The organism is Arthrobacter sp. Y3224198, from assembly GCF_059090025.1.
This window is the reverse complement of sequence record NZ_JBNHFG010000002.1, coordinates 1-114,077: the sequence shown is the minus strand read 5'-3', so window position 1 is coordinate 114,077 and position 114,077 is coordinate 1. Positions and strand designations below refer to the sequence as shown.

99 protein-coding genes, 4 tRNA genes and 1 pseudogene (1 of these 104 running past the window's edge) are annotated in these 114,077 nt (G+C 66.8%); 60 read left to right on the top strand and 44 right to left on the bottom strand.

Going from position 1 to position 114,077, the window contains the following annotated elements; translation table 11 throughout:
• The 4 genes in view from AC5RUF_RS01760 to AC5RUF_RS01745 are tightly spaced (each overlapping or abutting the next) and all read right to left on the bottom strand, a layout consistent with a single transcriptional unit that may run on beyond the window.
• Positions 1-1,748 carry the 5' portion of an IucA/IucC family protein gene (locus tag AC5RUF_RS01760; RefSeq protein ID WP_494129505.1) on the bottom strand. The gene continues 130 nt to the left of window position 1, outside the view, so only the first 1,748 of its 1,878 coding nucleotides appear in the window; the start codon lies at positions 1,746-1,748; its stop codon lies off the left edge, out of view.
• Positions 1,745-2,284: a GNAT family N-acetyltransferase gene (locus AC5RUF_RS01755; RefSeq protein ID WP_494129504.1), complete on the bottom strand. Its 540-nt coding sequence runs from the start codon at positions 2,282-2,284 to the stop codon at positions 1,745-1,747. Before AC5RUF_RS01755 ends, AC5RUF_RS01760 begins: the two co-directional genes overlap by 4 nt.
• A complete protein-coding gene (locus AC5RUF_RS01750) occupies positions 2,281-3,633 on the bottom strand; it encodes a lysine N(6)-hydroxylase/L-ornithine N(5)-oxygenase family protein (RefSeq protein WP_494129503.1) in 1,353 nt (450 codons plus the stop codon). The genes AC5RUF_RS01755 and AC5RUF_RS01750 overlap by 4 nt, the downstream gene beginning before the upstream one ends.
• Positions 3,630-5,171, bottom strand: a complete 1,542-nt coding sequence (locus AC5RUF_RS01745; RefSeq protein WP_494129593.1) for a pyridoxal phosphate-dependent decarboxylase family protein — start codon at positions 5,169-5,171, stop codon at positions 3,630-3,632. The genes AC5RUF_RS01750 and AC5RUF_RS01745 overlap by 4 nt, the downstream gene beginning before the upstream one ends.
• A gap of 335 nt (positions 5,172-5,506) precedes the next feature.
• On the opposite strand from AC5RUF_RS01745, the gene AC5RUF_RS01740 reads away from it, so the two are divergent.
• Together AC5RUF_RS01740 and AC5RUF_RS01735 are read left to right on the top strand one after the other, a co-directional pair.
• Positions 5,507-5,950 (top strand): hypothetical protein, encoded by a 444-nt coding sequence (locus AC5RUF_RS01740; RefSeq protein ID WP_494129502.1) that lies wholly within the window; start codon positions 5,507-5,509, stop codon positions 5,948-5,950.
• A 120-nt stretch (positions 5,951-6,070) separates the two neighbouring features.
• A complete protein-coding gene (locus tag AC5RUF_RS01735; protein WP_493991696.1) occupies positions 6,071-6,376 on the top strand; it encodes a hypothetical protein in 306 nt (101 codons plus the stop codon).
• 25 nt (positions 6,377-6,401) lie between these two features.
• On the opposite strand, the gene AC5RUF_RS01730 is transcribed toward AC5RUF_RS01735, so the two are convergent.
• Positions 6,402-7,304, bottom strand: a complete 903-nt coding sequence (locus AC5RUF_RS01730) for an RluA family pseudouridine synthase (protein WP_494129592.1) — start codon at positions 7,302-7,304, stop codon at positions 6,402-6,404.
• 79 nt (positions 7,305-7,383) lie between these two features.
• On the opposite strand from AC5RUF_RS01730, the gene AC5RUF_RS01725 reads away from it, so the two are divergent.
• Complete coding sequence (locus AC5RUF_RS01725; protein WP_494129501.1) at positions 7,384-8,928, top strand: SulP family inorganic anion transporter; 1,545 nt, start codon at positions 7,384-7,386, stop codon at positions 8,926-8,928.
• A gap of 21 nt (positions 8,929-8,949) precedes the next feature.
• Here the strand turns inward: AC5RUF_RS01725 and AC5RUF_RS01720 are convergent, their stop codons facing one another.
• Both AC5RUF_RS01720 and AC5RUF_RS01715 read right to left on the bottom strand, forming a co-directional pair.
• Positions 8,950-9,891 carry a serine/threonine-protein kinase gene (locus tag AC5RUF_RS01720; RefSeq protein WP_494129500.1) on the bottom strand — a complete coding sequence of 314 codons (942 nt, stop codon included), beginning with the start codon at positions 9,889-9,891 and terminating at the stop codon, positions 8,950-8,952.
• Between the two features lie 137 nt (positions 9,892-10,028).
• A complete protein-coding gene (locus tag AC5RUF_RS01715) occupies positions 10,029-10,571 on the bottom strand; it encodes a MarR family winged helix-turn-helix transcriptional regulator (protein WP_493996588.1) in 543 nt (180 codons plus the stop codon).
• 165 nt (positions 10,572-10,736) lie between these two features.
• Between AC5RUF_RS01715 and AC5RUF_RS01710 the strand changes: the two genes are divergently transcribed.
• From AC5RUF_RS01710 to AC5RUF_RS01690, 5 genes are all read left to right on the top strand, one after another.
• Positions 10,737-11,885 carry an ABC transporter substrate-binding protein gene (locus AC5RUF_RS01710; RefSeq protein WP_493996589.1) on the top strand — a complete coding sequence of 383 codons (1,149 nt, stop codon included), beginning with the start codon at positions 10,737-10,739 and terminating at the stop codon, positions 11,883-11,885.
• Positions 11,860-13,011 (top strand): FecCD family ABC transporter permease, encoded by a 1,152-nt coding sequence (locus AC5RUF_RS01705; RefSeq protein WP_494129499.1) that lies wholly within the window; start codon positions 11,860-11,862, stop codon positions 13,009-13,011. Before AC5RUF_RS01710 ends, AC5RUF_RS01705 begins: the two co-directional genes overlap by 26 nt.
• Positions 13,008-13,886 (top strand): ABC transporter ATP-binding protein, encoded by an 879-nt coding sequence (locus AC5RUF_RS01700; RefSeq protein ID WP_493998636.1) that lies wholly within the window; start codon positions 13,008-13,010, stop codon positions 13,884-13,886. Before AC5RUF_RS01705 ends, AC5RUF_RS01700 begins: the two co-directional genes overlap by 4 nt.
• On the top strand, positions 13,883-15,325 hold the full coding sequence (locus AC5RUF_RS01695; RefSeq protein ID WP_494129498.1) for a hypothetical protein: 1,443 nt from the start codon (positions 13,883-13,885) through the stop codon (positions 15,323-15,325). The genes AC5RUF_RS01700 and AC5RUF_RS01695 overlap by 4 nt, the downstream gene beginning before the upstream one ends.
• Positions 15,326-15,534: 209 nt before the next feature.
• Positions 15,535-15,708: a hypothetical protein gene (locus AC5RUF_RS01690; protein WP_494129497.1), complete on the top strand. Its 174-nt coding sequence runs from the start codon at positions 15,535-15,537 to the stop codon at positions 15,706-15,708.
• Between the two features lie 108 nt (positions 15,709-15,816).
• Here AC5RUF_RS01690 and AC5RUF_RS01685 read toward each other — a convergent pair whose 3' ends face one another.
• Positions 15,817-16,413 (bottom strand): LysE/ArgO family amino acid transporter, encoded by a 597-nt coding sequence (locus AC5RUF_RS01685; RefSeq protein WP_493997429.1) that lies wholly within the window; start codon positions 16,411-16,413, stop codon positions 15,817-15,819.
• Between the two features lie 70 nt (positions 16,414-16,483).
• Here AC5RUF_RS01685 and AC5RUF_RS01680 point away from each other — a divergent pair, with 70 nt between their 5' ends.
• A complete protein-coding gene (locus AC5RUF_RS01680; RefSeq protein WP_494129496.1) occupies positions 16,484-17,350 on the top strand; it encodes a LysR family transcriptional regulator ArgP in 867 nt (288 codons plus the stop codon).
• A gap of 22 nt (positions 17,351-17,372) precedes the next feature.
• Here the strand turns inward: AC5RUF_RS01680 and AC5RUF_RS01675 are convergent, their stop codons facing one another.
• Positions 17,373-17,786 carry a MarR family winged helix-turn-helix transcriptional regulator gene (locus tag AC5RUF_RS01675; RefSeq protein ID WP_493997431.1) on the bottom strand — a complete coding sequence of 138 codons (414 nt, stop codon included), beginning with the start codon at positions 17,784-17,786 and terminating at the stop codon, positions 17,373-17,375.
• Positions 17,787-17,882: 96 nt separating this feature from the next.
• Between AC5RUF_RS01675 and AC5RUF_RS01670 the strand changes: the two genes are divergently transcribed.
• Positions 17,883-18,695, top strand: a complete 813-nt coding sequence (locus tag AC5RUF_RS01670) for an SDR family NAD(P)-dependent oxidoreductase (protein ID WP_494129495.1) — start codon at positions 17,883-17,885, stop codon at positions 18,693-18,695.
• A gap of 65 nt (positions 18,696-18,760) precedes the next feature.
• Here the strand turns inward: AC5RUF_RS01670 and AC5RUF_RS01665 are convergent, their stop codons facing one another.
• The 4 genes from AC5RUF_RS01665 to AC5RUF_RS01650 form a co-directional block, all read right to left on the bottom strand.
• Entirely contained in the window at positions 18,761-19,555 is a 795-nt protein-coding gene (locus tag AC5RUF_RS01665) for an Fpg/Nei family DNA glycosylase (RefSeq protein ID WP_494129494.1), read from the bottom strand.
• 35 nt (positions 19,556-19,590) lie between these two features.
• Positions 19,591-24,471, bottom strand: coding sequence for an ATP-dependent helicase (locus AC5RUF_RS01660; RefSeq protein ID WP_494129493.1), 4,881 nt, complete (start codon positions 24,469-24,471; stop codon positions 19,591-19,593).
• Between the two features lie 69 nt (positions 24,472-24,540).
• Complete coding sequence (locus AC5RUF_RS01655; protein ID WP_494129492.1) at positions 24,541-25,185, bottom strand: DUF4232 domain-containing protein; 645 nt, start codon at positions 25,183-25,185, stop codon at positions 24,541-24,543.
• Between the two features lie 110 nt (positions 25,186-25,295).
• Entirely contained in the window at positions 25,296-25,868 is a 573-nt protein-coding gene (locus AC5RUF_RS01650; RefSeq protein ID WP_493998863.1) for a TetR/AcrR family transcriptional regulator, read from the bottom strand.
• Between the two features lie 47 nt (positions 25,869-25,915).
• Here AC5RUF_RS01650 and AC5RUF_RS01645 point away from each other — a divergent pair, with 47 nt between their 5' ends.
• Positions 25,916-26,977, top strand: coding sequence for an NAD(P)-dependent alcohol dehydrogenase (locus tag AC5RUF_RS01645; protein ID WP_494129491.1), 1,062 nt, complete (start codon positions 25,916-25,918; stop codon positions 26,975-26,977).
• A gap of 68 nt (positions 26,978-27,045) precedes the next feature.
• On the opposite strand, the gene AC5RUF_RS01640 is transcribed toward AC5RUF_RS01645, so the two are convergent.
• The 3 genes from AC5RUF_RS01640 to AC5RUF_RS01630 all read right to left on the bottom strand — a co-directional run bounded on the left by AC5RUF_RS01640 (position 27,046) and on the right by AC5RUF_RS01630 (position 29,037).
• Positions 27,046-27,777, bottom strand: coding sequence for a YcnI family copper-binding membrane protein (locus AC5RUF_RS01640; protein ID WP_494129490.1), 732 nt, complete (start codon positions 27,775-27,777; stop codon positions 27,046-27,048).
• A gap of 69 nt (positions 27,778-27,846) precedes the next feature.
• Positions 27,847-28,479, bottom strand: coding sequence for a hypothetical protein (locus tag AC5RUF_RS01635; protein ID WP_494129489.1), 633 nt, complete (start codon positions 28,477-28,479; stop codon positions 27,847-27,849).
• Positions 28,480-28,581: 102 nt separating this feature from the next.
• On the bottom strand, positions 28,582-29,037 hold the full coding sequence (locus tag AC5RUF_RS01630) for a 23S rRNA (pseudouridine(1915)-N(3))-methyltransferase RlmH (protein WP_494129488.1): 456 nt from the start codon (positions 29,035-29,037) through the stop codon (positions 28,582-28,584).
• 154 nt (positions 29,038-29,191) lie between these two features.
• Between AC5RUF_RS01630 and AC5RUF_RS01625 the strand changes: the two genes are divergently transcribed.
• Positions 29,192-30,058: a patatin-like phospholipase family protein gene (locus AC5RUF_RS01625; RefSeq protein WP_494129487.1), complete on the top strand. Its 867-nt coding sequence runs from the start codon at positions 29,192-29,194 to the stop codon at positions 30,056-30,058.
• 53 nt (positions 30,059-30,111) lie between these two features.
• Here AC5RUF_RS01625 and AC5RUF_RS01620 read toward each other — a convergent pair whose 3' ends face one another.
• Positions 30,112-30,420 carry a hypothetical protein gene (locus tag AC5RUF_RS01620; protein ID WP_494129486.1) on the bottom strand — a complete coding sequence of 103 codons (309 nt, stop codon included), beginning with the start codon at positions 30,418-30,420 and terminating at the stop codon, positions 30,112-30,114.
• A 213-nt stretch (positions 30,421-30,633) separates the two neighbouring features.
• Between AC5RUF_RS01620 and AC5RUF_RS01615 the strand changes: the two genes are divergently transcribed.
• On the top strand, positions 30,634-31,515 hold the full coding sequence (locus AC5RUF_RS01615) for a manganese catalase (protein WP_494129485.1): 882 nt from the start codon (positions 30,634-30,636) through the stop codon (positions 31,513-31,515).
• A gap of 1,248 nt (positions 31,516-32,763) precedes the next feature.
• On the opposite strand, the gene AC5RUF_RS01610 is transcribed toward AC5RUF_RS01615, so the two are convergent.
• The 3 genes from AC5RUF_RS01610 to tadA form a co-directional block, all read right to left on the bottom strand.
• A tRNA-Ser gene (locus AC5RUF_RS01610) sits at positions 32,764-32,853 on the bottom strand.
• A gap of 74 nt (positions 32,854-32,927) precedes the next feature.
• The gene (locus AC5RUF_RS01605; protein WP_494129484.1) at positions 32,928-33,413 is read right to left on the bottom strand and encodes a pyridoxamine 5'-phosphate oxidase family protein; all 486 of its coding nucleotides are present in this window, start codon (positions 33,411-33,413) and stop codon (positions 32,928-32,930) included.
• 75 nt (positions 33,414-33,488) lie between these two features.
• Positions 33,489-33,959 (bottom strand): tRNA adenosine(34) deaminase TadA, encoded by a 471-nt coding sequence (tadA, locus tag AC5RUF_RS01600; RefSeq protein WP_494129483.1) that lies wholly within the window; start codon positions 33,957-33,959, stop codon positions 33,489-33,491.
• A 75-nt stretch (positions 33,960-34,034) separates the two neighbouring features.
• Between tadA and upp the strand changes: the two genes are divergently transcribed.
• The 3 genes from upp (at position 34,035) to AC5RUF_RS01585 (ending at position 36,676) form a co-directional block, all read left to right on the top strand.
• Positions 34,035-34,667 carry a uracil phosphoribosyltransferase gene (gene upp, locus AC5RUF_RS01595; protein WP_493998669.1) on the top strand — a complete coding sequence of 211 codons (633 nt, stop codon included), beginning with the start codon at positions 34,035-34,037 and terminating at the stop codon, positions 34,665-34,667.
• A gap of 547 nt (positions 34,668-35,214) precedes the next feature.
• On the top strand, positions 35,215-36,081 hold the full coding sequence (locus AC5RUF_RS01590; RefSeq protein WP_494129482.1) for a winged helix-turn-helix domain-containing protein: 867 nt from the start codon (positions 35,215-35,217) through the stop codon (positions 36,079-36,081).
• 70 nt (positions 36,082-36,151) lie between these two features.
• Positions 36,152-36,676, top strand: a complete 525-nt coding sequence (locus AC5RUF_RS01585) for a SixA phosphatase family protein (RefSeq protein WP_493998671.1) — start codon at positions 36,152-36,154, stop codon at positions 36,674-36,676.
• Between the two features lie 21 nt (positions 36,677-36,697).
• Here the strand turns inward: AC5RUF_RS01585 and AC5RUF_RS01580 are convergent, their stop codons facing one another.
• From AC5RUF_RS01580 to AC5RUF_RS01565, 4 genes are all read right to left on the bottom strand, one after another.
• On the bottom strand, positions 36,698-38,752 hold the full coding sequence (locus tag AC5RUF_RS01580; RefSeq protein ID WP_494129481.1) for a YhgE/Pip domain-containing protein: 2,055 nt from the start codon (positions 38,750-38,752) through the stop codon (positions 36,698-36,700).
• Positions 38,749-39,456, bottom strand: a complete 708-nt coding sequence (locus AC5RUF_RS01575; protein WP_494129480.1) for an ABC transporter ATP-binding protein — start codon at positions 39,454-39,456, stop codon at positions 38,749-38,751. The genes AC5RUF_RS01580 and AC5RUF_RS01575 overlap by 4 nt, the downstream gene beginning before the upstream one ends.
• A 160-nt stretch (positions 39,457-39,616) precedes the next feature.
• Positions 39,617-41,074: a dihydrolipoyl dehydrogenase family protein gene (locus tag AC5RUF_RS01570; RefSeq protein ID WP_494129479.1), complete on the bottom strand. Its 1,458-nt coding sequence runs from the start codon at positions 41,072-41,074 to the stop codon at positions 39,617-39,619.
• Between the two features lie 101 nt (positions 41,075-41,175).
• Positions 41,176-41,251: transfer RNA gene (locus AC5RUF_RS01565), tRNA-Arg, on the bottom strand.
• Between the two features lie 302 nt (positions 41,252-41,553).
• Between AC5RUF_RS01565 and AC5RUF_RS01560 the strand changes: the two genes are divergently transcribed.
• The 5 genes from AC5RUF_RS01560 to AC5RUF_RS01540 all read left to right on the top strand — a co-directional run bounded on the left by AC5RUF_RS01560 (position 41,554) and on the right by AC5RUF_RS01540 (position 49,220).
• Positions 41,554-43,440 carry a phosphoenolpyruvate carboxykinase (GTP) gene (locus AC5RUF_RS01560; RefSeq protein WP_494129478.1) on the top strand — a complete coding sequence of 629 codons (1,887 nt, stop codon included), beginning with the start codon at positions 41,554-41,556 and terminating at the stop codon, positions 43,438-43,440.
• 160 nt (positions 43,441-43,600) lie between these two features.
• Positions 43,601-44,755 carry an acyl-CoA dehydrogenase family protein gene (locus AC5RUF_RS01555; protein WP_494129477.1) on the top strand — a complete coding sequence of 385 codons (1,155 nt, stop codon included), beginning with the start codon at positions 43,601-43,603 and terminating at the stop codon, positions 44,753-44,755.
• A gap of 29 nt (positions 44,756-44,784) precedes the next feature.
• Entirely contained in the window at positions 44,785-45,996 is a 1,212-nt protein-coding gene (locus AC5RUF_RS01550; protein ID WP_494129476.1) for an acetyl-CoA C-acetyltransferase, read from the top strand.
• Between the two features lie 21 nt (positions 45,997-46,017).
• The gene (locus AC5RUF_RS01545) at positions 46,018-48,189 is read left to right on the top strand and encodes a 3-hydroxyacyl-CoA dehydrogenase NAD-binding domain-containing protein (RefSeq protein WP_494129475.1); all 2,172 of its coding nucleotides are present in this window, start codon (positions 46,018-46,020) and stop codon (positions 48,187-48,189) included.
• Between the two features lie 47 nt (positions 48,190-48,236).
• The gene (locus tag AC5RUF_RS01540) at positions 48,237-49,220 is read left to right on the top strand and encodes an NAD(P)H-dependent flavin oxidoreductase (protein WP_494129474.1); all 984 of its coding nucleotides are present in this window, start codon (positions 48,237-48,239) and stop codon (positions 49,218-49,220) included.
• Here the strand turns inward: AC5RUF_RS01540 and AC5RUF_RS01535 are convergent.
• A complete protein-coding gene (locus AC5RUF_RS01535; RefSeq protein ID WP_494129473.1) occupies positions 49,194-49,889 on the bottom strand; it encodes a TetR/AcrR family transcriptional regulator in 696 nt (231 codons plus the stop codon). The genes AC5RUF_RS01540 and AC5RUF_RS01535 overlap by 27 nt on opposite strands.
• Positions 49,890-50,168: 279 nt before the next feature.
• On the opposite strand from AC5RUF_RS01535, the gene AC5RUF_RS01530 reads away from it, so the two are divergent.
• Complete coding sequence (locus AC5RUF_RS01530; protein WP_494129472.1) at positions 50,169-51,692, top strand: aldehyde dehydrogenase family protein; 1,524 nt, start codon at positions 50,169-50,171, stop codon at positions 51,690-51,692.
• A gap of 6 nt (positions 51,693-51,698) precedes the next feature.
• Here AC5RUF_RS01530 and AC5RUF_RS01525 read toward each other — a convergent pair whose 3' ends face one another.
• Complete coding sequence (locus AC5RUF_RS01525) at positions 51,699-53,024, bottom strand: TetR/AcrR family transcriptional regulator (RefSeq protein ID WP_494129471.1); 1,326 nt, start codon at positions 53,022-53,024, stop codon at positions 51,699-51,701.
• Positions 53,025-53,201: 177 nt separating this feature from the next.
• Between AC5RUF_RS01525 and AC5RUF_RS01520 the strand changes: the two genes are divergently transcribed.
• Complete coding sequence (locus AC5RUF_RS01520) at positions 53,202-54,818, top strand: long-chain-fatty-acid--CoA ligase (protein WP_494129470.1); 1,617 nt, start codon at positions 53,202-53,204, stop codon at positions 54,816-54,818.
• Positions 54,819-54,904: 86 nt separating this feature from the next.
• On the opposite strand, the gene AC5RUF_RS01515 is transcribed toward AC5RUF_RS01520, so the two are convergent.
• The gene (locus AC5RUF_RS01515) at positions 54,905-55,360 is read right to left on the bottom strand and encodes a hypothetical protein (RefSeq protein WP_494129469.1); all 456 of its coding nucleotides are present in this window, start codon (positions 55,358-55,360) and stop codon (positions 54,905-54,907) included.
• A gap of 3 nt (positions 55,361-55,363) precedes the next feature.
• Complete coding sequence (locus tag AC5RUF_RS01510) at positions 55,364-56,770, bottom strand: phosphomannomutase/phosphoglucomutase (RefSeq protein ID WP_494129468.1); 1,407 nt, start codon at positions 56,768-56,770, stop codon at positions 55,364-55,366.
• 95 nt (positions 56,771-56,865) lie between these two features.
• On the opposite strand from AC5RUF_RS01510, the gene AC5RUF_RS01505 reads away from it, so the two are divergent.
• Together AC5RUF_RS01505 and AC5RUF_RS01500 are read left to right on the top strand one after the other, a co-directional pair.
• Positions 56,866-59,016, top strand: a complete 2,151-nt coding sequence (locus tag AC5RUF_RS01505) for a RecQ family ATP-dependent DNA helicase (RefSeq protein WP_494129467.1) — start codon at positions 56,866-56,868, stop codon at positions 59,014-59,016.
• Between the two features lie 518 nt (positions 59,017-59,534).
• Positions 59,535-60,956 (top strand): HNH endonuclease, encoded by a 1,422-nt coding sequence (locus AC5RUF_RS01500; RefSeq protein WP_494129591.1) that lies wholly within the window; start codon positions 59,535-59,537, stop codon positions 60,954-60,956.
• A gap of 56 nt (positions 60,957-61,012) precedes the next feature.
• Here AC5RUF_RS01500 and AC5RUF_RS01495 read toward each other — a convergent pair whose 3' ends face one another.
• On the bottom strand, positions 61,013-61,855 hold the full coding sequence (locus AC5RUF_RS01495) for an alpha/beta fold hydrolase (protein WP_493997882.1): 843 nt from the start codon (positions 61,853-61,855) through the stop codon (positions 61,013-61,015).
• A 95-nt stretch (positions 61,856-61,950) separates the two neighbouring features.
• Between AC5RUF_RS01495 and AC5RUF_RS01490 the strand changes: the two genes are divergently transcribed.
• Positions 61,951-62,520: a TetR/AcrR family transcriptional regulator gene (locus AC5RUF_RS01490; RefSeq protein ID WP_494129590.1), complete on the top strand. Its 570-nt coding sequence runs from the start codon at positions 61,951-61,953 to the stop codon at positions 62,518-62,520.
• 109 nt (positions 62,521-62,629) lie between these two features.
• Positions 62,630-63,184, top strand: coding sequence for a hypothetical protein (locus tag AC5RUF_RS01485; RefSeq protein ID WP_494129466.1), 555 nt, complete (start codon positions 62,630-62,632; stop codon positions 63,182-63,184).
• Here the strand turns inward: AC5RUF_RS01485 and AC5RUF_RS01480 are convergent.
• On the bottom strand, positions 63,169-64,005 hold the full coding sequence (locus AC5RUF_RS01480) for a crotonase/enoyl-CoA hydratase family protein (RefSeq protein ID WP_494129465.1): 837 nt from the start codon (positions 64,003-64,005) through the stop codon (positions 63,169-63,171). The two genes, AC5RUF_RS01485 and AC5RUF_RS01480, sit on opposite strands and share 16 nt — an antisense overlap.
• A gap of 89 nt (positions 64,006-64,094) precedes the next feature.
• Here AC5RUF_RS01480 and AC5RUF_RS01475 point away from each other — a divergent pair, with 89 nt between their 5' ends.
• Positions 64,095-64,583, top strand: a complete 489-nt coding sequence (locus AC5RUF_RS01475) for a hypothetical protein (protein ID WP_493997307.1) — start codon at positions 64,095-64,097, stop codon at positions 64,581-64,583.
• A 24-nt stretch (positions 64,584-64,607) separates the two neighbouring features.
• Here the strand turns inward: AC5RUF_RS01475 and AC5RUF_RS01470 are convergent, their stop codons facing one another.
• The 4 genes from AC5RUF_RS01470 to AC5RUF_RS01455 all read right to left on the bottom strand — a co-directional run bounded on the left by AC5RUF_RS01470 (position 64,608) and on the right by AC5RUF_RS01455 (position 68,626).
• Positions 64,608-65,639 (bottom strand): aldo/keto reductase, encoded by a 1,032-nt coding sequence (locus tag AC5RUF_RS01470; protein ID WP_494129464.1) that lies wholly within the window; start codon positions 65,637-65,639, stop codon positions 64,608-64,610.
• 38 nt (positions 65,640-65,677) lie between these two features.
• Positions 65,678-66,226 carry a GNAT family N-acetyltransferase gene (locus tag AC5RUF_RS01465; RefSeq protein WP_494129463.1) on the bottom strand — a complete coding sequence of 183 codons (549 nt, stop codon included), beginning with the start codon at positions 66,224-66,226 and terminating at the stop codon, positions 65,678-65,680.
• Positions 66,227-66,340: 114 nt separating this feature from the next.
• A tRNA-Ser gene (locus tag AC5RUF_RS01460) sits at positions 66,341-66,431 on the bottom strand.
• A gap of 71 nt (positions 66,432-66,502) precedes the next feature.
• The gene (locus AC5RUF_RS01455; protein ID WP_494129462.1) at positions 66,503-68,626 is read right to left on the bottom strand and encodes a prolyl oligopeptidase family serine peptidase; all 2,124 of its coding nucleotides are present in this window, start codon (positions 68,624-68,626) and stop codon (positions 66,503-66,505) included.
• Positions 68,627-68,704: 78 nt separating this feature from the next.
• On the opposite strand from AC5RUF_RS01455, the gene AC5RUF_RS01450 reads away from it, so the two are divergent.
• Positions 68,705-70,711: an FAD/NAD(P)-binding protein gene (locus AC5RUF_RS01450; protein WP_494129461.1), complete on the top strand. Its 2,007-nt coding sequence runs from the start codon at positions 68,705-68,707 to the stop codon at positions 70,709-70,711.
• 124 nt (positions 70,712-70,835) lie between these two features.
• Here AC5RUF_RS01450 and AC5RUF_RS01445 read toward each other — a convergent pair whose 3' ends face one another.
• Entirely contained in the window at positions 70,836-72,329 is a 1,494-nt protein-coding gene (locus tag AC5RUF_RS01445; RefSeq protein ID WP_493996562.1) for an aldehyde dehydrogenase family protein, read from the bottom strand.
• 234 nt (positions 72,330-72,563) lie between these two features.
• Here AC5RUF_RS01445 and AC5RUF_RS01440 point away from each other — a divergent pair, with 234 nt between their 5' ends.
• Positions 72,564-73,187 carry a hypothetical protein gene (locus tag AC5RUF_RS01440; RefSeq protein ID WP_494129460.1) on the top strand — a complete coding sequence of 208 codons (624 nt, stop codon included), beginning with the start codon at positions 72,564-72,566 and terminating at the stop codon, positions 73,185-73,187.
• A gap of 84 nt (positions 73,188-73,271) precedes the next feature.
• Positions 73,272-74,156 (top strand): DUF2382 domain-containing protein, encoded by an 885-nt coding sequence (locus tag AC5RUF_RS01435; RefSeq protein WP_494129459.1) that lies wholly within the window; start codon positions 73,272-73,274, stop codon positions 74,154-74,156.
• 70 nt (positions 74,157-74,226) lie between these two features.
• Here the strand turns inward: AC5RUF_RS01435 and AC5RUF_RS01430 are convergent, their stop codons facing one another.
• Positions 74,227-75,078, bottom strand: coding sequence for an alpha/beta fold hydrolase (locus AC5RUF_RS01430; RefSeq protein WP_494129458.1), 852 nt, complete (start codon positions 75,076-75,078; stop codon positions 74,227-74,229).
• 144 nt (positions 75,079-75,222) lie between these two features.
• On the opposite strand from AC5RUF_RS01430, the gene AC5RUF_RS01425 reads away from it, so the two are divergent.
• The gene (locus tag AC5RUF_RS01425) at positions 75,223-76,329 is read left to right on the top strand and encodes a carboxylate-amine ligase (RefSeq protein WP_494129457.1); all 1,107 of its coding nucleotides are present in this window, start codon (positions 75,223-75,225) and stop codon (positions 76,327-76,329) included.
• A 109-nt stretch (positions 76,330-76,438) separates the two neighbouring features.
• Here the strand turns inward: AC5RUF_RS01425 and AC5RUF_RS01420 are convergent, their stop codons facing one another.
• The 3 genes from AC5RUF_RS01420 to AC5RUF_RS01410 all read right to left on the bottom strand — a co-directional run bounded on the left by AC5RUF_RS01420 (position 76,439) and on the right by AC5RUF_RS01410 (position 84,304).
• Positions 76,439-80,932 carry an ExeM/NucH family extracellular endonuclease gene (locus AC5RUF_RS01420; protein ID WP_494129456.1) on the bottom strand — a complete coding sequence of 1,498 codons (4,494 nt, stop codon included), beginning with the start codon at positions 80,930-80,932 and terminating at the stop codon, positions 76,439-76,441.
• A 363-nt stretch (positions 80,933-81,295) separates the two neighbouring features.
• Positions 81,296-83,191, bottom strand: a complete 1,896-nt coding sequence (locus tag AC5RUF_RS01415) for a glycoside hydrolase family 2 protein (RefSeq protein ID WP_494129455.1) — start codon at positions 83,189-83,191, stop codon at positions 81,296-81,298.
• 114 nt (positions 83,192-83,305) lie between these two features.
• Positions 83,306-84,304: a LacI family DNA-binding transcriptional regulator gene (locus AC5RUF_RS01410; protein WP_494129454.1), complete on the bottom strand. Its 999-nt coding sequence runs from the start codon at positions 84,302-84,304 to the stop codon at positions 83,306-83,308.
• Between the two features lie 169 nt (positions 84,305-84,473).
• On the opposite strand from AC5RUF_RS01410, the gene AC5RUF_RS01405 reads away from it, so the two are divergent.
• Genes AC5RUF_RS01405 through galK form a run of 5 tightly spaced genes read left to right on the top strand, consistent with a single transcriptional unit; the run spans position 84,474 to position 90,072 of the window.
• Positions 84,474-85,796, top strand: coding sequence for an extracellular solute-binding protein (locus AC5RUF_RS01405; protein WP_494129453.1), 1,323 nt, complete (start codon positions 84,474-84,476; stop codon positions 85,794-85,796).
• Between the two features lie 10 nt (positions 85,797-85,806).
• Positions 85,807-86,754, top strand: a complete 948-nt coding sequence (locus AC5RUF_RS01400; protein WP_494129452.1) for a carbohydrate ABC transporter permease — start codon at positions 85,807-85,809, stop codon at positions 86,752-86,754.
• Between the two features lies 1 nt (position 86,755).
• On the top strand, positions 86,756-87,712 hold the full coding sequence (locus AC5RUF_RS01395; RefSeq protein ID WP_493998615.1) for a carbohydrate ABC transporter permease: 957 nt from the start codon (positions 86,756-86,758) through the stop codon (positions 87,710-87,712).
• A gap of 21 nt (positions 87,713-87,733) precedes the next feature.
• Positions 87,734-88,858, top strand: coding sequence for a galactose-1-phosphate uridylyltransferase (galT, locus tag AC5RUF_RS01390; RefSeq protein WP_494129589.1), 1,125 nt, complete (start codon positions 87,734-87,736; stop codon positions 88,856-88,858).
• Complete coding sequence (galK, locus tag AC5RUF_RS01385) at positions 88,855-90,072, top strand: galactokinase (protein WP_494129451.1); 1,218 nt, start codon at positions 88,855-88,857, stop codon at positions 90,070-90,072. Before galT ends, galK begins: the two co-directional genes overlap by 4 nt.
• Positions 90,073-90,127: 55 nt before the next feature.
• Here the strand turns inward: galK and AC5RUF_RS01380 are convergent.
• Positions 90,128-90,215: transfer RNA gene (locus AC5RUF_RS01380), tRNA-Ser, on the bottom strand.
• A gap of 62 nt (positions 90,216-90,277) precedes the next feature.
• Between AC5RUF_RS01380 and AC5RUF_RS01375 the strand changes: the two genes are divergently transcribed.
• From AC5RUF_RS01375 to AC5RUF_RS01350, 6 genes are all read left to right on the top strand, one after another.
• Entirely contained in the window at positions 90,278-91,255 is a 978-nt protein-coding gene (locus AC5RUF_RS01375) for an NAD(P)H-quinone oxidoreductase (RefSeq protein WP_494129450.1), read from the top strand.
• 176 nt (positions 91,256-91,431) lie between these two features.
• On the top strand, positions 91,432-93,726 hold the full coding sequence (locus AC5RUF_RS01370; RefSeq protein WP_493996032.1) for a carbon starvation CstA family protein: 2,295 nt from the start codon (positions 91,432-91,434) through the stop codon (positions 93,724-93,726).
• Entirely contained in the window at positions 93,723-93,923 is a 201-nt protein-coding gene (locus AC5RUF_RS01365) for a YbdD/YjiX family protein (protein WP_493996031.1), read from the top strand. The genes AC5RUF_RS01370 and AC5RUF_RS01365 overlap by 4 nt, the downstream gene beginning before the upstream one ends.
• Positions 93,924-94,080: 157 nt before the next feature.
• Positions 94,081-94,818, top strand: a complete 738-nt coding sequence (locus AC5RUF_RS01360; protein WP_493996030.1) for a bacterial proteasome activator family protein — start codon at positions 94,081-94,083, stop codon at positions 94,816-94,818.
• Positions 94,819-94,828: 10 nt separating this feature from the next.
• The gene (locus AC5RUF_RS01355; protein ID WP_494129449.1) at positions 94,829-95,290 is read left to right on the top strand and encodes a hypothetical protein; all 462 of its coding nucleotides are present in this window, start codon (positions 94,829-94,831) and stop codon (positions 95,288-95,290) included.
• Positions 95,291-95,389: 99 nt separating this feature from the next.
• Entirely contained in the window at positions 95,390-96,226 is an 837-nt protein-coding gene (locus tag AC5RUF_RS01350) for an aldo/keto reductase (protein ID WP_227929397.1), read from the top strand.
• Positions 96,227-96,293: 67 nt separating this feature from the next.
• Here the strand turns inward: AC5RUF_RS01350 and AC5RUF_RS01345 are convergent, their stop codons facing one another.
• From AC5RUF_RS01345 to AC5RUF_RS01330, 4 genes are read right to left on the bottom strand one after another with little or no spacing between them, the layout of a single operon-like run.
• The gene (locus AC5RUF_RS01345) at positions 96,294-96,680 is read right to left on the bottom strand and encodes a flagellar assembly protein FliW (RefSeq protein ID WP_494129448.1); all 387 of its coding nucleotides are present in this window, start codon (positions 96,678-96,680) and stop codon (positions 96,294-96,296) included.
• Positions 96,677-97,567 (bottom strand): flagellar hook-associated protein FlgL, encoded by an 891-nt coding sequence (gene flgL, locus AC5RUF_RS01340; protein ID WP_493996026.1) that lies wholly within the window; start codon positions 97,565-97,567, stop codon positions 96,677-96,679. The genes AC5RUF_RS01345 and flgL overlap by 4 nt, the downstream gene beginning before the upstream one ends.
• A gap of 4 nt (positions 97,568-97,571) precedes the next feature.
• Positions 97,572-98,972 (bottom strand): flagellar hook-associated protein FlgK, encoded by a 1,401-nt coding sequence (gene flgK, locus AC5RUF_RS01335; protein WP_493996025.1) that lies wholly within the window; start codon positions 98,970-98,972, stop codon positions 97,572-97,574.
• Between the two features lie 19 nt (positions 98,973-98,991).
• Entirely contained in the window at positions 98,992-99,477 is a 486-nt protein-coding gene (locus tag AC5RUF_RS01330; RefSeq protein ID WP_493996024.1) for a flagellar protein FlgN, read from the bottom strand.
• Between the two features lie 286 nt (positions 99,478-99,763).
• Between AC5RUF_RS01330 and AC5RUF_RS01325 the strand changes: the two genes are divergently transcribed.
• The 17 genes and pseudogenes from AC5RUF_RS01325 to AC5RUF_RS01245 form a co-directional block, all read left to right on the top strand.
• A complete protein-coding gene (locus AC5RUF_RS01325) occupies positions 99,764-100,654 on the top strand; it encodes a sigma-70 family RNA polymerase sigma factor (RefSeq protein WP_493996023.1) in 891 nt (296 codons plus the stop codon).
• 135 nt (positions 100,655-100,789) lie between these two features.
• On the top strand, positions 100,790-101,647 hold the full coding sequence (locus AC5RUF_RS01320) for a flagellin N-terminal helical domain-containing protein (protein WP_493996022.1): 858 nt from the start codon (positions 100,790-100,792) through the stop codon (positions 101,645-101,647).
• 229 nt (positions 101,648-101,876) lie between these two features.
• Positions 101,877-102,719, top strand: a complete 843-nt coding sequence (locus AC5RUF_RS01315; RefSeq protein WP_493996021.1) for a flagellin N-terminal helical domain-containing protein — start codon at positions 101,877-101,879, stop codon at positions 102,717-102,719.
• Between the two features lie 266 nt (positions 102,720-102,985).
• Positions 102,986-103,852, top strand: coding sequence for a flagellin N-terminal helical domain-containing protein (locus AC5RUF_RS01310; RefSeq protein WP_493996020.1), 867 nt, complete (start codon positions 102,986-102,988; stop codon positions 103,850-103,852).
• A gap of 181 nt (positions 103,853-104,033) precedes the next feature.
• A complete protein-coding gene (fliD, locus tag AC5RUF_RS01305; protein WP_494129447.1) occupies positions 104,034-105,374 on the top strand; it encodes a flagellar filament capping protein FliD in 1,341 nt (446 codons plus the stop codon).
• Positions 105,375-105,376: 2 nt separating this feature from the next.
• Positions 105,377-105,814, top strand: a complete 438-nt coding sequence (fliS, locus tag AC5RUF_RS01300; RefSeq protein ID WP_493996018.1) for a flagellar export chaperone FliS — start codon at positions 105,377-105,379, stop codon at positions 105,812-105,814.
• Entirely contained in the window at positions 105,804-106,148 is a 345-nt protein-coding gene (locus AC5RUF_RS01295) for a hypothetical protein (protein WP_493996017.1), read from the top strand. Before fliS ends, AC5RUF_RS01295 begins: the two co-directional genes overlap by 11 nt.
• Before the next feature lie 183 nt (positions 106,149-106,331).
• Positions 106,332-106,673, top strand: a complete 342-nt coding sequence (locus AC5RUF_RS01290; protein WP_493996016.1) for a flagellar basal body rod protein FlgB — start codon at positions 106,332-106,334, stop codon at positions 106,671-106,673.
• On the top strand, positions 106,673-107,065 hold the full coding sequence (flgC, locus tag AC5RUF_RS01285; protein ID WP_494129446.1) for a flagellar basal body rod protein FlgC: 393 nt from the start codon (positions 106,673-106,675) through the stop codon (positions 107,063-107,065). The genes AC5RUF_RS01290 and flgC overlap by 1 nt, the downstream gene beginning before the upstream one ends.
• A complete protein-coding gene (gene fliE, locus AC5RUF_RS01280) occupies positions 107,065-107,370 on the top strand; it encodes a flagellar hook-basal body complex protein FliE (protein ID WP_494129445.1) in 306 nt (101 codons plus the stop codon). The genes flgC and fliE overlap by 1 nt, the downstream gene beginning before the upstream one ends.
• Entirely contained in the window at positions 107,370-108,959 is a 1,590-nt protein-coding gene (gene fliF, locus AC5RUF_RS01275) for a flagellar basal-body MS-ring/collar protein FliF (RefSeq protein WP_493996013.1), read from the top strand. Before fliE ends, fliF begins: the two co-directional genes overlap by 1 nt.
• A gap of 53 nt (positions 108,960-109,012) precedes the next feature.
• Positions 109,013-110,029 carry a flagellar motor switch protein FliG gene (fliG, locus tag AC5RUF_RS01270; RefSeq protein WP_494129588.1) on the top strand — a complete coding sequence of 339 codons (1,017 nt, stop codon included), beginning with the start codon at positions 109,013-109,015 and terminating at the stop codon, positions 110,027-110,029.
• Positions 110,019-110,624 (top strand): FliH/SctL family protein, encoded by a 606-nt coding sequence (locus AC5RUF_RS01265; RefSeq protein WP_494129444.1) that lies wholly within the window; start codon positions 110,019-110,021, stop codon positions 110,622-110,624. The genes fliG and AC5RUF_RS01265 overlap by 11 nt, the downstream gene beginning before the upstream one ends.
• Positions 110,621-111,952 (top strand): FliI/YscN family ATPase, encoded by a 1,332-nt coding sequence (locus AC5RUF_RS01260; protein ID WP_494129443.1) that lies wholly within the window; start codon positions 110,621-110,623, stop codon positions 111,950-111,952. Before AC5RUF_RS01265 ends, AC5RUF_RS01260 begins: the two co-directional genes overlap by 4 nt.
• A complete protein-coding gene (locus tag AC5RUF_RS01255) occupies positions 111,952-112,383 on the top strand; it encodes a flagellar FliJ family protein (RefSeq protein ID WP_493998619.1) in 432 nt (143 codons plus the stop codon). The genes AC5RUF_RS01260 and AC5RUF_RS01255 overlap by 1 nt, the downstream gene beginning before the upstream one ends.
• Complete coding sequence (locus tag AC5RUF_RS01250) at positions 112,383-113,033, top strand: C40 family peptidase (protein ID WP_493998620.1); 651 nt, start codon at positions 112,383-112,385, stop codon at positions 113,031-113,033. The genes AC5RUF_RS01255 and AC5RUF_RS01250 overlap by 1 nt, the downstream gene beginning before the upstream one ends.
• Positions 113,030-114,077: pseudogene (locus AC5RUF_RS01245) on the top strand (hypothetical protein); the annotation flags it as partial. The gene AC5RUF_RS01250 and the pseudogene AC5RUF_RS01245, both read left to right, overlap by 4 nt.

Below are 114,077 nucleotides of genomic sequence, written 5' to 3'. Positions count from 1 at the left end.
TGGTTGTTGCGCAGCTGGAGACGGTTCAGGCAGGAGAGGACAAAGTCCCCGGCAAAGAGGTCCGACGCCGCGAACTCGGCGGCCAGCTCCGGATGGGCGGTCTGGTACCGCGTCACCGTGTCCGCCACTTCGGCCCAAAAGGCCTCCTGGTCCAAGACACCGTCCTCGTGCAGGATTGCCGAAAGGAAGCGGAAGAAGCAGTCAAAGACGTCCGTGAAGAGGGCAAGCACCTTTTCGTCCGCCGGGATCTCCACCCTGACCCGTGCGACCTCGTCGGGCAGGGAGACCTTGTCACCCATCACCACGATTTCCTCGGCGATGTCCTTCATAAAGACCCGGCGCGGCACGCCGTCGCTCAGGACCAGGATCAGGTTTTCCCCGTGCGGCATGTACGCCAGATCGTAGGCATAAAAGCAGTGCAACAGCGGCACCAGGTAGGCCTCCAAATATTGGCGGAGCCAGTCCCGTGCTGCCAGTGCGGACCGGCGGATCAAGGCGGAAACAAACGGTGTACCGGAAGCATCTACGTGCAGCAGCGAGGCCATGGTGGCCAGCTGCTCGCCGTCATCGAGTTGCTGCAGCGGGCTTTCTCGCCAGAGTGCCGCCAGCATCTTCCGGTAGGGCGAGCCCTTGGGGGCTGCGGCGTCGTAGTAACGGTTGGTGTAGCCGATGGCGGCCACCTCGCGCAGGACCCGGAAATCGACAGCCCGCAGCGTCGCATCCCGCGTGACCAGCCTGTGCAGCCAATCATTGATGGCAGGGGTGGCCACCATGTATTCCGGGGAAAGACCACGCATAAAGCCCATGTTCACGACTGACAGTGCGGTCTTCACGTAGCAGCGGGCCGGAACATCCCGGTTGAAGAATGTCCGGATGGACTGCTGGGCCTGATAGGTGTCCTGCCCGGTGCCAAGATGGATGATGTGCCGGTTGGCCACGTCCGCCGCAAACGTGACGCTGAGCTTGTTCCGCCACTGCCAGGGGTGCACCGGCATGTACAGGTACTCCGCCGGCGACAGCCCGGCTGTCACCAGGACCGCCTCGAATCCGGCCAGCGTCGCAGCTCCGAGTTCGGCCTCGAGATGCCCGCGATAGTCCAAGCCTGCCCCTGCAGTGAACCGGGCCCGGTCCGCACGTACGGCAATCCACTCCAGCCGGATAGGTGCTCCCACCTCCGGCGCGTAGGCGAGATAGTCCGCCGAACCAAAACCCAGCCGACCGTTGTTGGCTACAAAACAGGGATGGCCCTCTGTCATCGACCGCTCCACCGCCTGGAAATCCTCTGCTGGATCCTGCCCTCCGGTGATCCCCGCTGCAAGCAGGCCCGAATCGGGGGCCGCAGGGGTGCCCTTGAACGCCGCAGAGGCGAGGGTGGAAGAAATCTCCTCCAGATAGACCGGAAGCATCTGCGGGCTTATGCCCAGAGTGCCGGCGAATTCGGTGATGAAGTCCACTGCATCGAGCGGAGCGGCTTCTCCGTCCAGCACCCGTTCGATGCTGTCGGCAGGGATGCTCCAATGCTCCAGCGCCAGCAGCCGGGCACGGAACCGGTAGACAGCGCGTCCGCCGTCGGAAACCAGACGGAAACCCGACGTGCCGTGGGCCATCCTGCCGGCCCCGTTAGCGCCGGCGTCCTCCGGCTCCGGAACCAGAATGCGTTCGTGTGAGAACTCGGCAATCGCTTTGCGGACAACATGGCGGTTCGCCAGTTCCCATCGTTCAGTGGTGAGGTGAGCGGTGTCGGTCACGGGGTCACTCCTTTCCGCGCGGCAGCAAACGCCGCACGGGTGCAAAAACTAAGGCGGGCGGTCTTATCCGGCAGCTCGATGAGGCGGTCCGTTTCAAAACCGAAACGGGCATTGAGGGCAGCGATTTTGTTGTTTCGTACGTCCGGCTCAACCACAATCCGGGTTGTTTTGGAATCGGCAAACAAAAAGTCCATAACCGCGGCGAACACGGCCGAGGTGAACCCGGTGCGGGGCGTATCCGGAGGGCCCACCAGCAGGTGCATACCCACGTCGCCCTCGATCGCCGGATATGTTTCCGCCAGCGGCGAGTGGGCCGGATTGTAACTTTCCATCAGGAAGGCAGGCGTGGCGTTTCCCGGCTCGTATCCGAGCCAGGCCCGGTGGTGCGGGTCGGCGGCGATGCGGGCGTACTCGCTTTCGACGTCGGCCGCGGTGGCGTCCAGCATGCCCCAGAACCGCGCATACTCCCGGGTGACCCAGCTGTGCAGGAGGGGCGCATCCGCAGCGGGATCGACAGGACTGAAAGTGAAATTCATGCGGACACCCCCGTACCCGCCGCGTTGCTGTGCGTAGCGGACCCGGGTGCGCCGAACTCCTGGAAGGCGATGGACGTTTCCATGGGGTAAACCTCCCGGCCGAGGATTTCCCGCAGAATGGCAGAGTTCCGGTAGGCCGCCATCCCGAGGTCGGGAGTGACAAACCCGTGGGTGTGCAGCTCGGCGTTCTGCACAAAGATCTCCCCGGGCTGCGTGCCGATCCCGTACCAACGGTCGACGTCGAAGCGTCCCGCGGCGTCGCGCCGGATCCGCTGGCTGATACCGGCCAGGAAATCCGGCTCCCGGTACGCATAACCGGTGGCCAGTACCACCGCTTCGGTATCGAGAGTGAAATCGCGCTGCTGTTCGGCATGGTGCAGCCGCAGTGTGGTGGCACCCGTGCCGGCGTCGAACGACGCCCCGCGCAGCTCGGTGTGCGTCAGCAGCCGGGTCCGCGGGTCTCCGGTGAGGCTTTTGGCATAGAGGGAGTCATAGATGGCGTTGATCAGGTCCGCATCGATGCCCTTGTAGAGGTTCTTCTGTTCGGCGACCAGCCGGTCACGGGTGTCGTGCGGCAGGGCATGGAAGTAATCCACATACTCCGGTGAGGTCATCTCCAGGGTGAGTTTGGTGTATTCCAACGGGAAGAACCGGCCGGAACGGGTAACCCAGTTCAGCTCGTACCCGTGGGAGTCCATGCCTTCGAGCAGGTCCAGGTAAATCTCGGCCGCACTCTGTCCCGACCCTACAACGGTGATGGAGCGCTGCTTCTGGACATCCTGTCTGCGGGCCAGATACTCGGAGTTGTGCAGCACCGGGGCGCCGGTGTCCTGCAGGGCGGCAGCGGCTGCCGGAACGTATGGCTGCGTTCCGGTGCCGAGCACCAGCCGGCGGGTGCGGTAGGTCCGGGTTCCGTCAGCCGTGTCCGCGGAGACCTCATAGATGCCGGCGACATGGCGTATTGCGGTGACGTGTTCGCCAAACCGGACAGCGGGCAGCCGGTCCGCCACCCAGCGGCAGTAGGCATTGAATTCGGCCCGCAGCGGGTAGAAGTCCTCGCGGATGTAAAACCGGTACAGCCGGTTGGTCTGTTTCAGGAAATTCAGGAAGGAGTGCTGCGAGCAGGGGTCGGCCAGAGTGACCAGGTCAGCCATGAAGGGCACCTGCAGGTGGGCGGATTCCAGCATCATGCCCGGGTGCCAGTCGAAGCCGGGGCTCCCGTCCAGGAACAGGGTCCGCAGCGCGGGCAGCGGGTCGGCAAGGGCGGCGAGGCCCAGATTGAAGGGGCCGACGCCGATCCCGAGCAGGTCATACACCGGCTCGCCGGCCTGGATGTCTGCGGCGCTCATGCTGCCGCTCCGGCCAGGTATTCCGCCCCCGTGCGGCGAATCTGCGCCAGGATGCCGCGCATGTCCTCCAATGTGGTGTCTGCGTTAAGCAGGGTGAACTTCAGATAGTGCCGGCCGTCCACCCTGGTGCCTGCCACCAGGGCCTTTCCGGACGCGGACAACGCCTTGCGGATGTGCAGGTTTACGGTATCCAGGGTGTCATCGGGCAGCGCTCCGTCCGTGCCGCCCGGCCGATAACGGAAGACCAAGGTGCTCAGCTGGACCGGAGCCGCGGTTTCGAAGTCCGGATCGGATTCCACCAGGTCACCGGTGGCGGACGCGAGATCGATGGCTGCATCGAGGAGTGAGCCGACACCGTCGGCACCCATGATCCGCAGGGTAAGCCAGAGCTTCAGGGCGTCAAAGCGACGGGTGGTCTGGATGCTCTTGTCCACCTGGTTGGGGATGGCCTCCCTGGCGGCACTCTCCGGGTTCAGGTAATCGGCGTAGTACGTAACGTGCTTCAGCATGGCGGCGTCACGGACCAGGACGGCGCTGGAACTGACCGGCTGGAAGAAGGTCTTATGAAAATCCACGGTCACCGAATCGGCGGCCCCAACGCCGTCCAACAGGTGCCGGTAGCGCAGGGACGTCATCAGCCCACCGCCGTACGCCGCGTCCACGTGCAGCCACGCCCCGTGTTCCTCAGCCAGACGGGCGGTTTGGAGCAATGGGTCGATGCTCCCGAAATCGGTGGTGCCCGCGGTGGCCACCACGGCCATGGGCGTCTCACCCCGGGCCGCGCTCGCAGCCAAGGCATCGGCAAGGGCAGCCGGGTCCATCCGTCTGCGGGTATCGCAGGGTACGGAGATCACGGCGTCGTACCCCAGTCCCAGCAGGGACGCGGACTTCCGGATACTGAAGTGGCTGGCCTCGGAGGCAAAAATGCGCAGCCCGGAGAGCAGTTCGGGAAGTCGCTGCGCGGAGCGGGACGGCTCCGTGCACAGAGCTGCCACTGCCCGGTTCCGTGCCATCAGGAGGGCTTGCTGGTTCGACGCGCTGCCTCCGCTGGTGAAGACGCCATCCGCTCCGGGACCCAGGCCCAACCGGTTGGCGGTCCACCGAATCAGTCGCTGCTCGATCAGGGTTGCCCCTGCGCTCTGGTCCCAGGTGTCCAGCGACGAGTTCACTGCGGTCAGGATTGCCTCGCCGACCAGCGCCGGAATAACCACCGGGCAGTTCAGGTGTGCGGCGTACGTCGGGGTATGGAAATACACGGCGTCCCGGAGGTAAACGGACTCGAGTTCAGCCAGTGCGGTTGCGGTGTCCGGCAATGGTGTCTCCAGCTCGATGGCCTCCACCACCGGGGCGAGTTCCGCGGGGGAGATGCCGCTGAACGGACCTGCGGCACCGGAGATCGCAGCGGCCGCGGCGTCGAGCGCCAGGCGCATCTCGGCTGCATAGCGTTCGCTGTTGCGGGCATTGAGCAGATGACTGCCGGCGAAGGCCTCATCAACATGTAAGCGGACTTCGCCGGTTGGTTCGGCATGGTGCAGCAAGGACACTGCGGACTCCCTTGAATTGCATTTTCGGAAAGCTAACGGGGAAACAGTGGACCAAGGCAGTGAATTACGTCAACGTTTTGTGACTTAATTCCGTCAACCCTGCCAATCCGGGGCAAAAGATAGGTCACATTTATCGGGCGAGGGGCGCCGCCGGGCATAATGACGCGCGCGGAATGGGCGGGGCCATCTGCCGCCCTGCCCGCTGCCGCACACCGGGAGCGGACCCGTTCCCCCGGGGGCCGGGTGGCATTGGATGGCTAGGATCAGTAGGCTTACTAAATGGGCCGCAGCACCGGCGGCCCGCTGTACCGGACCGAAAGGCATGGTTTATGAGCGAGCAGAGCATTCCTGATCCCGAGCTGGGCGACGATCCGGTTCTGGCCGATGACGTAGCAGCAGTAGCCACCCCTGACGAGCTGTCCGTTGTCTCCGAAGATGAGCTTCTGGAGCAGGACGAACTGGTGGACGCCGAGGACCTGACCTACCCCGGCGCTGCTGAGGACAACCCTGACAACTGGCAGGAAGACCCCCTGGTCCGCGAAGAGGCCCCGCTCGAGGAGCCGGGTGAACTCTCCGACCAGGCGCTGCGCGACGAGACCGCCGAGGAGCGCTACCTCGACGGCGATGCCCAGGTTCCGCCGGAAGAGCCCACCATTGGCCAGGCGGCTGACGACGTCGACTTCGGCGACCCTGCTGCCGACGACGCCAGCGACGATCCCGCGCACCGCGGCGGCGCCACCCTCGAGGACTTCGATCCGGAAGAGCAGATCTAGGACACCCCGGCGGGCTGGTTCCCGCCATACTTGCGGCGGCCCGGATCCCCCTCATTTGAGGGCTCCGGGCCGCGACTGTATCGGGCCGGAACCGTGGGCAAAGCCCATTAGGCTGGTTTTATGCCTTCCTTCCGCGTGCAGCTGAACATCTTGGGGCTGAAGCCCGGAAATCCGCCCGAGGCGGTGATGGAAACGGCTGTCGCGGCACTGGGATCCGCCCACCATGTGGAGGCCAACCAGCTCGACATTGTCTCCGGAGTTCCCCGGATTACCCTGCGTTTCACCGTTCCGGATGATGAATTCTCCGTCGAGAACTCCCGCGCCCGCCGCGCGGCCATCAATATGCGTGCCGCCGTCGAGGAGGTTGCCAACGGGCAGGACCTGCGCGTACTGCGGCGGATGCGCGGCCGCTGGACGGTCCTCTAGGGAAGCACGCGGGAACGGTCGCCGGTCAGGCGGGGAACCCGGCCAGGTTGAGACGGCTGCGGTACTCCACCGGCTGCCCCGTCAAGGGGTCGGTGAACCGCACGGACCGGGCCAGCAGCTGCAGCGGCTTGGAGTAGTCATCGTCCTGCTGCGGCAGCAGGTCCGGATAGAACGAATCGTTGAGGATCCCGATCCCCTGCGAGGCCATGTGTACCCGCAGCTGGTGCGTTTTGCCGGTGTGCGGCAGCAACCGGTAGCGGCCCAACCCGGCACGGCTTTCCATCAGCTCGATCCGGGTCTCTGCATTCGGTTCGCCCTCTACCTCCTGGGCCAGCAGATAGGTGCGGGACTTGATCATCCTGCTGCGCACGGTCCGCGGCAGCTCCAGGTCCTCCCGGACCGGGGCCACGGCCTCGTACTCCTTGCTGATCCGGCGTTTTTCGAACAGCACCTGGTACTTGCCCCGGGTGGCGGGATTGGTGGAGAAAAGCAGCACCCCCGCCGTCATCCGGTCCAGCCGGTGCATCGGAATCAGATCCGGGATATCCAGCTGGACCCGGAGCCGCACCAGCGCGGATTCGGCAACATACATTCCGCCGGGCGTGGTGGGGAGGAAGTGCGGTTTGTCCACCACCAGCAGGTCCTCGTCCTGATGCAGGATGCCGATCTCCACCGGAATCCGGTCCTCGGGCGGCAGCTCGCGGTAGTACCAGATGAAGGTGTGTTCGTTCAGGGGAGTGGAGCTGGTCAGCGGAACGCCGCCCAGACCCACCACCTCGCCGCGTTCAAAGCGGTCCACAATTCCGTTCGGGTCCACATGGCCGAAACGCTCAAGCACGTAGTCCATGGCGGTGTCCCACGGTCCCTCGGCGGGCAGGCGCAGGCGGGTGGCATTGACCCCGTTGCGCACGGGAAGAGGGGATTGCATCACGGTTTCAGGATATCCGGTGCTCCGGCGTAAATTGGCTTGGGCAGTTCCGCCCCCAAACCCTTCGAAACGGAGCCCGGTGGCCGGCACAACAGTTCCCTCGCTTGTAGAACCGCAGACCCCTGAGGAGCGCCAGTCCGTCCGGCGCACCCTTCGTTCACCCAAGCTGCTGAAGACGGAGGTGCTGGCCGGCCTGGTGGTTGCGCTGGCCCTCATTCCGGAAGCCCTCGCCTTCTCGATCATTGCCGGCGTGGACCCGCGGATCGGCCTGTTCTCGGCCTTCACCATGGCGGTCACCATTTCCTTCCTGGGTGGCCGCCCGGCCATGATCTCCGCCGCCACGGGTGCCGTGGCCCTGGTGATCGCACCCCTGGTCGCCTCGCACGGCGTCGAATACATGGTTGCGGCAGTGATCCTGGCCGGAGTGCTGCAGGTGGTGCTGGCCCTGCTTGGCGTGGCCAAACTCATGCGCTTCATTCCGCGCCAGGTCATGGTCGGCTTCGTCAACGCGCTGGCCATCCTGATCTTCAGTGCCCAGGTGCCCGAACTGCTGAATGTGCCGTGGCTGGTTTATCCGCTGACGGCGCTGGCCCTGCTGATTGTCTTTGGGCTGCCCCGGCTGACCACGGCGGTCCCTGCCCCCTTGGTGGCCATTGTGGTGCTGACCCTGATCACGGTGTTCGCCTCCGTGGCGGTGCCCACCGTGGGGGACAAGGGTGAACTGCCGGACAGTCTGCCCTCCCTGCTGCTGCCCAACGTCCCCGCCAGCTGGGAGACGCTGCAGGTGATCTTCCCGTACGCGCTGGCCGTGGCCTTTGTCGGGCTGCTGGAATCACTGATGACGGCCAAGCTCGTGGACGACGTCACGGATACCAGGTCCAACAAGACCCGCGAAGCCTGGGGCCAGGGAGTGGCGAACCTGGTCACCGGGTTCTTCGGCGGTATGGGTGGATGCGCCATGATCGGGCAAACCATGATCAACGTCAAAGCCTCCGGCGCCCGCACCCGGATCTCCACGTTCCTGGCGGGCGTTTTCCTGCTGATCCTCGTGGTGGTCCTCGGCGACGTTGTGGCGCTGATCCCCATGGCTGCCCTGGTGGCGGTCATGATTTTTGTTTCCGTGGCCACGTTCGACTGGCACAGCATCCGGCCGGCCACGCTGAAGATGATGCCCAAAAGCGAAACCGCCGTCATGCTGGCTACCGTGGCGGTAACCGTCGCCACCAACAACCTGGCCAGCGGTGTCGGCGCCGGCGTGCTGGTCGCCATGGTGCTTTTCGCCCGCCGGGTGGCGCACTTCGTCACGGTGGAGCGCACGCTCAGCGGAACGGACAACCCGGACGACGACGGCGCCGCGGCTGCCGGTGCCACCGCCACTTACACCGTGAACGGCGAACTGTTCTTTGCTTCGTCCAATGACCTGTATTCCCAGTTCGAGTACGTCAAGGACCCGGACCGTGTACTCATCGACCTGACGCACTCGCATATCTGGGATGCATCCACCGTGGCGGCACTGGATGCGGTGGTGGAGAAGTACCGGCGGCACGGCACCACCGTGGAGATTGTCGGCCTGAACGCGGCCAGCGGGAAAATGCGCGACCGGATGGCCGGGCGGCTGGGCTGACCCGCGGGAGCGGGTGCAGGATCAGGCTGCGGTAAGGTCCCGGGTGTCGCCGGCATCTTCCGCCGGCAGGGACGCCAGGGTGCGCCGGCACTGTTCCGCTGTCGGGCGCTGCCGTGGGTCCAGCGAGGTCATGGCCGCCAGCAGGGAGTGCCACCCGGCAGGCAGTGCGGAGGGAATCTCCGGACTGCGGACGGTGCGGACCACCATGGATTCAACCTGCGGAAGGTTGAAGGCGGGGGTGCCGGTCAGGCATTCAAGCAGGACCAGCCCCAGGGAGTAGATGTCAGTGGCTCCGGTCAGGGGAGCGCCGTGGACCTGCTCCGGGCTCATGTACGGCAGGCTGCCGTAGGATGCCGCCGCGTCCGCAGGCCGGCGGGTGTTCACAGCGGTACCCAGGTCCGCAACCTTCACGCCGGTGTGCCCGTCCGCCAGCAGGATGTTTGAGGGTTTGACGTCGCGGTGGATGTATCCGGCGGCGTGGACGGCAGCCAGGCCGTCGGCGAGGTCGAAACCGAGGTGGGCGGCGGCGTCGGGCGTCAATGTGTTGAGGCTTGCCAGTTTCCGGCGCAGGTTGGTGCCTTTTACCAGTTCAAGGACCAGGTAGGGTGTCCGCACCCCGGTGACGGGATGGCTGATGGTCCCGGTTGCGATCATCCGGACCACGTGCGGGTTCACGATGGATTCCAAGGCCCGGGCCTCGCGCAGGGCTTCATGCCCTTCCGGGGCCTGCGCCAGCGGGGCCGAGTAGATCTTGACTGCCACCTTGGTCAGGGTGGCCAGGTCGGTGGCCCGCCAGACGAAGGCTTCGGTGCCCCTGCCGATGGGCTCGTCCAGACAGAAGCGGCCGTCGAGGAGGACGTTTGCGGTAAAGCCGGAGGTGTCTGAAAGGGGAGCGGTCCACTTGGAGTTTTCCGCCCGGACCCGCACCCCGGCTCCCGCGGCGGCTCTCCCGGTGCTTTCCACGCTTGTTCCCCCATCGCTACCGTCAATTACTTACCTAGTTAGGTTATCTAGGTAGCTTAACTAGCTATTAGATGAGCTAACCATAAACCCGGCAGGAGGAAGTGTCCAGTCGTTTGGACGACCGGCTGGGGTGAGGTTTACCTGGTTGTTTCGCCCGGCTCGTCTGCGGCGGAGGCACCCTTGTCCGCAATGGGTTCCTCCAGCGACTGCCGGAGCCGGTCCATAAACCGGATCACAATGCCGGCTTCCTCGGGGGAGAGTTCGGAGGCGGCTGCCAGCATGCGGGCGTGCATTTCACCCACTGTGCTGCGGACTTCGGAGTCAGATGTGTCCGTGGGGACGATTTCCCAAGCGCGGCGGTCATTTGGCCGGGCGCGGCGCCGGACGTAGCCGCCCTTCTCCAGGCGGTCAATCAGCGCGGTGGTGCTGGCAGTGGAAATGCCCAGCAGCCTGCTCAGGTCCTTCGGGCCAAGACTGCCGCCGGCCTGCCGGGCCTGCATGAGATAGCGCATGGCCAGCAGGTCATTTTCGTTCATGCCCATGGAGTCCTGGGTGCGTCGTCGGACCCGGGTTTCCGTGGCGCGGTAGCTGCGGACGGCATCCAGGACATCGCGTGCCCTGGGGTGGTCCGGATCCGTGGTGTACCAATACCCGGCATCCGGCTGCTGTGGGGTCTCCATTCGAACAATCCTAGCCCTCCTGAAAGGTAGGCCGGCTAGGGATTGATGCGACGGAATTCACACCCGAATTAGGACATAAAAATATGAGCTAATCCGTTTGGCTGTGGTCTGATGGTGAATGTCCGCTTAGGACGCCCTAACTTTCCGTCAGCGATAGGAACTCCGTTGCCCGCACCCCGCGCCCCGTTGCCCCGTCCGTCCAATGGGCTTTCCCGCCGTTCCGTCCTGGGCGGAGCGGGACTCGGTTTCCTGGCCCTGGCACTGGGGGGCTGCTCCACCCGCGAAACCGTCTCCACATCCGGCGGCGCTGCCGGAACCGGTGCGTTCACCGTTACGGATATGCGCGGCGTCGATGTGTCCTTTGACGCTCCGGTGCAGCGGATCGCCACCACGGTGATTCCTTCCCCATCCATGCTCACCGCCGTGGACGGCGGCTACGGCCGGATTGTTGGCATCAATGAATCCACCCTGCAGGCCAACCAGCAGGGCCTGTTCGGCGAAATGTTCCCGGAGTCGAAGTCCACCACCACCATTTCGCCGTCGAGCTTCACGCCCAATATCGAAACCATCACCGAGTTGGAGCCCGACGTGGTGTTCCAGTGGGCGGACCAGGGTGACGGGCTGGTGGAACCGCTGGAAAACGCCGGCTTCAAGACGGTCTGCCTGCTCTACGGCACGCAGGAATACCTCGAAACGTGGGTCACGCTGTTCTCCACCATCCTGGGCAAGCCGGAGCGCGGTAAAGAAATCGTGGACTGGATGCATGCGGAGATCAGCCGGTTGCAGGATGAGCTTTCCGGGGTGGCCACTCCGGTGCGGGTGGTGCACTTGGGCCAGTCCGGGGACGGGTATTCGGCGTCGAACAAGACGTCCTACATGCACTACTGGATGGAACTGGCCGGCGGGCGGAACATGGCCGCAGACAACCTGTCCGCGGAGAACGTGGTCAGCGCCGAACAGCTGATCGAATGGGATCCCGAAGTGATCACACTGGGTGGGTTTGACCAGCGCACCCCGGCGGACGTGTACGCGGACAAGTCCCTGGCCTCCGTCTCCGCCGTGCGGAACCGCCGGGTCTACAAGGCTCCCCTGGGTGGTTACCGTTGGGAAGTCCCGTGCGCGGAATCACCGCTGATGTGGCAGTGGGCGGCACAGGTCTTCCACCCGGGCCGGACCAGCGCGAACCTGCGTGCTGCCATGAAGGAAAAGATCTCCTACCTCTACGGGTATGACATTTCCGAAGCCCAGATCGATGCCGCCCTGCGGATCGACCTGAACGGGGCCAGCGTTGGCTACGACACCTTCCGGGCCTGAGATGCGGGTGCCCGACGCCGTCGTGCCCGGCGCTCCGACACCGTCCCCGCAGGCAACTCCCGAGCACGGCACCGGTGCGCGCTCCTCCCGCCGCCGGCACCGCCTCGTCCTGCTGCTCTGTGCGCTGATCCTGTGTGTGGCGGCGCTGGTCTCCATGGCTGCCGGCCGTTATTGGGTGCCGCCGAACGAGATCCTGCGCATCCTGTTCAACGAAGTTACCGCGGTGGCGGGCGGGGACGGGCTGGTCCGCCGGACCTGGACTGATCAGGAAGCCACCGTAGTCCTGGACGTCCGCCTGCCGCGCGTGCTGCTCGCCTTCCTGGTGGGCGGGGGGCTTTCCCTTGGCGGTGCCTGCCTGCAGGCACTGTTCCGCAACCCGCTGGTCAGTCCGGACATCATCGGGGTGACCGCGGGGGCGTCCTTCGGCGGGGTCCTGGTGCTCACGCTGGGCCTGTCCGGCGGCTGGATGGTGGGCGGGGCCTTCGGCTTCGGCCTGGCTGCGCTGTCCGGTGTACTGCTGCTGGGCCGGATGGGCGGCCGGAGCAACGCCATGCTGATGATTGTCCTGGGCGGCATTGTGGTGGCGGCGTTCTTCAACGCGCTGGTCTCCTTTATGACTTACCTTGCCGATCCGTACTCCGAACTTCCCTCGATTGTGCATTGGCTGCTGGGTTCCATTGCCGCGGCCAGCTATGACAAGGTGCTCACCGCGCTGGTTCCGGTGGCGCTGGGCGCGGCGGTGGTCCTGGCCCTGCGCTGGCGGCTGAACGTGCTCTCGCTGGGCGACGACGACGCCGCGGCACTGGGTGTGAATCCGCACCGCTCGCGGGTCCTGCTGCTGTGCGCCGTTGCCCTGATGACCGCGGGCACCGTAGCCGTGGCCGGCGCCGTCGGCTGGGTAGGGCTGGTGGTTCCGCACCTGGCCCGGCTCTGGGTGGGCCCGGACCACCGGGTGCTGCTGCCGGCGTCGCTGCTCCTGGGCGGCACCTACCTGATGCTTATCGACACCCTCAGCCGTTCCATCACCAGCAGCGAACTGCCGCTGGGCATCCTCACCGCCGTCATCGGCGCACCCGTCTTCGTGGTGCTGCTGGCACGCTCCCAGAAGAAAGGCGAGATGTCATGACCGCCGTTTCCCTGCCCCGCACTGCCGTGCCGGCCGCCGCAGACAGCACCCTGATGCAGGTGGAGGACCTCGGCTTCCGCTACTCCCGGGTGCGTCCCTGGCTGTTCCGGCATCTGGACTTCAAGGTGGAGCGCGGCGAGATCCTCTCCATCCTCGGGCCCAATGCCCGCGGCAAAACCACCTTGCTCAAATGCCTTGCCGGGCTGCTTGCCCCGCGCGAGGGCGGTGTCAGCTGCGCACCCGGCATCGGTTATGTGCCGCAGGACCACGGGGCCGGCCCGTCCTTCACCGTTGCCGAGATGGTACTGATGGGCCGCACCCGGCACCTGCGGGCCTACCAGACCCCGCGCCGAGAGGACCATGAAGCGGCCGACGCCGCCATGGAGCGGGTAGGTGTGGCCGCCTGGGCCGGACGCGACTACTCCGAACTCTCCGGCGGCCAGCGCCAGCTGGTACTGATCGCCCGGGCGGTGGCCTCCGGCTGCGAGCTGCTGATCCTCGACGAACCGGCATCCGCCCTGGACCTGAACAACCAGTCCCGCGTCCTGGGCGTGCTCACGGGCCTGGCAGAGGATGGCATGGGAGTCATCATGACCACCCACCACCCCGACCATGCCCTGCACATTTCCCGCAATGCGCTGCTGTTTGTCGGCAGCCACGATGTCCGCTGGGGCCCTACCGACGGGCTCCTGACCGGGCCCGCCCTGTCCGAGGTATACGGACTGCCCATCTGCACCCCGACCGTCGGAACGGTCTCCGGCGAACGGGTGATAGCCGTACCGGACTTCGGCCCCTCCTGCCGGGCCTGTCCGGTGCCCGGGGCTGTCGGAGCTCCGGTCCTTCCCCTGCCGGTTATTCGAAAGGAACACCCGTGATTATCCGTTTGATCGGCGGTCCGCCGATGCGTCGCCAGACCGACCCGTCCTGGCGCGGCCGGATTACGGACGTTGATGCGTACGACCTCGACGACGACGCCGCCCGCACCTCCATCTTCTCCGCTAACGGACTGGTGATCGGCGGCGGTGTGGACCACCTGCTGCTGGGCCGCTACCGGGATGAACTCACGGCCTTTGTCCGCGACGGCGGCCGGGTGCTGGTGAACGGCCAGGTGGTCAAACCGTTCATCGACGGTCTGGCCGTATGGCGGAAGCTCGAATTCCGCGGCCCCCAGGATGTCCGCCCGCATGCCGTCACCGGGCATCCGGTCTGGGCCGGTACCGATTACAAGGACCTGCACTACCGGACCGGGGTGCCCGGCACGCACAGCTATGGCCGGCTGGAAGAGATCGGCGTCGCCGGTTTCTACGGCCGTGGCTACCACCTCGACCTGCCCGAGGGTGCGGATGTAGTCACCGGCATCGGCCAGTACCGGCTGCCGCTGGACTACAGCTACCGGATCGGTGCCGGCGAGGTACTGGTGCACGGCGGCAATGACCTGGAAAGCTTCAGCGATGACCGGTACAGCACCGGTGTGCTGGGCCCGAACCTGGTGGAGTGGCTCGGCGGCGGGCGGGACGGCCGGGGCGGCAGGGATCACGGGAACAGCGGGAGCTGCGCGGTTCCTGCAGGTGCCGTTCCCACAGGCGCCGCCCGGACGGGCGCCGTCGGTGGCGCGGGGCAGGGTGAGCGCAAGGATCAAGCCGCCCGCAAGGATCAAGCCGTGCACCGGGAGCAGTCCGCGGCCCCGCGGATCGGGCTGCTGCACTGCGGCGCGTTCCAGCCGCTGCGGACCCTGGCCGACCCGGCCCTGGCTCCGTACAGGATCGAATCGGTGCACCTTCCGGAAGCCGATCCAGCGGTCCTCGCGGACTTGGACGTGGTGCTGGTCAGCGACCGCCTGCACCAGGACCAGCTCGCCCGCTTTGTCCCCGCCATCCAGACGGCGCTGCAGGATCCCGGGAAGACCGTGATTGTGCTGGGCGAAAACAAGGTGGAGAACTGGCTGCCCGGCGTCGGCTACACCTTCCGCCCCACGGTGTTCTGGAAATGGCGCACCGGCGAGGACAACGGCACCCGGCTGCGGCTGCCGCAGGACCCGATGTGGGAGTTCTTCACGCCGTGGTCGGTGTCCTGGCACCACCATGGCCTGCTGCACCCGCGTCCCGGCGCCCGTTCCCTGGTGGTGATGGAGGAGGACGGCACCGAGGTGGGCACCCTGCTGTACCTGGATGACGTCAACCAGCCGGCCCGCTTGCTGGTCACCACCATGGACCCGGTCTATCACCACGGTTCCGGGTTCATGCCGGGGGCCTCGCAGCTGCTGTACTCGCTGCTGCGCTGGGTCACGGCCACGCACGTACCCGTCCGGAAGTAGCCGGACCGGGTCCTACAGCGTCAGGGCCATGCCCAGGGAGTCCGGGGCGGTTTCGCGGAAACCGTGCCGGGTATACAGGCGCCGCCCGGGCGGATCTGCCATCAGGGTGACCCAGGCGCCGGCCGGCGCTTTGGAGCGGATTTGTGCCAGTAGTTCGGTGAGGACCCGGTCGCCGAGTCCCTGCCGCTGGGTGTTCCGGCAGGACGGCCATGTCCGCGATGTGGAAGTACCATCCGCCGTCGCCGATCACCCGGCCCATGGCGACCGGCGTCCCGGTGGCCGTTTCCACAATATGGACGGCGGCCCAGCTGCCCGGCAGGGCCGCCCTGGCCTGGTCCGCGCGCTTCGGACTGAGCCCTGCGTCGGCACGCAGCCGGAGGTAGGCGTCCACCGGAGGGGCGGCATTGATGAGGCGGTACGGTTCGTTCGTCATGGAGGAAAATGCTTCCACGTCCGGCAGTGGGGACGACGATTTGTTACGGGGACCAGAGCTAGCCCAGCACCAGCCGTGCGGCCAGGACCAGCATCACGAGTCCGATCAGCAGGTCCAGTATCTGCCAGGTCCGCGGCCGGTTCAGCACCCCGGACAATGAGCGCGCGCCGTAGCCCAGGGCCGTGAACCAGAGGAGGCTGCCGACGGCGGCTCCTGCCGCGTATATCCACCGGGCGTCCGGTCCGTGCTGGTTCGCCAGGCTGCCCAGCAGCACCACCGTATCCAGATAGACATGCGGATTCAGGAAGGTCAGCGCGAGGGTCGTGAGGACGACTGTGCCCTTGGCCCGCGGTTCCTGCGCGGTGAGGGCCGAGGGGCGCAGGGCCGAGGCCAGGGAGCGGATGCCCCACCAGACCAGGTACGCGGCCCCGCCCCAGCGCAGGATCTCGAGGGCAGCCGGAAAGCGGGTTACCAGTGCGCCTATCCCTGCGGTGCCGCCGAAAATCAGCAGCGCGTCGCTGACGATGCACAGCGTGACCACCACTTTGATGTGTTCCCGGCGCAGCCCTTGCCGCAGCACAAAAGCGTTTTGGGCGCCGATGGCCACAATCAGTCCCAGACCGGTGACCATGCCGGCTGCCGCGATACTCCACATACTTTGTACCGTATCCAGCCAAGAGGATTCAGGCCAACGAATGTTTTACAGGATGCATTAGATTTGCTTCATGAACTTGGAGCATCTCCGCGCCCTGACCGCAGTAGTCGACGAGGGGACCTTCGAAGCTGCCGCTGACCTCCTGCACATCAGCCCCTCGGCGGTCAGCCAGCGCATCAAGGCGTTGGAGAACTCGGAGGGGCAGATCATGGTCCGCCGGGGCACGCCGTGCACGCCTACTGAACCCGGTGCCGTCCTGTTGCGGATGGCCCGGCAGATACAACTGCTGGAATCCGAGGCCCGGCACGAACTGTCCGGGCAGACCACCGTCCGGGCGTCGACGCCGGTGGCGGTGAACGCAGATTCACTGGCCACCTGGTTTGTGCCCGTCCTAGCCGAAGCCGCCGGCTGGCAGGACAGCACCTTGGACCTGCAGGTGGAAGACCAGGACCACAGTGCCCGCCTGCTGCGCAGCGGTGACGTGATTGCCGCCATCACCGCCGATCCGGTTCCGGTCAACGGATGCAGGGTGGAGCCTTTGGGGGCCATGCGCTACGTCCCCGTGGCTACACCGGAACTGCGGCAGCGGTTCACCGGGGCGGCCGGGATCAACTGGAATGCCATGCCGGTGGTCCGGTTCAACGCGAAGGATGACCTGCAGCAGCGGTTCCTGCAGGCCCGGGGAATCACGGGGCTGCCGCCCCGGCACACCATCCCCTCTTCGGAAGCGTTCCTCGCAGCGGTGCGTGCCGGACTGGGCTGGGGCATGCTGCCGGAGCTGCAACTGGGTACGGACCTCGACGACGGAACGCTGGTGCTGCTGGACGCCGCTGGACACGAGGATGTCCAGCTCTACTGGCAGGCCTGGAAGCTGGACTCGGACCGGCTGCGGCGAATCGGCGACGCCGTCCGGAGGGCCGCACGGCACCTGCGGTAGGCAGTGTTTCCGTGCTGCGGCTCTAGCTGACGGCGCGGTTGAGCAAAGCCGCAAGCTGTCGGATATCGGCGGAGCTGAGCTGTGCCAGCGGTGTCACCTGCATGGCGGTCCGCAGGAGTGCAGCACGCACCTTGCGTCCTTGGGGAGTCAGCATCAGGACCCGGGACCTGCGGTCCGCGGGGTCCACGGCGCGTTCCACCAAGCCGCGTTCCTGGAGCTGGTTAACAATAAACGTCAGGTTTGGGGCATTGCAGTACAACCGCTCGGTCATCGCTTTCATGGACGGAGCCGGTTCATCCGGATCGATGGCCCAGAGCGCCTGGAAAGTTGCCGTCGTGAGACCGTGCCCGGCCAATGCCTTGCCGATCAGGTCATTGGTGCGCATCCAGATTTCATGGGTCGCTCCCACGGCCGCTGTGAGTTCAGGAGAGGTCATTGGACAAGTCTAACTTCGAAACTCGAAGGGACTAGTTCAAGCTTCGAAGAAGTGCTACGTTGCTTACTTCGATACTTGAACCATTGGAGGATGGCCATGATTGACAGTTATAAGGGACTTACGGCGCTCGTTACCGGCGCATCAAAGGGTCTGGGCAGGGCGTTTGCCATCGAACTCGCGGCGAGGGGAGCCAGGGTCATCCTGGTGGCCCGCTCTGCGGCAGGCCTCCAAAAAACGGCGGCGGAGATCCAGGAGCTGTTCCCGGGCGAGGAACCCGTCATCATTGCGGGAGACCTCACGGCAAAGGACGGCCCCACGCTCATCCACCGCAAGCTGCAGGAACAAGGGCTGACAGTGGACCTGCTGCTCAACAATGCCGGCGCCGGCAGTCCCGGACCGTTCCTGACCCGTCCCTTGGACCCGCAACTGGCCGCAGTCCGGCTGAACGTTGACGGAGTGCTGGCGCTCACCCACGCCGTCGGGGCAGACATGGTCTCCCGGGGTTCCGGCGGCATCATCAATGTCTCATCGACGGCGGCCTTCCAGCCCATGCCGTACGTGGCCAGCTACTCCGCCACCAAGGCCTTTATTCTGTCCTTCACCGAAGCCCTGGCAGAGGAGCTGCGTGGCACCGGAGTAAGGGTCATGGCGGCGCATCCTGGATCCATGGTGACCGGTTTCTTCGACGGAACCACGGCTACACCGGACATGAGGGCAGACACACCGGCTGCCGTGGCAGCCGCGACGCTGGATGATTACGCAGGCGGCCGCTCGGTGTCCTATCCCGGGAGGGCAGTAAACCGGGTCAGGACGTGGGCCGCGCGCCTGCTGCCCCGTCCGGCAGTCACGCGGATTGCCGGTGACTTTAACCGGCGGCAGGGAATGCACCTGGTTGCTGACGTGAAGTAATGCCCGGGGCGCGGACGGTCACCATACGGGCAGGCGCACGGTCCCGGGGCAACATCCCGGGCCGCCTAGCGCAGCGGCTGGCAGTGCGGACAGTAATACAGGTCCCGCAGCTCCAACTCGTTGTCGCCCAGCAGTTCGTGGGCCACCTTGGTGCCGCAGCGCAGGCAGCCGCGTTTCTCCCGGCGATAGACCCAGACCTGGTCCCGGCCCATGGTGCCGGTGGTGATCCGGCGGGAGCGGGACTTGTTCGCTTCCAGCAGCCGCTTGGACAGGTCCACCAGCCGCGGCAGATCGGGCACCGCGGCGACCGGTGTCAGCGGGTGGACGCCGGCCAGGAAACACAGTTCGCACCGGTAGACGTTGCCCAGTCCGGCCATGATCCGCTGGTCCAGCAGGGCCAGGCCGATGGGCCGGTCCGGGTCGGCACGGAGCCGCCGCAATGCTTCTTCCGCATCCCAGTCCGGACCCAGCAGATCGGGCCCCAGATAGCCCACGGCGTCGTCCTCGTCCTCGCGCGGCACGACGCGCAGGAAGCCAAGATCAAAACCCACCACCTGATGCGTGGCCGTCTCCAGCACGGCCCGGGCCTTGAAGGCCGGACGCCGCCATTTCTCGCCGCGGGCGTAGACGTGCCAGAGCCCCTCCATTTTCAGATGCGAATGCAGGATCCAGCCCTCTGCCGGATCCCCGCCGCGGATCAGCAGGTGCTTGCCGCGGGACACCACATCCTGCACCGTGTCACCGGTGTAGTCGGTAGTGGCGAACCGGGGCACGCGCAGGTCGCACCGGGTGAGCTCCTGCCCGGCCAGAACGGTATTGAGGTCCCGTGCCGCCCGCCAGACGGTATCGCCCTCAGGCATGTCCCCTCCGTTCCGCGGGGTCGGCGCCGATACTTTCACACACGGTAACGCAGTCCCTTCGGGGTGGTGTAGAAACCGGCCGCGGTCAGCGCGCGTGCCGCCTCCGTGTCCAGGATGTCCGTTCCGTTGACCTTTTCAATCGCCATCTTTTCTGCCGCTCCCCGGCGGATGATCTTCACCAGGGCAGCCGCGGAGAGTTCGAGCTCCGCCGGGTCTTCCGTGAAGGTCAGCAGGGTCTTGCCGCCGCGCTCGGCGTAGAGGGACAGGTTGCCGTCCACCAGCACCACCAAGGCTCCGGCTTTCCGGCCCGGCCGGTGCCCGCCGTCCAGGGACGGCCAGGGCAGGGCGGCACCGTAGGGGTTGGCCGGATCGGTGGCGGCGAGGGCGACGGCGGCGGGCTCGGGCTGTTTCAGCTGCGCGTCCTCGGAGAAGGAACGGAGCCGGTCTACCGTTGCCGGCACCGCGAACTGGGCCGCGCCCAGGGTTTCAATGAAGTAGCCGCGCCGGCACCGGCCCATCTCCTCCAGCCGGGCCAGCACCCGATACAGCAGGGCGAAGCCGCCGGCCGTGCCCTCGCTGGCCACGGAGCCGCGGGTGACCACGCCATAGCGGTCCAGCATCAGCTCGGCCGTGGCATGGGCGTGCAGGGTGGTGTCGGTTTCCACCGGCGGGAGCAGGCTCCACCGGCCGGCCACCAGGGGAGGGGCGTTGCGGAGCGGAGCGGCAGCGGTGCTGCTGCCGGCCAGCCGCATGGGACTGCCCGTCAGGGAGGCGCCGGGCGCCCGGCCCAGCCGCCCCATCCGCGCGGTCCGGGCCCGGGGCGTGGCGGCCCGCTGCTTGTGCGCGGTCTTGCCGCCGGAGAGCAGGGAGCGTACCGGCGTGAAGGTGTCATTGCTGATCCGCCCCGCCCACACCAGGTCCCACAGGGCCGAGACCACGTTCGCGTCCGTCTCGGCGGGACCGCCAGCGGCCAGGCTGTCACTGAGTTGGCGGAAGAAGTACGCGCCTCCGTTGCCCAGCACCTCCATCAGGCGCAGGTGCAGGGCACCGGGTTCGAAGTCCGCCGAGGGAGCCAAAGTGAGCGGTGCGTTTTCGGCCAGGTGCAGGGCAATCCATCCGTCGTTGCCGGGCAGCGAGCCGCTGCCGGACCAGATGACCTCGCCGGTGGCGGTCAGCTCGTCCAGCATGGCCGGGGCGTAGTCCCGCACGCGCGAACCCAGGATCAGCGGTTCCCATGCGGAGGCCGGGATGGGCACGCCGGAGAGCTGGTCGATGACGGTGGCCACGCCGTCGAGCCCCCGCAGTCCGGAGCCCACGTTCTGCCAGGCCGGCAGGAACCGGCCGTAGGTGGCCGGATCCACCGGTTCCACCTCGGAGCGCAGGGCCGCCAGCGAGCTGCGCCGCAGCCGCCGCAGGACCTCGACGTCGCACCACTCGGTGCCGCCGGCGGCGGGCACGGTGACGGTTGCGGCGGGAGTGGCATCCACCCCGGAGGCTGCGTCCAGCAGCAGGGTTTCGGCGGGACGGAATTCGCCTTCGGCCACCCGTCCCTCACCGGCCAGCCGCTGCAGGGTGCCGGTGACGACGGCGACGCCCAGTCCCAGCCGGGCCGCTGCCTCGGCCGCGGTGAAGGGGCCGTGCGTTCGGGCGTACCGGCCCACCAGGTCGCCCAGGGGATCGGCCACGGGTTCGATAAACGCCAGCGGAACGCCCATGGGAAGCGGCACCCCGAGCGCATCCCGGAGCCGGGCGGCGTCCTCGATGGCCGCGTAGCGGGTGGCCCCGGCCATGCCGATCTTCAGGGCGCGGTTGGCACGCACCAGTTGCTCCAGGAACTCCTGCGCGTCCGCCTCGGTGGCGTTTTCCGGGGCGGCGGCGCCGTCGGCTTCAGCGGCGGCAGCGTCCACGGGCTGCAGCCGGGCCGCGACCTCCGGCACGGACAGCGGCCCGAGCAGCCGGAGCAGATCCGCCACGCCTTCGAGCCCGCGGGCCTTGCGGTCCGGTGCCAGGCGCTGCAGTTCCCGTTCAATGCGGGTGATGATCCGCGCGTCCAGCAGCTCACGCAGTTCGGCCCTGCCCAGCAGTTCGTTGAGCAGCGTGGGGTCCAGGGACAGGGCGGCGGCCCGGCGTTCGGCCAGCGGGGAGTCGCCTTCGTAGAGGAAGGCACCCACATAACCGAACAGCAGCGAGCGGGCGAACGGCGACGGCGAGGGCGTGGTGGTCTCCACCAGCCGGATTTCGCGGCGTTCGATGCCGGACGCAATGTCTTTCAGTGCCGGCAGATCGTAGACGTCCTGCAGGCATTCGCGCACGGTTTCGAGCACGATGGGGAAGGTGGGGTACTTCTTGGCGACGTCCAGCAGTTGCGCCGAACGCTGCCGCTGTTGCCAGAGAGGGGTGCGTTTGGACGGGTTCTGCCGGGGCAGCAGCAGCGCCCGGGCCGCGCATTCCCGGAACCGGGACGCGAACAGGGCCGAGCCGCCTACTTCGGCGGTGACAATGGAATCGAGTTCCTCCGGGTCGAAGAGGAACAGTTCGGCGCCGGGCGGTTCGTCCTCCATCAGCGGCACCCGCAGCACAATGCCGTCATCGGAAGCCATGGCCGAGCCGTCCAGTCCGTACTTGGCGTGCAGCCGGGCGCCAACGGCCAGGGCCCAGGGGGCGTGCACCGGCATGCCGTAGGGGCTGTGCAGGACCACCCGCCAGTCACCAAGTTCGTCGTGGAAGCGTTCCACCACCAGGGACCGATCATTGGGCACCACGTCGGTGGCCTGCTGCTGTTCGCGCAGGTAGGTGATCAGGTTCCCGGCGGCCCACTCGTCCAGTCCGACGGCGGCCAGCCGCTCCCGGGCAGCGGCGTCGTCAGAGCCGGCCATTTCCCGCACGAACGCGCCCAGGGCCCGGCCCAGCTCCACCGGCCGGCCAAGCGAATCGCCACGCCAGAACGGCAGCTTTCCCGGCTGACCGAAGGCGGGGGAAACCAGCACCCGGTCATGGGTGATGTCCTCGATCCGCCAGCTGGTGGCCCCGAGGGCGAACACGTCTCCCACCCGGGATTCGTAGACCATTTCCTCATCGAGCTCACCCACCCGGCGGCTGTTCTTCCCCTCGGAATCGCCCACCAGGTACACACCGAACAGGCCGCGGTCCGGGATGGTGCCGCCGGAGGTGACCGCCAGACGCTGGGCCCCGGGACGCCCGGTGATGGTGCCTTCGGTCCGGTCCCAGACAATCCGCGGGCGCAGCTCGGCAAATTCGTCCGACGGGTAGCGCCCGGAAAGCAGGTCCAGGGTGGCATCAAAGGCGGAGCGCGGCAGCCCGGCGAACGGGGCGGAGGCGCGGACGACGTCGAACCATTCCTCCACGTCGATGGAGCCCAGGGCGGCGGCGGCCACGGTCTGCTGTGCGAGGATGTCCAGCGGATTGGCGGGAATGGCAAGCGGCTCGATCTGCCCGGCCAGCATCCGTTCGGCGGTGACGGCGGAGTTGAGCAGGTCCCCGCGGTGCTTGGGGAACATCACGCCTTGGGAGATTTCACCGACCTGGTGTCCGGCGCGGCCTACCCGCTGCAGGCCGCTGGCGACGGAGGGCGGGGATTCCACCTGTACCACCAGGTCCACGGCACCCATGTCGATGCCCAGTTCCAGCGAGCTGGTGGCCACCACGCAGCGCAACCGGCCGGACTTCAGGTCGTCCTCGATCAGGGCGCGCTGGTCCTTGGACACCGACCCGTGGTGGGCTCGCGCCAGCACCGGGCTGTCATCCTCCACGGCCAGGTCTTCCCGCCGCAGCACCGAGACCCCGGCCTGCGCCATGATCTGCGCCGGCGGGCGGGAGGTGCCTGCGCTCACGGCGGGCGCGGCGTCGTCGGTCCCGGTGGCCGCCGACGCCGCTTCCAGCCGGAAGGCATGGATCTCGTTCAGCCGCGCGGTCAGCCGTTCGGCCAGGCGCCGGGAGTTGGCAAACACAATGGTGGAGCGGTTGGCCTCAATGAGGTCGACAATCTTTTCCTCCACATGCGGCCAGATGCTGGCCTGCGGCGCGTAGCCGCCCTCCACGGTGTCCTCGACCGCGGGGGCGCCGCCCAGGTCCGACATGTCCTCCACCGGAACGGTGACGGTGAGGTTCCAGTTCTTTTTCGACTCGGGCGCGACGATCCGCACGGGGGAGTTGCCGCCCAGGAACCGGGCCACAGTCTCGTGCGGCTCCACCGTGGCGGAGAGCCCGATCCTCTGCACCGGTTTGTCCAGCATGGCGTCCAGCCGGGCCAGCGTTACCGCCAGGTGCGCGCCGCGCTTGGTGCCGGCGACGGCGTGGACCTCGTCCACAATGACGGTTTCCACCTCGGACAGCGTTTCGCGTGCCTGCGAGGTGAGCATCAGGAACAGGGACTCCGGCGTGGTGATCAGGATGTCCGGGGGCCGGGTCAGCAGGGCGCGGCGTTCGTTCTGCGGAGTGTCACCGGAACGGACGCCCACGGTGATGGACGGGGCGGGCAGGCCCAGCCGCTTGGCGGTCTGGGTGATGCCGATCAGCGGAGAGCGCAGGTTCCGCTCCACGTCCACGCCGAGGGCCTTCAACGGGGAGATGTACAGGACCTTGGTCTTGCGTTTGGGTTCCTTGGCACGCCTGGAGCCGGAGCCCTTTCCGTGCGCGGGCAGGGGGATGTCCAGGGTTGGATCCGCCGGGGTCCGGGTGGCAGCAGCAATAAAGCTGTCCAGCGCCCAGAGGAAGGCGGCCAGCGTCTTGCCCGAACCGGTGGGGGCAACCACCAGGGCATTGGCACCTTCGGAAACGGCGTCCCAGGCCCCCAGCTGGGCCGGGGTGGGCGCGGCGAAGACACCCTCGAACCATTCCCGTGTTGCGGGGGTGAATTTACCCAGTACCGAGGACGGCACCAAGGACGCCGATGTCATGGCTCTATTGTTCCCCACCCCGGGGACACTTTAAGCGGCGCTGCGGCGGGTTTGGCTGCAGGCCGAATATCAGCGGGCCTGGACCATTCCCACGTGCAGCAGCTCAATGTCGCCGTTCAGGCAGCCGGTGGAGGGGTAGGCAACGGTCAGGGATGTGGTGTCCTCAGGCGGGTAGACCAGCAGGGACGCGGTCGGCTGCACCTGGCACTCGCCGTACTTCTGCGCCACGGTTTCCTGCAGTTCGGCGGTTGCCGACTGGCCCGGCGCCAGCGTCACGGGGACCGCAACACCGTCGATCCGCCCGGCCGCAGCCCCGACCTGCTGGCCCGCAGCATCCAGGTAGGAGACGCCGGGGTAGCCCGCCATGGTGCAGGCGCCCCCGCCGGACGTATTGGTCAGCACCAGGGCGCGGGACACCCCGCCGGCAGACGCACCGCCTGGAATGTCTTCCACCGTTCCGCTGAGCATGTCAGCGGTGCACAGTGCCGGTCCCGTCGCAGCCGCTCCGCCGGTGCCGGCAGTCGAGGTTGCCGGAGCAGGCGTGGCGCCAACGGTCGGCGTCGCGCTCGCAGAGGGTGAGGCCGACGGCGCCGCGTCGCCGCCGCCGTCGTCATCCCCGGATCCGCAGCCGGCCAGCGTGGAACCGGAAAGGGCCAGCAGGGCCAACAGGGTGAGGGTTTTACGAGTGCGGAAAGCGGAGCTTCGGGTGGTCATGCTCTCACCCTGTCCCGGCGTCGGGGGCGCGTCAATCCGCCCCGCTGGGCGGGGCGGAAAGACGCATAACCGTTACGGGCATGCGAGGCCGTCGGGCGGCCTGCTGACAATTACGGAACGCCCAGGCCGGATTCCACCGCGGCGGCCAGCGCTGCCCGGCGCCTCTGATGGATGTGGGTGGGATCCCCTCCGTCGGCGACAGCGGTGATTGACGCCTGGGCCCAAGTGGAGGCCATTGAAATCAGGAGCGACCAGACATCCTCCGCCTCGAGATCCGAACGGATCCTCCCCGTTTGTTGCTCTTGCTCGATGTCGCGCAGATGTGCCGCATCATTCTCCTGCAGTCCGGGGTATAGATAGCCCGCGGATTCACGTTCGAGGCGCTTCCAGGCAATCAGCCGGACGAGCGCAGGATCGGCGACATAGTCGTCATACAGGCGCACCGCATAGCCGGCAAGGTCGTGCGCAGTGAACGGAACCCGGTTGCTGTTGGCTAGCACGTGCGAGGTGAATACTGCCTCGAACAGTTGCTCCTTGGAGCCGAAATAGGCGTACAGCATGGGCTTGCTGGCCCCGGACGCGGCGGCAATCCGGTCTACCCGGGCTCCGGCGATGCCCCGGACCGCAAATTCCTCGGTGGCTGCATGGAGGATGCGGCGACGGGTTTCCTCGGCGTTTGGCATGGGAAGAGTATATCTTTACTACCAACTAGTAGGTAGTGTGTCTCGGTATGGAAACCATAGCCCTTCAGGCATCTACTCCCGGCGGTCCTCTGGAGACCGCAGTAATCCTGCGGCGTCCGTTGCGCGACGACGATGTAGATATCCGGATTACCTTCTGCGGTGTCTGCCATTCAGACCTTCACGCCCTGCACGCGGGTGCCGGGAGCACCTTTCCGCTGGTGCCGGGACACGAGTTCGTCGGGGAGGTAGCAGCGGTCGGTCCCGCCGTGACGCGGTTCGCGCCGGGGGACGCGGTGGCAGTAGGCAATATCGTTGACTCCTGCGGGGTCTGCAGGATGTGCCTGGCCGGGCAGGAGAACTTCTGCGAGGAATTTCCGACTTTGACGTACGGCGGGAAGGACCGCGTGGACGGGAGCCTGACCGCGGGCGGGTATGCCGGGCGGTACGTGGCCCGGGAAGACTTCGTTTATACCCTGCCCGACGGACTCAACCCAGCCGGTGCCGCGCCGCTGATGTGCGCCGGGGTGACCGTGTGGGAGCCGCTTCGGGCGGCCGGTGTTGGGCCGGGCACCAGGCTTGGTGTCGTCGGACTGGGCGGCCTCGGGCACCTCGCCGTGCGGCTGGGCCGGGCGCTCGGAGCCGAGGTCACGGTCTTTACCACCACCCCCGCCAAGGCTGCAGATGCCCGGGCCCTGGGCGCCGGGCAGGTAATAGTTTCGACCGATGCGCCGGCCATGCAGGAGAGCCGGGGCACTCTCGACGTTGTCCTGGATACGGTGGCTGTTGAGCATGACCTGGCTCCGTATCTGGGGGCACTGGACCTCGACGGCATCCTGTACTCCCTCGGCTATCTCGGCTCATTCACCCTGGCCACTACAGATCTCCTGATCGGGCGGAAGCGGCTGGCTTCCGCGGGGAGCGGGGGGCGCCGGCGCACACAGGAGCTATTGGACTTCTGTGCCCGGCACGGCATTGTTGCCGACGTCGAGACTCTCCCGTGGAAAGAGGCCGACCTCGGTATGGAGAGGCTGGCGCGGAACGATGTCCGCTACCGTTTCGTGCTGGACCTTCGCGGTATAGATGACGGCCTGGAGCGCCAAGCCGAATAACAGCGATGCCCGTCCCTGCTCAGAGCCGGGACGGGCATCGCTGTTAACAAACCCTGGAAAGGAATGCGCTAGCCCCTGCTGCGGCGCCGGGTCCGGATCAGCGCGGTGACACCGGCGGCCAGGCCGAGCACACCCGCACCCAGACCCGCGTAGCCGGCCACCTGTGCGGCCTCGATGTCGTCCTCCCGGTCGTCGTCAGCGTCCTGGCGGTCACGGTCCGCGGCTGTTCCGCTGTCGTCGCCGTGCTCGCCGTGCGCATCGTCGTCGTCCGCTTCGGTAATGGTCAGAACCGGGGCGGGGGAGTCCAGGTCATGGCCGGACTGCCCCTCGGCGGGGACCTCGGCCCAATCGGTTTCACCCTCGGCACAGGTCTGCAGGACGGGGAAAGCCAGCGTGCGGCCTTCCTCCTCCGGCAGCGTGACGCCAAGTGTGAAGGTGTCCCGGACGCCGTCGGCCAGCGGCTGCTGCGCGGTGTAGACAATGGCGCTGGTGCGGGAGCTGACCTGCGATCCGTTGGGCAGGGTCCGCGGTTCGGCCAGCTCTTCGGTCTCCTTCTTGATGTCCCATCCGGCGTGGGCGGTGGGGGTGGCGTCGGTCAGCTCGTCCGGCAGGGTGAAGGTCAGGGCGGTGGTGGGGGAGCCTTCGCAGCCGTGCGAAAGATCGAAGGTCAGCAGCGCGGTCTCGCCGGCGCCGGTGGTGTCCGGGGTGACGTGGACGTGGGCGGCGGCGGAGCCGAGGCCGAGCGTCATCAGGGCGGCGGTGCCGCCGGCAGCGAGCAGGGCAGAAGTGCGGGTACGCATGGGTAAGCCTTTCAATGGCGTGTGGGCGCCGGGAGCCGCAGGAAGCGGCAGGTGAAAAAGGAAAAGGGATTAGGCCAAGGCGTACGACGGCGGGCCGCGCAGCGGGCGCGCCGAGCAGAACGGGGCGCGAAGGGTCCCGGCATCGGGACCGGAAATGGCCGCGGGGCGGGATGCCGGGAAAGGCAGCGGCGCGGGGCTGCTGAACAGCGGCCGCAGCCAGGCGGCTGCGGCATGCAGGGCATCCTCGCCGCGCGCCAGCGCCAGGGTGGTGAGGACAACGGCGGCGAGGTGGGCCAGGAAAAGTGTGGGGCCGGCGTCGTGAAGGCCGGGCCCGGCGTGTTCGTGTCCGGAGAAATCGGGGGCGACGGCGGCTGGCGGGAGGCAGTCCGCGGCCGTCCCATGGCTGCCGTGCCCGGATGCGGCGGGCAGGCAGGGGACCGGGCCGGCGGGTGTCAGCAGGTCAAACGCCTGGTGCAGAACCAGTTGTGCGGCGCCAAGGACCAGGAACAGGCTGCCCGGGCGGAAGCGGCGTCCGGCCGTGACCGTAACCCCCGCCAGCGTCATGGCGCCCAGGGCCAGAAGAAGGACCGGTGCGGGAAGGGTTCCGCCGCCGGCGGTATGCGCGCCCACGGCCAGCGCCATGATCACCGCGGTGGCGACGCCGGCCCGGAGCAGGCGGAAAGGGTCGGTGCGCGTGGGCATAGGCTCCCTTTCCCGGTTCTGCTCCTGCCGGCGCGGCGCGGGGCCTGCCGGACTGCTGAAAAACTGCTCCCACTTTACCGTGCGGGGAATTCCGCCGATCCGCTATTCGTGGTGGTACGGGCGTCCTCCGGCGATCTCCTGGGCGCGGTAGACCTGCTCGGCGAGAATCAGCCGGACCAGCTGGTGCGGGAAGACCAATGGGGACAGGGACCAGACGAAGTCGGCGCGGTCATGCACGCTCTGGTCCACCCCGTAGGCGCCACCGATGATCAACGTCACGTTGCGGGAGGAATCCAGGGGTTTCTGCAGGGTCTTGGCCAAGGCGGGGGAGGTGATCGCCTTGCCGCGCTCATCCAGCAGGATCACATAGTCGCTGCCGACCTTGGACAGCAGCCGCTCGGATTCCTCCTTCCGGGCGGCATCGCCCTCGCGGGCGGAATGCGGAATGGGGACCCAGGTCAGGTCGAAGGGCTTCTTCAGCCGCTTCTCGTACCGGCGGATCCCGTCAACCACCCAGTCCTCGTGCTTGCGGCCCACCATCAGAACTCTCAATGCCATGGAACCATTCAAGCCCGGATCCGGCCGCCGGGGGTAACCGGCGGAACCGACCGCCGGTATGGCCCGGCGGCAAGTGATCGGGCTTACACTGCCCAACAAGGAAGCCGGACCTCACCGGCTTGTCTTCGACGGCGGAAGCCAAGGAGGAACAACCATGCGTTCAACGCGTGCTGTGGTGTTGGGTGGCGGCGGAGTGGCCGGTATTGCCTGGGAAATCGGACTGCTGGCCGAACTGCTGGACCTGGGGGTGGACCTGAACGAGGCGGATCTGGTGGTGGGCACCTCGGCCGGATCGGTGGTGGGCACCGCCCTGCGGTTCGGGCAGGTACCGGCTGCCGTGGCGTCGCAGGAATCCGCACCGGACGGCGCCGCCGCGGCGGATTACCAGGAGCCGGATTCTTTCGACGGCGAACGGTTTATGAACGTTATGGGTGCGGCCGGGCAGGGCGGCGGCGGGGAAAAAGCCGCCCGGGCGCGGCTTGGCCGGCTGGCGCTGAAGGCGGACACCCAGCTGACCGAGGAGGCCTGGGTGAACAGCATCCGCATGCTGGTGCCGTACCCGGCCTGGCCGGAAAAGGCCCTGGGTGTCACCGCCGTCGACGCCGAAGACGGCAGCTTCACGGTCTTTGACGCCAGCTCCGGCGTGGATCTGGGGCTGGCCGTCACCGCCAGCTGCACGGTACCCACCGTATGGCCGCCGGTGCACATTAACGGGCGGGTCTACATGGACGGCGGCATGCGCTCGGGGACCAACGCCGACGTCGCGGCCGGGCATGGGAAAGTCCTGGTGATTTCCTGCGGGCTTGAGGCGCCGCAGAGTCCGTTCGGCCCCACCCTTCCGCAGGCACTGAAGACCATCAATAAGGACGGCAGAGCATTCCTTATTGAGGCAGATGCACAGGCGCTGCAGGCTTTCGGCACCAACATGCTGCTTGATTCGACCCGCAAGCCCTCCCTTGCCGCCGGCCGGCGGCAGGCAAAGGAGATCGCTGACGACGTCCGGCGCTTCTGGGAGGACTAGCGGCTGACCGGCCCCCGACACACAGGCCCCCGGCACACGGGCCGGCGGGCCGCTTAGCGGTTGTCGCGGTCGACGTCGTCGGCCAGAGCGGAACCCGGCTCGATCACTACGCCGTCTTCACGCTGTTCCACGCCGGCACCCTGCGCGGCGGCAGCTTCTTCCGGGGCGGGAGCCTGCGGGGCCGTGGCGGTGCCGGCCGCTTCGGCTTCTTCACGTTCCTGGATGTGTTTGACCAGGAATTCGAGTTCGTCGCTGTATTGCTGGAGCCGGTCGGACCGGGTTTCGTTGGCCAGGGCCAGGACCAGCTCCGTCTGGCGGTTGCGGAGCTGGGAAAGTGTGGGCTGTGATCCGTTGTTGTCCATGCTTCATCCTACAAAGGACAGCGCGCCTTGCATTCCCGGCGCAGGGATCGGCGGACGGAGATGGCACCGATTGGCCCTCAAAACCGGGGTGCCGCAATATGCAAACTAAGTTTGCTTACTACCTCGTGTTTAGGTTACGTTGCTTTCACCGGCCCGCGGCGTCGGCACTCGTGGCGACCCATCAGATGCGGGCCAGATATGCGGAGGTGAATAGTGTTCTTTCACAAACAGGAACTTCAGTTCAAGGCAACACCGGACAAGCCGGATGCCGTCTACGCACGCAAACTCCAGGAAGTGCTCGGCGGACAGTACGGTGAAATCACCGTAGCCATGCAGTACGGGTTCCAGTCCTGGAATTCCCATCTGCCCGGCAAGTACCGGGATCTTCTTTACGGCATCGCCGCTGAGGAAATGGGCCACGTGGAAATGCTGGCCATCATGATTGCCCAACTGCTGGAAAAGGCACCCCTGGGAATTACGGACGACGCCGTCCAGTCCGATCCCACCATCGCCGCCGTCGTCGGTGGCATGGACGTCCAGCACGCCATTGTGGCCGGTGCCGGGGCCCGTCCCGTGGACAGCAACGGCAACCCGTGGACCGCCGGTTACGTAACTGCGTCCGGCAACCTGCTGGCCGACTTCACGTCCAACGCCAACGCCGAGATGCAGGGACGCCTCGCCGTCGCCCGTCTCTACCACATGACCGATGACAAGGGCGTGCGGGACCTGCTTTCCTTCCTGCTGGCGCGCGACACCATGCACCAGAACATGTGGACAGCTGCTGCGAAGGAACTGCAGGAAGAGGGCTACGAGCTCCTGCCGGTCCCGAGCAACTTCCCGATCAAGAAGGAAGAGCGCGAAGTGTCCTACCAGTACTTGAACTTCTCGGACGGCAAGCACGCCTCCGAGGGCTCCTGGGCTTCCGGCCCCACGCCGGACGGCAAGGGCGAGTTCAGCTACCACGAGGGCCCGACGACGACGGCCCCGATGCCGGACGTCACCCGTCCGGACGCCCGCTACTACGGCACCACCGACATCCCCAATGTGGTGGAGAAGGTCGCCGGCACGGTGCAGGACAAGCTGAACCGCGAGTAAGCGCTTGAGCTGCGAGTAACTGCCCGCAGCAGAAACGCCCGGATGCCGGGCGTGGAGTCCACGCCGGCATCCGGGCCTTTCTGCCTTTGTTGTCCGAATGGGGAGAGAGGGCCGATATCCGCGAACATCGTACAAATCCGTTGGCGAAGGTTCGGCGTATTTGAAACGTGCAACCCGCCGTGACAATTTTGACCGGCTGACAGATCGGCAACAAACACAATGAGCAATGGTGCGGGTCCCGGCAACGGACCGTCAGCGGTAGTGGAAAAACGGACGGGTTCCCTGAAAAGGGCTATCCTCGTCCGCGATATTTTCTATGCAGTTGCCCTGTTGGTTTGCATTGGACTCGCTGTCCATGTCTTCCAGAACGTTCCGCTGGACACGATGGTGACGGGCAACGGCAGGCACGGTCGTGACGGTAACCGGGCGCCTTACGCGATGTGCATGCCTCCGATCGTTGCCGTGATGATCTGGTGGGGGTTTAGGCGCCGCCCGCTTCGTCACGGAAAGAACGCCCTCGTCCGTCGGTATGTCTTATCTGCCGTGATTCCGGTGTTGCTTGTTATCGGCCAAGTACTTGCAACCCGGAGCCTCTTTGAAGCAGCCGGTCTGAGTTAATAGGCGCCCGGTCTTTGTGAGGTCTCCGCAAGCGCAGGAACCAGTTCCGATAAAGGAAAGGCCCCGTAGATCCGAGGATCTATGGGGCCTTTCCTTTATCTGGCGGTGTCGGTGGGATTTGAACCCACTGGATGCTAGGAACGCAATCCATGGTGTGTGGCAAAGGACCCAAAAATCAGCGATCTAACCGTCGTGTAGCCGCGCGGCGCAAGCACAGACACGACGGAAAAGCGGGCTGGTCGGTCACCGGCCCTCTTTTTCGCGTGTTTCTGGCAGGCGGCAGCGATGCCCGCCGAATCTGGAGTCGATCCTGGACGGAAGCCAGAAGCCAGAAGCCAGAAGTGAGAAGCCAGACCGTCCAGGACGGACAGCATCCGACGGAGGATGCAGCGACATCCTTGCGGCCTAACTCCGAGTTGCCCTGGACGAGGCACGCGTCTGGGCGACTCCCGGGGCTGTGACGAGGCTGGCCCAGATGGAGCTTCCGTAAGCTGAAGGACCTCGGCGCCGCGGGGCTACTGCACATCCATCGGTATCCCAGTGTGACGGCGTTTCTCGAGAGATGCACCAAAAATGCACCACGACGACCCCGAAAATGCAGAAAACCCCCGGTTTCCCGGGGGTTTTCAGTGGCGGTGACGGTGGGATTTGAACCCACGTTGGCTTTTACACCAAACAACATTTCGAGTGTTGCACCTTCGGCCGCTCGGACACGTCACCAACGCGTCAACCTTACCGGGTGGAAGGCCCAACCCCCAAAAGCAGCCCTACCGCCGCCGCCGAAACCGCAGGAACTAGAGGTCAACGACGTCGTTCTTGCCGACGTCGGGCGTTCCGCCGGTCACGGCCGCCTTGCCGATCTTGAACATGCTGGCGATCTTCGGCTCATCGGAGGCCCAGTATTCGGCTGTATGGGAGTCCACCTTCAGCAGGGCCACCGCCGGATCTTCGCGGCCGTGCTCAAACCAGGCCTCCACCGAGGTCTTCCAGAGCTCCTCGACCTTCTCTGGATCCTTGGTCACGCTGGCCGTACCGCTGATAGAGAGGAAACCCTTGGAATCCTGGATGGCCACATTCACATGCGGATTCGCGCGGACCTCATCGGCCTTGGGAGAGGGGTCGGGGGTGAAGAACCACAGGTTCCCGTCCTTGTCCGCCTCCTGCAGCTGCAGCGGCCGGCTGACCAGGTTCCCCTGCAGGTCCACGGTGGTCACCGTGGCGATCTTGGCCTTCTCGAGGATGCTGACAACAATGTCCCGTCCGTCCTGCTCTGATGCCATGGGGGAAACTCCTTTGCTCGTAGCGTTCCGGAGTTAGTAAGCCTACGTATAAACAGGGGCTGACGGAACGGGGGTTCAGGCGTTTCGCTTGGAGCCGAAGAAGTCCCGCAGCAGCCGCGCCGCCTCCTCCTCGCGCACCCCGGGGAAAACCTCCACCCAGTGGTTCAGGCGGCGTTCACGCAGGATATCGAACACGGACCCCGACGCACCCGCCTTCTCATCCCACGCCCCGAACACCACCTTCGGCACCCGGGCCAGGACTATCGCCCCGGCGCACATGGCACACGGCTCCAGCGTCACCACCAGCGTGCAGCCGGCCAGCCGCCATTCGCCGACGGCGGCCGCCGCCTCCCGGATGGCGAGCACCTCCGCGTGGGCGGTGGGGTCGCCGGTGGCCTCGCGCTCGTTGCGCCCGGTGCCCAGCACTTGTCCGTCCGGCCCCAGGACGACGGCGCCGATCGGCACGTCACCGGTGTCCAGTGCCTGCCGGGCCTGATCCAGGGCAAGGTCCATCCAGGCCTCGTGGGTGCGGGAAAGGGGCTGCATGCCTCCCATCGTCGCGCATCCGCGCGCCTGCGGGCGAACGCGGTGGGGGCGGGGTCGGAATGGTAGTTTTGAAGTATGCGCGTACTTGTAGTGGATCATCCCCTCGTTGCCCACAAACTCACCGTTCTCCGCGACAAGGACACCCCCTCACCGGTCTTTCGTCAGCTGACCGAGGAACTGGTCACCCTGCTGGCCTATGAAGCCACCCGGACCGTCCGTGTGGAGCCGGTTCCCATCGAGACCCCCGTGACCTCCGCGATCGGCACCGGCCTGGTCAAGCCCACGCCGCTGGTGGTTCCGATCCTGCGCGCGGGCCTGGGCATGCTTGAAGGCATGACCCGCCTGGTCCCCACCGCCGAGGTCGGTTTCCTGGGCATGGCCCGGAATGAGGAAACCCTCGAGGCCATCACCTATGCCGAGCGCCTCCCCGACGATCTGACCGGACGCCAGGTCTTCGTCCTGGATCCGATGCTGGCCACCGGCGGAACCCTGCGCGAAGCCATTAAGTTCATGTTCAAGCGCGGCGCGGCCGAGGTCATCTGCATCTGCCTGCTGGCCGCCCCCGAAGGCCTCTCGGTGCTCCAGGAAGAGCTCCAAGATGCCAACGTCACCGTGGTTCTGGCCTCCATCGACGAACGCCTCGATGACAAGGCCTACATTGTCCCCGGCCTGGGCGACGCCGGCGACCGCCTGTACGGCGTGGTCTAACCGAGGTTGACGGGCCTGCCGGCCCGCTTTGAAGCCGGCTCCGGCGGCGGCAGGATCTGTCCACTATGTGGACGCTCCGGTGATTTGCTTGACGGCATCCGCTCTGTAAGTGCGCTTATAGAGCGGATGCCTTTTCTGTATCCCGTGGCAGTATGTCGCCAACCCCTCTTGCCAGCAAAAGGAATCCGTTTGGGACTTATGCATAATTATGCATAGCTATTCATTGTGTCAATTTGTGAAGTGCGTCACAAATCGACGCAATCTGTCCATCATGTGAGACGCAGTGGGCATTATTACTTGCGCACTACCCTTTGTTACATGCAATAATCCGAAGTGTGAACACCAACACGACAGCACCAGTCGCAGTCTTCCCCGGTGGCCTACGCGCCACGCAGGAGACGTGCTGTTGTCGAATGCATGCCTTTGGAACCACCCCCATCCTCAGGTAAGACTCAGGCCCAAGTACGGGCATAACAGGCGCCATCTCGACCGGGCACACCCCCGCTATTCGAGCCGTGATGACGGCGATTTCACGATGAGGTCCCACATGTCAGTAGCATCCGGTTACGTCCACATTTCCCTGCGCAATGCGCAGAACCGCGCCGGATCAGGTTCCCAACGCCAGCCGTCCATGGGTGGTTTCTCCCGCTCCTACGGTCAGCCTTTTGGGAACCAGTCCTATGGTGTCCAGCCTTCCAATGGCACCGCAGCCCGTCCGCTGCGTGCCGTCTCCGGCCAGGATGCCTATCCCATGACCGCCCCCATGCAGGTGGTCACCCCCAATGGTGTTCCCGGCCCTCAGCCGGTCAGCAATGACACCAGTGCACGGGGATTCGTTATTTATGTAGGCCTCGATGAAGAAACAGCAGCGGCTCACGGCACCTCGCTGAGCAAGCTGGCACAGGAAATCCGGGCGCACGTCCAGACCCTGGTGCCCGGCGCGCAGAGCCACGCCGCCGTCGCACTGGCCCCGGCCGGAGCTACCGGCTCGGACATCGACGTCGTCCGCCAGGCCTTGGGCGATCCCACCGTTGCCCGCCGCCAGGCACCGCAGCAGGTGCCCGCACCGCAGGTGCCGGCGTCCGTCCGCCCCTCGGGCGTCCTGATCGACCTCTCGCGCCGCGAGGTGCACCTTGACGGTGACACGCTGAACCTGACGTTCAAGGAATTCGAACTCCTGAACTACCTGGTGGAAAACGGGAGCCGGACGGTCGGCCGCGAAGAGCTGCTGGCAGGGCTGTGGCGCAACGCCGAAGAGGTGCCCAACGAGCGCACCATCGACGTCCACATCCGCCGCCTGCGCTCCAAGCTGGGCCGCCTGGCCAACACCGTCCGCACTGTGCGCGGGCAGGGGTACCGCTTCTACGAGCACCCCGAGGTAGTTGTCTGGGCCGCACCCGAATACAGCATCTAGGCGCCGGGTACGGCCGCAGGGCCGCAGCCGCGGACGGAATGGGGGTTCCGTCCGCGGCTAAACTTGGCAAATGACCGGCCACCACCTCAAGAAACTCCAGCTGCTGCGCCATGCGAAGGCCGACTGGCCCCGCGACGTCGCAGACCATGAGCGTCCGCTCTCCGGGCGCGGGCACCGGGATGCGCCCTTGGCCGGTGTCTGGATGCGCGAGCACGACGCCGTCCCCGACTTTATTCTCTGCTCCTCCGCGCTGCGGGCCCGGCAGACCTGCACCTGGGTGTGCAAGGAGCTCGGCGACAAGGCACCCACGGCCAAGCTGGAGGACCGGCTCTACAACGCCACGCCCGAGCGGATCCTGAGCCTGATCAACCATGTGCCCGAGACCGTGACCAGCCTGCTGGTGATCGCCCACCTGCCCGGCGTCCAGGACCTGGCCATGCGCCTTGCCTCCACAACCTCGGATGAGGATGCCGTGATGGAGATGGCCACCCGGTACCCGACGGCGGGACTCACCGTGATGGAACACGCGCTGCCGTGGGCGGAACTGGACGGCCGGGACGCCCGGATCACCGACTTCGTGGTGCCGCGCGCCTAGCCGGGCCGTCTTTATTGATGCTCAGATGTCAATCTCCGGCTGCAGGGTCTTCAGTGTCCAGAGCCGGTGCCTGCGTGCCGCCAGCAGGGACAGGATCAGCCCGACGGCGGTATAGCCCAGCAGTGCGACAGCCACCCCGGCGGCCTGGGAGAGTTCCCCGCCGTACAGTAGCTGGCGCAGCCCGGTGACCATGTAGCCCATCGGCAGTACATCGTGCGCCACATGCAGCGGGGCGGGAATGGTCTGCCACGGGAAGGTGCCGCCGGAGGACACCAGCTGCAGCACCAGCAGGATCAGCACCACGAACTTGCCCACCGAGCCGAGCAGCGCCACGATGCCCTGGATCAGGGCCGAGAACGCCATGGCCGCCATCAGCAGCAGCGCCCAGGCCAGGACCGGATGGGCGGGATCCAGCCCCAGTCCGAACCGGACCGCGGCGTACAGGACGGTTGCCTGCACCAGCGACACCACCAGGAACGGCAGCCAGCCGCCCACGGCGATCTTCCAGGCCGGCGCGTTCGAGGCCAGTGCCCGGCGGCTGATGGGGCGCATGGCCTGGGCCAGCATAAAGATGCCCACCCACATGGCCAGGGTCAGGAAGTAAGGGGCCAGCCCGGCGCCGTATGTGCCGGCCTTGGCCTGGTCCACGGTGCTGACCGTCAGCGGATCGGCAATCACGGCGGAAGCGTTCGCGCGCTCCTCCTCGTTCGGGTTGGGGACATTCCCTGCGCCCTCATCCAGCTGCCGGGCCAGTTCCCCGGAACCGTCCTTCAATTGCGCCAGGCCGTCCTTGAGCGTTCCGGCACCTGCGGCGGCAGAATCCGCGCCGGCGGCAAGCTGCCGGGTGCCGTCCAGTGCCTGCTGCTCTCCGGCGGCAAGGTCCGAGGCGCCGGTGGCGAGCCGATCCGCACCGGCGGACAGATCGGCCGCGCCGGAGGAAAGGGATGACGAGCCGGTAGAGACGGCCGCTGCACCCTGTTGCGCCTGGCCGATGGCCCCGGGCAGGGCGGCGGACTTCTCGGCCAGCGTGTTGGCCCCCGCCACGAGGGTTGAAAGCTGGCTAAGGTCCCCGGACTGGCCTCCGGCCGTGGCCCGAATCGCATCCGCTTCGGCCTGTGTCATCCGGCCGGACGCGACGAGCTGGGTCAGCAGTGAGTCGATCTGGCTTTGCGCCTTCTGCAGACCGTCGGCGGCGGCGGCGACCCTGCTGACACCGTCTGCCAGCTGCTGCGTCTGCCCCGGCAACTGGGCAGTCTGCTCAGCCAACGTGTCCAGGCCGGCTGAGAGATTACCCGCGCCGGCTGACAGCTCACCGGCCCCCGAGGACAACTGGCCCGCCCCGGCTGAAAGCTCCTTCGCGCCCGAAGACACCTGGTTGGCACCGGTGACCAGCTGCTGCTGTCCGGACTCCAGCGAATGCGCCCCGGAGGACAATGTGTCCAAGCCGGTTTTCAACTCCGCGGCGCCCGAGTCCGCGGAGGCGGCACCGTCGGCCAGCTGCCCGGCGCCGTCGGCCGCCTTCTGCAGTTGGGTGTGCACCGTGCTGAACCCGGTGAGCAGCTTGCCGGCAGTTTCCTCGCCCACTTCTGCCGCGACACTGTCATGCACGGAGGAGGTGAGCTTGTCCACGATGCTGCTCAGCAGGTAGTTGTTGGCGTCGTTGGTGATGACGTGCAGACTCGCCTGGCGGGCGTTGCCAAGGTCGGACGTCGAGGCAAGGCTCGCGGAAAAGTCCGCGGGAATGGTCAGTGCGAATTCGTAGCTGCCATCCCGTACCCCGGTGTTGGCAGCGTCGGTGCTGTCCACGATTTCCCAGTCGAAGGTGCCGTCTTCCAGCAGGTTTTCCTGCACGGTGGCACCGACGTCGAGCCGGCCGTCCGCGGTGTCGGCCCCTTCGTCCTCCACCGCCAGGGCGGCCTTGACGCCGTCCAGGTTCCCGTAGGGATCCCAGTTGGCGTACAGATAAATGGCGCCGTACAGCAGCGGCACCAGGGACAGGGCGAGGATGGCCAGCTTCGGCAGGATCCCGCCGGTCATGCGTTTGAGCTCGCTGAGGGCAAGGCGGATGACGGTCATACGGACACCTCCCGGGAGACGGAAGCGGTGTCGTCGCTGTCCGGTCCCTGGCTATCGGCGGGACGGGTGTCAGCCGGGTGGGCGTTAGCGGTCCCCACCTTGGCAGTGGGCCCGGTCCAGTCGGGCGGGATCTGGGCGACGACGGCGAGGGCGGTGACCAGCCGGGCAGAAGACGACACGCTTTCCGCCACGATCGGCAGCCAGCTTTTGGGGTCGGCCAGGTGCCGGTCCGGTGAGTCGAAGACCAGCAGTTCAACGGCGAAATCCGCCAGCGCCAGGCGGACCAGCAGGTCCATCCGCGCCGCGGGCTCAAGTTCTTCGATCCACAGCGGTGCCAGGTCCTCGAGCCCCTCGGCGGCCAGCCATGCAGCGGCGTCAATGCGCGGCCTGCTGCGGCGCGGTATCAGGGCGAGGTCTTCCGCGACCAGGTCGCGTACGCGGAAGTGCCGTTCCGGTTCGTTGACGTCCGGGGAATCCACCAGCGCTGCATGCCGGCGCAGGGTTTCCAGCCGGTCGCTGCGGCCCCAGGCTACGGAGCCGGAGGTGGGACGCATCCGGCCGGAAAGGGTCAGGGCCAGCGCGGTGCGGGTGGACTGGTCATCGCCCTGGACGAGCAACAGGTCCCCGGTCTCCGCCTGCAGGGACGTATTCGGCAGGAGCGCACTGTGGCGCCCCTTGATGAACAGGTGGTCCGCACTGAGCATGGTTTCGCCTCTTAGTCCTGGGAAAAGCGGGATATCGCGCGCCTGGCACGCGGAGAGGCGCACCTGCCAACCTAAGGGAAACTGACTAGTCAGTGCAAATGAATCGGCGGAGTCGGGCAGGAGAGTTCCCCCACACTGTGCGGACCCTCCGTGCTGCCGGTCAGAGGCCGTACTTTTCCAGCAACCGGAGCCATACCTCGCTGATGGTGGGGTAGGCGGGGACGGCATGCCAGAGCCGTTCCAGCGGAACCTCACCGGTGATGGCGATGGTGGCGGCGTGCAGCAGTTCCGAGACGCCGGGGCCGGCAAAGGTCACGCCCACCAGCACTTTCCGGTCCTCATCCACCACCATCTGTGCCCAGCCCCGGTAGTCGTCCGCATAGAGGGAGGAACCTGCCACGGCAATCTCCAGTGAGGTTTCGGTGGCATTGATTCCGTCCGCCCGCGCCTGCTCCAGCGTCCGTCCCACCATGGCCAGCTCCGGATCGGTAAAGACCACCTGCGGCACGGCATAACTATCGGCAGTGGCGGTGTAGCGGCTCCAGTCTGCCGGGTTTGCAGTGTCGCCGCCGGAATGGCCGGGGGTATTGCCGGCACCGGCCACGGCCGCCCGCGCCGCGATGACGTCACCGGTGGCCCGTGCCTCGTACTTGCCCTGGTGCGTGAGCAGCACTTTCCCGGCGGCGTCGCCCACCGCGTACAGCCAGCCGCCGTCGACGCCGACAACCCGGCCGGTGGCGTCAATGTCCAATTTCCGGGGGTCGAGGCCCAGGTCTTCCAGCCCCAGTCCGGTCAGGTTGGGGTGCCGGCCGGTGGAGACCAGCAGTCTGTCCCCGGCCACCGCGTCGCCGCCCTCCAATTGGACTTCCACACCGCCGTCGTCGGACTTCCGCACGCCGGTGGGGGAGGTGTTGGTGCGCACGTCCACCCCGTCGGCTTTCAGGCCCTCTTCCGCCAGGGCGCGGGCGGGTTCCGGGAATGACTTGAGCAGGGGGCCGCGGGCCAGGACGGTGACCCGGGAGCCCAGGCGGGAGTACGCCTGCGCGAGTTCGACGCCGGAGACGCCGCCGCCGATAACGACCAACCGCTCCGGAATCTCACGGGCGGACGTGGCTTCCCGCGTGCCCCAATAGTCCACTGACTCCAGGCCCTCCAGCGGGGGAACGGATGGTGTGGAGCCGGTAGCCAGCACGACGGCGTGGCGGGCGCGGATGCGCACGGTGCCGCCGTCTGTGGCGGCCACTTCCACCTCGCGCTCCCCGACCAACCGTGCCCGGCCGCGGACCAGGTCAATGCCGGCGCCGGCCACCCATTCGGCCTGGCCTGCATCATCCCAGGAGGAGGTGAACGAATCGCGGCGGTCCAGGACGGCGGCAGTGTCCAAGGTGCCGGTGACGGCTTCGCGGGATCCGGCCACCGAACGTGCCTCCGCCAGGACCGTGCCCGGACGCAGCAGTGCCTTGGACGGCATACAGGCCCAATAAGAGCATTCACCGCCCACCAGGTCGGCTTCCACCAGTACGGCGCGAAGCCCGCCCCGGACTACGCGGTCCGCCGCGTTTTCACCGACAGCGCCGGCACCAATGACAACTACGTCGGTCTGAAGAGTCTCAGTCATGGACCGAGCCTTGCATTACTGCCCGGCGGGAGCAACCGGGGCCCGGACAGCAAACAAAAAACCCGGCCCGATCAGGTTATCCTGATCAGACCGGGTCTGAGTGGTGCGCGCGAAGGGATTCGAACCCCCAACCTTCTGATCCGTAGTCAGATGCTCTATCCGTTGAGCTACGCACGCATAAGAACTACTATATCAAACCGATTCTCACCGGTTTCTTTCAAGTTCTTCCGTGGCTGTTTGGCCGTAGATAACTATAGCGGGCTTTTCCGGACAACACCAATCGAGATCTATGTCGACTGTGTCACTAGACCGGTCTATGTGACCTTAGTCACATTCGGATAGGATGGAGGCCATAGTTCTCTTGGATTTCAGGGTTTGTTCACCAGTGCGGCGGTAAAGGTGCGATCTTTTCAGCCGGGCCGGTCTGCAGGGCGCAACTAGCATCAAAACACACCACTGACCCAACGAAGGGAAGAGTCATGGGCGATGACGCGCGTCAGCTAGTTCTCGATGAGAGCGGCGAGAACAATGCTGTTAGCCAGCCGCTGGACAGCACCAAGGGTGGGGCCGCGGCCCCAACCTCCCACCAGGCCCTCCTCGCGTGGGTGAACGAAGTTGCCGAGCTGACGCAGCCTGACCGCGTGTATTGGGTAACCGGTTCCGAAGAGGAAAACCGGTCACTCACCGATGAGCTCGTGGAAGCCGGCACGCTGGTCCGCCTCAACCCCGAGACCTTCCCCAATTCCTTCGCCGCGTTCTCGGATCCCAAGGATGTTGCCCGCGTGGAGGAGCAGACCTTTATCTGCTCGGAAAAGCGCGAGGATGCCGGCTTCACCAACAACTGGATGGACCCGGCGGAAATGCGGGCCAAGCTGAACGGCCTCTTCGCCGGCTCCATGCGCGGCCGCACCATGTACGTGGTTCCGTTTGTCATGGGCCATCTGGAAGCGGAGGACCCGAAGTTCGGCGTCGAAGTGACCGACAGTGCCTACGTGGTGGCCTCCATGCGCATCATGGCGCGCATCGGCACCGACGTGTTGCGCAAGATGGAAGAGCTGGACGCGTTCTTCGTGCCCGCCCTCCACTCCGTGGGCTTCCCGCTGACTGACGGTGCCGAGGATGTGCCCTGGCCCTGCAGCGACGAGAAGTGGATTGTGCACTTCCCCGAAGACCGCTCCATCTGGTCCTACGGTTCCGGCTACGGCGGCAACGCGCTGCTGGGCAAGAAGTGCTACGCCCTGCGCATTGCCTCCATCATGGCCCGCGACGAGGGCTGGCTGGCCGAGCACATGCTCATCCTCAAGCTGACCAGCCCGGCACAGAAGGACTACTACGTCTCGGCCGCTTTCCCCTCGGCCTGCGGCAAGACCAACCTGGCCCTGCTCGATCCCACGATCGAGGGCTGGAAGGTCGAGACCCTGGGTGATGACATCACCTGGATGCGGTTCGGCAAGGAGGGTGAACTGCGGGCGGTCAACCCGGAGGCGGGCCTGTTCGGCGTTGCCCCCGGGACCGGCTGGAGCACCAACCCCAACGCCATGCGCGCCATTGCCAAGGGCAACTCCATTTTCACCAACGTGGCGCTGACCGACGACGGCGGTGTCTGGTGGGAAGGCATGACGGATGAGGCCCCGGCGCACCTGACGGACTGGCTGGGCCAGGACTGGACGCCCGACGCCGGCCGTCCCGCCGCGCACCCGAACTCCCGTTTCTGCACGCCGATCGACCAGATCGACATGCTGGCCGATGAATACCATTCCCCGGACGGCGTTCCCGTCTCCGCCATCCTCTTCGGCGGCCGGCGCAAGACCACCGTCCCCCTGGTCACCGAAGCCCGGGACTGGGCGAGCGGTATCTTCATGGGCTCCACGCTCTCCTCCGAAACCACGGCGGCCGCCGCCGGCGCGGTGGGTGTGGTGCGGCGCGATCCCATGGCCATGCTTCCGTTCATGGGCTACGACGCCGGAGACTACCTGCGGCACTGGATCGAACTCAGCGGGCAGGCCAACCAGGAGAAGCTGCCCAAGATCTTCCTGGTGAACTGGTTCCGCCGCACGGCCGACGGCGGCTTCGCCTGGCCCGGCTTCGGGGACAACTCCCGGGTGCTCAAGTGGGTCATCGAACGCCTCGAAGGCAAGGCGGATGCCGTGGAAACCCCCATCGGCTTTGTGCCCACCGGGGATTCCATCGACCTGAGCGGCCTTGACATGACCCCCGAGGATGTGGAGCAGGCCGTCCGTGTGGATCCGCAGGAGTGGGCCACCGAGCTGGACGGCATCGACGAGTGGTACGAGCGCTTCGGCCCCACGTTGCCGGAGGAACTGAAGGACCGGCTGGCCGAGTTGAAGCAGCGCTTCGCCGCCTAGTCCTCCCGAGGGGAATGGTCCCTGCCGGTTACGGCAGGGACCATTCCCCGTTTAAGGCTGCCCGTGGCGGGAAAGGCACATTTTTTAATCCATTGTAAAAAACGTGCCTGCTTCCTACACTGATCCCACACGGCCGGATCAGCGAGGATCGGACAAGCCCATGACGTCACCCCAGCGCAGCATCTATGACAGCGACCATGAATCCTTCCGGGACCTGGTCCGGCACTTTGCGGAAAAGCATGGCCGCCCCAACGCGGAGCGCTGGGACGCGGAGGGAAAGGTGGACCGCTGGCTGTTCACCGAGGCCGCCGAGGCAGGCATCCTGGGCTTCGCCATCCCGGAGGAGTTCGGCGGAGCCGGCATGGCGGACTTCCGGTTCAACGCCGTCATGGGGGAGGAGCTGGCCAGGAACCCGGTCAGTTCAGGACTGGCCTGCATCGCCCTGCAGAACGACATTGTGTTCCCCTACTTCCTGGACCTCACCACGTCTGAGCAGAAGCAGCGCTGGCTGCCCGGCATCGCGGCCGGTGAGCTGGTGACGGCTGTGGCCATGACGGAACCGGGAACCGGCAGCGATTTGGCAGGGATCCGCACCTCCGCCGTCCGCGACGGCGACTCCTATGTCATCAACGGCTCCAAGACCTTCATCTCCAACGGGCAAAACTGCGATCTGGTGGTGGTGGCAGCCCGGACCTCCCCGGACAAACACCGGGGACTGAGCCTTTTTGTGGTGGAGGCGGACGCGGAAGGTTTTTCCCGCGGCCGGAACCTGGACAAGATCGGGCTGCACGCCCAGGACACCAGCGAGCTGCACTTCACCGATGTCCGGGTGCCGGTCGAAAACCTGCTCGGACCCGAAGGCGCCGGCTTTGCCGGCCTGATGGCCAACCTGCCCCAGGAGCGGCTGTCCATCGCAGCTGCGGCCGTGGCAGCCACGGAAGGGGTGCTCGAACGGACCGTGGAATACGTGAAGGAACGCACGGCATTCGGCCAGCCCGTCGGCTCTTTCCAGAACTCCCGGTTCACCATGGCCGAGATCGCCACCGCCGTGCAGGTCAGCCGCGTCTACATTGACGACTGCATCCGCCGGCACGTCGACGGCGACCTCAGCGCGGAAGAGGCAGCGGCTGCGAAATGGTGGTGCACCGAGCAGTACGTCACCGCCGTCAACCGCTGCCTGCAGCTTTTCGGCGGCTACGGCTACATGCGCGAGTACCGGATAGCCCAGGACTACGAAGACGCCCGGATCAGCACCATCTACGGCGGCACCACCGAAATCATGAAGGAAATCGTCGGCCGGAGCATGGGGCTGTAGCCCTGCGCCGCAGGAATTGGAGACCGGACATGCCTGAAGACGTGTATATCTACGACGCCATGCGTACCCCGCGCGGGAAAAACAAAAACGGGTCCCTGCACAGCGTGAAACCCGTTGACCTGGCTGCCGGGCTGCTGCGGGAAGTCCAGGTGCGCAACCCCGGGCTGGATCCGGAGGCAGTGGACGACGTCGTACTGGGCGTGGTCTCACCGGTGGGGGAACAGGGCGGCAACCTGCCCCGGGCGGCCGGACTGGCGGCCGGCCTGCCGGAGTCCGTCCCGGGGGTCCAGGTCAACCGGTTCTGTGCCTCCGGGCTGGAAGCGGTCAACCTGGCGGCGCAAAAGGTAGCCAGCGGATGGGAATCCCTGGTCCTGGCCGGCGGCGTGGAATCCATGTCCCGGGTGCAGCTGGGCTCCGACGGCGGTGCCTACGCGCAGGACCCGGCCACCGCCTACGACAACTATTTTGTTCCGCAGGGCATTTCGGCGGACCTGATCGCCACCATCGAGGGCTTCAGCCGGGAGGAGGTGGACGGTTTTGCCGCCCTGTCCCAGGACCGCGCCGCCAAGGCCTGGGCCAACGGATACTTTGCCCGGTCGGTTGTGCCGGTCCGGGACATGAACGGGGTGGTGCTGCTGGCCGCCGACGAGCACATGCGCCCGGAAACCACCGCGGATTCCCTCGCCGGGCTGCCGACCGCCTTTGAGGCAGTGGGGGAGCAGGGCGGGTTTGATGCGGTGGCCCTGCAGAAGTACCACTTCGTGGAACGCATCCGGCATGTCCACACCGCGGGAAATTCCTCGGGCATCGTGGACGGGGCGGCGCTGCTGGCCATCGGCAGCGCCGAGGCGGGCCGGGCCGCGGAGATGGTTCCGCGGGCACGCATCGTGGCCACCGCCGTCGTCGGCAGCGAGCCCACCATCATGCTGACCGGTCCCACCCCGGCCACCCGCAAGGTCCTCGCCAAGGCGGGGCTGGACACCGGCGACATTGACCTGTTTGAACTCAACGAAGCGTTTGCCGCCGTGGTGCTGAAGTGGATGCGGGACCTGGACATACCCCACGAAAAGGTGAACGTGAACGGCGGAGCAATTGCCATGGGCCATCCGCTGGGCGCCACCGGGGCCATGATCCTGGGTACCCTGCTGGACGAGCTGGAGCGGCGCGAGCTGCGGCGCGGACTGGCCACCCTCTGCGTTGGTGCCGGCATGGGCATCGCCACGATTATCGAGCGGATCTGACCGGCCATGAAGGAGGCACCCATGCAGGACGGCAGGAACACGGCCATCCACTGGCAACGCGGGGATGACGGGATCATCACGCTGACCATGGATGACCCGGACAGCAACGTCAACACCATGAATGACGCCTACGCGGACTCCATGGCTGCCGTGGCGGACCGGCTCGAAGCGGAACGGGAAAGCATCACCGGGGTCATCCTGGCTTCGGCCAAAAAGAGCTGGTTTGCCGGCGGTGACCTGAACCGGCTCAGCTCCGCCCAGGCCTCCCGGTCCGCCGAGCAGACCCGGCACATTAACGCGGTCAAGTCGGACCTGCGCCGGCTGGAGAAGCTGGGCCTGCCCGTGGTGGCCGCCATCAACGGTACGGCGCTGGGCGGCGGACTGGAAATCGCCCTGGCCGCCCACCACCGGGTCGCGGCGGACCTGCCCGGCACCCGGCTGGGCCTGCCGGAGGTCAGCCTCGGCCTGCTGCCCGGCGGCGGCGGCATCAGCCGCACCGTGCGGATGCTCGGCCTGCAGAAGGCCCTGACCGAGGTGATCCTGCCGGCCCGGCGCTTCACCCCGCAGCAGGCGCTCGCCGTCGGGCTCATCGACGAGGTGGTGGCCGCAGCGGAGGACCTGGAACCGGCGGCCCGCGCCTGGATTGCCGCCCACCCGGCCCCGGTGAAGCCCTGGGACACTCCGGGGTTCCGGCTGCCCGGCGGCGGGCCGTCGAACCCGTCCGTGGCCGCAATGCTGCCCGCGTTCCCGGCCACCCTGCGCAAACAGCTCAAAGGGGCGCCGATGCCCGCGCCGCGGGCCGCACTGGCCGCCGCCGTCGAGGGAGCCTGGGTGGACTTTGACACCGCCTGCGCCATCGAAACCCGGTACCTGGTGAACCTGACCAACGGGCAGGTGGCCAAGAACATGATCTCCGCCTTCTTCTTCGACCTGCAGTCAGTGTCCGGCGGAGCCAGCCGGCCGGAGGGCTTCCCCCGGTTTAAGGCCGCCAAAGTGGGGGTGCTCGGCGCCGGCATGATGGGGGCCGCCATTGCCTACGTTGCCGCCAAGGCCGGCATCGACGTCGTCCTGCGGGACGTCAGCCTGGCCGCGGCCGAGAGGGGCAAGGCCTACGCGGTGCGGCTGGAGGAAAAAGCGCTGTCCGCCGGGCGGACCACCCCGGAAGCCTCCGCGGTGTTGCTGGAGAGGATCCAACCCTGCACGGAAGCGGCGGACTTCGCCGGCGTGGACATGGTAATTGAAGCGGTGTTTGAAAGCCCCGAGGTCAAGATGCAGGTGTTCCGCGAGATCGAAGACGTGGTGGCACCACATGCGGTGCTGGGCTCGAACACCTCGACGCTGCCGATCACCCTGCTCTCCGAGGGGGTCAAACGGCGCAGCGACTTCATCGGCATCCACTTCTTCTCACCGGTGGACAAGATGCCGCTGGTGGAAATAGTGCGCGGTGAACACACCTCGGACGAGGTCCTGGCCAAGGTGTTCGACTTTGTCCTGCAGATCCGCAAGACCCCGATTGTGGTCAATGACGGCCGCGGCTTCTTCACCTCCCGCGTCATCGGCACCTTCATCGCCGAAGCCGTGGCCGCAGTGGGGGAGGGGGTGGAACCCGCCAGCGTGGAGCAGGCGGCGCTGCAGGCCGGCTATCCGGCCGGTGCGCTGGCGCTGCTGGATGAACTGACGCTGACGCTGACCCAGAAGATCCGCCGGGAGACCCGCGCCGCGGCGGAAGCTGACGGCCGGCCCTGGCCTGGACACCCCTCCGAGCAGGTCATCGACCGGATGGTGGACGGACTGGACCGGCGCGGGCGTTCCACCGGTGCCGGGTTCTACGACTACGACGACGAGGGCCGGCGGGTGGGACTGTGGCCCGGGCTGCGCACCGAGTTTGCGTCCGGCAGTGCACAGGTTCCGCTGATCGACCTGCAGGAACGCATGCTGTTCGCGGAAGCCCTGGAGACCGTGCGGTGTTTTGATGCCGGTGTGCTGGCCAGCGCCGCGGATGCCAACATCGGCTCGCTGTACGGCATCGGCTTCCCGGCGTGGACCGGCGGGGTGGTCCGGTACATGCACCAGTACGACGGCGGGCTGCCCGGTTTCGTCGCCCGGGCGCAGGAGCTTGCGGCCCGGTACGGTGAGCAGTTCCAGCCGCCTGCCTCCCTGCTGGCACAGGCCGAAGCCGTGCCGGTGGGGTGACCCTTCCGCCCTTCCGCCCCTGCCGACCCTGCCAACCAGGAGAGACCATGCTCAGGACACGTTTTACGGAAACCTTCGGTATCGACCACCCGGTTGTGCAGGGCGGAATGATGTGGGTGGGCCGCGCCGAACTGGCCGCCGCCGTCAGCGAGGCGGGCGGGCTTGGCATGATCACTGCGCTGACCCAGCCCACGCCGGGGGACCTGGTGCGGGAGATCGAACGCGCCCGCACGCTCACGGACAAACCCTTCGGCGTGAACCTGACCATCCTGCCCTCCATCACCCCGCCGCCCTATGACGAGTACCGGCGGGCCATCATCGACGCCGGAATCACCATTGTGGAGACGGCCGGTTCCAATCCGGAACCGCACATGGAGATGTTCCGGGCGCACGGGGTGCGCATCATCCACAAGTGCACCAGCGTCCGGCACGCGCTCAAGGCCCAGAAGGTGGGGGTGGACGCGGTCAGCATCGACGGCTTCGAATGTGCCGGGCACCCCGGCGAGGACGACGTGCCCGGGCTCGTCCTGGTCCCGGCGGCCGCCGACGCCCTTTCCATTCCCTTTATCGCCTCGGGCGGGTTCGCCGACGGGCGCGGCCTGGCCGCCGCCCTGGTGCTGGGCGCCGACGGTGTCAACATGGGGACGCGGTTTATGTGCACACAGGAATCCCCGATCAGTTCCAGCGTGAAGGAGCGGATCGTGGCAGCAACGGAACGGGACACCGAACTGATCTTCCGGACGCTGAACAATACCGCCCGCGTGGCCAGCAACAGCGTCAGCCGGGAGGTGGTGCGGATCCTCGCCGATGGCGGGGACTTCCCGGCGGTACGTGACCTCGTGGCCGGTGCCAAGGGGCGGAAGGTCTACGAGACCGGGGACGTGGAGGCGGGCATCTGGAGCGTGGGCATGGTGCAGGGCCTGATCCACGACGTGCCGCCGGCGGGCGAGGTAGTGCGGCGCGTGGTGGCGGAGGCCGAAGCGGTGCTCCGGGACCGGCTGGCGCTAGTGGTTCCGGGGGTCAGTGCCTGACCCGGTGCCGGTTTCCGGTTTTCCGGGCCGTTCCGTATCCGGCGCCCCGAACGCCGCGGGGTTGCCCATGCCGTAGCGCACCATGTCCTGAGAAGCCTGCACCAGGTCTGCCAGCGACCTGGTGTGCGGGTTCCACCACTCCGCCGCCCAGTTCATGGAACCGAGCAGCAGCAGCCGGGACACATTGATATCCAGCCCCGGCCGGAGTTCACCGGCCTCGGCGGCCTGGCGCAGCAGGCCGGTCCAGATCCGGCTGTAGGCGGCCTCCTCGGCGGCAGGACGGGTCCGCAGCTGCTCCGGAACCTGGCCGGCATTGCGGATGGACGCGGTGGTGTAGTCCGAGATCTGCAGCTCGTACCGCAGATGGGCTTCAACCGCGGCCAGGATCCGGTCCAGCGCCGAGGCGGATTCCGGCAGGGCGGCCAGCGTTTCCCGGACGTGCCGGTGCACCCGGAAGACCCCCACCCACATGACCTCCTCGATCAGCTCGTCCCGTGACGGAAAGTAGTAGTAGATGGCCGGTGCCTGCACCTGGGCCACTTCAGCCACGTCGGCGAGCCGGGTGCCGGCGTATCCCTTGCGGCTGAGCACGTGCGCGGCCGCATCCAGGATGCGCTCCCGCGTCAGGAGCGATTTCTTCGCCGGCGCGGCGTCGGAAGGGGAGTTCACGGGCAAGGATCCAAATCTGCTGCGGCTTCTCTGTCTGCCTCGAATCTAACCCCTTCCCTGCCGGGCGGGGCGTATTCGACGCCGGGGCGGGGACCCGTTGCCGCAGGCAGGGCAGCGGGCCGGGCCCGAGGAAAGGAGTTTTCCGGCGCCCTTGCCCGCGGCGGTGCGGCGGCCTATTGTCGGGACCACGCACGTGAACCACGGTTAACTTCCGGTCTTTAGCCCGTCCCATTCCCACCGCCCGTTGCATCCTTCGATCCAGGCCCCAGGAGCAGTGCCATGACCAGCACCGTGCAGCACAGCAACAACACAATCTCCGGACCGTCCGTCCTCCCGGCCCCGTCCGCCGGTGCGAGGACGGACGGTCCGGGCGGGGTGGCCTCCGCCGTCGCCCGCGCGAAGGATGCCGCACTCTGGTGGCACGGCCAGGGCTTCGACGGGCGCAAGGCGGTGCTCCAGGCGTGGAAGGCCGCCATCGCCGATGACGCCGATGCCCTCGCCGGCATCATGGCTGCGGAAACCGGCAAGCCCGTGGACGACGCCGTCCTGGAAATCATGCTGGCGCTGGGGCACCTGGATTGGGCGGCCAAGCACGCCAGCCCGGTCCTGCGCCGGCGCACTGTTTCCCCGGGACTTGTGGCCGTGAACCAGAAGGCCAGCGTGGGGTATGAACCCTACGGAGTGGTGGGCGTTATCGGCCCATGGAACTATCCGCTGTACACCCCCATGGGCTCCATCTCCTACGCGTTGGCCGCCGGGAATGCGGTGGTCTTCAAGCCCAGCGAGCTCACCCCGGGTACGGCGCTGTGGATCGAACGGAAATGGCAGCAGATCTGCGGCCGCCCGGTGTTCTCCGTGGTGACCGGCGGCGCGGAAACCGGTGAAGCGTTGGCCCGGTCCGGCTGCGGCAAGATCGCCTTCACCGGATCCACGGACACGGCCAAAAAAGTGATGGCCGTCTGCGCCGAAACCCTCACTCCCATGGTGGCCGAGTGCGGCGGCAAGGATGCAATGCTGGTGGCCGCCGACGCCGATCTGGAGGCCGCTGCCTCCGCCGCGGTTTTCGGGGCGATGGGCAATGCCGGGCAAACCTGTGCCGGCGTGGAACGGGTCTACGTGGACCGCAAGGTGTACCAGCCGTTCCTGGACCTGGTGGTGCAGAAGGGACGGGACCTGACGGCCGGGACCGGTGCGGAGGCCGATTACGGGCCCATGACCCTGCCGGCGCAGTCGGGCGTCGTGGCCGCGCACATTGATGCCGCCTTGGATGCCGGCGGCCGCGCCGTGCTCGGCGGGCCCGGTTCGGTGCACGGGGACCGGCGGATCGACCCGGTGGTGCTTGCCGAAGTGCCCGAGGACAACGATGCCGTACGCCGGGAAACCTTCGGACCCGTCGTCGTCGTTAATCCGGTGGCGGATATGGATGAGGCCGTGGAACGTGCCAACGGGACGGGTTACGGGCTGGGTGCCTCGATCTTCAGCGGCAGCCGGACCGCAGCCCGCGGGTTGGCCGCGCGGCTGAAATCCGGTGTAGTGACGGTCAATTCCGTGCTGGGTTTCGCCGCTATCGGGTCGCTGCCGTTCGGCGGGGTGAAGGATTCCGGCTTCGGCCGGATCCACGGGGCGGACGGGCTGCGTGAATTCAGTGTGCCCAAGGCCCTGACCGAACAGCGGTTTGCCCCTCCGCTGGATCTGCTGCGGATGCACCGGTCCGAGCGGGACATGAAAATTGCCCGGGCCATGCTGGGCCTCCTGCACGGCAGCCGCCGGGGCAGCGGCCGGTCCCGGGCGCACGATGCCTGACCGGCGCTAACCGCCCGCCCCCAGCGCCTGCAGGATCAGGCGGCTGGTGCGTTCGCAGTTCTCCGGTGACCGGTCGAACCGGGTAAACCGGCCCAGATCCGCGGCCATGTTCAACGCCCCGTGGACGAGGAACCTGATTTCGGCGGCACCCAGCTCCGGACGCAGTTCCGCCAGGAGGTCCACCCATACCCGGATGTGCGCACGCTGGAGGCTGCGCAGCTGGGCCTGCTCATCCGCGGAGAGATTCAGCGAATCCGCAAAATACACGGACATCAGCTGGTGGTGGGCGAACGTGTGCCGGACATAGGCGGAGGTAAGCGCCACCAGGGCCTGGGCGGGTCCGGCGGCCGGGGCAACCGCCGCTTCCGTGGCCGCTGCGAGGCGCTCGGCGGCCCGCTGGCATGCCTGCAGCAGCAGGGCCGATTTGCCGGGGAAGTGGCGGTACACGGCAGAGGCCGTAACCCCTGCGGCAGCGCCGATCTCTTCAATGCCGACCTCACGGTAGCCCTTACGGTAAAACAGCGTCACCGCTTCGGACAGCAGCAGTTCCCGGCGCGGAACGGTTCCCGGGGCGGCCGGCGCGGCGGTGTCCGGATCCGGGTGGGCCAGGGGAGTGGTGTCCGGATCCGGGGCATCTGAGCGTGGGCGGTCTGCGGCCGGGACGGCCAGGCCGGGGGCGCTGCCGCCGGGCGCCGGTCCGGCGGCCGCATCCAACGGGAAGTACAGGACCGCCAGGACGGAGCCGCGGAGCAGTTCGGCCGTCTTGCGGGGGCTCAGCACGGTGTGGTGTGCCGTGATGCTGGCGATCATGCCGAAGGCGCCCACGCACAGGAACCGGGCGCGCGCGGCATCAAGCCCGTGCTGCACCGCTGAGAGCGGCAGCAGGACCCGCCGCGTCAGCTGGTCAAACCGGGTCCAGAGGAGGGTATGGTCGGCCGGGCTCAGGTAGTGCGCCTCGTGCCGGTAGATGCTGCCGGTCCTGCGGTTGGCCTGCGTCACGGCAATCACCGCGTCCACCAGCTGTTCCAGCCGCTCGCCGGGGCTCTCCGCGGCCGGGAGGACGTCGTCGTCCGTGGCGTCGAGCAGGTCCTGGACCAGCCGCAGGGCGGCTTCCAGGAAAAGGCTGTATTTGCCGGGATAGTGCCGGTACAGGGCCGCGGCGGAGATGCCGACCTCGGACGCTATTGCCTCCATGCTCACCCCGTGGTAACCGCGCTCGCTGAAGGCCAGTGCTGCTGCCCGGGCAATAAGCTGCCGCCGGTTGCGCGGCCGGACGGCTCGGGCCGGGAGGACGTGTTCGGGACGGGAGGCGGAGCCCGCGGGCGACGGCATGCGCCCAGCGTAGCCCAGCCCAGGGCTGCCGGCCCGGATTACCTGCTTCCAAGGATGTGAATTGCGGTTAACAAAAGGGCTGACTCGAGGCTTGTTTTCCTGCATACTGATCCCACAATCTCTTCCGTGGCGGGTGCACGCTGCCGGCCCATACACCGTTGTATGAAAGGGATCCACATGAGCTCCGCTCCAGCTTCCACCCAGGCCGGCATCCCCGAAGGGATCGACTCCCGGCACCGCCGCAACCACTGGATGAACCAGATTGCCGGGCACGCGCAGATGAATCCGGACGCCACCGCCTTCCGCTTTATGGGGAACACCGTCACCTGGCGTGAAACAGATGAGCGTTCCACCGCCTTTGCCGCCGCCCTGGCCCGGCGCGGCGTGCAGTTCGGTGACCGGGTCCTGCTGTTGACCCTGAACCGCCCTGAGACCGCAGAAGCCGTCTTCGGCATCAACAAGCTCGGTGCCATGGCGGTTCCGGTCAACATCCGGCTCTCCCCGCCGGAGCTGGCCTACATTTTCGACGACGCCGACGCTGACGTCCTGGTGGTTGAATCCGTCCTGCTGCCCCTGGCCGGTGCGGTGGCTGCCATCAGCCCGCGGATCAAGCGGATGGTTGTTGTCGGCGGCCCCGCGGGCGAGGGTGCCGAGGCCTTCGATGACCTGGTGGCGGAAAGCCCGGCCGGATTCGAGCTGCCGGACGTTCCGGAGGAAACCACCGCCCTGATCATGTACACCTCCGGCACCACCGGCAGGCCCAAGGGGGCCATGCTGGACCACCTGAACCTGCAGGCCCAGTCCCTAACCTGCATCCGCGCCAACGCGGTGTTCACAGAGGACGACATCGCGTTCCTGACGGCACCCATGTTCCACATCGCCGGCTTCGGGTCGATCGCCCCCAATTTCGTGCTGGGCATCCCCACCGTCATCCATCCGCTGGGTGCTTTTAATCCCGCCGCCATCATCGATGCATGGGAGCAGGAGCGGGCCACCATCGTGTTCAACGTGCCCACCCAATGGCAGCTGATCTGCGCGGAGCCCGGGCTGAAGGACCGTGATCTGGCGCTGCGGATTGTCAGCTGGGGAGCTGCTCCGGCCTCGGACAGCATCCTGCAGGCCATGGAGGAATGCTTTCCGCACGCCATGAACGTTGCGGTGTTCGGGCAGACGGAAATGGCGCCAATCACCTGTGTGCTGCGCGGACCGGATTCCCGCCGGAAGCTGGGGTCGGTGGGGCAGCCGATCCCCACCATCCAGTACCGGGTAGTGAATCCGGCCATGGAAGACGTAGCTCCCGGCGAGGTGGGCGAGATTGTGTACCGGGGCCCCAACATGATGAGCGGCTACTGGCGCAAGCCCCGGGAAACCGCCGAGGCATTCGAGGGCGGCTGGTTCCATTCCGGCGACCTGGTCCGGCAGGACGAGGAGGGGTTTGTCTGGGTGGTGGACCGGGTCAAGGACATGATCATTTCCGGCGGCGAGAACATCTACTGCATGGAAATCGAAAACGCCCTGTTCGCCCATCCCGCCGTGCAGGAGGCCGCTGTCTACGGGCGTCCGAACGAGAAATGGGGCGAGGTGCCGGTTGCCGCCGTCGTCCTGGTTCCCGGGCAGTCACTGACGGCCGATGAACTGTCCGCGTGGCTTGACGGGCGGCTGGCGCGCTTCAAGCACCCCAAAGACCTGGTGTTCGTGGATGAGCTCCCGCGGAACGCCGGCGGCAAAGTGGTCAAGAACCGGCTCCGCAGCGTGCCCTTGGCTCCCGAGGAGCTGCGCCAACCCGCCGGATAAGCCGGCGGTAAAAGTGCTGGCAACACCTGCGGCAACCGTGCCCGGAAATGGTGCACGGTTGCCGCAGAGGAATAGCCGTCGGGAGGTTAGTCCTCCTCGGTGCCCCAGACGATCGGTTCTCCGGATTCCCAGATGGGCTCGTTGAACGTCCACTCGTCGCCGTCGGCGGAGTAGGTCTGGATGGCGGAGATGCACACGCCCTCCGAGTGTTCGGTCACCACGTGGATGGCGTCGGTGTCCTCCTCCGGCAGCGTGATGTCGGAGAACACGGCGACGGCGCGCAGATCGGCTTTCTGCTCGGCGAGCACCGTGTAAAGGTCCTCGATCATGGCGTCGGCGTCGAGTTCCTCGTCGCTTTCTTCCGGTGCCACCGCGATCATCCGCAGCTCGCCGTCGTTCTGCACCACCAGTGCGGCGGGTAGGAACGCGCCCTGCGCCTCCAGCTGTTCCTGGGTGACGCCCAGGGCGGTGCCGATCAGGGAGTTCAGGTCATCCTGGACCTGCGCGGAGGGCTCGCCGCCGTTGAGTTCTACATCAGCCATGTCTTATTTCCTCACTAGTTCAAGTACGTGGTTGCGGACGCGCTCCATGGTGGGCAGGTCCTCTGCTTCAGCGTTCAGACGCAGGAAGGGTTCGGTGTTGGATGCGCGCAGGTTGAACCACCAGGCGCCGTCGTTCGAGGTGAAGGTGAGGCCGTCCAGGGTGTCCACGGTGACGCCGTCGTGCTCGTACTCGGCGCGGACGCGGGCCAGGGCGGCCGGGACGTCCTCCACCCGGGAGTTCACCTCGCCGGAGGAGAAATACGGCTCGTACTCGCGGGCCAGGTCCGAGAGCGTGCGGTTCTGTTCGCCCAGGGCCGCCAGGACGTGCATGGCTGCGAGCATGCCCGTGTCCGCGTTGTAGAAATCGCGGAAGTAGTAGTGCGCGGAGTGCTCGCCGCCGAAGACGGCGCCTTCACTGGCCATCACGGCCTTGATGAAGGAGTGGCCCACCCGGGTACGGACGGCACGGCCGCCGTCGTGCGCCACCAGTTCCGGAACGGCGCGGGAGGTGATCAGGTTGTGGATGATCACCGGGGTCTCTTCGCCAGCGGCCTTGGCCCGGGCAATTTCCCGGCGGGCCACCAGGGCGGTGACAGCGGACGGGCTGACCGGATCGCCCTTCTCGTCAATCACGAAGCAGCGGTCCGCGTCGCCGTCGAACGCCAGGCCCAGGTCCGCGCCGTGTTCGACGACGGCGGCCTGCAGGTCCCGCAGGTTCTCCGGTTCCAGCGGGTTGGCCGGATGGTTCGGGAAGGAGCCGTCCAGCTCGAAGTACAGCGGAATGATGTCCAGCGGCAGGCCCGGGAGGATGGTGTCGCCCAGCACCGCGGGCGTGGTCATGCCGGCCATGCCGTTGCCGGCGTCCACCACTACCTTCAGCGGGCGGATACCGGAGAGGTCCACCAGCTGGCGGAGGTATCCGGCGTAGTCGGCCAGGACGTCCCGGACGGAGATCTGCCCGGGCGTCGCCACGGGGGCGGGGGCGCCGTCGTTAAGGTACTTCTCCGCCAGGGCCTGGATGTCCTTGAGCCCGGTCTCGGAGGAGATCGGCACCGCACCGGCTTTGGCCATCTTGATGCCGTTGTACTGCGCGGGGTTGTGGCTGGCCGTGAAGGTGACGCCGGCAGCGTTCAGTACGCCGCAGGCGTAGTACAGCTCATCGGTGGAAATCAGGTCCAGCAGCAGGACGTTGGCGCCGCGGGCCGTGGCACCGCGGGCGAAGTCGCGGATGAACTCGGGCGAAGACGGACGCATGTCACCGCCCACCAGGACCGTCTGTCCGGCCAGGCCCTGAACGTCAACAAAAGCGGCCCCTACGGCCTCGACGATCTGCGGGGTGATTGTCTCGCCTACGACGCCGCGGACGTCGTAGGCCTTGAAGGACGCGGAGAGGTCGAATGCACTGTTCACGTTGGCCAGTCTATAGGGGCGCCCGCCGTGGCGGTCTTGTCCACATGGGCAATCGTGTGCAGAAAAGGGTCAGACCGGGCTGGGATAGTGGAGGTATGGAAAGCACGGGTACACACGGTTCGGATCTACAAAACACCCCGGCGGGGGAGCTGCACACGGAAGCCGTCGGGCTGCTGCGGGCGCTGGTCGGCAACGAATCCGCGCAGTTCCACCAGGACCAGTTCGAGGCCATCGAGGCGCTGGTCTCCGGCGGCCGGCGGGCCCTGGTGGTCCAGCGCACCGGCTGGGGCAAATCCGCGGTGTACTTTGTGGCCAGCCTGTTGCTGCGGGCACGCGGTGCCGGTCCCACGCTGATTGTTTCCCCGCTGCTGGCGCTGATGCGGGACCAGGTGGCGGCCGCAGCCCGGGCCGGGGTGCGGGCCGAGGCCATCAACTCCGCCAACCAGTTGGAGTGGCAGGAGATTTCCGCCAAGCTCGAAGCGGACCAGGTGGATGTGCTGCTGGTTTCCCCGGAACGGCTGAACAACCCCGGATTCAGGGAACAGCACCTGCCGGAGCTGATCCGCCGGTCCGGGCTGCTGGTGATTGATGAAGCGCACTGCATTTCCGACTGGGGCCACGACTTCCGGCCGGATTACCGGCGGATCCGCAGCCTGATCGAACAGCTGCCGGCCTCCGTGCCGGTGCTCGCGACCACCGCCACGGCCAACAGCCGGGTGGTCAAGGACATTGAGGAGCAGCTGGCAGCCGGCGGTGAAGACGTGTTCACCATCCGCGGGCCGCTGGCGCGCAAGAGCCTGCGGCTGGGTGTGCTGCGGCTGCCTAATCCCCGGGCCCGGCTGGCCTGGCTGCTGACCCACATTGATGACCTGCCCGGCAGCGGAATCATCTACGCGCTAACCGTCTCCGCCGCCGAAGATACGGCCCGGCTGCTGCAGAAGGCAGGGCACCCCGTGCTGGCCTACACCGGACGCACGGACCCCGCGGACCGGGAAGAGGCCGAGGCCGCACTGAAGGAAAACCGGGTCAAGGCACTGGTGGCCACCAGTGCACTGGGCATGGGCTTCGACAAGCCGGATCTCGGCTTCGTCCTGCACCTGGGCGCACCGTCCTCCCCGGTGGCCTACTACCAGCAGGTGGGCCGTGCCGGCCGCGGTACGCCCAACGCCGATGTGCTGCTGCTGCCCGGTGCGGAGGACCGCGACATTTGGCAGTACTTTGCCACCTCCTCCATGCCCGCGGAGGGGCCCGCCAATGCGGTGCTCGCCGAGCTCGCCGACGGCGCAGTGCTCTCCACCGGCGTGCTGGAGACCCGCGTCAACCTGAAGCGCTCGCCGCTGGAGCTGTTGCTGAAGGTCCTGGCCGTGGACGGCGCGGTGGAGAAGGTGTCCGGCGGCTGGCGGGGTACCGGCCGGCCCTGGCACTACGACCGGGAACGCTACGAACGCATTGCCGCCGCCCGCGTCAAAGAGCAGCAGGCCATGCTGGATTACGAAAACACGTCCGGCTGCCGCATGCAGTTCCTCTCCGAGCAGCTTGATGATCCGGCCGCCGCACCGTGCGGACGATGTGACAACTGCGCCGGCCGCTGGTTCGCCGACGACGTCGCCGCCGAAGCCACCGAGAACGCCGGTAGCGCCCTGAGCAAGGTTGGTGTCGAAGTTGATCCCCGGGGCATGTACCCCTCCGGCATGGACCGGCTGGGCGTTCCGGTCAAGGGCAAGATCAAGCCGGCCCAAGCGGTGTCATCCGGGCGGGCGCTGGCCCGCCTGACCGACCTTGGCTGGGGCGGGCGGCTGCGGGAAATCTTCGCGCCCGGCGCCGAAGACGCCCCGGCCGACGCCGCACTGATCAACGGCTGCGTGCAGGTCCTGGCCCAGTGGGGCTGGGAACAGCGCCCGGTGGCCATTGTGAGCATCCCGTCCCGGTCCCATCCAGTGCTGGTGGATTCGCTCGCCCGCGGGCTGTCGGACCTGGGCCGGATTCCGTATCTGGGCGCCTTGCTGGCCCCGCACGGCGGACCTACCGGCGGCCCGGGCGGCAACAGTGCCTTCCGGTTGGCCTCCGTCTGGGACCAGTTTGCCGTCCCGCCCGAGGGTGCCGCCTGGTTTGCCGCCAACCCCGGGCCGGTGCTGCTGGTGGACGACTTTGCGGACAGCCGGTGGACCCTGACCGAAGCAGGCAGGGTGCTGCGGGAGGCCGGAGCCGAAGCCGTGCTGCCGTTCGTGTTGGCCCTGAAGGCCTAGGCCGGGCCGAGGTCACGGCGGAACTCCCGGCCGAGCTCCCGGCCGCCGGAGCGGACGGGTTGGAGGATTGGCAACAGTCACGGGCGGGATGCCGTCTCCGCGTTTCCTCCCGTCCGGCTTCCGTGCGGCGCCAGTCTTCCTCCACACCAAACCGGTCTTGTCTTTCGCTGCCCGGTTATCCGCACGGCCCGGAATCCCGGATAGAGGGGTCGTGCCAGGCCGTTAGCCTCACATCCATGGGTGAATCAATGGTGGTTGTTGACGCTGCCGGGACAACTGCGGAGACGAGGCATGGAACCCCGCGGTCCGGTGCTGCCCGCAGCGGGAAGGCAGCTCGTGCCCGGGAATCGGCTGTCGATACTGCTGCGCGTGCAGGCGGCACTGCTTCCGCGCCGGCTCACGGGCCCGGACGGAAAGAGGCCGCGCTTGTCGCTGCTGCATTCGACCCCGCGTCTGGTTCTAAATCGCGGGGCTCAGCTCTAAACCAGCACCCCGGGTCGGTTGCCGGCTTGAAGTCGGTGATCCGGGACCTGTCCTCGACCGAGGCGCTCGCCGGTATTGCTGCTGATTCCGCGGCGGGTCTGGTGGACCGGTTGCAGGTGTTGGAGGAGTTGAAGGCCGCGGCCGGTGCCATGCAGGCCCGGGTCGCGGCAGCCCTGGATGCTTCGGTGCGTGCTGCGCATGCGCGGGCCGGGCTGCCGAGGGAGAAACAGGACTTGGGAGTGGGTGCGCAGGTGGCGTTGGCTCGGCGTGAGTCCCCGGCCCGCGGGGGTCGAATCCTGGGTTTCGCGAAAGCCCTCACTGAGGAGATGCCGTGCACTCTTTCGGCGTTGTCTGAGGGTCGGATCAGTGAGTGGCGCGCAACCCTGCTGGTGCGGGAGACGGCATGCCTGAGCGTTGAGGACCGCAGGTTGGTGGACCGCGAGATTGCAGGGGACCCGTCCGTGTTGGAGGGGCTCGGGGATGGGCGGCTGATCGCCCTGATCCGGAAGATCACGTACCGGATTGATCAGGCGGCGTTGGTGCGGCGGGCGGTGAAGGCGGTGGAGGACCGGTATGTCTCCTGTCGTCCGGCGCCGGACACCATGACGTACCTGACCGGTCTGTTGCCGGTGGCCCAGGGTGTGGCGGTGTTCGCGGCGTTGAGCCGGGAAGCGGATTCGTTGCGTGCCCGCGGTGATGTGAGGGGTCGGGGTCGGATCATGGCGGACACGATGGTGGAGCGGATCACCGGGCAGGCCCAAGCGGAGCAGGTGCCGGTAGGGGTGCAGTTGGTGATGACGGACCGGTCCCTGCTGGCCGGGGACCGGGAGCCTGCGTTCCTGGTCGGGTACGGTGTGGTTCCGTCGCCGTGGGCGCGGGACTTGATAAGAAAAGGTGTGGGCAAAGGGCGGCAAGCAGTCCCCGGGTTTGTGCCGGTGCTAAGGTCGGGAGCCGCGGAATCCCCAGCACGTCCGGAGACTCCGGCTGCTGACATCTCCGGCCCGGACGTCTCCACCCGTGACATCTCCGGCCCGGGCTCCGCGGAAAACACAGGTATATGGTTGCGCCGCCTCTATACGACGCCTTCTTCCGGCGAGTTGATCAGCATGGATTCGAAGGCCCGTTTTGTGCCTGCGAACCTGACCCGGCTGATCACGGCTAGAGACCAGACCTGCCGAACGCCGTGGTGTGATGCACCCATCCGGCACATGGACCACATCCGACCGCACAAGGACGGCGGGGCCACCGAGGCCGGGAACATTCAAGGCCTGTGCGAGGCCTGCAACCACGCGAAGGAAGCACCCGGGTGGGCGGCCGAATCCATGCAGACCCGGCAGCCTCAGACCCGCCATACGGTGGAAATCACCACACCAACGGGGCACCGCTACCGGTCGGCCGCTCCTGCCCTTCCCGGTACTCGGCACGGGGGCCTGCTTTCCATGCCACCTCCCTCGTAGGCTCACCGGGAAGCAGGGGGCACGCCGGTCCCGCTGCTTCCCGGGTTCCTATGTTTCTACCTAGCCACGAAGCCCAGCAGGGCCTTGTTGACCTCGGCAGCGTGCGTCCACAGCAGACCGTGGGGTGCGCCGTCGATCTCAACGTATTCGGCATCCGGGACGAGCTTCCGGAACCGTCGGGCAGTGGCGTCAATGGGCAGGATGTTGTCCGCGGTGCCGTGCAGGATCATCACCGGCTTGCCGCTTTCACGGACGGCGTCCACATCTGCCCGGAAGTCCTCGATCCAGGTCGGGACCACAGCGTAGGCTGCGACCGGCGCGCTGGAGATGGCCACGTTCCAGCTGGCCGTAACGGCTTCCTGGCTGATCCGGCTGCCCAGGTTCTCGCCCAGGTTGTAGAAGTCGGAGTAAAAGTTGGTGAACCAGGCGTAGCGGTCTTCCCTGGCAGCGGACTCAATGCCGTCAAAGACCTCCTGCGGTACGCCTTCGGGGTTGTCGTCCCGAGCCACGAGGAAGGGTTCCAGCGAGGCAAGGAAGGCCAGCTTGGCGATGCGATTGTGGCCGTAGCGGGAGACATAGCGGGCCAGTTCGCCGGTGCCCATGGAGAAGCCCACGAGAATCACGTCGGACAGGTCCAGCGTCTCCAGCACGGTATTCAGGTCCGAAGCGAACGTGTCGTAGTCATACCCGGAGCCGGCCTTGCTGGACTGGCCGAAGCCTCGGCGGTCATAGGTGATGACACGGTAGCCGGAGGCGAGCAGTTCGCGGGTCTGCCGCTCCCAGCTGTGGCCGTCCAGCGGATAACCGTGGATCAGCACCACGGGCTGACCTGCGCCCTGGTCTTCGTAGTAAAGGTGGGTGGTGGTGCTGTTTTCGGTCCCTACGGGAATGAAGCCCATGATGTTGTCCTTTTCTGATGAGCGAGAACGAGCGTTCTCACGTAATGAACCCGACTCTAGAGAACGATCGTTCTCACGTCAAGTACAATGGAGAGATGACGCCTGAAGAAACGACCGAACGCATCCTTTCCGCGGCGGAGGAGCTGTATTACCGCAAGGGGTATGCCGCCGTCGGAATGGACGAGCTGCGATCTGCCGCCGGCGTGTCGCTGCGGCGTTTGTATGCGCAGTTTCCGTCGAAGGACGACATTATTTCCGCCGTGCTTGCGCGTAAACACGAAGAGTGGGAATCGGCGGTCACAAAGCAGGTAGCGGCTGCCGGGCCTGAACCCAGGGCCAGGCTCCTTGCTGTGTATGACTTCCTCGAGGGCTGGTTCTGCACCGGCGATTTCCGCGGCTGCGCGTTTATTAATGCGTTCGGCGAACTGGGTGGCACCAATCCCGAGGTGGCGCGGGTCGTGAAGGACCACAAGGAGTCATTCCAGCGGTACATGGCCGGGCTTGCGCGGGAATTGGGGGCTTCGGAGGCGCTGGGGGCGCAGCTGTCCATCCTGGCCGAGGGCGCACAGAGCACGGCCGCCATTTCCGGCGACTCGGCCGCGGCCATCCAGGCCCGTGCGGCCGCGGAGGTGCTGATCGATGCCGCTCTCCGTCCCGCTGCCTGATTCGGCCTGACTCGCAGCCCCCCCCCCCGCGCCGCCACTCGCCGGCATGGCGGACATGCTAGATTTCGCGGACAACCCGTCGACATGCCGGGAGGACCGGGGGAGAGACATGATGCCGGATGCGCACATCGGAACCGTGCCAGGCGAGGACGTTCACACCGCAGCAGACGCCGCGGCCACCGGGCGGCTTTTCGCTGCTACGGGTGCCGGAGCCTTAATCGGTGCTGCCTGGCAGCTTGCCGGTGCCGGCGGGCTGCCGTTCCTTCCGCAGGACTTTGGCGGAACCCTGCTGGTGAGCTTCGGTGCCGGAATCCTTGCCGCAGCCTTGATGCTGCTCGCCTGGTCCCTTACTGCCCGCACGGAATCAGGGCAGGGGATCCGGCAGCAACGCGGAGCGATGGCGGCACTGACGGGTCTGGCCGTCTTCTGCATCCCGTTCACGGCGGACCTGGTCTTCAGCCCGGTGTTGGGAGCGGCCCTGATACTGCTGGCCGTCCGGACCCGCGACCCACGGACAGCAGCGGCAGGGTTCACGGCGCTGGCGGCGGCTTTGGCCCTGGCGTTTTTCCCGGGTTTCCCCGGCGCGGTGCCGGTCCTCGGCCTGCTTGGCATTGCGGCCACCGCCGTCGCCCTGCAGTTGCGCTCCGGCTATTCGCCGCGGTAAACCGGCGGGCGCCGCTCGGCGAACGCGGCGGTAGCCTCGCCGAAGTCCCGGCTGGCCAAAAACGCCGAGTTCCAGACCTGCACATAGTCCAGCCCATCCTGCACGGCGGCCTGGGTCCGCCGGTTCATCACCTGCTTGACACCCTGCACCACCAGCGGGGGATTGGCCGCCACCGCGGCGGCCAGCTCCCGGCCGCGCGCGACGACGTCGTCCGCCACCTCCGTGACCAGGCCGAGTGTGTGGGCGCGGGCGGCGTCGAAATCCTCGCCGGTCAGGGCCAGCTGCCGGGTGGCACCTTCACCGATGATGGCGGGCAGGCGCTGCAGCGAGCCCAGGTCCGCGACAATGGCCACCTTCACCTCACGGACGCTGAACCGTGCGGTGGGGGAGGAAATGCGGATATCCGCGGCGGCAATCACGTCGATAGCCCCGCCGATGCACCAGCCGTCCACCGCGGCGATCACCGGCTTGGCGCACCGCGCCAGTGAGCTGACCGAATCCTGCAGCGCCTTGATCTGCCGGCGGAAACCCTCGCGCAGCTTGGCGTCCATCCCGTCGGCGGCCAGCAGCGGGGCGAAGACCGGGGCCATGGCCGGCAGGTCCAGGCCGTAGCTGAAGTTACCGCCGGAACCGTAAAGCAGCACCGCACGGACCTCGTCGTCGCTGCTCAGGGCATCGAACACTTCGGGCAGTTCGGCCCAAAAGTCCGGTCCCATGGCGTTGCCCTTGGACGGCCCGACCAACTGGACCTCAGCCACCCCGTCATGAATTTCGACACTAAGGGACCGCAGATCGAAAGCGGCGGGGGCGCTGGATGTCATGGCATCTCCGTTGATTGGCCGGACGAGTGGTGAACGTCAATATACCGGCCGTTTTAGGGCCCGGTGAAAGCAAAGCTAGGATGCAAAGTATGGAGCTTGCGGTAATTCTTCTTTTTGTCCTCTCAATAGCAGTCGTCAGCGCGCTTGTGGGCAGGATCCAGAAGCGCCGGGCCGCCGAACCCCAACCCGAAGGCGCTACGGAGAAGGCCAGGCCCTCCCGCCCGCGTGCCACGCCGGAGACCGGAACCTCGCCGCAGGCGGCCAAGGAAGCAGCCTCCCTGCTCAGCGCGAGCCAGCACCAGCAGATCTACGCCGCCCTGGCCCAGGGCCAGCCGGTGAAGGCATTGAAGCTGTACGCCCAGTTCACCGGCGCCGGCATCCGCGCCTCGGGTGCTGCCATCCAGAACATGGCCGCCCACCCCCAGCCCTACGTCCGTCCCATCCCGGAAACCGAGTCAGGGCAGGCCAAGCCCACCGCCGCCAATCCGACGCCGGCGGCAGAGCCCGACGCGCTTCAGGAAGAAGAAATCAGCAAGTGGGCCCAGCAGCTGCGGCCCGAGGATTTCCTGAAGCCCTGACCCTGAAGCCCTGAATCCCGGGTATCAGCGTCCCCCCTCAAGCAGCCGTTCGCGCTGGTGCAGCCCGTCCGGACCGTAGGGGTAGTTGCCCACCTGCGGGGTGCTCAGCTCGGCCAGGCGTTCGGTTTCCTCCTGTGTCAGCGTCAGGAACGCCGCACCCAGGTTGTCCGCCAGCTGGTCAGTGGTCCGGGCGCCCAGGATCACGGAGGTCACCCCGGGGCGGTCCGCCAACCAGGCCAGCGCCACCTGCGCCGGCGTCGCCTGATGCGCCAGGGCGACGGCGCGCAGCTCGTCGAGGATGCGCCAGGTCCGCTCATTGTGGCTGCGCAGGTCCCAGCCCTGGAACTGGCGGGTGGGGTTGTCGCCTACCCGGGTGTTCCCCGCGGGCACCGTCTCACGGTCGTACTTACCGGTTAGCCAGCCGCCCGCCAGCGGTGACCAGGGCAGCAGGCCCAGGCCGGCGTCGAGCGCTGCCGGAACAATTTCGGACTCGATTTCCCGTTCCAGCAGGTTGTACTGCGGCTGCAGGGTGACGGGCAGTGCCCAGCCGTGTTCACGGGCCACGTATACGGCTTTGGTCAGCTGCCAGCCGGTGAAGTTGGACAGGCCGTAGTAGCTGATCTTGCCGGCGGTGACGGCATCATTGAGGAAACCCAGGCTCTCCTCTAACGGCGTGAATGGATCCCACGCGTGCAGCTGGTACAGGTCCACATGGTCCACGCCCAGTCGGGTCAGCGAATCGTCCAGCGCACGGCGCAGGTGGCGCCGGGAGGTGCCCAGGTCATTGGCACCCGCACCCATCGGAAAGCGGCCTTTGGTGGCCAGGACGACGTCGGCCGCGGCCGCGGGGTTGGCGTGCAGCCAGCGGCCGATGATCTCCTCGGAGGCACCGCTGGTGTAGACGTCGGCGGTGTCGACAAAATTGCCGCCGGCGCTGACATAGTCGTTGAGGATGGCATGCGAGGCCCGTTCGTCGGACTCATTGCCGAATGTCATGGTGCCCAACGCATAGTTGCTGACGGCGGTGCCGCTGCGGCCCAGAAGTCGCATTTCCATGGGAAGTCCTTCGGGTAGGGAGGAAGCTGGCTGCCAGCTTAGCCGCGGAATGAGTCTTCGAGCAGTGCGGCGAACAACAACGAATCGCGCCGGCCCCCGTTGACCTTCTTATGTGCCCGGAGCCGGCCTTCGAAACGGAAGCCGTTTTTCTCCAGCACACGTACCGAGCCGGCGTTGTCCGGCGAGCAGGTGGCTTCCACGCGTTCGAGTCCCATGTGGCCGAAGGCGTGTCCCAGCAGCAGGCCGGCGGTTTCGGTGCCCAGTCCCCGGCCCCAGGCCTCCCGGTGCAGGGTGTAGCCCAGTTCGCCGGTGCGGTCCGCGGCGCTGGTGACCCAGGCTCCTGCCGTACCCACCAGTTGACCCGCCACCGCGACGGAGAGGGTGAAGGCACTCCGATCCGGGCGCGCGGCCTCGGCAACTGCCTGGTTCACGAAGTCCTGCGTCTGTGCCCGCGTATTGGGTCCCCATGTGGACCACTGCGTGACCTCCGGGTCTGAGCAAAAGGCATGGATGGCGTCCACGTCGGTGGCCGTGATGTTCCGCAGGACCACGCGGGGACCGGCGAGGAGGGCGCTGTTGGAAGTCACAGAGGTGAATCTACCGGACGGCGGGAACGGATCCGGCCGGCAGCCCGGGCCCGGGGCAAAAGCGGCATCCAAGGGGGCAGACGCAAAAAGTCCCCCGGAAATCCGGGGGACTATTGGCGGAGACGGGGGGATTTGAACCCCCGGTGGGCTTTAGGCCCACACTTCATTAGCAGTGAAGCCCATTCGGCCGCTCTGGCACGTCTCCAGCTTCCACCAGCAGCATCAGCTGCCAGCCTGACAAGACTACCGGCAATCTGCCGCTAAGGGCAAAACGCCTCAGCCAAGTCCGCCGGTGAGAGCCTCCCACAGGAATTCATAGGACATGGCGTGCATCCGGGCGGCCTGCCGGTTGTCGGCCGCGCCGGCGTGCCCACCTTCCAGCGCTTCGTGGAACCACACGTTCTCCACCCCCATGGCCTTCATCCGTGCAGCCATCTTGCGGGCCTGCACCGGGCCTACCCGGTCATCGCTGGTGGCGGTCCAGATCAGCGTAGGCGGGTAGTCCGCGCCCTCCCGGAGCAGGTGGTACGGCGAGAACGTTTTGACGAAGTCCCACTGCTGCGGATCATCCGGATCCCCGTACTCGGCAATCCAGGAGTAACCGGCCGACAGCTTGGTGTAGCGGCGCATATCCAGCAGCGGCACGCCGCAGGACACGGCACCGAACAGGTGCGGATAGGTGGTCAGCATGTTGCCCACCAGCAGGCCGCCGTTGCTGCGGCCGGTGCAGCCCAGGTGCTCGCGCGAGGTCACCCCGCGGGACACCAGGTCCTGGGCGACGGCGGCGAAGTCCTCATAGGCGCGGTGCCGGTTTTCCTGCAGCGCCGCACGGTGCCAATCCGGGCCGTATTCACCGCCACCGCGGATGTTCGCCAGTACATAGACACCGCGGCGTTCTATGCCACGGGCATCGGTGGTGCGCCGCTCCAGCCAGCCGCGGCCCACTACACCGCTGTATACAGGGGTGAGCGAGGCTTCAAAGCCGCCGTAGCCGTTCAGCAGGGTGGGATTGCCGCCGTCGAGCACCAGATCTGAGGGGCCAACCTGGAAGTACGGCACGCGGGTACCGTCCGCGGACACGGCAAAGTGCTGCTCCACGGTGAGCCCGCTGGTGTCGAAGAACGCGGGGGAGGATTTGACCTCGACGGCCGGGCGTCCGCCGGCCCCGCCTGCGGCAAGGGTGCCGCGGGACACGGTGGACGGCGTCAGGAAGCCGGTGCTGACCAGCCAGTAGTCGTTGCCCGCTTCCTCGTCCTCGTCATCCACCGCGTAGGCGTCCACCGAGTGCAGCGGCGGGCAGGCATCCAGGATCTCGGCCCGCCAGGCCTCGTCCGGGGTGAGCACCACAATCTGGGAGCTGACATCGCGCAGCAGGTTCAGCAGCAGCCGGTCCCGGGTCCAGCTCCAGGACTGCAGCGAGACGGCGGCATCCGGAGTGAAGATGCGGTGCACCTTGCGGTTCCCGGCGGTGAAGTCCGCCAGCGGCGCGGCCAGCAGGGACCCGGCCGGATGCGTTTCGCCGTCGAGCTCCCAGTCGTGGCGCGGCCGCAGCACCAGCCACTGCCGGTGGATGTCCACGGACACGTCCAACGGCACGTCCAGCTGTACCCACTCGCCGCCGTCGCGCAGGAATGTCCGGGTGTTGTAGAAGTCGATGATGTCCACGGCAATGTCCCGCTCGAACCCGGGCGTCTGGTCACGCTGCACCACGGCCATCATGTGGTCTTCGGGGACCTCGAAATACGGTTCGGCATCCTGCAGGTCCTGGCCGCGGCGCAGGATCCGGCTGGTGCGCGGGTAGGACGAGGTGGTCATGGAGCCCGGCCCGAAGTCGGTGCCCACGTACAGGCGGTCCTCCCCGCCCCAGCTGATCCGGCTCTTGGCCGCCGGAATGTCGAAGCCGCCGGGCACAAAGGCGCGGTCGACGACGTCGAACTCCCGGTAGCGGGCAGCGTCGCCGCCGTCGGGGGAGAGGACCACCAAGGCCCGGCGGTAGGAGGTGCCGTCCGCCGGACGCAGGAACCGGGCGCCGCCCCACACCCACTCGGTGCCCTCGGCGGCGCTGAGCGCATCCAGGTCCAGCAGGACTTCCCACTCGGGGCCGGCTGCTGTGTAGCTGTCCCAGGTGGTGCGGCGCCACAGGCCCTTGGGATGTTCGGCGTCCCGCCAGAAGTTGTAATAGTGCTGCCCGCGCTTGGACACCATGGGAATCCGGTCCGTGGAGTCCAGGACCTGGAGCAGGCGTTCCTCGGTCTGCTCGAAGCCGGTGCGGGCGAGCAGGTCTTCGGTGACCTTGTTCTCCGAGCGCACCCAGTCCAGCTGCTTGTCGCCGTAAATGTCCTCCAGCCAAAGGAACTCGTCGGTTTCTACGGAATCCACGTTTTGGTTTGCCGGTGTCATGGCCCCATCCTAGTTCCCGGCGGGTCCCCGCCCCGCGGTTGTGAACCCGGCGCCCGTGCCTGCCGATACCCTAGATGCATGGATCACACGCAGAGTTACCGGGTCGCTGTCATCGGCGCAGGCCCGCGCGGGCTCTCCGTGGTGGACCGCCTGCTGAGCCGCCGCCGGGCCGCCGGGGACGGGACCCCGCTGGCCATTGACCTGATTGATCCGTTCAGTCCGGGACCCGGGCATGTCTGGCGGACCGGGCAGTCCCGCCTGTTCCTGATGAACACCCCGGCCCTGTTTCCCACGGTGGTGCCCGCCGGAGACACCGTGCGGGACCTGCTGCCCTCCCCGGCCGGGCTGTCTTTTAACCAGTGGCGTGAAATGATGTCCGCCGGCACCCACGCCGCCGCCGGGCTTCCGGCCGGTGACCGTGACGAGCTGGCGTCCCTGGGTCCGGCGGATTTCCCCAGCAGGGCACTCTACGGCCGGTACCTGGAATGGACCTACGGGCAGCTGCGGGAAGCCGCCGCCGCAGACGGCGTCGAGCTGACCCACCGCCGCGCCGAGGCCCTGGGCCTGGCCCGGGCCGCAACCGGAGAGCTGCAGGTGGAACTGGAGGGCCGTGAATTCCTGGCCGCTGACGCCGTCGTCCTGGCCGTGGGTCACCTTCCCGCCCTGCTCTCCGCGGAACAGGCCCGTTTGCAGGACGCCGCTGAACGGCACGGCCTTGCCTACCTCCCGCCGGCGGTACCCGCCGATGTGGACTTCACCCGCCTGCCCGCCGGAGAGACCGTACTGGTCCGGGGGCTGGGACTGAACTTCTTCGACGTGATGGCCGCAGTGACGCTGGGCCGCGGCGGACGCTTTGTTCCCACCGGCCAGCCGGCCGGGCGGGCGTTGCGCTACGAGCCCTCGGGCCGTGAACCGCGGCTGGTCGCCGCTTCCCGCCGCGGCACCCCCTACCGGGCCAAGGCCCAGCTGGATTCCTACATTCCCCGCAGCGTGCGGCTGCGCTGGCTCACCCGCGACTCCGCGCTCGCGTTCAAGGCCAAGGGATTGCAGCCCGGTTTTGACCATGACCTGTGGCCGCTGCTGCACCGCGACGCCGTGTGGGCGTACTACTCCACGCTGGCCCGGGCGGCCGGAGCCGAGCTGAAGGGAACACCGGAAGAGTTCCTGGACCGGCTCGAAGCCGCCCTGTTCCTGCCGGGACCGGAGTGGGATGCAGCCAAGGAAGCGGTGCTGGACCAGTACGTGCCCGGGAACCGCCGGACCAACCTTGAAGGGCTGGCCCAGCCGCTGGGCCGCCGCCCGTTCAGGGACGCACAGGACCTCGACGACGCCGTCCTCGCCTACTTGGAGGAGGACGCCGCCGGTTCCGCTGCCGGGGAAGACGATCCGTTGAAGATGGCCATCGGCGCCCTGAACGCCGGGCGCAGCCTGCTGAAATCGGTGGTGGCCGACGGCGGGCTGGCCGAAGCGTCCTGGCTGAGTGAGTTGCGCGGCTGGTTTGAACCCCTGGTCGAGGGGCTGGCCAGCGGCCCGCCGCCGGAGCGGATTGAACAGCTTGCCGCACTGACCCGTGCGGGCCTGGTGCATTTTGTGGGCCCGGACCCGCAGTTCGACGTGGACGAGGCACGCGGCGTGTTTACCGCCTCCTCGCCCTGGGTGGGGACCGAGTACGCCGGGCGCACGCTCATGGAAGCCATGATGCCGCCCAACCGCGTGGACCGCAGTGTCTCTCCGCTGGTGGCCGGCCTGATCCGGGACGGCCTGGCCCGGCCCAAGGTCATGATGTCCGCCGACGGCACCCCCGTGCTGACGCCCGGCCTGGACGTGACCCTGCCGCCGTACCGCACCGTCAGCATCAGCGGTGAACCGGTGGAGAACCTCTACGTGCTGGGGCTGCAGCTGTCCTCGGTGCAGTGGGGCACGGCCATCGCGGCCGAAGCAGGGTCCTCCGCCGCGGAAGGCTCACGCACGCTGCGGGATGCCGACGACATTGCCGCCGCCGTTCTCGCGGCCGCAGCCAACGACTCGCGGGCCGCCGCACCGGTTTCCCCGGCCAGCCGGAACCAACCCGCCCAGCTGGGATAAGCCCGCGGGTTCCAACTGGCCGGCCCGGCTCGTGGCCCGCTTCGGCGACTGACCGTGCCCTATTACGACGGCGGCCCCGCACCAATCGGTGCGGGGCCGCCGTCGTGATTTTGCTGGCTGGTGCTTAGAACGGGTACTCGCGCGGAGCGTGCTGGACGCTGATCGTGTGGTCCGTGGTGAATTCGTCAATGGCCCACTCGCCGTTGAACCGGCCCAGGCCGGAGTTCTTCTCGCCGCCGAAGGCGATGTGCGCCTCGTCCTGGACCGGGAAGTCGTTGACGTGCGTCATGCCGGCCTTGATGCGGCGGGCGAAGCTGACACCCGTCTCAAGGTTGGAGGTGAACACGGCGCTGGAGAGGCCCAGATCGGTGTCGTTGGCCAGGGCCAGTGCGTCCTCGGCGTCCTTGGCCCGCATGATCCCGGCAATCGGTCCGAAGATCTCCTCGCGGGCCAGTTCCATGTCCTTGGTGACGTCGGCGAAGACGGTCGGGGACAGGACCTGACCGTTGAGCTGGCCTTCGAGCACCAGGCGGGCGCCCTCAGACTTCGCGGTCTCGATCTTGGTCTGCAGGCCCTCGAGCTGCTTGGCGTTGATGATCGGTCCCACCACGTTCTTCGGGTCGGTCGGATCGCCTGCGTTCAGCGTCTTCACGTGGGCGGTGAACTTCTCCACGAACTCGTCGTAGACCGCGTCTTCAACGATGATCCGGTTCACTGCCATGCAGATCTGTCCCTGGTGCAGGAACTTGCCCATGGCGGCGGCACGGACTGCCTGGTCCACGTCGGCGTCGGCCAGGACAACAAACGGGCTGTTGCCGCCGAGTTCCAGCGCCGTGTACTTCAAAGTGGCGCCGGTGGCAGCCAGCGCGCCGATGTTCTTGCCCACCGGGGTGGAGCCGGTGAAGGAGATCATGCGCGGGGTCGGGTGCTCAACAAACGCGTCACCGATTTCGGAGCCGGCACCGACGACGGCGTTGAGCACGCCTGCGGGCAGGCCGGCCTCTTCGAAGATCTTGGCGATAATGAGGGCACCGGTGACCGGGGTGTCGCTGGCCGGCTTCAGGACGACGGCGTTACCCAGGGCCAGAGCGGGGGCCACCGAACGCTGGGAGAGGTGGAGCGGGAAGTTCCAGGGGCTGATGACGCCCACGACGCCCAGCGGTGCGCGGTAAACACGCAGCTCCTTGTTGGGTGTATCGGAATCCATGATCTTGCCGGCCACCCGGTGCGGGAAGGTGGCCGCTTCCCGGGTGATGGACGCTGCCGAGGCAACCTCGATGTTGGCCTTGAGCATGGTGCTGCCGGATTCTGCATTGAGCCAGGCAATGATTTCATCGCGGCGCTCGTCGAAGATTTCGGCAGCGCGGGCAATCACGGCGCGGCGCTCATTGGGGGTCCGGGCAGCCCAGTCCTTCTGGGCTTCCTCGGCGGCGGCGTACGCGTCGTCCAGGTCCTCGCGCGAGGCCTGCTGCATGGTCAGCAGTTCCGTGCCGTCGAAGGGGTTGGTGTCGGTAAGGACCTTTTCCGACCGGCCGTCGCGCCACTGGCCGCCGATGAACTGCTTGGCGGGGATCCAGTCGGTCAGTGCCGGAGAGGTTGTTTCGAGCTGCGTTGTCATGATTACTCCTTGATGAATCTTGACGTGTGTTGAAGGTGATAACCGGCCAGGCCGCCGAGGAATTCCCGATCTGTGCGGGTCGCCGGAGTCGAGACAGAAATTTACTAAGCACCCTTTGCTTTCCTGCCGCTTGCGCCTAACGTAGCCATACCAAAGGCAGGTACCGGCACACAAAGGACAGAACTCATGAGTACAGGTGCGAGCGCGGCAGGAGACCGTGCACGAGGAACTGGCATGGGGGCCGGCAAGCGGAGGGTCGGCGCAGATCCCACACCGGACGGACTTCGTTCCGGCGCGGGCGACGTCGGCGATACCAGCCGCCGCGGTGTGGTGGAGCGGGAGAAGGCCACCTTCGGCGGGGTGAAAATCGGATCGGCCTTTTTCGGCTGGCTGACGGCCATCGGCACCACGGTGCTGCTCAGTGCCCTGGCCACCGCACTGGGTGCGGTCCTGGTCGCCAACAACAGCGACGCGGCGTCGGCGGATTCCACCACGGTGAGCGTCACCGGCACCATAGTCCTGCTGGTCATCCTGTTTGTGGCGTACTACTGCGGCGGCTACGTAGCCGGGCGCATGGCCCGCTTCAACGGTATGAAGCAGGGGGTGGCCGTATGGGTCTGGGCCATTGTCATTGCCATAGCGGCGGCACTGCTGGCCGCCATAGCGGGAGACCAGTTCAACATCCTGGTCCAGCTCAACGGCTTCCCGCAGATCCCGGCGATCGGCGGCAACGCCACGGCCTCGGTCATTATTGCGGCAATCATTGCTGCGGCGGTGGCACTGGTAGGTGCCATCCTCGGCGGTTTGGGCGGCATGCGCTTCCATCGCCGCGTGGACAAGGCAGGACTCGGCGACTGACGTAACCGGAGACAGGTCTCGGGGGCTGGGGAGCAGAATCCACAACAGCACCACGCGCTTACCGCGCAGAAACAGGAGACAACCGTGATCACCACCGAACAGATCGACATCATCCTGAAGAACGGCACGGTGGAAGGACCCAACGGAGAAAAGATCGGCTCTGCCGGGGAAGTTTACTTGGATGATGAAACGGGGCAGCCGGCCTGGGTCACCACCAAAACCGGGCTGTTCGGTTCGTCCGAGACGTTCGTTCCCCTCGCCGACGCCACCCTGGAAGGATCCGTGGTCCGGGTCCCCTACTCCAAGAGCATGGTGAAGGATGCTCCGCGGGTGGACGAGGACGGGCACATCAGCGAGCAGGAACAGGACGAGCTGTACAGCTACTACTCCATCGGTACCTCCTCCAGTGGAACCCGGTCGGACACGACTTCCGGGACGTCGGGCACTTCCGGGACGGCCTCGGGCAGGAGCGGAGAGCACGTGGACTCAAGCCGGGGTGCCGATGACCAGCGTTTGAGCGGCTCCTCCGGACAGAACCCGCCGAGGGTGGGGCATGACACCTCCGGGCCCACCACGGACGACGCCATGACCCGGTCCGAGGAGCAACTGCACGTAGGTAAGCAAAGCCGGGAGTCAGGCCGCGCCCGCCTGCGCAAATACATCACCACCGAGAATGTCACCAAGACGGTTCCGGTCAGCCACGAGGAAGCCCGGATTCAGCGTGAGCCGATCACCGACGCCAACCGGGACGCTGCCATGGACGGGCCGGCGATCAGCGAGGAGGAGCATGAAGTGACCCTCCACGCCGAGGAGCCCGTGGTGGATAAGGAGACCGTTCCGGTGGAGCGCGTCCGGCTGGACACGGAAACGGTCACCGACGAGGCGACGGTCAGCGAGGACGTGAGCAAGGAAGAAATCGAAATGGAGGGCGAGGGAGGCACTGGCAAGGAACGGCGCCGCCGCTCCTAAGCGGTCCACGTGCATCCACTGGCAGCGGCAGGCGGAAGGCCTGCCGCTGCCAGTGTGCGGGTGGGTTTTTCTACCGCGGATGCGCGCTGATCCACCGGTCCAAAAGGTGCGCGAATTCGGCGCTGTTGTCCTCCGGGAACCAGTGCCCGGCATCCACTGCCACTATCTCAACCTCGGGGAAGCGGTCCTTGAGCCCGGAAGCGAGCAGGGGAGAGATGAAAGGGTCCTCCAGGGGGACGACCACCTGCACGGGGCCGGCATATGTGCCCATGGGCGGTTTGGACCCCGACAGCATGTTGGCCCGGTACAGCTGCAGCCCACGGACGGCGTTGTCCCCGATGCTCCGGCCGGACCTTTTCTCGTACCGCGGGGTCAGCAGGTACTTCCACGCAGCCTCCGGGAGCGCCGGCAGCTGGAACGCCGCCACATAGGAACTGCGAAGCACCTGGTTCAGGGCCTGCGGCCAAAGCCGAGGTGTTCTCGCCCGGGTGGTCAACCATTTCCCGACATGCCCCAGATCCGGTCCCGAGACACTCGTGTAGCTGAGAATGCGTTCCCGTGCACGCGGATCCTGCACGGCGGCCCAGCCCTGGATGGATCCCCAGTCATGGCCGGCCAGATGAACGCTGCCGGCTCCGGTGGCATCCAGGACGGCATACAGGTCCTCCACCAGCAGATCCAGCCGGTAGGAGCCGGTTTCCTCCGCGTCGACCCGCGACGCGCCGGCGTTGCGGGTGTCATAGGTAATGATGCGGCGGCCGGAGGCGAGGCGTTCCACCACGCCGTCGAAGACGTGATGGTCGTCCGGGTAACCATGCACCAAAAGGAGGGGCGGTGTATCGGGTGTAGCGGGCGGCCCGTACTGGTAGACGGCCAGGTCCGCGCCCCGGCTCCGGACGGTGCTGTGTTCTGCAGTACTCATGGTCCACCTTGTCTCTCAACCGGGGCGCCTGGCAAGCACCCCGGCAGGTGGCCCATGAGCTGATTGCCGCAATTGCTAAGTGCCCTTATGATGATGCTCCGGGCTAAGCAGCAGCCCCTGGACACTTCCACGAAGGGCAGGGCCATGCGGACATTCGGCATTGAGGAGGAATACCTCCTGGTGGATGGGCGGACCGGAGTGCCGGTGCCGGTGGCCCCGCAGATACAGTCAATGCCTGCCGGCAGCCGGCTGAGCATGGAGTTCAAGCAGGAACAGATCGAGGCCGGCACCCAGGTGCACACCAGCCTCAGCAACCTGGCCGCCGACCTGATGGAGTGCCGCGCGCTGGCGGACGGCGCCGCAACGGCTGCCGGGGCGCGTGCGGTGGCCCTTGCCACGTCCCCTCAGCCCGGTTCGCCCACACTCACGGACGACGAGCGTTTCCACCGCATGGCGCAGCGGTTTGCGCAGATTGCCCGGGAGCAACTGACGTGCGGGTGCCACGTCCACGTCGGCGTGGAGTCGGATGAGGAAGGCGTAGGGGTGCTGGACCGGCTCCGGGCCTGGCTTCCCCTGCTGGCTGCGCTCAGTGCCAATTCCCCATTCTGGAACGGGACGGACACAGGCTTCGCGAGCTACCGTTCCCAGGTCTGGAGCCGCTGGCCGATGGCCGGCCCGTATCCGCTGTTCGGCTCCGCGGAGAACTACCACCTGCTGGTGGGAAGCCTGTTGGAAACCCAGGTCCCCATGGACCACGGACAGGTGTACTTTGATGCCCGCCTGAGCCGGCAGCATCCCACCGTGGAGGTCCGGATAGCGGACGTGTGCCTGTATGCGGACGACGCCGTCCTGCTGGCCGCGCTGGTACGGGCCCTGGTGGAGACTGCGGCCCGGGAATGGCGCCGGGGAGAACCGGTGCGGGACGTGCCGGAGAGCCTGCTCCGGCTGGCGGCCTGGCGGGCCGGACGGTTCGGTATGGACGGTGAGCTGGTGGACCCACTGGGCAGCAGCATTGCCGATACCTTCACCGTGGCCAAAACACTGCTGGAATACGTTCGTCCCGTGCTGGAAGAGCAGGGTGAGTCCCCGCTGGTGGAATCGCTGCTCCGGCAGGTGCTGGCCCGCGGCACCGGAGCCCGCCGGCAGCGGGCGGTGATGGCCCGGACCGGCAGCTTGGCGGAGGTGGTGGCGGACAGTGTGCGCATCAGCAACCTCGCAATGGCCCCGCTGCTCTCACGGCACGACGCCTGACCGGCACGCCGTACTGCGACTCCGGAGCAACGGAGCGTATTTTTTGCATAAACAGAAGCGCCGCCCCGGATCCGGGACGGCGCTTCTGTTTTACAACCGGGTCAGGCGGTTACTTCCGCCCGACCAGGCACAGCACGTACTGCGCCAGGTCGTAGGCGTAGCGTGCCCATCCGAGCACGTCCCACCAGTTCTTCGGTGCCGTTGGCGCCTTGCAGACCGGAGCCGGCGCGGCCGCCTTCTCCACCGTGACCGGGAGGGTCACCGTGGTGCCCGACTCGGCGGCCGTCAGGACGAGGCGTCCGGAGCCGGAGGCCGACGCCGGAATGGTTACCGTAACCGTGGCGGCTCCTGCCGTGACCGGTGCGGTGCCCAGGGCGGTGGCCGTTCCGGCGGCATTGACGTAGCTGACCGCCAGCGACGTGTTGGCGGGGCTGCCCAGCGAGGTCAGGTTCAGCTGGGACACCGAGAAGGTTACGGACGAACCGGCCTTGGCCGTGGCGGGCGCTCCCTTGACTGCGACGCCCTGCCGGGCGAAGTCCGGCGAGAGCGGGCTGTTGGCCGTGATGTAGCTGATCCAGGCATCACGGTCCACCAGGCCGGTGTCGCGGGTGTTGGTGCCTTCACGGAAGACGGTGAAGTTGTCTCCGCCCTGTGCCAGGAAGCTGAAGGTACCCACCCGGTAGGCGCGGTTCGGGTCCATGGCGGCACCGTTGATGGTGACGGTCTGGATCCGCGATCCCCGCGGTTGGTCCGGATCGAAGGTGTACGTGATGTTGTCCGACAGGCCCAGGGCCAGGAAGGCCCGGGAGCTGCCCTCGGGCTGCCACTGCTGTTCCAGCATCGTCTTCACCTGGGCACCGGTGAGTGTGGTGGTCCAGAGGTTGTTGACGAAGGGCAGGACGGCGTTGGCTTCGGAGTAGGTGATGACGCCGTCGGGCCCGTAGTAGAGCTCGGCACGCAGGCCGCCCGGGTTGGTGACGCCGATTTCGGCGCCGCCGCGTTCGGGTGCGGAGAGCGTGGACAGCAGCGAATCCGCCACCAGCCCGCCGAGGGTGGACTCGGAGCTGCGGTCATCGCGGGCGGTGCCCACGAAGGCCGTGGTGATGTCGGCCGTGACCGAGCCAACCGGCTGGTTGCCCACCTCGGCGGAGTAGGCCAGGGCGGCGTCGACAATCCGCTTGACCTCCGCAACGGCGGGGTACGTAGCCACCAGATCTGCGGGTGCAGTCGTGGTGCGTGCCACGTTGCCGGCCGAGTAGGAGGTCACCTCGTCGTTCTCGGCGTTGTATTCGAGCTTGATCTGGCCGATGAACTCACCATAGGAACCGGTCTGCACCACGGGGCGGGTTTTGCCGTCCGTGCCGGGAACGGGTGCGTCCCAGGCGTACTGCTTGTGGGTGTGTCCGGTGTAGATGGCATCCACCAGGGGGGTGGTGCCGTTGACGATTTCAGCGAAGGCGCCGCCGTCGGCAAGCTCCTGCTCCAAAGTGGCACCGTCCGGGGTGCCGCTGCCGGCGCCCTCGTGGTACTCGGCAACAATTACGTCGGCGAGGTCCTGTTCCACCAGCTGTTCGGCCACGCGGTTCACGGCTTCCACCGGATCCCCGAAGTCCAGGTTGCTGATGCCGCCGGGGCTGACCAGGCTCGCCGTTTCCTGGGTGATGGCGCCGATAACGGCCACCTTGACCCCGTTGACGTCGAGGATCTCGTACTCCTGCAGTGCCGGAGTGGTGGTGCCCTTGGTGTAGACGTTGGCGCCAAGGTAGGGGAACTGCGCAGCGGGGGCCACGCGCCCGGTCAGGTCGGCGAAGCCGCCGTCGAACTCGTGGTTGCCCACTGCCGAGGCCCGCAGGCCGAGGGCGTTGAGGACGTCGATCGTCGGCTGGTCCTGCTGCACCGAGGAGGCGAACAGGGAAGCGCCGATGTTGTCACCGGCGGAGAGGAAGAGCGAGCTGCCTTCCGGTGCGCCGGCCTTCAGCTCCTCCACGGTTCCCGCGAACGGGACGGTATTGGCGTCAATCCGACCGTGGAAGTCATTGATGTTGAGCAGGTTCAGCGTGGCAGTGGCCGTTCCCTCGGGCGTGAGGTCCATGCCCACGAGGATCGGGTCGTGGTCCGAGGCCCGGTAGGGATCCGGAGCGTAGAAATCGGTGGCGTTGTAGTTGTAGCGGCTGTATTCCAGGGCTACGGATTCCACCGAGTTGATGTTCCAGATGTCGGTGTCGGTGACTGCCTCGTTGGCTGCGGGGGAAGCCAGGATGTGGTCCAGGCTGCCGACCGTTCCGCCGAATGCGTAGGAGTGCTTGCCGGTGGCCGCACCGAGGTCTACGTAGCCGGCGTCGGCCAGGACCTTGATCGGGTCTTCGGCGTGGTAGGCGTTGAAGTCGCCCAGCAGGAACACCTTGTCGGTGCCTGCGGCATCGGATGCGGTTCCGGCGAAGTCCACCAGCGCCTGGGCCTGCCGTACGCGGTCGGCGTTCCAGCCTCCCTGTCCGTTGTCGGCGTTCTCGCCGGAGGCCGGTGCCGAGCCCTTCGATTTGAAGTGGTTGGTCACGGCCAGGATTTCCGTACCGTCTTCGCCGCCGGCGGGCCGGAAGGCCTGGGCCAGCGGTTCGCGGGCGTTGGAGAAGACCGTTTCGTCGTCCAGGATGGTGGATTCGCCTACGGGTTCAGCCGACGCGGTGCGGTAGATGAAGGCCGTGCGGATGACGTCTTCGTCCGCCGGCAGGTCGGCGGGGGAGCGGACGTAGTCCCAGGTGCCGGGTGCCTGCGCATTGAGGGCGGCCACCAGTCGGGACAGCGCGTCGTCGCGGTCCTTGCCGAACTTGGCGGAGTTCTCAACCTCCATCAGGGAGACCACATCGGCGCCCAGGGCGTTGATCGCAGCGACGATCTTGGCCTGCTGGCGTTCCAGGTTGGCCGCGTTGGCGGCGCCGCGGACGTCGCAGCCTCCGTTGACCGTCACGGGTGCGCCGCTGCGGTCCTTGTAGAAGGTGCAGCCGGGCACGGTGTCGCCGGTGGTGGTGAAGTAGTTCAGCACGTTGAAGGACGCGAGCTTGAGGTTGCCGCCCACGCTTTCCGGTGCCGGGGTGCGGGTGTTCACAAATGACGCGGGCTGGACCGTGCCGGCATTGGCGGGCGTCAGCTCGGTCAGGGGCTGGAACTTCCAGGCGCTGTTGCGGAAGTCCAGGATCACGCCGGTGGTGAAGGTGGCGGCCGCGCCTACCCGGACCGGGTTTTCCGGGGTCAGGTAGGGCAGGGGCTTGCCCTGGTTGGCGGCGCTGAGGAAGTTGGTGCTGGCACCGTCGTCGAGCTTCACGGCGCGGGCCGCGTTGTCCGCGACGACGGCGGCGTGCTCGGGGGTGCCGACGGCGGCAACCGCGGTGGGCTGCACGAGTGCGGAGGTACCTGCGGCCAGGCCGATCTCGGCGTACTGGTTCAGGGAGAAGTTGTCGGTGACCGTGAAGTCGCCCTGCGGAGCCAGCAGCATGCCCTCGAGGGCTTCGCGCTGCTCTTCAGCGGCGGGCCAGGCCACCGCGGCGGGCTTCACCTCGGGGGCGGCCTCGCTGAGCTTGGTCATGGCCCCGGCGGCAACGGTGAGCTGGGTGAGGTTGTTGTACTCGCCCACGGTGCCGGTGACTTCTACGTAGTCACCTGCAGCGACCTGGCCCACAGTGGCGGCTGAAAAGACAAAGATGCCGTCGGAAGCGGTATGAGTAACCGGATCCAGGGCACCGCCGGTGCCGGGGGTCTGGATGTAGTAGCCGTTGAAGCCGCCGGTGGGGTAGACGCCGGTGACCTTGCCGCGGGTGGTGACGATCTGGCCGATCAGCGGGCTGGCCGCACCGGTGCCCTGGATCTCCGCAATCGACACGGCTCCGGCGGGAACGCCGGGAGTGGGTGTCGGGGTCGGCGTGGGGGTCGGCGTCGGGGTGGGTTCGGCGGGAACCGTGCCGGCGCTGGAGGTGGGGGTCACCGAGGCGCTGAGCGTGAAGTCGGCGGCGTTGTTGTCCGTGTCGGCGAAACCGCTGCGGTTCAGAGATTTGGGATCGGAGTTGCCGGCCGGTGCGGTCGCGGCCGCGGTTTCGAAGGTGTTGGACGTGCCGTAGCCGAGCAGGTCCACTACGCCGGCTGCGCCGGTGACGGAGCCGGTGGGCAGGGGATCGATCCGGGTGCCCTGGTTGGAGAGGACCAGGGTGCCGCCGCCTCCGGCGAAGCTGGCACCGATGGTGGCGTCCGCGCCGGGCAGGGGAGCGCCGGTGGTGCCGTTGCTGGCGCCGGAAACCAGGTAGTACCCGCCGGGGGCGATGCTGCCGGACAGGGTGCTGATCCCGGTCGGGGCGGCAGTGCCGGTGGCCGAGCGGTACTGCAGGGACCAGCCGTCCAGGCTGACGGTTTCGCCCGTGGGGTTGTACAGCTCCACGAACTTGGTGTTGAAGGGGGCGTTGGCGCTGCCGCCGGACAGGTACGCCTCGTTGATGATGATGCCGGGAGCGGCGGTGCCGCCCTCCTCGGCGTAGGCCGGGAACGCGGTCAGCGGCGCGGCGAGCAGGCCGGCCGAGAGCGTGGTTCCCAGCACAGCCTTCCGGATTGAAGGTCTCATGCCTCATACTCCTTGGTCGGCCGTGCGGGCCGACGGGTCATGGCCGCACCCAACGGGGCGGCAAGGGGTGCGCAAGTGATGACGAACGGTGGTACCAGGTAACGGATGCGGTGTTACGGCAATGACGCTAAACGCTGCAGGTTACGGTCGGATGACGGGAGGATGACGTGCTGCGCTGCATGCCGTCCAAATCCATCCAGGTTCTGCCAAACCCCCCGGAAAAGCAGAAAGTGATCGCCAGCACAGTGTACGGTGTGCCGCCCCCACTTTCTTCCACGACGCTGCCCGGCCAAACGGAAGGGCGCTGCCGGCCCTTTGGAAGCCGGCAGCGCCCTTTCAATGCGCGGTGCAACGCTGCGGGACTCAGTCCTCGCGCTGCTCGTAGGCAGCCGTCCGCTGCTGGATGCGGCGGAGGCGTTCGACGTCGAACTTCTGCCCGCGCTTGAAGTCGTAGAGACCGTTCTTTTCCTGGAACACGTCCGTCAGCTGGGTGTAGCAGTACCCGAACATGTTGGGGTCATCGAGCAGGACATTGGTGAGGCCTTCGAAGCGGGTGTAGAACTCCTCCTCGGAGCGCACCCGGTCGCCGTAGCCCCAGGAATCGGCCTGGTCGTTGCCCACCGCGGCCTGCTCGGCCTGCTCCGCTTCTGCGGCTTCCTGCTCGTTCCACCAGATGCCGCCGTACTCGGAGACGAAATAGGGCTGTCCGGCGTAGGGCAGGGAGTACTCGGTGCGGCCGTGCGGCAGTCCGATTTCCCCCAGCGTTTCGGGCCGGTTCAGGTACGGCGTGCCGTCGGCCAGGCCCTGCTGTTCCGTGCGGAAGGCCTCGGGATCCTGTTCATAGGAGTGGGAATCGTAGACGTCCGTTTCCAGCACGCGGTGCGAGTAGCCGGAGGCGTCGATCACCGGGCGGGACGGGTCGGCCAGCTTGGTGGCCAGGAACATGGCCCGGGTGACGTCGTCGAGCACGGTGATCCGGTCATGCAGCACCTGGTGGGTTTCATTGAGCGGGCACCAGCCCACAATCGAGGGGTGGTTGATGTCCCGCTGCACCGCTTCCAGCCACTGGGAAACGAAGGAGGCATCCGGCTTCTGGTTGGCGCCCATGGGGCCCTGGCCGGAAACTCCCCAGTCGCCGAATTCGCCCCAGACCAGGTAGCCGCGCATATCCGCATGGAACAGGAAGCGCTCCTCGAACACCTTCTGGTGCAGCCGGGCCCCGTTGAAGCCGGCGGCCAGGGACAGCTCAATGTCATCGATAAGTGCCTGGTCCGACGGCGCAGTCATCAGGGACTCGGGCCAGTAGCCCTGGTCCAGCACCAGCCGCTGGAACACCCGGCGGCCGTTGAGCCGGAACGAGTTGCCGTCAATGCCCACCGACCGCAGGGCCGTGTAGCTGCGGATGCGGTCCACTTCCGTTCCACCGGTGAGGAGCACAACCTCGAGGCCGTACAGCTGGGGATCGCCGACGTCCCAGATCCGCACCTTTTCGCCCGGGACGCTGAGCACAAGCGTGGGCGCCAGGTCATAGGCAGTGCTCACGGAGGCCTCCGCCACGGTGGTCCCGTCCGGATCGGTCAGCGTTACCTGCAGGGTCCCGCCGGGCAGGTTGCCGGTCAGCGGTGCGGTGACGCTGAAGCTGCGGGCGGCGAGGTTGGGGGTGACCTGGATGCGGGTAACGGCGGTGGCGGGCACGCCTTCGAGCCAGACGGTCTGCCAGATGCCGGTCGTCCGGGTGTACTGGCAGTGCGTGTTGGCGTACCAAGTGGCCTGCTTTCCCCGCGCCTGCACTTCGTTGTGCAAATCCCGCGCCCGGACGGTGATTTCGACGTCGTCCCCCGGGCCCGCGATGCCGGACAGGTCGGCGTCGAAGGGAGTGAAGCCGCCGCGGTGGCGGGCTACTTCGGTGCCGTTGGCCCACACCGTGGCGTCGTAGTCCACGGCGCCGAAGTGCAGGACCGGGCGCAGGCCCGTCCAGTCCGCCGGGACGGTGACGGTGCGCCGGTACCAGACGGCGTCCAGGAAATCGGTGTCGGCGATGCCGGAGAGCTCGGACTCGGGTGCGAAGGGAACGGTGATGGAACCTGCCAGCGGACGCTCCAGCAGTCCCCGGTCCAGACCGGAGTCGCTGCGGTCGATCTCGAAATCCCACGTCCCGTTGAGGTTGAGCCAGTGGTCGCGGACAAACTGGGGACGCGGGTGCTCGGGGCGGGGCATGTCCGTGGCGGTCACGGGGGGATCAAACGCGGGGAGGGTCATCAGCGGTCCTTCAGGCGATGGGCAAAAATTGTGCTCCCAGTCAACCGCAGGCGCCGCAGAATTGCAACGTTAGAATTTCGAAGGGTTTCAGGGTGCCCGGGAAGGCCGGTACGGCTAGGCTGCGGACACCGGCGCCGAGGACGCCCGTTCCACAATGCGGTGGGCGATCACCACTTCGCCGTCCAGTTCGCCCAGCACCGAAGAGATGGCGGCGTCGGCAAGGGCCGCCAGATCCGGCGCCACGGAGGTGAGTGCAGGGGAGGTGTAACGGACCTCGTCGATGTTGTCCCAACCGACCAGGGCCAGGTCCTGGGGCACCCGGCGGCCCAGGTCCCGGGCGGCGGCCAGGGCTCCGACGGCGAGCAGGTCATTGGCGCAGACAATGGCGTCCACGTCCGGTGAGGCCAGGATCTGCTGTGCCAGGTCGTATCCGTCCTGGCGGAACCAGGACCGGGTGGTGCCGACCAGGGCTGCGTCGAAGGGCAGCCCGGCAAAACGCAGCGCCGCCCGGTAGCCCTCGAACCGCTGGCTTCCGGTGGACACGCCGCCGGAGCCGTCCGCACCCAGGAAGGCGATCCGGCGTCGTCCGCCCTCCACCAGATGCCGCACCAGATCAACGCTGGAGGCGGCATTGTCGATGGCGACGTGCGGGACGTCCGCGTTGATGATGCGTTCCCCCAGCAGCACCATGGGCGTGGGATCGGTGCGCTTGGCAATGGCCTCCGCCGTTACCGCCGAGGGCGAGAAAATCAGTCCGTCAAACAGCCGGCCGTGCCAGCCGTGCAGGTAATGCTGCTCCAGGTCCACCGTTCCGCCGGAAATCTCGATGGAGACGGTGTATCCCCGCCGCTTGGCGGCGGTTTCCAGGGTTTGGGCCAGCACCCCGAAGTACGGGTTATGCAGGTCCGGGACCACCAGGGCGAAGGTGCGGGTGGACCCCTGGCGCAGCTGGCGGCCGATCAGGTTGGGTGTGTAGCCGAGTTCTTCAACCGCCTGCAGGACCCGTGCCCGCGTCTCGGGATGGACCACCGGACGGTTGTTCATCACGTTGGAAACGGTCTTCCATGACACACCGGCGCGCTCGGCGACCTCCTTGACTCCCACTCGTTTCACGCGCCGGCCCCCTCCTGATACCTGTTCGGGCTGCTGCCGAACACCTGCTTTTATCCCAGAGTAGACGGTTGGCGATTGCTAACGTTAGAATCCTCGCCATGTGGTTCACCTCACCAATCACACTGACCTCAATGATGAGTTCACGTCCAGAGTCCGGAAATGGAGCAGGATGAGCACCAATTACAGAACTCCTAACCGCAGGCAGTTCCTGCGGGGGGCGCTGGCTGCGGCCGTCACGGCAGGCGCAGCCGGCACGCTGGCAGGATGCGGCAGTGCGGCTGCTTCCGGCGGGGCGCCCGTCACGGTCTGGGATCCGTTCCAGGGCGCGGACGGCGCCAATATGCGTGGCATCATCAGCGACGTGGAAGCCCGGACCGGGCTGAGCATCGAACCCACCACCCTGTCCTGGGGGCCGCCGTACTACACGAAACTGGCCATGAGTTCCGCGTCGCAGCAGCCGCCGGACACCGCCATCATGCACATTTCCCGGATGCCGGGCTACGCTCCGGGCGGCCTGCTGGAGCCGTGGGACACCGCGCTGCTGGCCGAGGTCGGGATTCACGAAAAGGATTTCGCTCCCGCGGTATGGGAGTCCTGCCATTACGACGGCGAGCTGTACTCCCTGCCGTTGGACACCCACCCCTTCATCACCTTCTTCAACCAGGACCTCGCCGAAAAAGCCGGCGTACTCGCCTCCGACGGCACCCTTCCGATCTCCTCGCCCGAAGAGCTGCACGAGGTGGGCACCAAGCTGGCCGAAGTCACCGGCGGCTATGGCATCAGCTTCGGCTACGTGATGGACACCGCCCAGGCCTGGCGGCTGTTCTGGGGCCTGTACCGGCAGACCGGCGGGGACTTCCAACTCGAACCCGGCCAGGCCGCGGGTATGGACGAGGACCGGGCCGCAGGAGTCATCGGGTCCATTGCCTCCTGGATGGACGGCAAATGCCTGACCGACAACCTGGACTACGAGAGCGGGCTGGCCGCCTACAACGGCGGACGCGTGGGGATGATCCTGTCCGGCGTATGGGAGGTGGCAGGCCTGCAGAAGTCGGTGCCGCAGACCGGAGGCATGCCGATGCCCACCATGTTCGGCACCCCTGCCGTTTACGCCGACTCACACAGCTACGTGCTCCCGCAGCAGCGTTCCATGACTGATGAACGACGCCGGGCCATCTACGAGTTCGTGGGTTCGGTCATCCGCGACGGCGGTCCGCAGTGGGGCACGGCGGGGCATATCCCCGCCTACCTGCCGGCCCAGCAGACGGCCGAGTACCAGGAGCTGCGTCCGCAGGCGGATTACGCCGCCGCAGGTGAACACGTGGTCTTCGACCCGGCGGTGTGGTTTGCCGGGGCGGGCACCGATTTCCAGAACCAGATGTCGCAGGCCCTCTCCAGCGCCTTCCGGGGCCAGACCAAGCCGATGGACGCCGTCGGCGGAATGCTCACCGCGATGGACCGCTTCCTCGCCGCCCCGAACCCGACCGCCTGAGGAGCCAGCCATGACCACCACCACCAACACTCCTGCCAACTCCCCGGGCGTTCCGGCCGTCGCCGGCACCCGACTGGACGCCCGCGCTCCGCGCCTGCGCCCGGCGTCGCGCACCGGCTACTGGTTCCTCGCCCCCTACCTCTTCTTCTTCGGGCTCTTCCTGATCTGGCCGATTATTTACGGTCTGTGGATGAGCCTGACCAACCGGTCCCTGGTCACCGAGGGCGCCGAGACCGTCGGGCTCTCGAACTACGCCGAGGCCCTCACCGACCCGCAGATGTGGTCCTCGCTGGGCAACACCCTGTTCTTCACCGTGATCTCCTCCGTGCCGCTGGTAGTGGTCTCCTTCGTGATGGCCTACCTCGTGTACACGGGGCTGAAGGGCCAGTGGCTGTGGCGGCTGACCTTCTTCGCCCCGTTCCTGCTCCCGGTTTCCGTGGTGACCGCCATCTGGGCGTTCCTCTTCACCAACGACTTCGGCCTGGTCAACGGTTTGCTGGACCGGATGGGCTTGAGCCAGGTGGGCTGGCTGAGCGACGAGCACGTGGCAATGTGGTCCATTGCCCTGGTGACACTGTGGTGGACCGTCGGGTTCAACTTCCTGCTGTACCTATCGGCCCTGCAGAACATCCCGGACCACCTTTATGAAGCCGCCCAGCTGGACGGTGCCGGGTCCTGGCGCCGGCTGTTCTCGATCACCCTGCCGATGATGAAGAGCACCACGGGCCTGATCATCCTGCTGCAGGCCCTGGCCTCGCTGAAGGTCTTCGACCAGATCTTCCTGCTGACCCAGGGCGGACCGAGCGGCGCCACCCGCTCGATCCTGCAGTACATCTACGATTCCGGATTCATCGGGTACCGGCTCGGTTACGCCTCCGCTACCTCCTACATCTTCTTTGCGCTCATCGTTATGGTCTCCCTGGCCCAGATGTGGTTCGCGAAGCGGAAGGACTCCTGACATGGCTACTGCAACTGCTCCGGCGCCCGCCTCCGAAACCCGTCCGGCGGACGAACCCGCCCTCTCCCGCCGGGCCCGTGCCCGGGCGCAGAAAAAGCGGGAAGCCGAACACCTGCGCAGCCTGACCCTGGGCCCCGGCCGCAAGGGACGGGTGGCGGCATACGCGGTGGTGGCGGTGCTCGCGCTCCTGTGGGCCGTGCCCCTGCTGTGGGCCGTGCTGTCCTCTTTCAAGGCGGAGGCGGATGTTTCCGCCGCGCCACTGAAGTTCTGGCCGGACAGCGGCTGGACGGCGGAGGCCTACCGCAGCGTGCTGGCGGCCGGCGACATCCCGCTTTGGATCTGGAACTCGGTGCTGGTTTCCACCATCGTCACCGTGGTGACCGTAACCATTTCCGCTATGGCGGCCTACGCGTTCTCCCGGCAGAAGTTCCGCGGCCGCAAGTGGCTCTTCGGCCTCACCGTTGCTGCGATCATGGTGCCGCCGCAGATCCTGATCGTGCCGCTGTTTGACCAGATGATCGCCCTGCGCCTGTCCGACACGCTGCTGGGCGTGGCCCTGCCGCAGGTGGTGATGCCGCTGATGGTCATTGTCATGAAGAACTTCTTCGACCAGATTCCCGTGGAGCTGGAGGAAGCGGCCCGCCTGGACGGCGCCGGCGATTTCCGGGTGTTCTTCGCAGTGGTCTTGCCGCTGTCCCGCTCCATCATCACGGCCGTTTCGATCTTCGTGTTCATCAGCGCCTGGAACAACTTCCTGTGGCCGTTCATCGTGACCAATTCCCCGGACATCATGACCATTCCCGTGGGACTGGGTACCGTGAAGAATGCCTACGGGGTGCAGTACGCCTCCGAGATGGCCAGTGCAATGATCGGTGCGCTGCCGCTGCTGATTGTCTTTATGCTCTTCCAGCGCCATATCATCAGGGGCTTCGCCACATCCGGTATGGGAGGCCAGTAAGTGTCCAGCAAGTCCCCAACGGTGCAGGGAACTGCGCCGCTGCCCATCGTGCACCGCCGGCACCAGCTCGCCGACGGCCGCGAGTCGCTGTTCTTCACCGACCGCGGCGGCCAGCCGGTGGAGGCCGTCTCCGACGCACGCCCGCTGGACCCCCGCTCCGGCAACGGCGAGGTGCGCTTTGACCGGCTGACCGGGGAATGGGTTGCCGTGGCCGCACACCGGCAGGCCCGGACCTACCTGCCGCCGGCCGACCAGTGCCCGCTGTGCCCCACCACCCCGGAACGCATGTCCGAAATCCCCGCTGCGGATTTCGACGTCGTGGTCTTCGAAAACCGGTTCCCTTCGCTGGGCCCGGCGCTGGGCACCCTGCCCGTGCAGGGGGAAGCGGAGGAACGGGAGCTCTGGGGCCGGCCTGCCCCCGCCTACGGCCGCTGCGAAGTGGTGGTCTTCACGCCCGAGCACACCGGATCCTTCGCCTCGCTGACCACCACCCGCGCCCGCACCGTGGTGGAAGCCTGGGCCCAGCGCACCGAGGAGCTCTCCGCGCTGCCCGGCATCCGGCATGTGTTCCCCTTCGAGAACCGCGGCCAGGACATCGGCGTTACGCTGCACCATCCGCACGGGCAGATCTATGCCTATCCCTACGCTGCACCGCACGCCGCCCGGCTGGCCGAACGCTCCCGCCGGCATCTGGCTGAACACGGCCGCCCCCTGATGGGTGAGCTGCTGCGTGACGAGTCCGAGGCGGGGGACCGGATGGTGTTTGCCGGCGAGCACTTCTCCGCCTTCGTGCCTTACGCTGCCCGTTGGCCGCTGGAAATCCACCTGGTGCCGCACAGGCAGGTTCCGGACCTGGCCACGCTGACCGGGGAGGAGCGGGACGAGCTGGCCGAGGTCTACCTGGACCTGCTCCGGCGGGTGGACGGGCTGTATGAAACACCCACCCCGTACATTTCCGCCTGGCATCAGACCCCGGTGAGCCGCGAGGACCGGGAGGCGGGCTGGCTGCACCTGCAGCTGACCAGTCCGCGACGGGCCGAGGACAAATTGAAGTTCCTTGCCGGCTCGGAAGCGGCCATGGGGGCGTTTATCAACGACACGACGGCGGAACAGACCGCCGCGCGGCTTCGGGAGGTCCGGGTATGAGCACCACCACCGACACCCTGCAGGACCGCGCCTCTGCGCTGGCACGCCGGTTCGAGGAGGTTTTCGGGGAGCAGGCCGACGGCGTCTGGCGGGCTCCGGGGCGGGTCAACCTGATCGGGGAGCACACGGACTACAACAACGGTTTTGTCCTGCCCTTCGCGATCGACCGCAGCGCCCTGGTCGCGGTGCGGCTGCGCCGGCCGGGCCGGGATCCGGAGAATGAGGCCGACGCCGTCCGGCTGGCCTCCACGTATGCGCAGAAGGGTAGGGGACTCTCCCGTGCGGAGTTCTCCACGGGCGGACTGGCGCCGGGGGCCACCGGCGGATGGGAGTCCTATCCGGCCGGGGTGGTGTACGCCCTGGCACAGCGGGCTGGAGTGTCCGTTCCGGGTTTTGACCTGCTGCTGGATTCCACCGTGCCGGTCGGCGCCGGGCTGTCCTCCTCGCATGCCGTGGAGGTGGCGGTGATCGTGGCCCTCAATGACCTGCTGGGACTCGGCCTGGACCGGCCGGAAATGGCCCGGCTGACCCAGTACGCGGAAAACGAATACGTGGGCGCACCCACCGGCATCATGGACCAGTCCGCCTCGCTTATGGGCGAGGAGGGCGGAGCGCTGTTCCTGGATTGCCGCAGCCTGGACGCCGAGATCGTGCCGCTGCCGTTGGTGGAGCACTCCCTGGCGGTGCTGGTGATGGATACTCGGGTGGCGCACAGCCATTCCGACGGCGGCTACAGCGCCCGGCGCGAGGCCTGCGAACGCGGTGCCGCCGCCCTGGGGGCTGCCTCGCTGCGGGATGTGCCAACCGGTGCAGACCTGTCCGGGCTGGAGGATGAGGTGAGGCGCCGGGTGCGGCACGTGCTGGGGGAGAACCAGCGGGTGCTCGACACTGTGGCGAAGCTCCGTGCCGGTGCGGTGGATGGCATCGGCGGGCTGCTGACCGCCTCCCACCTTTCCCTGCGGGATGACTTTGAGGTGTCCTGCCCCGAACTGGACCTGGCCGTGGATGCCGCGCTTGCCGCCGGCGCCCTCGGTGCACGGATGACCGGCGGCGGATTCGGCGGATCCGCCATTGCGCTGGTCCGGCAGGATGACGAAGAGACGGTCCGCGCGGCCGTCTTGGCGGCCTTCGCGGAAAAGGGCTTCAAGGAGCCGGCCCTGTTTACGGTCCTGCCGGCCGACGGCGCCGGGCGGGTTGCCGCAGAAGAGTCCTGAGCACTCACATAACAAAAGCGGCCCCAGCACGGGAGCCGCTTTTGTTATGTCTGCGCGGAAGGTAAGGGATTCGAACCCTTGGTACGGGGTTACCGCACACTGGTTTTCAAGACCAGCTCCATCGGCCGCTCGGACAACCTTCCTCACTATGTAGTCTGGCAGAAGGGATGAAATCACCAAAATTCCCTAAACCTGGAAGGACAGCATGAAAGCCATCGTTATTGGAACACCCGGCGGACCGGAAGCACTGGAACTGCAGGATGTTCCTGCACCTGAGGCCGGACCGGGAGAGGTGCTGATCGACGTCATCGCCGCCGGCCTGAACCGGGCCGACGTGATGCAGCGCCAGGGCCACTATCCGGTGCCCGCCGGCGCGCCGGAATATCCCGGCCTGGAAGTCTCCGGGCGCATTGCCGCCCTGGGTGAAGGTGTGGACGGTCCCGCCGTCGGCACCGAAGTGGTTGCCCTGCTGTCCGGCGGGGGCTATGCCGAGCAGGTAGCCGTTCCGGCCGGGCAGGTGCTGCCTCTCCCGGACGGCTTCGACGCCGTCACCGCCGCCTCGCTCCCCGAAACGGCAGCCACGGTCTTCTCCAACCTCTTTATGGCCGCAGCGGTCCAGGAGGGGGAGTACGTCCTGATCCATGGTGCCACGGGCGGCATCGGCACCATGGCCATCCAGATGGTCGCCGCCTTCGGTGCCGTGCCGGTGGTGACCGCCGGTTCCGCGGAAAAGCTGGAACTGGCCCGGTCCCTCGGCGCGAAGGTGCTCATCAACTACAAGGAACAGGATTTCGTCGAAGCAGTGCGCGAAGCCACCGGCGGTCACGGTGCCGACGTGATCCTGGACGTGGTGGGCGCCAAGTACCTGCAGAAGAACCTGGACGCGCTCGCCGTCGCCGGCCGCCTGGTCATCATCGGACTGCAGGGCGGAACCAAGGCCGAGCTGAACCTGAACCAGCTCATGACCAAGCGCGCCGCGGTCATCGGCACCACCCTGCGCGGCCGCCCGGTGGAGGAAAAGAGCGCCATCATGCAGGCCGTGGGCGAGTACGTCTGGCCGCTGCTGGTCTCCGGCCAGATTCGCCCGTTGGTGGACCGGACCTTCCCGCTGGCCGAGGCTGCCGCCGCCCACGAGTACTTCGATTCCGGGCAGCACACGGGCAAGATCCTGCTCACCATGTAGCGGACTGCGCAGCACCTGCACGGAACAATAACGGCGGCCGCACTGAGGTGTGGCCGCCGTTACATATAGCTGTGACGCGCAACTCACCCGCTGGTAATCTCTAGGGGCAGGGTCACTCCCTGCCCCACCGGTTTAACTGTCGACGAAGACAAGCCACCGCAGACAAAGGGATCATCATGAGCGAGAACCATCGGCGTCGGGCCGAGACTGAAAGAACAGCGGACGGCGACGTCCTTGAACAGGACCCGGCGCTGCCGCCGGTGGCCGTGGATCCGGAAGTCCTCGCGGCGGAAGACCGACGCTGGACGCCCGGAAAAATCGCACTCTGGGCCGGTATCGCCCTGCTCGGAGGACTCAGCTGGACCATGCTGGCCGTGGTGCGCGGGGAGACGGTCAACGCCATCTGGTTCGTGTTCGCCGCCGTGTGCACGTACTTCATCGGCTACCGCTTCTACTCCAAGCTCATTGAAGCCAAGCTCCTGAAGCCCAATGACCGCCGGGCCACCCCGGCCGAGTATCGGGCCGACGGCAAGGACTACGCCGCCACGGACCGCCGGGTGCTCTACGGGCACCACTTCGCCGCCATCGCCGGCGCCGGGCCCCTGGTGGGTCCCGTCCTGGCCGCGCAGATGGGCTACCTGCCCGGAACCATCTGGATCATTGTCGGCGTGGTCCTGGCCGGCGCCGTGCAGGACTACCTCGTGATGTTCTTCTCCATGCGCCGCGGCGGACGCTCCCTCGGCCAAATGGCCCGGGACGAACTGGGGCTGATCGGCGGCACCGCCGCGCTGATCGCCACCCTGGTCATCATGATCATCATCGTGGCCATCCTCGCCCTGGTGGTGGTGAATGCCCTGGCCGAGAGCCCGTGGGGTGTCTTCTCCGTCAGCATGACCATCCCCATTGCACTCTTTATGGGCGTCTACCTGCGCTTCCTGCGGCCGGGCAAGGTCACCGAGGTCTCCATCATCGGTTTCGTCCTGCTGCTCGCTGCCATCATCGCCGGCGGCTGGATTGCCGACACTCCGCTGGGCGACGCCCTGACCCTGGAACCGGTCACCATTGCCTGGGGCATCATCATCTACGGCTTCATCGCCGCCGTGCTGCCGGTCTGGCTGCTGCTGGCACCGCGTGACTACCTCTCCACCTTCATGAAGGTGGGCACCATCGTGATGCTGGCCGTTGCCATCATCATCGTCCGTCCGGAAATCAGCGTGCCGGCGGTCAGCGAATTCGCCAGCCGGGACAACGGCCCGGTGGTCGCAGGACCGCTGTTCCCGTTCCTGTTCGTCACCATTGCCTGCGGCGCCCTCTCCGGCTTCCACGCCCTGATCTCCTCCGGCACCACCCCGAAAATGCTGGAAAAGGAACGCCAGACCCGGTTCATCGGATACGGCGGCATGCTGATGGAGTCCTTCGTGGCCATCATGGCCCTGGTGGCGGCCATCTCCATTGACCGCGGCATCTACTTCGCCATGAACGCCTCCGCCGGCGCCACTGGCGGCACTGTGGAGGGTGCGGTCGCCTTCGTGAACAGCCTGGGCCTGGCCGGCGTGAACCTCACCCCGGACATGCTCAGCTCGCTGGCATCGGATGTGGGCGAAGAATCCATTGTGTCCCGCACAGGCGGAGCCCCCACCCTCGCCGTCGGGCTGGCAACCATCATGCACTCGCTGATCGGCGGGCCGTCGATGATGGCGTTCTGGTACCACTTCGCCATCATGTTCGAGGCCCTGTTCATCCTCACCGCCGTCGACGCCGGCACCCGGGTAGCCCGGTTCATGCTGCAGGATTCCATCGGCAACTTCGCCCCGAAGTTCAAGGACATGTCCTGGCGACCCGGGGCGTGGATCTGTACGGCCATCATGGTGGCCGGCTGGGGGTCGATCCTGATCATGGGGGTCACGGATCCGCTGGGCGGAATCAACACCCTCTTCCCGCTCTTCGGCATCGCCAACCAGCTGCTGGCCGCCATTGCACTGGCGGTCTGCATGGCGATCATTGCCAAGAAGAACGCCTTCAAGTGGCTGTGGATCGTGGCGCTTCCGCTGGCCTTCGCCGCGGTGGTGACCATTACGGCGTCGTTCTACAAGATTTTCTCGCCGGTTCCCGCGGTTGGTTACTGGGCGAACCACGAGGCGTTCCAAGCGGCCCTGGCCGAAGGGAAAACAAGCTTCGGCACGGCCAAGACGGTGGAAGCCATGGAAGCCGTGGTGCGCAACACGCTGATCCAGACCACGCTCTCGGTGGTGTTTGTGACCCTGGCGATCATCGTCATCATCACGGCGATCATCGCCACCATCAGGTCCTACCGCTCCGGCGGCGCCCCCAGCGCCGAGGACCCGGCGGCTCCGTCCCGGACCTTCGCACCCGCCGGGTTCCTTGCAACCCCGGCGGAGAAGGAGATCCAGGCCCAGTGGGATGCTCTGCCGGCTGCGGAGCGGCCGGCAAGGAAGGCAGCGCACTCATGAGTGCCGCGATTGCAGTGAAGCAGGGCGTGCACAGCCTCGTCCGGTTTTTCCGTGACGTGATGGGGGAGGACGCGTACCGCAAGTACACGGACTTCCACGCGGCGTCCGGCTGCACCTCGCCGCTGATGAGCGAGCGGGAATTCTGGCGGGACAAGATGGACCGGCAGGACGCAAACCCGCAGGGCCGCTGCTGCTAGCTTCGGCATCCGGTTTCCTAACGACGGCGGCGCTGCAGGCGGATTCATCTCCGCCTGCCGCGCCGCCGCCGTTTCTCCGGTGGTTAAACCGCGGGGACAAGCCCCAAACGCGGCTTGCCAAGGGGCAACTATGACCAACCGTGAGAGCATTAATGCCATGACTGAACAGAACGGATCCTCCGACCGCCCAGATGCGGCCTCGGACGCCGGTGTCACGTCAGAGACGCATCCCGGCCACACCCCCGGCACGGTGCCCGACGGGCCAGAGCAGGACCGGACCGAAGACCACGGGACCGAGCAGCACGGGGCCGAACATGCCGCCCCCGCCGAAGGCACCGCCGTCGACCACCCGGCGGAGGGCGCCGTCGATCACCCTGCCGAAGCGTCCAAGAACCGCGGCAAGCCCGCGAAGCTCAACGAGTTGGTTGATGAACCGGCCAAGGTGATGCGGATCGGCACCATGATCAAGCAGCTGCTGGAGGAAGTGCGGAACGCACCCCTGGATGACGCCGCCCGCAACCGGCTGGCGGAAATCCACGCCCGTTCGCTGCGCGAGCTGGAAGACGGGCTCGCCCCGGAACTGGTGAACGAACTGCACCGGATCAACCTGCCGTTCCTGGACGAAGCCACCCCCACAGATGCCGAACTGCGGATTACCCAGGCGCAGCTCGTGGGCTGGCTTGAAGGACTGTTCCGCGGCATCCAGACGGCCATCGCCGCCCAGCAGACAGCCAACCAGATGGGCCGGCTGCAGTTGCGCCAGCTGCCGCCGGGCACCATGCTGGCACCGGGAGTTGTTATTGGAGACGACGGGGAACCGCGCCGCGCGCAGGGCCCCCAAGGGACGGGCAGCCCGCGGCAGGAACCGCAGTCGGGCCCCGGCCAGTATCTGTAGTAGGACGTAGATGGTACTTTTTGCAGCCGCCCGGCAGGGGCGGAAGGATGACGCGGAACTCGGCAAGGGTGTGTGGCGCCGTGCCCATGACCGTTTCACCCGGGGGCTGGACCGCTATTACCAGATGCTCGAGGGCGTGGATGATGACGCCATCTACAACGAGCTGGTCACCGTAGCCAACGAACTCGCAGCGCTGCTGCCGCGGATCCGCGCAGTGTGCACCCGGGCGCAGCTGCTGCTGCCGAGCACCGGCCAGAACATCCCCGGAGCAATGACCGCCGTGCACCGTGCCCTGTCCCGGAGCGGAAACTCGCTGGCAGCGGCGGCAGAGGCCGCAGCCATGTCCCGGCTGGAGGGCGAACGCTGGGGCATCGCCTCGGCCAACCTCGCGAATGTCCGACGCCGGGCAGAGCTGGTGGGTGAGGACGTCGCCGAGGCTGAACGGGCCCTGGCTGCCGCCGAAAGTAATTAGAGAGCCAAAATACTTCACCAAAGCGGGAATACGTTACGGCCGGTTTCGCGGTGAGCTTATCCGCTTTGCCATCCGCCGGTGCCGGACAAGGATGAGACCATGACTACATCACCGGTTCTGACTTTTAATGACGGCAACACCATTCCCCAGCTCGGCTACGGCGTGTGGCAGGTTGAGGACGAGGTGGCCGAAAAGGTAGTGGGACAGGCCTTCGAGGTTGGCTACCGCCACATCGATACGGCCAAGATCTACGGCAACGAGGCCGGCGTGGGCCGTGCCATTGCCGCCACGTCCGTTCCCCGTGAAGACATGTTCATCACCACCAAGGTGTGGAACGCGGACCAGGGCTACGAAGAGACCCTGAAGGCCTTCGATGCCTCCATGGAGCGCCTGGGCCTGGAAACCCTGGACCTGTACCTGATCCACTGGCTGCAGCCGAAGCAGAACAAGTACGTGGACACCTGGAAGGCACTGGTCGAGCTGCAGAAGCAGGGCCGGGTAAAGTCCATCGGCGTCTGCAACTTCACCAAGGAAGCCCTGCAGGAAATCATCGACGCCACCGGCGTGGTTCCTGTCCTGAACCAGGTGGAAACCCACCCGTACCTGAACCAGGCCGATCTGCGCGCCTTCGAGGCCGAGCACAACATCCTGCACGAGTCCTGGTCCCCGCTGGGCTCCGGCAAGGGCCTGCTCGAAGATCCCAAGCTGGTGGAGATTGCCGCGAAGTACGACGGCGCCACCCCGGCCCAGGTGGTCATCGCCTGGCACCTGGCCCTGGGCAGCATTGTGATTCCCAAGTCCGTGACGGAGTCCCGGATCCGGGAAAACTGGGAAGCGCTGAACCTGAAGCTCAGCGATGAGGACATCGAAGCCATCAACGCGCTGGACAACGGCACCCGTTACGGCGCCGACCCGGCCACGGCCGACTTCGCCTAATAGCGGTCGACACGTAAAAGGCGCGCACCCTGCAGGGTGCGCGCCTTTTGGCGTTAAGGACCGCTGCCTAGGCTGCCACGGGGTCCAGCGGGGCGCGGACCGGCCAGTCCTGGCCCTCGAGGATGACCTGGGCGCAGCTGCCGGTATTTATGTTGACCACGATCGGTGCCAGCAGGTTCACGGTGGTGCCCTCCAAGGTTGGGTTCGCCACCACCAGCACGGCGGCATCTGCGGAGGTTTCCAGTTCCAGCTGATGACGCTGTTCATCCGTGATTTCCGGATGGTAGTCGGGCAGGTAGACGGAGGCGTCCAGGACGTACAGCCGGGCGCTGCCGCCGGTGCCGGAAGCGCTGAGGGCAAACAGCCCCGCCGCGCCGTCGATCTCCTCGAGATCGAAGTGCACCTCCGGAGCCAGCCCCGGCGGCGGCGCCAGGAACGTCAGGCCGGTGCTCATCGCAGGAAGTCCATCAGGGTGGGCTGCAGTGCCTTGGCCGTGACCGCCAAGGCGGACTGGTAGGCAACTTCCTGCAGCTTCATGTCCAGGATGACCTTGGCGGTGTCCAGATCCTCAATGCCGGAGCGGCGGGATTCCAGGCTGATCGACTGGTCCGCCAGGGTGTCCTTGGCCTTGATGGTGGCGGCATGCCGCACACCGAGTGCCGAGTGCTCCATCCGGATGGTTTCGGACGCGGCATCGATCTTGCCGAGGTAGGCGCTGGTGTCCTTGTTGTCGTTCAGGTCCGCCACCAGGTTATCGACCATTTTGAAGACAGAATCATCGCCGCTGCCAAACACGGCTTCGCCGTCGGTATCAACGCGCATAAGGGTACTGCCGTCCAATCGGCGCGTAGTGGGGGTGCCGCTTCCGCTGTAGTTGTAGGAGCCTGCGGGGTCTTCGGTGAACGCCTTGCCCGTGTCCGATGTGCCCGCGAAGACGGTGCGGCCCAGGTACGTGGTGTTGGCCTCGCGCAGCAGGTCCGTCTTGAGTCCGGCCAGCTCCGTAGCCACGGCCTTGCGGTCGCTGGGGGACATGGTGCCGGTGGTCGCGCTGATCGCCAGGTCCTTGATGCGTCCCATGATTTTGGTGGTGTTGCTCAGGGCGCTGTCGGTGACGGTATGCCAGCCGTCGGCGTCGCTGACGTTGGACGCGTACTGGGCATTGGCACGGATCTCGGAGCGCACCTTCATGGCGTTGGCGGTGCCGATCGGATCGTCGGAGGGACGGGCAATGGCTGCGGAGGAGGTGACCTGCTCCTGCAGCTTGGCCATCCGGGACATGCTGGCCTGAAGGTTCATCTGGGCCGTCCGGGCCATGGTCTGGTTGGTGCTGCGGCTGATCACGGGGTTACCTTCCAACAATTCCGGTGCGGTTGATGAGGGTGTCCAGCATTTCGTCGATTGCGCTCATCACGCGTGCGGCGCCCTGGTAAGCGTGCTGGTACATCAGCAGGTTCACGTTTTCCTCGTCCAGGTCCACGGAGGCATTGGAAAGCTGCAGGTCCACCGCTGAGGAGGAGGCGACGTCGGCGAGGGTGGCCTGCTGCAGCTCTGCGCGGCTGAGTGAACCGGTGGCCGTGACAAATGCGCTCCAGACCTTGTCCGCGGAGCCGGCCTTCGAGCCGAGCTGGGAGATCTTATCCGCGATGCCGCCGTCCAGGGTGCCGGCACCCGGGGTGCCGGCGGCGATGCCGGAGGCATCCGTGGGGACCACCTTCAGCGTGGTGGCGGCGGGGGTGCCCACGGAGAAGAAGGCCAGACCGGTGGTGCCGGCGGTGGTGGCACCCTGGCCGTGCAGCTCGTTGACGGTGGCGGCCAACGTAGCGGCCACCTCGTTGTAGGAAGCGGCGGCACTGGCAAAGACGCCTCCGCTTGCGGCCGGAGCCAGCAGCGAGACGGCGCCGGCAATTTCGCCCTTGGTGATCCCGGCCGTGCCCGGACGGTCGGTCCACCCGACCGTGGGCGCAGTGGCATCGTCCATGGAACGGCCACCGGTCACCTGCAGGGTCCGGACGTTGGTTCCGGACACCAGCGCGTTGCCGTCGATCAGGACATCCACCATGCCGTCTGCTGATTCCCGCACCGTGGCGCCGCTTAGTGCAGCGATGGTGGTGGCAAGGGTGTTGCGCTGGTCCACCAGTTCATTGGCGGAGGCGCCGGAAGCCAGGGTGGAGCGGATGGCGCCGTTGAGGTTGGCCAGCTGCGCGGCACTGGCGTTGAGCTCGGACACCATGCTGTCCAGGCTGCCGCGGGTGCTGTTCCACTGGTCCCGCACGGCGTTGTAGCCGGTGGCGATCTGGGCCGCCACGGCGTTGGCCTCGTTCAGCAGCGCGGCGGCCGGAACATTGTCACCGGGGCTGTTCTTGACGCCCTGCCAGGCGGCGGAGAATTCCTGCAGGGCGTTGGACAGCCCGTTCTTCCCCGGCTCGTTGAAGCTGTCTTCCAGCTCGATCAGCGCGTTGGCGCGGATGGCGGAGTATCCGGCGACGGCGGCGGTGCTGCGGACCCGGGCATCGAGCTGCAGGCTGCCCAGCCGGGCGATGGAGTCCACGGACACGCCCTGGCCCACGCCGGTGCCGGTGGCGAAGCGGCCCATGGGGGCCAGAGGTGCCACGGCGGAGGTGTTCAGGCGCTGGCGGGTGTAGCCGGCCACATTGGCGTTGGCCACGTTCTGGCCCACCACGTCCAGGCCCTTACGGGCCGCGGAAAGGCCGGTGTACGCCGTGTTGAGGCCGCTGAAGGTGCTCATTGCTTAGGAGTCCTTAACGTCAGATGTTCTGGTCAACCAGCCGGGCGGCTGACGTGGGGGCGGCCGAGGTGCCGGACGCCGTATAAGTGTTGGCTTCCGGATTCAATCCGGCGAGGGTTTCCTGGGCCGAACGGGCCGCAGTGCGCAGGAACTGCTCGTTTACATCGCGCAGTTCGCGGATCTTGACGGTCAGTTCGGTCATGGCCTGCAGATGCGCATTGAAGATTTCCGTCCACGGTCCCGGGGGAGCGGCGGCCACCAGTTCACGAAGTGTTGCGTCTTCGGAGGTGCCCCATTCCTTGGCCAGCCCGGCCACAGCCACAGCCCGGCCCAGATCGGCCCCACGGAGGCGTTCGAGCACCTGCTCCACTTCACGCGTGGCATGCGTAAGCCATTTGGTTTTACCGGAGGTAAGCAGCAGTTGTTCTTCTTCGAGCTTGAACACAAGAAGTTCCAACAATTCGCGCTCCTCCCAAAGAAGCGCCGAGAGTCTCTGGGTACCCATGCCTGGCTCACCTCCTCGGTAGTGCACTGAATGTCTCTGTGAATGACTAAAGACGTCTGATTCCAGGCCCCAACCTGCGGCAAAAGTCTTCGGATCGACGTGCAAATATCAATTTGTCCGTCAAAAACCACTATCGGCCGGTTCGCCGTCAATGTTAGTGGTATGTTTCAGCTCATACGCTCACGCGTGGATACCTCAGCGGACTCAGCCACTGACCACGACGCCGGCGTGCAGCTGGGGGACAGTTGGGGGATAGTTGGGGAACAAGGGCTTGGGGGTCCAAAAATTGAATCGTACCGAACGCAATGCGCTCGTGGTGGAAAACCTGCCGCTGGTGGGCTACCTGGTATCCGAAGTCTGCGCCAAGGCCACGCACCTTTCGCGTGATGACCTCGCCTCTGCCGGTTCCATCGCCCTGATAACGTCGGCCGATTCCTTTGATCCGGATCTTGGTGTGCCGTTCGGCGCGTATGCCCGCCGCCGCATCATCGGAGCCTTTGCGGACGAGATGCGGTCCAATGACTGGGCCACCCGCTCCGCGCGGCGCCGGATCAAGGAAACCCTGGCAGTCAAGGAGACCCTGACCGCGGCCCTGGGCCGCACCCCCAACGTGGATGAGATTGCCTCCGCGCTGGGTGTGGACCGCACGGTGGCTGAAGACGCCCTGTCGGACGCGTCCCGGACGGTGTCCAGCCTGGATGAGTCCATCTCGGACTTCCTGGTGGCGGACCTGCCGTCCCCGGAGGGGTCCCTGCTGGCCACCGAGCGGCTGAAGTACCTGACCGCGGCCGTCGCCGCCCTGCCGGAGAAGATGCGGTACATCGTGGAAGAGATCTACTTCCACGACCGCACGGTCAAGGAGATCGCGGAGGAACTGGGCAGCACCCACTCGGCCGTCTCCCAGCAGCGCGCCGAAGCCGTCCGCCTGCTCCGTGACGGGCTGGGCACACATTACTCGGATGAGGGCACAGCTCCGCAGATTTCCTCGCGGATTGCCCCGGCCCGCCGCAACGCGTACCTCACCACGGTGGGGCAGAACACGGCAGGCGGAATTACCCGGCACCATCTGTCGCCGGTGCAGCCCGGGGTGGCGGCGGTTGCTGGGATGCCCGGAACCGCTGTGGGGCTGCCGGGTATTCCCGGCCGGCCGGCAGTGTTCAACCCAGCCGCTTCCTAGGGAAGCGGCAACGCGGCGGTCAATTTGGGTGAGCGCTGCCTTGTTCCTAACCCCGGTGGCCGGGACGCCGATAGCTAATGCTGCAGGCCCATGGATGGGCCTGTAAGAAACAGCCCACTCACGGAGGAACACATCATGGGTTTCACAATTGCAACAAACGTTTCATCGCTCAATGCCATGCGCAACCTGACGCTGAACCAGACGTCCCAGGCAAAGTCGGTGGAGCGTCTCTCCAGCGGCCTGCGGATCAACCGTGCAGCTGACGACGCCGCCGGCCTGTCCATCTCCGAAGGCCTGAAGAACCAGGTTTCCGGCCTGCAGGTTGCCGGGCGCAACGCCCAGGATGGCATCAGCCTCATCCAGACCGCTGAAGGCGCCCTGACCGAGGTTCACAACATCATGAACCGCATGCGTGACCTGGCGGTTCAGTCCTCGAACGATACGAACAACACCGCGTCGCGCACGGCCATCCAGTCGGAAGTTACCGCACTGAGCTCGGAGCTGACGCGTATCAGCACCTCGACCAACTTCAACGGCATCCAGCTGCTTGGACCGGGGACGGATGCCACTGCCGATCCTTTCCCTGGCACTTTGAAGATCCAGGTGGGTGCGGATGCTTCCGATACCATCGACATCACATTGGCGAATGTTGCAGCAACACTCACGACCCTGGCCGGCACGGGCGCAACCGCCCTCAGTGTCAGCACGCAGGCCGGTGCCACGGCGGCCATCACCGCCCTGGATACGGCTATTGCCAGCACGTCCAGCCAGCGCGCAACCCTGGGTGCACAGCAGAACCGCCTGGAGTCCACCGCCCGCACCATCGCGGTGTCCGTGGAGAACCTCTCCTCGGCCAACTCGCGGATCCGTGACACGGACATGGCAGCGGAAATGGGCAGCTTCACCAAGTCCCAGATCCTCTCCCAGGCCGCTACTGCCATGCTGGCCCAGGCGAACCAGATGAACTCCGGCGTTATGCAGCTCCTGCAGTAGCAGATCGGGCATCACCGGATTCATCAGCAGTAAAGCAACGGTAGGAAATGGGTTGGTTGTAAGGAGTAGGAATACTCCCGGCGGCCGGCCCATTTCCTGTCTGCAGGGACTGAAGCAGCCGGATCATTTTCCTGCTCCGGCTAACCCCACTGCCCGGCGCGCCGATAGCTAATGGTGCAGGCCCATGGATGGGCCTGTAAGAAACAGCCCACTCACGGAGGAACACATCATGGGTTTCACAATTGCAACAAACGTTTCATCGCTCAATGCCATGCGCAACCTGACGCTGAACCAGACGTCCCAGGCGAAGTCGGTGGAGCGTCTCTCCAGCGGCCTGCGGATCAACCGTGCAGCTGACGACGCCGCCGGCCTGTCCATCTCCGAAGGCCTGAAGAACCAGGTTTCCGGCCTGCAGGTTGCCGGGCGCAACGCCCAGGATGGCATCAGCCTCATCCAGACCGCTGAAGGCGCCCTGACCGAGGTTCACAACATCATGAACCGCATGCGTGACCTCGCGGTTCAGTCCTCGAACGATACGAACAACGAGGCCTCCCGTACGGCCATCCAGTCGGAAGTCGACGCGCTGAGCGAGGAGCTGACCCGTATCAGCACCTCGACCAACTTCAACGGCATCCAGCTGCTGGGCCCGAGCGCTGATGCTACTCCTGTGGCTCAGGCGGCGACCCTGAAGATCCAGGTGGGTGCGGATGCTTCCGACACCATCGACATCACTCAGGCCAACGTTGCCACCACCCTCACCGGGCTGGCCACGCTGGACGTCACCTCCCAGACGGGTGCCACGGCGGCCATCACTGCCCTGGATACGGCTATCGCCACCACGTCCAGCCAGCGCGCAACCCTGGGTGCACAGCAGAACCGGCTGGAGTCCACCGCACGCACCATCGCGGTGTCCGTGGAGAACCTCTCCTCGGCCAACTCGCGTATCCGCGACACGGATATGGCAGCGGAAATGGGCAGCTTCACCAAGTCCCAGATCCTCTCCCAGGCCGCTACCGCCATGCTGGCCCAGGCGAACCAGATGAACTCCGGCGTTATGCAGCTCCTGCAGTAGCAGATCGGGCATTACCGGATTCATCAGCAGTAAGAACCACCAGCAGTAACCGCAGAACCGGCAGGTGAATGGTCGCTGGCGGCGGGGAAACATGACTTGGACCTCACGCTTCCCGCCGCCAGCCCATTCCCTGCCTTCTGTTTACGAATCGGGAAGCGCAAAGTTTTTCCAAGGATTGCTAACACCCACCCTGTGACCGCCGATAGATAGTGGTGCAGGCCCATGGAAGGGCCGGTAGGTACAGCCCACTCACGGAGGAACACATCATGGGTTTCACAATCGCAACAAACGTTTCGTCGCTCAATGCCATGCGCAACCTGACGCTGAACCAGAGCGCACAGGCCAAGTCGGTGGAGCGTCTCTCCAGCGGCCTGCGCATCAACCGTGCAGCCGACGACGCCGCCGGCCTGTCCATCTCCGAAGGCCTGAAGAACCAGGTCTCCGGCCTGACCCAGGCTGGCCGCAACGCGCAGGACGGCATCAGCCTCATCCAGACCGCTGAAGGCGCCCTGACCGAGGTTCACAACATCATGAACCGCATGCGTGACCTGGCAGTCCAGTCCGCAAACGATACGAACAACACCGCGTCGCGCACGGCCATCCAGTCCGAAGTCAAGGCGCTGAGTGACGAGCTGACCCGTATCAGCACCTCGACCAACTTCAACGGCATCAAGCTGCTCAATAACTCGGCCGGCACGCTCGTGACCGCCCCCGGCGCGCCCGCGGGTGACCCCGGAACCGCCACGCTGAAGATCCAGGTCGGTGCGGATGCTTCCGACACCATCGACATCACACTTGCCAATGTGACAAGCACTATCGCCCCGCTGGCAGCCCTGAACGCGAGCACTCAGACCGGGGCTACCACGGCCATCGGCCTGCTGGACACGGCTATTGCCGCTACGTCCAGCCAGCGCGCCACCCTGGGTGCTCAGCAGAACCGCCTGGAGTCCACCGCCCGCACCATCGCGGTGTCCGTGGAGAACCTCTCCTCGGCCAACTCGCGGATCCGTGACACGGACATGGCAGCGGAAATGGGCAGCTTCACCAAGTCCCAGATCCTCTCCCAGGCCGCTACTGCCATGCTGGCCCAGGCGAACCAGATGAACTCCGGCGTTATGCAGCTCCTGCAGTAGCAGATCGGGCATCACCGGATTCATCAGCAGTAACCGTATGACTGGCAGGTGAATGGCCGCTGGCGGCGGGGAAACATGACTTGGACCTCACGCTTCCCGCCGCCAGCCCATTCCCTGCCTTCTGCTTGTCACCCGCACCACCAGCAGGACCTTTCCAGCAGGACTTCTCAAGGAGCATTTCATGGCGCTAGGCATTGACGGGCTGATCAGTGGCATCGACACCACCGCCATGATCGCTGACCTGATGAAGATTGAAGCGCGCCCCCAGGCCCTCCTGAAGCAGAAGGTGCAGTCCAACCAGCTTTTTGTCACAGCGCTGCAGAACCTGAATACCAAGGTCGCCTCCCTGGCCGACGCCGCTGCCAAGGTTGCCAAAGCCGGCGGCACGGACCGCTACGCCGCCGTCACAGGTTCCCCTACCGTGAAGGCAACCACGAAGGCCGGTGCAGCCGCCGGGTCGCTGGACATTACCGTCAACAAGTTGGCCACGGCCCAGGTTTCCCTGTCCGGTGCCATGGCCGCCTGGCCCAACGGGGACGCATTGTCGATCTCCGCGAATGGCACCATTACGGAACTGGACACCGCAGGCAAGAGCCTGGACGAAGTCATCAGCACCGTCAATAAGGCCAACCTGGGCGTCACCGCAGTCAAGATCGCTGCCGGCAGCGTGGACGGTGTTGCCCAGTACCGGATGCAGTTCACTGCGGCCGCCACCGGTGCGGCAGGAGCTTTCACCGTCTCCCATAACGGCACCGATCTGGGCGCCATCCGGGCCGGATCCGATGCCGAAGTCACCCTCTGGGCCGGCGTCCCCGGGGCGGAAACCAAGATCACCTCCGCCACCAATACCTTCGCCGACCTCATGCCCGGTGTCGATATCACCGTCTCTGCCGTGTCTGCAGAGCCCGTCACCATTGCGGTCAGCCGGGACAGCAAGGCAATTGCTGACGTCGCGGCCGGACTGGTCTCCAGCCTCGCGGATGTCTTCAGCTACATTGACCGAAACTCCACGGTCAGCGTCAACACGTCCGACGGCACCACCAAGGCCGAAGGAGGAGTCTTCACCGGAGACTCCTCCATCCGCGCACTCAAGCAGTCCATCATGGACGCCGCCACCGGCGCGCTGAACGGAAAGTCCCCGTCGGAAATCGGCATCACCATCACCAAGTACGGCACGGTGGAGTTCGACGCGGAGAAGTTCACGGCAGCCCTCGCGGACGATCCGGAAAACACCCAGGCAGCGCTCCAGGCCATTGCCGGCCGCATTGAATCCGCCGGTAAGGTCGCCTCGGACAAGTACGACGGAACCATCACCAAGCGGATCACCGGGCAGGAGTCCACGGTCCGTGACCTTAACAGCCAGATTGCGGACTGGGACCGCCGCCTCGCCTCACGCGAATCCACCCTGAAGCTGGTCTGGACCAACCTGGAAGTGAAGCTGGGCGCGCTCAACAGCCAGATGGACTGGCTCACCGGCCAGCTGGACTCCCTCTCCGCCTCCTCCTTCTCGAGTAAGAAGTGACCGTGAACTACGGACTCGCCGCCAAGCGGGCGGAATACGCCCGCAACGCCGTGCTCTCTGCCTCACCCGCCCGCCTGCTGACCATGCTCTACGACCGCTTGCTGCTGGATCTGGCCCGCGCCGAAGAAGCACAGCAGAACGCCAACTGGCAGGTGGCCTCCGAAAACCTGCTCCACGCGCAGAGCATCATCACCGAATTGCTGGGCACGCTGAAGACCGACGTGTGGGAGGGCGGGGAGAACCTGCACGCCATCTACACGTACTCCCTGTCCAAGTTGCTGAACGCCAACATTGACCGGGATCCGAAGCTGACCCGGGAGTGCATCGACCTGCTGGAACCGATCCGCGCCGCTTGGCACGAAGCTGCCGCACAGCTTCCCGTTACCGGCGCAACACCGGCAGCCAACACCACTCCGGGCGGGGTCCTCGGTGTCGGCTGAATCCGCAGAGCCCTACCGCAGTCCCGAAGACCTGGCAAACTTCGTGCTCTGGGAAACCGTCCTGACCCAGCTCGAAGACAACCTGGAATCCTTCCTGGAAGGCAGGTCCGTCACGGAACAGGCGCGGGAGGTAGCCTCCGACTGGGAGCCGCCGGCGGAACTGGGTCCGCTGCCGGAAGCCCTCATCACGCGGGCCCGGCTGCTGTCCAAGGCCCAGTCCCGCGCCTACGCGCAGCTGCGCAACGAGTCCCGGACCAACCGCAAGCAGAGCATGCTGATCCGCAGCGTGCCGGGCCCGGCGTCGTCGGCCGTGTACCTGGAAGTGGACGGATAAACGAAGAAATAGGAAGTTTACTTATTTCTTCTATATCGCATACTTGCAGAAATCAAAAAAATTACTTGAATAATCGCTTACGCCTCCTGCGTAATTGCCGATAACAACCAATGAGCATGGATAGCTCACGCAACAGGCCACGGATCGGCCGCACTGTCCCTTTAGCGAGAACTGGGTTCCACCGTGTTCGATTCCGTTTCCTCCATTGCACTGCAAAGTGCCCTGGATGGCCTTGCCCTGCGGCAGCGGGCCATCGCGAACAACATCGCCAATGTGAATACTCCCGGCTACCAGGCCCAGCGCGTCAGTTTTGAAGACGCCCTCGCCAAATCGGTGAAAGCCGGCAACGGAGCGGCCGCCGCCACCACCGCGCGTTCCCTGGAACCCACCCGGCTGGACGGCAGCAACGTCAACCTGGACACGGAAACCCTGTCCAACATCGACACCGTGCTGCGCTACCAGTTCGCCACCCAGGCTGTTGGCGGAGAGGCCAACTCCCTCCGCACTGCCATGAGGACCAACTAATGACTTTTGATGCCATCGGCATTGCCGCCACCGGCCTGACCACCCACCGCAAGTGGCTGGACGCCGTCTCCGACAACCTGGCCAACGCCAACAACGTCTCCAGCACCGACGGCTCCGCCTTCCAGGCCCGCTATGTGGTGGCCCAGGAAGGCGCGGAGGGCACCGGCGTCTACGTGTCCGGCGTGCAGTACGGCGACGCCGAGGGCCGTATGGTCTACCAGCCGGACCATGCCCTGGCCGACGCCGAGGGGTACGTCCGCTACCCGGACATCGACCTGTCCGAACAGATGGGCAACCTGATCCTTGCCCAGCGCGGCTACGAAGCCAACGCCGCCGTGGTTGACCGTGCCAAGAGCACTTACGAAGCAGCACTGCAGATTGGACGCTCCTAATGCCCGTTCCCGCCATCGCCGCCGTCAGCGGCACCACGCCCACGGCGTACGTAGAGGCGGCCGTCCCGGCCGTTTCCACGGACGGCTCGGCCTTCGGGGCGTCGCTTACCGGGGCCGTGGACAACGTGACCGAACTGCAGTCCACATCCAAGAAGCTGGCCGTGCAGGCCGTCACCGGAGACCTGGATGACATCCACGCCGCCACCATCGCCTCCACCCGGGCGTCGCTGACCCTGGAACTGGTGGCAGCCGTACGGAACAAGGGCGTTGACGCGTTCAACGAGATTATGAGGATGCAGGCCTGATGCCTCCCGCGATGAACGCGATGGCCGGCCGCGTAGGGTCCACCATCCGCGAGTTCACCCTCGCCCAAAAGACAATCGCCATCATCGGTATTGCCGTGGTGGGCCTCGGCATTGCCCTGCTGGCCTCCTGGCTGACGAAGCCGTCCTACACCCCGCTGTTCTCCGGACTGCAGGCCGAGGACGCCAACGCCATTGTGGAGCAGCTCAAGACCGACGGCGTGCCCTACGAAATTGCCGCAGGCGGCGGAACCATCATGGTTCCCGAGGAAAAGGTCTACGACCAGCGGCTCAAGGCTGCCGGCGCCGGACTGCCCTCCGAATCCACCGGCGGCTACTCCCTGCTTGATGACATGGGGGTCACCTCCTCCGAGTTCCAGCAGACCGTGACCTACAAGCGGGCCCTGGAAGGCGAAATCGCCAAGACCGTGGCCGCCATCGACGGCGTCAAGAACGCCTCCGTACAGCTGGCCATCCCCGAGGACACAGTGTTCGTCTCGGAAAAGAAGGATCCCACCGCGTCCGTGTTCATCGAAACCGCCAGCGGCAGCTCACTCAGCGCCGACCAGGTGCAGGCCATTGTGCATCTGACCTCCGCGTCGGTGGACGGCATGCAGGCCACCGACGTGGCCGTCATCGACGCCAAGGGCACCGTGCTCTCCGCCGTCGGGATGGGTGCCACCGGCTCCGCGGATAAGCAGGCCACCGACTACGAACAGCGGGTCACCGCCTCCGTGCAGTCCATGCTGGACCGCGTGGTGGGACCCGGCAACGCCACCGTGGCCGTGGCCGCGGACATGAGCTACGAATCCGCCAACCGGGTGGAAGAGTCCTTCACCGCACCGCAGGACACCCCGGCCCTGAACGAGTCCACCAGCACCGAGGAATACACCGGCGGCAACGGCAACACGGCCGCCGGCATCCTGGGCCCGGACAACATCGCCGTGCCCAACGGTACCAACGACGACGGCTCCTTCCGCTCCGAAACCAGCACCAAGAACAACGCCGTCAACAAGGTCACCGAAACCCGGGACATCCCCGCCGGTGCCCTGAACCGGCAGACCGTTTCCGTTGCCCTGAACACCCAGGCCGCCGCCGGACTGAACGTTGCGGACCTTGAAGCACTGGTGGCCACCGCTGCCGGCATCAACACCGAACGCGGCGACGAAATCACGGTGGAAATGGTGTCCTTCAACGCTGACGGTGCCACCAGCGCCCAGCAGGCACTGGCCGACGCCGAGGCCGCGGAAGAAGCCGAGCGCCGGGCCGAAATGCTGCGGATGGGAATCATCGTGGCGGGCGTCGTACTGGTGGTCATCCTGGCCCTGGTGGCGTACGCCATGCGCTCCCGCCGGCAGAACCGCGAAGCCGTTGACCTGGGCGAACTGCCTGAACTCGACCCGCTGGCTCCGGCCACCGGGCTGGCCATGCTTGAGCCTGAACCGGTACCCACCGACACCGCGTCCATGCAGATTGTTGCCGCGGCCGTGGGCCAGGACCGCAAGCGCGCCGAACTTGACGCGCTGGCCGCCCAGGACCCGGTCCGCACCGCTGACTACCTGCGCAACCTCATGGAGGAAACCCGGCCATGACCGAGCTTGCCACCGCCCCGGCAGGGCTGCCCCTTGCCCTGAACGCTCCCGAGATGCCCCAGAAAGGCGAGCTGACCGGTACCCAGAAAGCTGCCATCGTGCTGATGCAGCTGGAGACCTCGCGGGCCGCGGTGGTGATGCAGCAGTTCACCGAGGCCGAGGCACAGGCCATTGCCGCGGAAATCGTCCGGCTCAAGCGGGTGGACGCATCGGTGGCAGAAGAGGCCATCAACGAGTTCTATGACATGACCGTGGAAGGCCGGCGCCGCGCCCACGGCGGCCGCGACGTCGCCATGGGCCTGCTGGAAGCCTCCTTCGGCGTCGAGCGTGCCTCCGGCGTGATGGAACGCCTCGCGTCCTCGATGGCCGGCAAGTCCTTCGAATTCCTCGAAAGCGCCGAACCGAACCAGGTCATCTCCCTGCTGGACGGTGAACTGCCGCAGACCATCGCACTGGTCCTGGCCCACATGCGTCCCCAGCGGGCCTCGGCCGTACTCACGGGCCTGAACCAGGACCTGCGCACCGACGTGGCCCAGGCCATTGCCACCATGGCGCGGGCCACGCCCGAGGCCGTGCGCGTGGTCGCCGAAACCCTCCGCGCACGCGCCTCCGCCCTCGGCGCAGCCCGCGAAGCCGCGGATGCCATCGGCGGCATCCAGCCGCTGGTGGACATCATCAACCGTTCCGACGCCGTAACCGAGCGCGCCCTGCTCCAGGCCCTGGAGGAACGCGACCCGGACCTGGCCGAAGAGGTGCGTTCCCGCATGCTCACCTTCGGCGACCTGGTCAAGCTCGAACGGCGCGACGTGCAGCTGGTGCTGCGCGGCATCGACGTCGGCACCTTGGCACTGGCCATGAAGGGCGCCACGGAAGCGGTACTGGACGCCATCCGCACGAACGTTTCCGAACGCAACCGGGAACTGCTCGACGACGAAATCAAGGTTTCCGGTCCGGCCCGCCTGTCGCAGGTGGAAGAGGCACGTGCCAACATTGTCCGGGCCATCCGCGAAATGGAAGCCCAGGGCATCATCGAGGTGCACCATGCGGACGAGGAAGAGTATGTCTACTGAGGCTTTCTCCCGCCTGGTCTACACCGCACTCGGCGCAGCCGACGAAGACCAGCTCAGCGCCCAGGTGGAGGCCCGCGGGCATGCCGCCGGCTATGCGGCAGGACTGCGGGCAGCCAACGAGGACACCGAACTGCTGCGCCGCACCCTGCGCGAGCAGTACGAAGACGAGATGCGCCGCGGCCAGGAACGCCTGAACCGCAGCCTCGCGGCGCTGAATGCTGCCGTGTTCAGCCTCGAGGGCCGTACCGTGGCCCTGATCACGGACATGCAGGACGTCCTGGCGGCGGCCGCCATCGAGCTGGCCGAAGCCCTGCTGCAGCGGGAACTGTCCGACGGCGACGCCTCCGCCCGCTCCGCCCTGGCCCGCGCCCTGGAAGGGGTGGACACGGACCTGGTGCAGCGGGTGCGGATGCACCCGGTGGATCTGGCGTCCCTGGACGAAGATACCCTGCGCCGCGCCCGCGTCGACTTTGTGGGCGATCCCGGCCTGCAGCGCGGCGATGCGGTCACTGAATTCCCGGACGGTTACCTGGACGCCTCCCTGAGTGCGGCCATCTCACGGGCCCGCGCCGCACTGCTGGAGGTGGAGGCATGACCGCCACCGCTTGGCGTCCGCGTCCTGCGGGATTCGCCGCCGCCCTTCGCACGGCCGCACCCCAGCGGGTGGGTCGGGTGTCCTCCGTTCTCGGACTGAGCGTGGAAATTGCCGGACTGGACTGCGGAGTGGGGGACCTGGTGTCCATCGGCCACCCCGGCTCGGCCGTGGACGCCGAAGTAGTGGCCGCGACCCGCGAAGGCATCCGCTGCATGCCCTTCGGCCGCCTCACCGGACTGACCGCCGGCACCCCGGCCCGCTCCAAGGGCACACCCCTGCTGGTACCCACCGGCACCGGACTGTTCGGCCGCGTGCTGGACGGCCTGGGCCGTCCGATTGACGGGAAGGGCCCGCTGGACATCGAGGCCCTGGTGCCGCTGGACCACGAAACCCCGTCCGCCATGCTGCGCACCCGGATCGACACCCCGCTCCAACTGGGTGTCCGGGCCCTGGACACGCTCACCACGGTGGGCCGCGGCCAGCGCATGGGCCTGTTCGCCGGTTCCGGCGTGGGCAAGTCCTCGCTGCTGTCCATGATTGCCCGCGGCACCGACGCCGAAGTGTCCGTCATCGCCCTGGTGGGCGAGCGCGGCCGCGAAGTGCGCGAATTCCTCGAAGACGACCTGGGCGCCGAAGGCCTGGCCCGGTCCATCGTGGTGGTCTCGACGTCGGACGAACCGGCCCTGATGCGCCTGCGCGCAGCCTTTGTGGCCACCCGCATCGCCGAGTCCTTCCGTGACCGCGGCGCCGACGTCATGCTCATGATGGACTCGCTGACCCGGGTGGCCATGGCGCAGCGCGAGATCGGCCTGTCCGTGGGCGAACCGCCCGCCACCCGCGGCTACCCGCCCTCCACCTTTTCCCTGCTGGCCCAGCTGCTGGAACGCGCCGGCACCGGGGAGCGTGGCTCCGTGACCGGGATGTACACCGTCCTGGTGGACGGCGATGACCACAACGAACCCATTGCCGACAGCGCCCGCTCCATCCTGGACGGGCACGTGGTGCTGGACCGCAAGCTGGCCGTTTCCGGGCACTTCCCCTCGGTGGACGCGCTGGCTTCCATTTCCCGTGTCGCCTCCCGGGTCAACCCGCGGGAGCGCAGCGATGCCGCCTCCACCCTTCGCCGGGTGATGGCCGCACGGAAGGCCGCACAGGACCTGCTCGACGTCGGCGCCTACCAGCGCGGCTCCAATCCGCTGGTGGACGCGGCCGTGGACAACCAGGACGCCATCAACGCTTTCCTGCAGCAGCGGATGGATGAACAAACCCCGGCGGAGACCGCCTGGGCGCAGCTGCATAACCTGACCCGGATGCTGGGGGTGTCCTGATGGCCCGTACCTTTCCCCTGGCCGGCCTGCTCCGGCTGCGCCAGCTGCAGCAGGACCAGGCGGCGGGCGAACTGGCTGCCGCCAATGCCCGCGAGCAGGAAACCCGTCAGGCCCGTGCCGAGGCGTACGACGCCCTGGAGCACAGCAACAGCCAGGCCATGGACGCAGTGACCATGAACGCCATTGCCGCCGCCCGCGCGTCGTCGCGCAGCATGCTTGCCGACCTCAACGCCCTCGGCACCCGCCACACTGCGGAAGTGGAAGCGGCCCGTGCCGAGTTCTCCGCTGCGCGGGCCCGGTCCGTGGGGCTGGAAAAGCTGGAGGGCAAGTACGCGGCGGCCGAGGCCGCCGAAGACCTGCGCACCGAACAAACCATCCTGGATGAACTTGCCGGCTCCGCCTGGCACCGCCGGCAGAAGGAAGCCAACTGATGAGCATGACCGACGCCCTGGGGCGCATCGATGAAATCCGGAGCACGCTGAGCCAGCTCTCCGGTGCCGCAGCCGTGAAGCAGGACGCCGCCGCTTCCGTTGCAGGTTCGGGCACCGCGTTTGCTTCCACGCTGTCATCACTGACCGGGACCGCCGGCACCGGTGCAGGCGGAGCCGCGGACGGCAAGGTGCTGGATGCCGTCCAGAAGTACCTGGGGCTGCCCTATATCTGGGGCGGCAACGACCCGGCCCAGGGCCTGGACTGCTCATCCTTTGTACAGAACGTCTACAAGGACCTGGGCTACACCCTGCCCCGGGTCACCTGGGACCAGATGAACGCCGGCACCGAGGTGCCCTCGCTGGCGCAGGCCCAGGCGGGCGATCTGCTCTTCAGCCACGACGGCGGCCACGTCGCCATCTACCTGGGCAACGGCAAGGCGGTGGATGCCCCGCAGCCGGGCCAGACCATCGCCATCCGTGATGCCTGGGAGACCGACGCCAACCTGACCACCATCCGCCGGATCCTGCCCACCGCCGCACCCGCCGCGAATCCCCTCGGTACCGCAGGGATCACGGGTGCCTCGGGTATTTCCGATCTGGTCGCCTCGGCACGGAACGCCCAGGCTGCACTGATGGGCTCGGCAGTATGAGCGTCTCCACCGGGCTGCCGCGCCCCGCCGCACCTACCGCCGCCTCGCGGTCCACCGGCGCTCCTCAGCCCGGTGCGTCCGGCGCGGACGCCGGCGCCGCTTTCGGCTCCTCACTGCAGGACGCGGTGGCTTCGGCACGCGATGCCGCGGCGGACCAGCAGGCAGCTGTCCGGACCGCCGCCAAGCAGGCCAAAAACAATGAGTCCTCAATTCCTGCCGGGAACGATGCGTACGGGACCCGGGCCGGCACGGCCGCTGCCCTCGCCGCTGGAGCATCGGGTCTCTCCGGCACAGGGACTCCGGGCACGGAGAGCGCTGATGCCTCCGCCGCAAGTGCCGGTTCGCCGGTTCCTGCGGACGCTGTCCCGTCCGCTGCAGCCGTATTCGCCAGCCTGGCCGGAATTCCGCTGCCGCCCGCTGCCGTACCCGGCACTGCGGGAGCCATTGCTGAAACCGTTGACGGAACCCCCGACGAGTCCGGTGCCGCCGCAACCACCGCTGAAGCCGGCGCAGCTGTTGCCAGTGCAACGGGAACCGGATCCGCGGAGCACGGGCTGCCGGGCAGCACCGTGCCGGCCCAGTCCGCCGCAGCGGCAGTCCTCGCCGCTGCTGGCGCAACGGGCAAAGCAACCGGTTCCGCCACTGCAGGCTCCGCCCTTCCTGCCGCAGGGGTTGCGTCGGTTCCGAACGCAGCAGCCACTGACACCGAAGCCCTCGCCTCCACTGCCACTGATCCGGCGTCGACGCCGGAGCGGCAGGGGAATGCAGCAGCGTCCGGGACCGCGGTCCCGGCCGCGTCCGTTCCCGGTGCGGTACCGGCAGGTGCCCCCGCGGCATCGGCTCCAACGCCCGGCGGCGCACCTGCCGGTACCGGCTCCACAGTCTCCGGTTCAGCATCCGGTTCCGCAGCTGCCGGTTCCACTCCGGGGAGTTCCGCGGCCGCAGCCGGGAATTCCGGTGCCGCCTTCGCAGCCGCCGCAACGCGTGCAACGGCAGGGTCAGCCGAGGGGACTGCTGCTGCTTCCGCCGCTCCCGCGGCGGACG

Coding starts and splice junctions, on each gene's coding strand:
- AC5RUF_RS01755 (WP_494129504.1), bottom strand. CDS start 2,284: ATGAATTTCACTTTCAGTCCTGTCGATCCCGCTGCGGATGCGCCCCTC.
- AC5RUF_RS01750 (WP_494129503.1), bottom strand. CDS start 3,633: ATGAGCGCCGCAGACATCCAGGCCGGCGAGCCGGTGTATGACCTGCTC.
- AC5RUF_RS01740 (WP_494129502.1), top strand. CDS start 5,507: ATGAGCGAGCAGAGCATTCCTGATCCCGAGCTGGGCGACGATCCGGTT.
- AC5RUF_RS01735 (WP_493991696.1), top strand. CDS start 6,071: ATGCCTTCCTTCCGCGTGCAGCTGAACATCTTGGGGCTGAAGCCCGGA.
- AC5RUF_RS01730 (WP_494129592.1), bottom strand. CDS start 7,304: ATGCAATCCCCTCTTCCCGTGCGCAACGGGGTCAATGCCACCCGCCTG.
- AC5RUF_RS01715 (WP_493996588.1), bottom strand. CDS start 10,571: ATGGAGACCCCACAGCAGCCGGATGCCGGGTATTGGTACACCACGGAT.
- AC5RUF_RS01700 (WP_493998636.1), top strand. CDS start 13,008: ATGACCGCCGTTTCCCTGCCCCGCACTGCCGTGCCGGCCGCCGCAGAC.
- AC5RUF_RS01690 (WP_494129497.1), top strand. CDS start 15,535: ATGTCCGCGATGTGGAAGTACCATCCGCCGTCGCCGATCACCCGGCCC.
- AC5RUF_RS01685 (WP_493997429.1), bottom strand. CDS start 16,413: ATGTGGAGTATCGCGGCAGCCGGCATGGTCACCGGTCTGGGACTGATT.
- AC5RUF_RS01680 (WP_494129496.1), top strand. CDS start 16,484: ATGAACTTGGAGCATCTCCGCGCCCTGACCGCAGTAGTCGACGAGGGG.
- AC5RUF_RS01675 (WP_493997431.1), bottom strand. CDS start 17,786: ATGACCTCTCCTGAACTCACAGCGGCCGTGGGAGCGACCCATGAAATC.
- AC5RUF_RS01670 (WP_494129495.1), top strand. CDS start 17,883: ATGATTGACAGTTATAAGGGACTTACGGCGCTCGTTACCGGCGCATCA.
- AC5RUF_RS01665 (WP_494129494.1), bottom strand. CDS start 19,555: ATGCCTGAGGGCGATACCGTCTGGCGGGCGGCACGGGACCTCAATACC.
- AC5RUF_RS01660 (WP_494129493.1), bottom strand. CDS start 24,471: ATGACATCGGCGTCCTTGGTGCCGTCCTCGGTACTGGGTAAATTCACC.
- AC5RUF_RS01655 (WP_494129492.1), bottom strand. CDS start 25,185: ATGACCACCCGAAGCTCCGCTTTCCGCACTCGTAAAACCCTCACCCTG.
- AC5RUF_RS01650 (WP_493998863.1), bottom strand. CDS start 25,868: ATGCCAAACGCCGAGGAAACCCGTCGCCGCATCCTCCATGCAGCCACC.
- AC5RUF_RS01645 (WP_494129491.1), top strand. CDS start 25,916: ATGGAAACCATAGCCCTTCAGGCATCTACTCCCGGCGGTCCTCTGGAG.
- AC5RUF_RS01640 (WP_494129490.1), bottom strand. CDS start 27,777: ATGCGTACCCGCACTTCTGCCCTGCTCGCTGCCGGCGGCACCGCCGCC.
- AC5RUF_RS01635 (WP_494129489.1), bottom strand. CDS start 28,479: ATGCCCACGCGCACCGACCCTTTCCGCCTGCTCCGGGCCGGCGTCGCC.
- AC5RUF_RS01630 (WP_494129488.1), bottom strand. CDS start 29,037: ATGGCATTGAGAGTTCTGATGGTGGGCCGCAAGCACGAGGACTGGGTG.
- AC5RUF_RS01625 (WP_494129487.1), top strand. CDS start 29,192: ATGCGTTCAACGCGTGCTGTGGTGTTGGGTGGCGGCGGAGTGGCCGGT.
- AC5RUF_RS01620 (WP_494129486.1), bottom strand. CDS start 30,420: ATGGACAACAACGGATCACAGCCCACACTTTCCCAGCTCCGCAACCGC.
- AC5RUF_RS01605 (WP_494129484.1), bottom strand. CDS start 33,413: ATGGCATCAGAGCAGGACGGACGGGACATTGTTGTCAGCATCCTCGAG.
- tadA (WP_494129483.1), bottom strand. CDS start 33,959: ATGCAGCCCCTTTCCCGCACCCACGAGGCCTGGATGGACCTTGCCCTG.
- upp (WP_493998669.1), top strand. CDS start 34,035: ATGCGCGTACTTGTAGTGGATCATCCCCTCGTTGCCCACAAACTCACC.
- AC5RUF_RS01590 (WP_494129482.1), top strand. CDS start 35,215: ATGTCAGTAGCATCCGGTTACGTCCACATTTCCCTGCGCAATGCGCAG.
- AC5RUF_RS01585 (WP_493998671.1), top strand. CDS start 36,152: ATGACCGGCCACCACCTCAAGAAACTCCAGCTGCTGCGCCATGCGAAG.
- AC5RUF_RS01580 (WP_494129481.1), bottom strand. CDS start 38,752: ATGACCGTCATCCGCCTTGCCCTCAGCGAGCTCAAACGCATGACCGGC.
- AC5RUF_RS01575 (WP_494129480.1), bottom strand. CDS start 39,456: ATGCTCAGTGCGGACCACCTGTTCATCAAGGGGCGCCACAGTGCGCTC.
- AC5RUF_RS01570 (WP_494129479.1), bottom strand. CDS start 41,074: ATGACTGAGACTCTTCAGACCGACGTAGTTGTCATTGGTGCCGGCGCT.
- AC5RUF_RS01560 (WP_494129478.1), top strand. CDS start 41,554: ATGGGCGATGACGCGCGTCAGCTAGTTCTCGATGAGAGCGGCGAGAAC.
- AC5RUF_RS01555 (WP_494129477.1), top strand. CDS start 43,601: ATGACGTCACCCCAGCGCAGCATCTATGACAGCGACCATGAATCCTTC.
- AC5RUF_RS01550 (WP_494129476.1), top strand. CDS start 44,785: ATGCCTGAAGACGTGTATATCTACGACGCCATGCGTACCCCGCGCGGG.
- AC5RUF_RS01545 (WP_494129475.1), top strand. CDS start 46,018: ATGCAGGACGGCAGGAACACGGCCATCCACTGGCAACGCGGGGATGAC.
- AC5RUF_RS01540 (WP_494129474.1), top strand. CDS start 48,237: ATGCTCAGGACACGTTTTACGGAAACCTTCGGTATCGACCACCCGGTT.
- AC5RUF_RS01530 (WP_494129472.1), top strand. CDS start 50,169: ATGACCAGCACCGTGCAGCACAGCAACAACACAATCTCCGGACCGTCC.
- AC5RUF_RS01525 (WP_494129471.1), bottom strand. CDS start 53,024: ATGCCGTCGCCCGCGGGCTCCGCCTCCCGTCCCGAACACGTCCTCCCG.
- AC5RUF_RS01520 (WP_494129470.1), top strand. CDS start 53,202: ATGAGCTCCGCTCCAGCTTCCACCCAGGCCGGCATCCCCGAAGGGATC.
- AC5RUF_RS01515 (WP_494129469.1), bottom strand. CDS start 55,360: ATGGCTGATGTAGAACTCAACGGCGGCGAGCCCTCCGCGCAGGTCCAG.
- AC5RUF_RS01505 (WP_494129467.1), top strand. CDS start 56,866: ATGGAAAGCACGGGTACACACGGTTCGGATCTACAAAACACCCCGGCG.
- AC5RUF_RS01495 (WP_493997882.1), bottom strand. CDS start 61,855: ATGGGCTTCATTCCCGTAGGGACCGAAAACAGCACCACCACCCACCTT.
- AC5RUF_RS01490 (WP_494129590.1), top strand. CDS start 61,951: ATGACGCCTGAAGAAACGACCGAACGCATCCTTTCCGCGGCGGAGGAG.
- AC5RUF_RS01485 (WP_494129466.1), top strand. CDS start 62,630: ATGATGCCGGATGCGCACATCGGAACCGTGCCAGGCGAGGACGTTCAC.
- AC5RUF_RS01480 (WP_494129465.1), bottom strand. CDS start 64,005: ATGACATCCAGCGCCCCCGCCGCTTTCGATCTGCGGTCCCTTAGTGTC.
- AC5RUF_RS01475 (WP_493997307.1), top strand. CDS start 64,095: ATGGAGCTTGCGGTAATTCTTCTTTTTGTCCTCTCAATAGCAGTCGTC.
- AC5RUF_RS01470 (WP_494129464.1), bottom strand. CDS start 65,639: ATGGAAATGCGACTTCTGGGCCGCAGCGGCACCGCCGTCAGCAACTAT.
- AC5RUF_RS01455 (WP_494129462.1), bottom strand. CDS start 68,626: ATGACACCGGCAAACCAAAACGTGGATTCCGTAGAAACCGACGAGTTC.
- AC5RUF_RS01450 (WP_494129461.1), top strand. CDS start 68,705: ATGGATCACACGCAGAGTTACCGGGTCGCTGTCATCGGCGCAGGCCCG.
- AC5RUF_RS01445 (WP_493996562.1), bottom strand. CDS start 72,329: ATGACAACGCAGCTCGAAACAACCTCTCCGGCACTGACCGACTGGATC.
- AC5RUF_RS01440 (WP_494129460.1), top strand. CDS start 72,564: ATGGGGGCCGGCAAGCGGAGGGTCGGCGCAGATCCCACACCGGACGGA.
- AC5RUF_RS01430 (WP_494129458.1), bottom strand. CDS start 75,078: ATGAGTACTGCAGAACACAGCACCGTCCGGAGCCGGGGCGCGGACCTG.
- AC5RUF_RS01425 (WP_494129457.1), top strand. CDS start 75,223: ATGCGGACATTCGGCATTGAGGAGGAATACCTCCTGGTGGATGGGCGG.
- AC5RUF_RS01420 (WP_494129456.1), bottom strand. CDS start 80,932: ATGAGACCTTCAATCCGGAAGGCTGTGCTGGGAACCACGCTCTCGGCC.
- AC5RUF_RS01415 (WP_494129455.1), bottom strand. CDS start 83,191: ATGACCCTCCCCGCGTTTGATCCCCCCGTGACCGCCACGGACATGCCC.
- AC5RUF_RS01405 (WP_494129453.1), top strand. CDS start 84,474: ATGAGCACCAATTACAGAACTCCTAACCGCAGGCAGTTCCTGCGGGGG.
- AC5RUF_RS01400 (WP_494129452.1), top strand. CDS start 85,807: ATGACCACCACCACCAACACTCCTGCCAACTCCCCGGGCGTTCCGGCC.
- AC5RUF_RS01395 (WP_493998615.1), top strand. CDS start 86,756: ATGGCTACTGCAACTGCTCCGGCGCCCGCCTCCGAAACCCGTCCGGCG.
- galK (WP_494129451.1), top strand. CDS start 88,855: ATGAGCACCACCACCGACACCCTGCAGGACCGCGCCTCTGCGCTGGCA.
- AC5RUF_RS01375 (WP_494129450.1), top strand. CDS start 90,278: ATGAAAGCCATCGTTATTGGAACACCCGGCGGACCGGAAGCACTGGAA.
- AC5RUF_RS01370 (WP_493996032.1), top strand. CDS start 91,432: ATGAGCGAGAACCATCGGCGTCGGGCCGAGACTGAAAGAACAGCGGAC.
- AC5RUF_RS01365 (WP_493996031.1), top strand. CDS start 93,723: ATGAGTGCCGCGATTGCAGTGAAGCAGGGCGTGCACAGCCTCGTCCGG.
- AC5RUF_RS01360 (WP_493996030.1), top strand. CDS start 94,081: ATGACTGAACAGAACGGATCCTCCGACCGCCCAGATGCGGCCTCGGAC.
- AC5RUF_RS01355 (WP_494129449.1), top strand. CDS start 94,829: ATGGTACTTTTTGCAGCCGCCCGGCAGGGGCGGAAGGATGACGCGGAA.
- AC5RUF_RS01350 (WP_227929397.1), top strand. CDS start 95,390: ATGACTACATCACCGGTTCTGACTTTTAATGACGGCAACACCATTCCC.
- AC5RUF_RS01345 (WP_494129448.1), bottom strand. CDS start 96,680: ATGAGCACCGGCCTGACGTTCCTGGCGCCGCCGCCGGGGCTGGCTCCG.
- flgK (WP_493996025.1), bottom strand. CDS start 98,972: ATGAGCACCTTCAGCGGCCTCAACACGGCGTACACCGGCCTTTCCGCG.
- AC5RUF_RS01330 (WP_493996024.1), bottom strand. CDS start 99,477: ATGGGTACCCAGAGACTCTCGGCGCTTCTTTGGGAGGAGCGCGAATTG.
- AC5RUF_RS01320 (WP_493996022.1), top strand. CDS start 100,790: ATGGGTTTCACAATTGCAACAAACGTTTCATCGCTCAATGCCATGCGC.
- AC5RUF_RS01315 (WP_493996021.1), top strand. CDS start 101,877: ATGGGTTTCACAATTGCAACAAACGTTTCATCGCTCAATGCCATGCGC.
- AC5RUF_RS01310 (WP_493996020.1), top strand. CDS start 102,986: ATGGGTTTCACAATCGCAACAAACGTTTCGTCGCTCAATGCCATGCGC.
- fliD (WP_494129447.1), top strand. CDS start 104,034: ATGGCGCTAGGCATTGACGGGCTGATCAGTGGCATCGACACCACCGCC.
- flgC (WP_494129446.1), top strand. CDS start 106,673: ATGACTTTTGATGCCATCGGCATTGCCGCCACCGGCCTGACCACCCAC.
- fliE (WP_494129445.1), top strand. CDS start 107,065: ATGCCCGTTCCCGCCATCGCCGCCGTCAGCGGCACCACGCCCACGGCG.
- fliF (WP_493996013.1), top strand. CDS start 107,370: ATGCCTCCCGCGATGAACGCGATGGCCGGCCGCGTAGGGTCCACCATC.
- fliG (WP_494129588.1), top strand. CDS start 109,013: ATGCCCCAGAAAGGCGAGCTGACCGGTACCCAGAAAGCTGCCATCGTG.
- AC5RUF_RS01265 (WP_494129444.1), top strand. CDS start 110,019: ATGTCTACTGAGGCTTTCTCCCGCCTGGTCTACACCGCACTCGGCGCA.
- AC5RUF_RS01260 (WP_494129443.1), top strand. CDS start 110,621: ATGACCGCCACCGCTTGGCGTCCGCGTCCTGCGGGATTCGCCGCCGCC.
- AC5RUF_RS01255 (WP_493998619.1), top strand. CDS start 111,952: ATGGCCCGTACCTTTCCCCTGGCCGGCCTGCTCCGGCTGCGCCAGCTG.
- AC5RUF_RS01250 (WP_493998620.1), top strand. CDS start 112,383: ATGAGCATGACCGACGCCCTGGGGCGCATCGATGAAATCCGGAGCACG.